Below are 84,758 nucleotides of genomic sequence, written 5' to 3'. Positions count from 1 at the left end.
ACGCGCTTGCCGAGCAGGTTCTGACGGAAACGACCCTGCTTGCCCTTGAGCATGTCGCTCAGGGACTTCAGCGGACGGTTGCCTGGACCGGTGACCGGACGGCCGCGGCGGCCGTTGTCGAACAGCGAGTCGACGGCTTCCTGCAGCATGCGCTTTTCGTTGTTAACGATGATCTCAGGCGCACCGAGATCAAGCAGGCGCTTGAGGCGGTTGTTGCGGTTGATCACGCGGCGGTACAGGTCGTTCAGGTCCGAGGTGGCGAAGCGGCCACCGTCGAGCTGAACCATTGGGCGCAGTTCCGGTGGGATCACTGGAACGGCGTCGAGCACCATGCCCTTAGGCGAGTTGCCGTTGGCAAGGAATGCGTTGACGACCTTCAGGCGCTTGAGGGCGCGAGCCTTCTTCTGGCCCTTGCCGTTGTCGATGATCTGCTTAAGCTCTTCAGCCTCGGCAGCCAGATCGAAGTTTTCAAGACGCTTCTGGATTGCCTCTGCACCCATGGAGCCCTCGAAGTACAGGCCGTACTTCTCACGCATGGTGCGGTACAGGCCTTCGTCGCCTTCAAGGTCTGCAACCTTCAGGCCCTTGAAGCGCTCCCAGACCGCACGCAGGCGCTCGGCCTCGGCCTTGGCGCGCTTGTCGATCTGCAGAACGGTCTTCTCGGCCAGGGTGCGGGCCTTGTTCAGCTCGGCGTTCTTGGCGCCGTCGGCTTCCATGCGCTCCAACTCGGCTTCCAGGTCGGCAGCAACTGCCTTCTTGTCGGCTTCGGCGTTGGTTGCCAGCTGGCGCAGCTCGAGATCGTGCTGTGCCTGCAGGTTTGGCATTTCTGCGTGGCGGCGGTCCTCGTTCACGGAGGTGATCATGTAGGCGGCGAAGTAGATGACCTTTTCAAGGTCCTTCGGAGCCAGATCCAGCAGGTAGCCCAAGCGCGAAGGAACGCCCTTGAAGTACCAGATGTGGGTCACTGGAGCTGCAAGCTCAATGTGGCCCATGCGCTCACGACGAACGTTCGCACGGGTCACCTCAACGCCACAACGCTCACAGATGATGCCCTTGAAGCGCACGCGCTTGTACTTGCCGCAGTAGCATTCCCAGTCGCGGGAAGGACCGAAGATCTTTTCGCAGAAAAGACCGTCCTTCTCCGGCTTCAGGGTGCGGTAGTTGATGGTTTCAGGCTTCTTAACCTCGCCGTAGCTCCACGCGCGGATTTCTTCCGCGGTGGCAAGGTTAATGCGCATGAGGCCAAATGAGGAATCGTTGGACATAGGGTCCTTTTCTCTCTTCTATGGTGTCTGAAGTCGATACGAATGAAGTGGGGGCTGCGGGCCAGGATATGGCCCGCGGCTTACACCTCTTCTACGGAGTTGGGCTCGGACCGGGAAAGGTCGATGCCCAGCTCTTCAGCGGCACGGAATGATTCCTCGTCCGATTCGCGCATTTCGATCGTGTTGCCGTCGGTGCCGAGCACCTCGACGTTCAAGCACAGCGACTGCATTTCCTTGATAAGCACCTTGAACGATTCTGGAACACCTGGTTCTGGAACGTTCTCGCCCTTGACGATGGCTTCGTAGACCTTGACACGGCCGTGGATATCATCCGACTTGATGGTCAGGATTTCCTGCAGCGTGTAAGCAGCACCGTAGGCCTCCAGGGCCCACACTTCCATTTCACCGAAGCGCTGGCCGCCGAACTGCGCCTTACCGCCCAGCGGCTGCTGGGTGATCATGGAGTACGGACCAGTGGAACGTGCGTGGATCTTGTCGTCCACCAGGTGGTGCAGCTTCAAGATGTACATGTAGCCGACCGACACCGGATCCGGGAATGGCTCGCCGGAGCGGCCGTCGAACAGACGGGCCTTACCGGTGTTGCCGATCAGACGCACGCCGTCGCGGGTCTTGTTCGTCGAATCCAGGATGCCGCGGATTTCAGCTTCCGAAGCGCCGTCGAAGACCGGGGTTGCCACGGTGGTGGAACCGGACTGGCGAGGCAGGTTAGGAAGATCCTTGACCCACTCCGGCTCATTCTCGATGTTCCAGCCCTGCTTGGCGGCCCAGCCCAGGTGGATTTCCATAACCTGGCCGACGTTCATACGACCCGGCACACCCAGTGGGTTCAGTACGACGTCCAGCGGGGTACCGTCCTCAAGGAACGGCATGTCCTCCAGCGGCAGGATCTTCGAGATGACACCCTTGTTGCCGTGGCGGCCTGCAAGCTTGTCACCGTTGGTGATCTTGCGCTTCTGGGCCACGTACACGCGCACCAGCTGGTTCACACCAGGTGAGAGCTCGTCGTCGTTGTCGCGGTCGAAGATGCGAACACCGATGACGGTGCCGGACTCGCCGTGCGGAACCTTCAGCGACGTATCGCGAACTTCGCGGGACTTCTCGCCGAAGATGGCGCGCAGCAGGCGCTCTTCTGGGGTCAGTTCGGTCTCGCCCTTAGGGGTGACACGGCCTACCAGTACGTCGCCGGCTTCAACCTCGGCGCCGATGTAGACGATGCCGCGGTCATCGAGCTGGGAGAGGATGTCTTCCGAGACATTCGGGATGTCGCGGGTGATTTCCTCGGCGCCCAGCTTGGTGTCGCGGGCGTCGACCTCGTGCTCTTCGATGTGGATCGAGGTGAGCACGTCGTCGAAGATCATGCGCTGGGAGAGGATGATCGCATCCTCGTAGTTGTAGCCTTCCCATGACATGAATGCCACGAGCAGGTTCTTACCCAGGGACAGCTCACCCTTGTCGGTGGATGGGCCGTCGGCGATGATCGACTGGTACTCCAGGCGGTCGCCCTCGGAGACGCGAACGCGCTGGTTGTAGGCGTTGCCCTGGTTGGAGCGTGCGAACTTCATGATCGGGTACATGGACTCGGTGCCGTCGTCGTTCATGACGACTACCAGGTCGGCGGAGACCTCGGTGACTACGCCTGGCTTGTGGGCCACAACGGAGTCGCCGGCGTCGATCGCCGCGTACTTCTCCATGCCGGTACCCACCAGCGGGCGCTCGGAAGCCAGCAGCGGCACAGCCTGGCGCTGCATGTTGGCGCCCATCAGTGCTCGGTTGGCATCGTCGTGCTCGAGGAATGGAATCAGGGCGGTTGCCACGGAAACCATCTGGCGAGGGGAAACGTCCATGTAGGTTACTTCGGAGGCGTCGACGATGACAGGCTCGCCGCCACCGCCCTTTTCACGCACCAGCACGCCGTCTTCGATGAAGCGGCCGTTCTCATCCAAAGGCGCGTTGGCCTGTGCGATGTAGTGCTGCAGTTCGTCGTCGGCGGTCAGGTACTCCACGGCGTTGGAGACCACGCCGTCGGTGACCTTGCGGTATGGGGTCTCGATGAAGCCGAAGGCGTTGATGCGGCCGTAGGTTGCCAGCGAGCCGATCAGACCAATGTTCGGACCTTCGGGAGTTTCAATCGGGCACATGCGTCCGTAGTGGGACGGGTGCACGTCTCGAACTTCCATGCCTGCGCGGTCGCGCGACAGACCGCCCGGGCCCAGAGCCGACAGGCGGCGCTTGTGGGTCAGGCCGGCCAGCGGGTTGTTCTGGTCCATGAACTGCGAGAGCTGGGAGGTTCCGAAGAACTCCTTGATCGCAGCAACGACTGGGCGGATGTTGATCAGGGTCTGCGGGGTGATGGCCTCGACGTCCTGGGTGGTCATGCGCTCGCGCACAACACGCTCCATGCGGGACAGACCGGTGCGGACCTGGTTCTCGATCAGTTCGCCTACGGCGCGGATGCGACGGTTGCCGAAGTGGTCGATGTCATCCACGTTCACAGGGATGTCGACGATCTCGCCCTTGCGGGTGCCGGAGACGGTCTTTTCGCCTGCGTGCAGGGCGACGAGGTAGCGGATCATTGCCACCAGGTCGTCCAGCGAGAGCACCGAAGCGTTCTCGGCATTGACAGGAGTCTCCACGCCCAGCTTGCGGTTGATCTTGTAGCGGCCGACCTTGGCCAGATCGTAGCGCTTTGGCTCGAAGTACATGTTCTTCAGCAGAGCCTGGGCGGCCTCGACCGTTGGCGGCTCTCCCGGACGCAGCTTTCGGTAGATGTCCAGCAGCGCTTCGGACTGGTCCTTGATGTTGTCCTTCTCAAGGGTGGCGCGCATTGAGTCGTACTGGCCGAATTCGGACAGGATCTGCTCTTCGCTCCAGCCCAGGGCCTTCAGCAGGACGGTGACCGACTGCTTGCGCTTGCGGTCAAGGCGTACGCCAATCTGGTCGCGCTTGTCGATTTCCAGCTCGAACCATGCACCACGCGATGGGATGATACGGGCGGAGTAGATGGTCTTGTCACTGGTCTTGTCCGGTGCGGACTCGAAGTACGCGCCCGGGGAACGGACCAGCTGGGAGACGACGACACGCTCGGTGCCGTTGATGATGAACGTGCCCTTTTCGGTCATCAGCGGGAAATCGCCCATGAACACGGTCTGCTGCTTGATTTCGCCGGTTTCATTGTTCATGAATTCGGCCTTGACGTACAGCGGTGCCGCGTAAGTGGCGTCGCGATCCTTGCACTCAGCAATGGTGTACTTTGGATCAGCGAACTCCGGATCCGAGAAGCTCAAGGACATGGTGTCCTGGAAGTCCTCGATTGGGGAGATTTCCTCGAAGATTTCAGCCAGGCCGGAGGTGTTTGGCACACTGGTGTCGCCAATAGCCTCGGCTGCTGCCAGGCGCTCTACCCAGCGCTCATTGCCGACGAGGCGGTCAAAGCTCTCGGTCTGCAATGCCAGCAGGTTAGGCACTTCAAGGGGTTCGTGAATCTTTGCAAAAGAAAGTCGGCCAGCGTATGCAGCATCGCGAGCCGAACTAGCGGTTTGGTTGTTAGGGTTGCTCGAGGCGACCAAGATGGATCCTTCCAAAGACCGTCAGGTTTCCTAACGCTTACCGTGATAAGGTGCCTGTCTTAGGACAGGTCCTCATTTTTCGACCACGCAGCCCACCGCTATATGAAGGTTGCGCGCGCAAACAGTAAGGCGCAAATTTCCACTCTACCGTAGGATTTTTGGGTTGTCGATACCCGTTGGCCGAATCCGTGCTATAGTTTTCCGCCTGCTTAATAGCGACGCGGTTTTCACGGAGCTTTTCGCCCAGATCCGACCGTGGATCCGACGCCGCATCCCGAGCATTTTCTTCAGCTTTTCCCACATGATCCGTGGATTTTCAATGCACTTGGCAAAATGCCAAGGCCACACAACGCCCCATCCGCAAAGCGCATCACGGCGGCGCCGATTATTCTTTGTGCGATTGGTCACGAGCGTCGATCAGAAGCAATATTTCTTGCGTAAATCCATAAATTCAGCTTCCAGCACAGCGCTGAAGCATCCCTCACACACCAAACCTGCATTAGGCTCATGCCTAAGTCGTGGTCCCGGTGAGGAAAGTAGAGGCAATAGTCAATGAGCGAACAGCAGGATTCGGAAGCGCTGACCCGCGTCATGCTCGACGCTTCCAAGCGCAGCGTTCCGATTGAGATTGTGCCGCGGGCCAAGGTCAACTCTCTAGAAGAGGCGGCGGCGGCGCTTGGTGTACATCCCTCGCAGCTGCTCAAAACGTTGGTCCTCAAGCGTTCGGACGATACCTACGTGTTCGCACTGATCCCAGGCGGTCGCAAAATGGATTGGGCGAAAATTCGATCGGTGCTGCAGGTCAACAAACTTTCCCTACCCGACGCGGAAACAGCGCTGGCAGTCACACACTTTGCCCGGGGCACCATTACCCCTTTCGGCTCGCACACGCCGCTGCCGGTGCTCATCGATTCCAGCGTCTTCGACGAACCGGTTCCGGAAAAGATTGCCCTCGGATCCGGGGATCCGGGCCACGGCCTGCTGGTCTCCCCCGAGGCATTCGTCGCCGGCTTTGAGGCGACTATTGCTGATATTTCGGTTCCACAATAGTTCCGCCGACTTCGCTTCGGCGCGTCTTGAACCAGCCCGAGGCGGCGTTCAGCGAGTTGATCGTCGAGTTCCGCAGTTTCAGTCCCACCGGTTTCTCAACGAAACGGGCAACGACATAGGCCCAGGCGAGCATCAGGACAATCGTGGCAAGCAGCAGGACGTACTTGTTGACCCATGGGTGCAGCTCATTGATGATCCACCAGCCCCAGATTTCGTGGAATAGATACAACGGGAAGGTAAGCGAGCCGGCCATCATCAGCCATTTGGTTTCCACCTTGTTCAACGAGGTTAGCGTCACCAGCGCCAGCAGCAGCACGCACAGCACGACCAGCACCTGATAGTGCCAGGCCGGGACTTCCATCTTTGACAGGCTCAGCGCGTCGCTGCTTCCCTTGATTCCCGTGAAGTAGGCGGCAATGGCGGTGTTGAATGCCACCAGCGTCCAGCGCAACAGGCTGTGACCTCGTTTGTAGATGAGATACAGCATCATGCCGGCTGCGAACAGGGCAGCGTATTGTCCGGCGATCCACTCTTGGAGCTTTTCCAGCTCGGTGAAATGCAGCATGAATCCGGCCGCTGGCCAGATCACCGAAAGCATCATGATGTAGCGGTCCTTGGCCAGTCCCAAGGCCAGCATGAGGCCGAGCAGGATATAGAAGCGAAGCTCAACCCACAGAGTCCAATAGACGCCATCCAGGTCTTCGATCTCGAATGCGCCCTGCATCATCGTCAGGTTGGGTATGATATCGCTCGGAGCCCTGCCTTCACCGATGCGCGGCCAGATGACAAAGCACAAGACCGCCGCCGCGAGTACCGCGAGCCAGTACGCCGGGTAGAGTCGGCCCACGCGGGATCCGATGAAGTGCGTCAGGTTTCTGCCTTGGAGAGACATTAGGATCACGAAGCCTGAAATCAGGAAGAACAGCTGGACTCCGATTTGCCCGTAGCGGGTCACCGTTGAGAGCAACGGCCAGACATCCGGAGCATAGGCTCCCCAGTAATCGTGCCCCCACGCCGTGTAGTGATACAGGACCACCAAGAGAGCTGCCATGATTCGCAGCCCGTCCAGCAAGCCCAACCTCGGCCTTGCTTTCTTTACATCTAAGTTCTCGCGTTTTGACACAAAAACAACAATAAACGGTAGACATCCATAAACGCTGTTAATAGAAACGTTATATAGCTTTTATTAAGGTCCGTACAAGAAATTCTCAGTTAACGGCCGAAGGCCCTTCTCAGTTAACGGCCGAAGGCCCACAGGTAAAACCTGTGAGCCTTCGGTGATAAGTTGCGAGTGACCGCGGAACTTACTTAACGGTGACGGTTGCGCCAGCAGCTTCGAGAGCTTCTGCAGCCTTGTCAGCAGCGTCCTTTGCAACACCCTCAAGCAGAGCCTTTGGAGCGCCGTCAACGAGCTCCTTAGCTTCCTTCAGGCCCAGGGAGGTGATTGCGCGAACTTCCTTGATCACTGCGATCTTCTTGTCGCCAGCCGACTCGAGGATAACGTCGAACTCGGTCTTCTCTTCAGCAGCAGCTTCGCCACCGGCAGCTGGGCCAGCAACGGCAACAGCAGCAGCGGTAACGTCGAAGGTCTCCTCGAATTCCTTAACGAATTCCGAGAGTTCGATGATGGTCATTTCCTTGAATGCGGAAAGCAGCTCTTCGTTGGTGAGCTTCGCCATGGTCGGCGTCCTTTCGGTTTTGGCCAGAAGGCCTATGAATTTGGGTTACGTTGCGAGAGAGTCGCGAAAGCTTAGGCTTCTGCCGGAGCTTCCTCGGCAGCAGCGCCACCGTTCTCTTCGAGCTTTGCGCGCAGTGCGTCGACGACACGAGCAGCGGCGGAAGCTGGAGCCTGCAGCACAGCGGCAACGCGTGCCAGCTGGGTCTCGCGGGATTCCAGTGCAGCCAGGGCTGCGATGCCGGCGTTGTCAAGTGCCTTGCCTTCGAACCAACCGGTCTTGATAACCAGCTTGTCGTTGGTCTTGGCGAACTCCGTGAGGCTCTTAGCGGCAGCAACTGCATCGCCCTTAATGAAGGCGATTGCGGTTGGACCAGCAAGCTGGTCATCGAATGCATCGATGCCGGCTTCCTTCGCTGCGATAGCGGTCAAGGTGTTCTTCACAACGGCGTACTTGGTCTCCTGACCAAGCGAGCGGCGCAGATCCTTGAGCTGTGCAACGGTAAGCCCACGGTATTCGGTCAAGACAGCCGCAGTCGAATCTTTGAAGTCAGCAGTGATCTCTTCAATCGCTGCAGTCTTGCTCGGGGTTGCCATAACACTCCTTCCGGGGATTTGTTCGGTACCGTTTCATAACCGGCGAGGCCATAAAAAAGGCCCCGCGCAGGAGCACAGGGCAGTCTAACTCATTCAAGTCAAAACAAATCTATGAAACCTGCGTTGGTCGTCCTTGCGGACCTTTAGGAGTTCTCATTGCTGAGATACTCAACCGACGGTCTTCGGTATTTCTATTTTATGCATGGCCTGACGCGGACACCAAATCCAAATACTCCACAGCCCCATGAGCTTGCTCACTCGGGATGCACAGCAAGCAAGAAAATGTTGGAGCTAAGCACAGGTGTACGACTTAAATGACAAGGCCCGCAGCTAGCACTTGGGGGACGCTAGCGGCAGGCTACTTGTCGATGAGCCGGTTTGGGGAAACCTGCTCACCCGGTATCTGCATAGTCTTGGGGGTCCCATGCAGACACCGCTGAATCACTCAGTACTTAAAGCGTAGCATTTTTAGCGCCAAAGATTGAATGATTAGTGACTAGTTTTCAAGTATTTTTCGTTTCTCGCGTCACGATTTGCCCATACGCCTATGCATTCACCGGGCTAAGCGTTTAATCATGAGTAGGCCCATGGGTGATCATAATTCTTAACCTGGCAGCGACTAGGGAAAACGGAGGTTATTACTCAGGTTTTATGGAGCACTCACGGTGCCTTGACCGCCACCAAATAATGAACCTCAGTAACCCCTCCGCTGCCGCCGACGTGCAGGAAATTGACTCACATAACCGCCCTGAGCGGATTGTGAGCTTCAGATCTTTGAACGTTCAAATACTGATCAAGCTAAGGCATTAGTTCCGTTAATATGCATTAAGTTTGAGGGTTAAACAAGTCTGGGACAGCACCACTTTCGTGGTGCTGTCCCAGATCTAAGAGCTATGAAGCTTAGGCCTCAACGCGGGTTACGTTCGGATCAACAGGGATACCTGGACCGAAGGTGGTAGCGATGGTTGCCTTCGAGATGTAGCGACCCTTCGAAGCCGAAGGCTTCAGACGCAGAACCTCATCCAGTGCAGCTGCGTAGTTCTCGGTCAGCTGCTTGGCATCGAAGGATGCCTTGCCAATGATGAAGTGCAGGTTCGAGTGCTTGTCGACGCGGAAGTCGATCTTGCCGCCCTTGATGTCGGCAACAGCCTTGGCCACATCCATGGTCACGGTGCCGGTCTTAGGGTTTGGCATCAGGTTACGTGGACCCAGGATCTTACCCAGGCGGCCAACCTTGCCCATCAGGTCTGGGGTAGCAACTGCTGCGTCGAAGTCGGTCCAGCCGCCCTGAATCTTTTCGATCAGGTCATCCGAGCCAACGAAGTCTGCGCCAGCTTCACGAGCTGCCTCAGCCTTGTCGCCGTTTGCGAAGACCACAACGCGAGCGGTCTTACCGGTGCCGTGTGGAAGGTTCACGGTACCGCGAACCATCTGATCGGCCTTACGTGGGTCAACACCCAAGCGGAAAGCAACCTCAACGGTGGAGTGTGCCTTCTCGCCCGAGATTTCCTTGGCCAGGGCAATTGCCTCGGCTGGGGCGTAAACCTTGTCAGCCTCGATCTTTGCCGCGGCGGCTACATATGCTTTGCTGCGCTTTGCCATCTGCGTTATCTCCTTATGCAGTCGTGGTCATATGGACCGCGCCCGGTCCTGCCACGGACGAAGAGTTCGCCAGGGAACTTTTCGCCTTAGATTGAATTCTTTGGTGCCGTTCACCCAAGGGTGAATGACCGAGGCTGTTTTAGCCCTCTACGGTCACGCCCATGGAGCGAGCGGTGCCGGCGATGATCTTTGCTGCAGCAGCCAGATCGTTAGCGTTCAGGTCAGCCATCTTCGAGGTAGCGATTTCCTCTACCTGAGCCTGGGTCAGGTTGGCAACCTTGTTGGTGTGTGGAACACCCGAACCCTTAGCAATGCCAGCAGCCTTCTTGATCAGCTCGGCTGCAGGTGGGGTCTTGGTGATGAAAGTGAACGAACGGTCTTCGTACACGGTGATTTCAACTGGAATCACGTTACCGCGCTGTGCCTCGGTGGCAGCGTTGTAAGCCTTGCAGAATTCCATGATGTTGACGCCGTGCTGACCAAGCGCTGGACCGATTGGAGGAGCTGGGTTAGCAGCACCTGCCTGGATCTGCAGCTTGATGAGTCCGGTGACCTTTTTCTTTGGGGCCATGTCGGGTCCTTCTACTCTTGCGGTTCCCACAGCACAGGAGCGTGGTGCGGGGGTTGGCTGTCGTGGCGCGACAGCCGAACGCGCCCGCACCTCAAAAGCAATTGAAGTGGGGCACGAAGACTTAATACTACTGGATCTTGGTGACCTGGTTGAAGTTCAGGGTCACCGGAGTCTCGCGTTCGAAGATCGAAACGAGCACTACCAGCTGAGATGCATCCAGCTTGATCTCGGAGATCGTTGCTGGCATGGTCTCGAACGGACCATCGTTGACGATGACCGATTCGCCGACCTCGAAGTCCACGGTGACCTCGGTAATTGGTGCGCGACCTGGCTTTGCAGCAGCTGGCTGCTCGACTGGATCGATCACGGTGTGCTCCAACATGGAGAACACTTCGTCGAGGTTCAACGGGTTTGGATCATGCGCGTTGCCAACGAATCCGGTGACGCCTGGAGTGTGTCGAACAACACCCCAAGATGCGTCGGTCAGCTCCATACGGACCAGCACGTAGCCTGGAATGCGTACACGGCGAACGATCTTGCGCTGAGTGTTCTTGACCTCAACAACCTCTTCCATCGGTACCTGGATTTCGAAGATGTAATCTTCCATATCCTGGGTCTGGATGCGGGTTTCGAGGTTTACCTTGACGCGGTTTTCGTAACCGGCGTAGGTGTGGATGACAAACCAGTCACCTGGAAGGCGGCGCAGCTTGGTGCGGAACTCTTCCTTCAGCTTCGCGACCTTGGCGGCGGGGTCTTCTTCGCCTGCCTCTTCAACATCGGCTTCTGCGTCATCTGCAGCATCCTCGATGGATTCTTCAACAGTTTCGGTTGCCTCTACGGTTTCGTCGAAGTCAACCAGTTCGGTTTCCTCCACCTGGTCGCCGGCGGCTTCAACGAACTCGTTTTCGACCTCGTCATTAATCTGCGGTTCGAGTTCCTTGTCGGACACTGCGGATCCTGCTTTCTTTGACTGGATGACACTAAAATTGCCTCGGAGCGATTATACCGCCGAGGCATTCAAATTACTGTTCTAAATGGCGTGTAAACAGGAAGATCGAGCCACGCCCGAAAACGTAGTCAAGCGCGGTGACAAGTGCGATAACCACCAAGACGAAAGCCAGAACAACCAAGAAGTAGTTGATCAGTTCGCTGCGGGTTGGGGTGACAACCTTTTTCATCTCAGAGATCACTTGACGCAAGAACAGCATGATGCGGGCAAAGAAGCCCTTCTTCTGCTTACCCTTGCCAGAGTTAACTGCAGCGTCTGTCACGTTGCTCCTCGTTTCAATTTTTTTGGCCAGTTGAAACAATCACGGTGTGCCGCAGCCTTTCCGACCACAACACACCGTGACGTGAGATTCTCGCTGAGCGATTTATCGCTACTGCGCAGGGCAGACAGGACTCGAACCTGCAACCTGCGGTTTTGGAGACCGCTGCGCTACCAATTGCGCCACTACCCTTTAGAGCATTGCTCCCGTTGAAAGATCTTACCGGACTTGGTGCTTTCGCATTTCCGCCGGCTGTCTTTGCAACGAGAAATAACTCTACGCAACGAAATCCAAAATGTCGAACTGGGAGCATCGAGTGTGGCGCAGAACGCATTTTTGACTTCCGGGAAACAAGTTGTCAGGTCATTTTTGTGCATGGACCTTCGAACGGGACCTGGGCGTTCTAGACTGGAACCAACAGCAACCCTCGTAGACTTCAGGATGAAATCTTCTATGTCCAGAATCTCTCGCCGCATTGGCGCTATTTCCGAATCCGCAACCCTCGCAGTTGATGCCAAAGCCAAGGCTTTGAAAGCAGCTGGCCGTCCAGTGATCGGATTCGGTGCTGGCGAGCCAGACTTCCCGACTCCGGAATACATTGTCGAGGCAGCAGTCCAGGCGGCACGCGACCCCAAGAACCACCGCTACTCCCCCGCGGCAGGCCTTCCTGAGCTTCGTGAGGCGATCGCAGCCAAGACCCTGCGTGATTCCGGGTACGAGGTTTCAGCCTCGCAGGTGCTGGTCACCAATGGCGGCAAGCAGGCTGTGTACAACACCTTCGCCACCCTGCTGGATCCCGGAGACGAGGTCATCGTCCCTGCCCCCTACTGGACCACCTACCCAGAGGCCATCCAGCTTGCAGGTGGCACCCCAGTGGAAATCTTCGCCGGCCCTGAGCAGGGTTACAAAGTCACCATCGAGCAACTGGAGTCCGTACTCACCGAGCGCACCAAGGTGCTGCTCTTCGTGTCTCCGTCGAACCCCACCGGCGCTGTTTACACCCCCGAGCAGGTCAAGGCCATCGGCCAGTGGGCTGCCGCCAAGGGCCTGTGGGTAGTCACCGATGAGATCTACGAGCACCTGACCTACGGCGACGCAACCTTCAGCTCCATCGCCACCCTGGCACCGGAGCTGGAAGACCGCGTTGTGATCCTCAATGGCGTTGCCAAGACTTATGCGATGACCGGATGGCGTGTGGGATGGATGATCGGTCCCGACGACGTCATCAAGGCGGCAACCAACCTGCAGTCGCACGCTACCTCCAACGTTTCGAATGTTTCGCAGCGCGCCGCGCTGGCTGCGGTCGCCGGTCCGTTGGATGCAGTCGACGAAATGAAGCTAGCCTTCAACCGCCGTCGTCTGGCGATCGTCGAGGGCCTGAACACCATCAATGGACTGCACTGCCCAACTCCCGATGGTGCGTTCTACGCCTACTCCGATGTCCGTGGACTGCTGGGCAAGGAAATCCGCGGCGTCGTGAACAACACCAGCGCCGAACTGGCGGCCTTCATCTTGGAGCAGGCCGAAGTTGCGGTGGTTCCCGGGGAGGCATTCGGGCCTTCCGGGTACATCCGCATGTCCTATGCACTGGGCGATGCCGACCTCGCCGAAGGCGTTGAGCGCATGATCAATCTGTTGAACGAAGCAAAGTAAAGCCAGCCTGACCCTCGGCTGCGGCAAAGGTCCGGGATCCGCACTGTGAGCAATTTTCACGTCTGCGGGCCCCGGACCTTTCTTATTCTCGATCCTTAGAGGATTTTTCGTTCTACCGCCCAGCGTGTGAGCTCATGGCGGTTTGACAGCTGCAGCTTGCGTAGCACGTTCGAAACATGGGATTCAACGGTTTTCACGGAGATGAACAGTTCCTTGGCCACTTCCTTGTAGCTGTAGCCGCGGGCGATCAGCCGCATCACCTGCAATTCGCGGTCGGTGAGCAGGTCGAGCTCTTCATCAATTTCAGCAATTGAGGCGGTGGATCCGAAGGCGTCTAGAACGAATCCTGCAAGCCGCGGTGAAAACACCGCATCGCCCCCGGCAACCCGCCGCACAGCGTCGGAGATCTCATCGCCCGAAATGCTCTTGGTGACATAGCCGCGGGCCCCGGAGCGGATCACCAGCACTACGTCCTGTGCTGCGTCGGATACACTCAACGCCAAGAACTTGGTCTGGGCAAAAAGGTGGGCGCAGCCCTTGAGCACCTCGGCCCCGCCGCCTCCGCGGCCCCCGGGCAGATGCACGTCAAGCAGCACCACATCCGGGCGTTCACGATCGATGACCTCGATTGCCTGCTCAACGCTCCCCGCTTCGCCGACAATCTGCAGATCATCGGCAAGATCCGCGCGAAGCCCTGAACGAAAAATCGCATGGTCGTCAACCAAAACGACCCGGTACTTAGGTTCTGTAGTTTCGCTCATCATGCCTTCTTATCTTCTTGTTCTTCGATCAGCGGCATCCGCAGCTGGACTTCGGTACCATCTTCTCCGCTGCGAATTTTTGCAGATCCTCCGGCACGTTCCATACGCCCCAGGATTGACTCGCGCACCCCATGCCGGTCCTCGGGAATCTGGCCCGCATCAAATCCGTGGCCGCGGTCCCTGATGAAGACCTCGACAGCACTGGGAGTGCAATCCACGAAAACCGAGATCTTCCCCTCGGCATGTTTCGCGGCATTCATCATTGCCTCACGCGAGGCCGCAACCAGCGACTGCTGTCCGGCGAAGACCTCAACGCTTCCCACCGCTACCACGTCAATGTCGCGCAACATCAGCTGTTCGATATTTTCGGCCTCATGCTGAATTTCCGTGACGACGTTCTCTTCATCCTGTTCTTGCTCACCGTACAGCCACTGGCGCAGCTCGCGTTCCTGAACCCTTGCCAAGGTGCGGACCGCCGCCGGCTCCTCGCTGCGCTTTTGAATCACCGCAAGGGTCTGCAGCACCGAGTCATGCAGGTGTGCGGCAAATTCGGCACGCTGCGCCGCGGCCTGTCTGCTGCTGCGCTCGGCAAGATAGTCTCGCCATAATTTAGCTCCCCAGGGCAAGAGCACCACCGCGGCACCGGCCAGAATTCCCACCGCCGTCAGCAGTCCACCGAAAAGATCCGAGGTACTGACAGTCCCGCTGAGAATCGCGAGCAAACCGCCGATTACCAGCAGCAGACCGACGCTCAGCCTGATAATCAGCGTCACCCGAGACTTGCGATCATTCTTGGCTTCGCTTCGATCCACCTGCATCCAGGCAAGGAGCACGCCGGCGGCAATCCCGATACACGGCCAAATCAAATCCCAGCGGATGTTCCAGCCGACCCACTGCCCCCAGCCAAGCACCGCAAGCAGCAGCAGGGATGCTCCAATCAGCACATCGCGCCAGCGGCCCAGCGCCGCAGCGTTCTCCCGTGCGTTGACCAGCCCCTGCTGGACCCGGTACATCTCTTCGGACAGGGTGCGGTTCTTGGTGCCCCATGCCCGTTCTTCATCTGCCTGAGCTTCCGAAACGCTCGGTGTGAAGACCCACAGCCAACCGTAAAGCAGGGCACCGACGCCGCCAAGCAGGCTCAGGGCGATGAATCCCAATCGAACATAGCTCACCGGAATATGCAGGTGCTCGGCCAGCCCTCCGCACACACCGGCAATCATCCGATTGTCGCTGCGCACGATGTCATGGCGTTCAGTTGGGCTCTGCATATAGATAAGTCAAACACGAAAACCGGGATTCTGTAGGGAATCTAGGGGTACCCGGACCGACCCCTAGGCAAAGATCAGGGTAGCCCCTCATAGCGCTGGCATGGAGCAAACGAGAAAATTGATACATGAGCACTCAGAGAGCAGGACGCGGCGACGGCTTCTTCGGCCAGATGCGCAAGCTGCAGATCATCCGCCAAGATTCGCAATGGCTGGGCGGGGTCTGCGCCGGTATTGCCCAGCGGTTCAACATCGATGTGGTGCTGGTGCGCGGCATCGCCGTCGCATTGAGCGTGCTCGGCGGGCTCGGCCTGGTCATCTACGGCCTGTGCTGGGCGCTGCTGCCCGATGGCAAGGACCAGATCCACTTCGAGCAGGCCCTGGCAAAGAACTGGACCAGCGGCATGACAGGTTCTGTCATCTTCCTGGCCGTCGGCATCTTCCCCGCCCCGTGGTTCCTCAACACCGTCGCCCCGGTGCTCTGGCCGCTGGTCATCGTCGCGGCCATATTCTTCCTGATCTTCAGCCGACGCAACACCAAGTTCGACACGCCACGCTCCGCCCGGCCAACCAATAATCCGCCGGCCCACGCCCCGGCGCAGGGTTTCGACGCAGCAGGCACCGCCGCCACCGACGCTGACCTGACTGTCCACGGAACCACGGTTGAAAAGAACTGGCGTGCAGATCAGCAGTCTTTTAGCGCCCGGGCATCTGCACCACAGGGTGCTTCACCGACAGCGCCGCCCGTCAACGACACCACCGAAGCCCCGGAATTTGAGGACCATGCCATGACCTCCGAGCATCCCCAACCCGAAAATTCGAGTTCCACGGGCAGCTTCCTTCCGCCCAAGGACCCGCACTTCACCGAACCAACTGACTCCTTCCACTACTCCGCCTATGCTCAGGCTGCTCAGGCTAAGGCCGATCGCAAGGCACGGGTGGCTCCGCCGCTGCCCGGCTGGGTGGCCACCACGGTGGTAGGCCTGACTATTTTGGTCATCGCGGTCGTCCTGAGCCTGGATTACCTGAACATTCTTGACCTGCCCGGGCACGGCTGGGGCGTTGCACTGGCTGCCGGGTTGCTGGTCGTCGGGCTCTGCCTGGTATTGGCCGCGGCGGCAAAACGCACGAGCGGCGGGCTGTTGGGCCTGGCCATCCCATTGTTGGTTTTCACCCTGATCTTCGGCAACAACCTTCTAGGTTCATCCAATGACGCCATCGACGCAGGCGTTGATTCAGGCCGCTCCTACAGTGCAGTGTTCAGCAACTCGACGGTCGACCTCAGCGACATGGGCAACATCACCGAAGACACCACGGTTGACCTCAGTTCGGTATTCTCGAAAGTCGATCTGAAGCTGCCGGAGAATGTGAACGTCCGGGTAGAAAGCAACGGTGTGTTCATCTCCGACCTCGACGGGGAACTTCCGCAGAACCAGCGGCAGCTGCCCAGCGGGACCCCAACCCTCACGGTTGATGTCACCGGCGTCTTTTCAAGCGTCGACACCTCAGTCGCCTCACCTTCCTTCTAAGGACGAAGAATCATGAGTCTCAAACCCACCAGGGAAACAAAGTTTCCCACCGGAACGCTGGTCTTCGGGCTGATCCTGATGGTCGTCGCCGTCGTCTCGCTGAGCAACAGCCTCTTTGAATGGACGCTCGACACACCGCTGCTGTTCATTTCGGTCGTTGCCTTGGCAGGCATCATCATGATCATCTCCGGAATCACTTCCGCGCTGCGCCGCAATGAACGCAGCGACGAAATTCCTCCACCACCGAACCCCAACGTCTAACAGCTAAGGAAAGCCACCATGGATAAGTTCTTCAACTCTCTCCGCTCGATCCCGCTGCGCCGCGGCCCCGGCCGCATGGTTGGAGGCGTCGCGGGAGGCATCGCGGACAAGTTCGGCTGGGATGTGACGATCGTGCGCATCATCATGCTGATTTCCTTCCTGCTGCCGGTGATCGGTATTGTCGCCTACATCGTTGCCTGGCTGCTGATACCGGCCCAGGACGACACCATCATCCTGCAGAAGTGGCTGCGCAAGTTCTAAGCGGCCCGGCCGGCTAAGCAACGGCGGGTTCATCCGATGCCCAGGGCATCAGATGAACTCGCCCTTGTGGTTTTAAGCACGTACACTTGTTGTCAAAGTCGATGCTCAATGGCGCGCGGAAATCTTGTCAGATCCATCCGGGATCTACTGGCACGCCGGCGCCGGCCTTCGAGCATCCCTCCCCGCCGCTGCTGTCCGCCGGTGCATCCCATCCTTAGCAAGTGAGGGTAAATGCGCATTGGAATCATGACCTCTGGAGGCGACTGCCCCGGTCTGAACGCCGTCATTCGCGGCGCGGTGCTCAACGGCATCAAAACCTACAACCACGAATTTCTCGGCTTCCGCGACGGTTGGCGCGGGGTGAAGGAAGGCGACTTCTTCGAGCTTCAGCGCTCGGCGGTCCGCGGCATTTCAAAACAGGGCGGCACCATCCTGGGCACCTCCCGCACCAATGCCTTCGAGGGTGAGGACGGCGGAGCCGAGAACATCCGTGAGGTGCTGGCCCGGAACAGCATCGACGCGCTGATCGCCATCGGCGGCGAGGGCACCCTGGCCGGGGCGCAGCGGCTGTGCGAGGCGGGACTGCCGATTGTCGGCGTGCCGAAGACCATTGACAACGACCTGGACGCCACCGATTACACTTTCGGCTTCGACACCGCCAACCAGATTGCGGTGGAGGCAATTGACCGCCTGCGCACCACCGGCGACTCGCACCACCGCTGCATGGTCGCCGAGGTCATGGGCCGCCACGTAGGCTGGATCGCCCTGCATTCGGGTATGGCCTCCGGGGCCCACGCCATCCTCATACCCGAAGTCTCCACCCCCATGGAGCAGATCTGCCAGTGGGTCAGCGAGGCCCACGAACGCGGACGCGCCCCGCTGGTGGTCGTCGCGGAGGGATTCGTCCCCGAAGGGATGGAAGAGGCATTCTCGGTGCGCGGGGTGGACACCTTCGGGCGTGCACGCCTGGGCGGCATCGGCGAAATGCTGGCCCCGCTGATCGAGGAGCGCACCGGCATCGAAACCCGGGCCACGGTGCTGGGGCATATTCAGCGCGGCGGCGTGCCCACCGCCTTTGACCGGGTGCTGGCCACCCGACTTGGCATGGCGTCGGTGGACTCGGTCACCGAGGAAGCCTGGGGCACCATGGTGGCGCTGCATGGAACCAAGGTCAACAGGATCCCATTGCGCGCCGCATTGAACAACCTCAAGCGCGTCCCGCTCGAACGCTACAACGAGGCAAGCATCCTCTTCGGCTAATCACCCCCCTGGACGAAAGAAGCTCTGGATCCGAAGGGATCCAGAGCTTCTTTTGCGGCAGTCAGTGAGGTTCTGGCCGCTAGGGCTTGGGCGGGGTGCGCAGGAACCCGGTGAACCTGCCGGCCACCTGGCCCGCGTCGGGAGCAACGATGACCTGCTGCGCCGCCGGATAAACGCTGTCACCGTCGATCACCGAGAGCACTTCGGCCGGGTCGACGTTGCGTTTGATCACGCCCAGGGCAATGGGTCCCTCTTCGAAGTGCAGGGTCGCCGAGGTGATGCTGCCTACCGTGCGCTCCCCCAGCTTGATTTCAGACCCCACGGCCGGAAGGGTGTGCATCGAACCATCGAGGTCCAGCAGCACGATGCGCCGCGGCGGGTGGCCGATGTTGTGCACCCTGGCGATGGTTTCCTGGCCTTTGTAGCAGCCCTTGTTCAGGTGCACCGAGGTACGCAGCCAATCCAGCTCGTGCGGGATCGTCTTGTCGTCGATCTCCGCACCGAAGCGCGGCTCCCAGGCAGCGATGCGCAGTGCCTCCACTGCCATCATGCCTGCCAGCTGCTCTTCGCCCACTGCCTCGGTCAGCTTTTCAAGCTCCACGACGTGTAGGTTCCAGGGACGCTCGGCTCCCGGATGCTCTTCGCGCGAGTAGGCCCAGCCGCCCTCGGTAATTCCAGGCCATGGGTCGTGCCAGATCAGCTGGCCCGCGGTGGGGATCTCCCGGGTCGCCGCGAGCACGCCGTGGCTTGCCGATAAATTCTTCACCTCAACGCGCAGCATGAAGCGCATGGAGTTCAAGAACTCTTCCAGCGCCGCTCCACGGCCCGGCTCAACGATCAGCAGCACCCGGTCCTGATCGATCAGGACCTTCATCTCATGTTCGATGCGGCCCTGGATAGAAAGCAGCAGCGCTTGGGTGCTCTGCCCAGGCGCCAGGTTGTTGATGCGCTGGCTGCTGAGCGTATCAAGCCAGCTTTGACGGTCGGCTCCCGAAACCTCAAGCACGTCGAAGTGAGACAGGTCTGCCACTGCCTGGCCGGCGAACAGCCTGCGCGCCTCGCGGGTTGGAGCGCCGTAGTGCGCCGCGACGCCGGAGTCGACGCCGCTGGCCTCAACCGCACCGTCGCGCCCCAACAGGATGGAGGTGTACTTCTCGGTCATTACTCGGACGCCGATTCGTTGCCGGCTACCCGCTTCAGCGCCGCCGACGCATGGGCCTGCAGATCCATATTTCCTTCGGAAACATCCCAGCGCCAAAACAGCTCGCCGTTGACCAGCCCGTAAATGCGGGTCGAGGAAGCATATTGCTTCGCGTGCTTGCTGCGCAGCAGGCCTTCGGTGGCCAGCTGCACGCGTGGACCGTCGATGAGCCCGTAGTACAGCTCGGAGATTCCGCCCGGGCGCACTATATGCGCCTGGATCTTGAACCCGTCCTCGGTGTGCAGCTCCTGCACATCCTGTGCCGAGCGCAGCACCGGGAAGATATCCCCGGGCAGCATGCCGGGGCCGGCATCTGCATCATGCTGTTCCCGGTCCAGCGACCAGAAACCGGTTTCGATGGTCAGCAGGCGCAGCTTGGTGCCCTCCGCATCGGTGAGCCATGACTCGCTGCGGTATTCCAGGTAGGGTGCACCGCTGTCGCGGAAGACGACCTGCTGCCAGAAGTATTCGTCGTCGGCCTCGCCTTCACCCAGACGGCCCATTCCTTCCCAGGTGCCGATCAACCAGGCAAAGGGGACGAGCTCGGGGGTGAGGTCGGTGGGAAGCTCAAACGCCATGTGCTATTCGCTCCTTAAGAATGTAGGCAAATAAAAACAGCGCACACTCTCTTGTGTGCGCTGTTTGTTATTTCTGGCCCTGGTACAGACGCTTGACGACCAAACCGGCGAAACCGGCCATTCCCAGTCCAGCGATAACTACGAGGGCCTGGAAGAAAATCTCGAGTGCAAGGTAATTTTCATTCATGGCTTCATCTTAGCCCGAGCAAAGTTCATACCGCGACCTGCGTGTCCAAATCATGGTGATCAAGCTGCGAACGGTTGAAATTCGAGCCGGAATGCTCAGCCGAAATGAAGCAATTCCAGGGCGTACCAGCTGGTGGCCCCGGAGATTAAGATCATGCCGCTGGCGATGCCCAACACACCGGTGAGGTTCTGCACACTACGGGTGGACAAGGCCATAGCACGAATGGAGCTGACCAAGAGGCCGGCGACCGCGCCGATCACGACGCCTTCGTACCACTGCAGACCCAGCGGCAGGGCTGTGGCCGCGGCGCCCAGGCAGGCTGCCACCAACGGCCCGAGCGTCATGGTGATCCGATTCGGAAGCCTCGTCATGGCGAACACGCCCGAACCGAGCAAGCCGAGCACCGTTACGAGCGTCAATGAGAATCGCAGGTCGATGGTCCCGGCAGCGCCCCAGGCGGAGCCGAGCACCGCCATGACCACGCCGGTGGTTCCCGCCACGGCCCCTGCCATGCGCCCATCTGCCTCCGCGCCGCGCAGCACCTGGCTGATGAACACCAACAACACGCCGGCGGCGATGACCTCGATGCCATGAGACATCGGTGAATCTCCGGGCATAAACAAGGTGGCTGCGGTAGCCGCCAGGGAGCACAGCGACAGAATAATCGTCAGCGGCCAGGGCGACTGCGCCGCAACCAGACGCGGCCAAGCGTAGGCGAATACAAGCTGCAGCATCAGGGCTGCAATGCCCATGGCCCAGTCGACAGCTTCAATGCTTGCCGCGCCGAGCAGAAGTGCCGAAGCGAGCAGGCCGCTGATAAGTACCTTGATTCTCAAACCGTAATTCCTGACCATTTTGTCGGCGCACTTGTGTCTTCACATGCGCGCACCAACTGTTACATTCCTTATACTGTCACACGTAAAAACGATTTTTTCGTAACTATCTGGCAGGAGGACTACCGCTGTGGCGCACCTACTGCTGCTGACTAATCAATCCGAGAGTGCCGCCGATGTGCTTCCGGCACTCGAATTGCTGTTGCATGAGGTCAGGTGCCTGCCTGCGCAAACGCAGTCGTTAAGCCTGAGCGCCGAGGCCGAGGGAGTGATTCTCGATGCGCGCAGCGATCTGGTCGCCGCCAGGTCACTGGCTCAGGTATTGCACTCGACGGTGAATCTGCCATTGCTGCTGGTGGTCAGCGAAGGCGCCCTGAGCATCATCAACGCGGACTGGCACGCCAGCGATTTCATCCTGCCCACCGCGGTCCCCGCCGAGTTGGAGGCCCGCATCCGGCTGATGCTCACCGCGGCAGCTCCCGAAGAGGAACCCGCGGCACCGATCGCCAGCAGATCGGGTCTGGTCATCGACGAGCTGAGCTACACAGCCAAAATCGACCAGCGGGTGTTGGATCTGACCTACAAAGAATTTGAACTGCTCAAGTACCTTGCCCAGTTTCCAGGACGGGCCTTCACTCGCGAGCAGCTGCTGCATGAAGTCTGGGGCTACGACTATTACGGCGGCACCCGAACCGTTGACGTTCACGTTCGCCGGCTTCGCGCCAAATTGGGCAACGACCACGAACAACTCATCGGAACTGTGCGTAACGTCGGGTATCGATTCCACCACGAGCAATAACATTTCGGGATCTCTGGCGAGTTTATTCACCAACCGGATATCGTGAGAGCATGAGTGAACTGCCGCAGAATACCGTGTCCCTTCTCAAGGTCCTTGGCGAGCTGGAGCAGCAGACGCTGGCCGAGGTACGAAAACTAGCAACCGCCGCGCAAGACGTCGACGGCAATCCACCACTGAGCGACCAGACGCTCGTCGCCCTGGGCACCGAATCAGCCGATGATTCGGTCATCTCCTTGCTGGCCAACAGCGGACAGGGCGCCGATTCACGCATCAGCGGCATCATCGTGGCAATCCGCGATGAAGGCACCGCGCAATGGGTTGTGGAACTGGTGGTCCATCCAGATCACCGAGGCAGCGGCATCGGCCGGATGCTGCTGAATCAGTTGGGCGAAGACCTCGACCTCACCCAGATCCTCACCTGGGCCCACGGCGATCATGAGGCCGCGCGCAAGTTGGCCGAATCCATCGGCCTGTCCCGGGTCCGCGAACTCTACCGCATGCGCCGCGAGGGCACTGACTCGCTGGAAGAGGTCCCGCTGCAGCGCGGTTTGACGCTGCGCACCTTCCGCGTGGGAGAAGACGAAACCGCATGGCTTGAGGCAAATGCCAAGGCCTTCGAGCACCACCCGGAACAGGGTTCGATGACCCTGAACGATCTTGATGCGCGGATGAACGAAAACTGGTTCGATCCTTCCGGCTTCTTCCTCGCATTCGACCAAGAGGATCAGCTGCTGGCCTTCCACTGGACCAAGATCCACCCGGCCTCTGCCGACTCAAGCCGGCCCATGGGCGAGGTCTACGTCGTCGGCGTGCGGCCTGAAGCCCAGGGCTTGGGCCTGGGGCGCGCGTTGACCATCACTGGCATCAACTACCTGCTCGAACAGGGGGTTGACTCGGTGCTGCTCTACGTCGATGCGGATAATGAGGCGGCGGTGAAACTGTACCGTTCGCTGGGCTTCACGCTCTGGGACGCGGACATCATGTATGGTCCCGAACGGATAGACTAATACCAGTGCGCGGTCCCGGATTTGCCGGGGCCGCCCAGTTCAGCCGTACTTGGCCTCCACGTGCAGGAAGATGTGAGTTCAGCAGATGACAACCACCCCAAAACAGCCACAGACACAGTTGCGGGACGTTCCTTCTTCAAAGGTCAACGAGGACCGCATTGAGCCGGCAGCCTCGCTGCCCGATCTGCACCCTGACGGCGGCTTTGAAAACGAGCGCTTCCTGGACCGCGAGCTGAGCTGGCTGCACTTCAACGCCCGGGTGCTGGAGCTGGCCGAAGACCCGGACCTGCCGTTGTTGGAACGGGTGAACTTCCTGTCGATCTTCGCCTCGAACCTCGACGAGTTCTTCATGGTGCGCGTGGCAGGCCTCAAGCGCCGCATCGCCACCGGTCTTGCGGTGCCCGCGGCCAACGGCATGAACCCCGTCGACCAGTTGGAGCTGCTGCTGACCAGCGCCCATGAACTGCAGACCCGCCATGCAAAGGTCTACTCGGATTCGGTTGCCCCCGATTTGGCCGAGCACGGCATCCGCATCACCCGGTGGAGCGATCTGTCCAGCGCCGAGCAGAAGACGCTCTCCGAGTGGTTCGTCGCCCAGGTCTTCCCGGTGTTGACCCCGCTGGCCGTGGACCCGGCGCACCCATTCCCCTACATTTCGGGCCTGTCGCTGAACCTTGCCGTGGTGGTGCGCAATCCGCTGACCGGCAAGGAGCTGTTCGCCCGCCTGAAGGTTCCGGATACCATTGCCCGGTTGATCAGCATCGACGGCCCACGCGCCGCACACTCTTCACACCGTTCGGCGCGCTTCATCGCGCTGGAGGACCTGATCGCTGTGCACCTGGAGCTGTTGTTCCCGGGCATGGAGATCATCGAGCACCACTTCTTCCGCGTCACCCGCAACGAGGATCTGGAGGTTGAAGAGGACGACGCAGAGAACCTGCTGCAGGCCCTGGAGAAGGAACTGCTGCGCCGCCGCTTCGGTCCTCCGGTCCGCCTTGAGGTGGTCAATGACATCAACCCACAGATCATGGACCTGCTCACCCGAGAGCTCGGCGTGGAAGAGGACGAGGTCTTCAAGCTTCCCGCGCCGCTGGACCTGCGCGGCATGGGCGTCATCGCAGGGCTCGACCGCACCGAGCTGCACTACCCGAAGCATATGGGCCATACCTCCCGATTCCTGAACGAGTCGGAGACCGCCAAGGCAGCGAATGTCTTCGCCGCGGTGCGCCGCCGCGACATCCTGCTGCACCACCCCTACGACTCCTTCTCCACCTCGGTGCAGGCATTCTTGGAGCAGGCCGCGGCAGACCCGAAGGTCATGGCCATCAAGCAGACCCTGTACCGCACCAGCGGCGACTCCCCCATCGTCGACGCGCTGATCGACGCCGCCGAGGCCGGCAAGCAGGTACTGGCGCTGGTGGAGATCAAGGCCCGCTTCGACGAGCAGGCGAACATCTCCTGGGCGCGCAAGCTGGAACAGGCAGGCGTGCACGTGGTGTACGGCATCGTCGGCCTGAAGACCCACTCCAAGCTGTCCCTAGTGGTGCGCCGCGAGGGCGACAAGCTGCGCCGCTACTGCCATATCGGCACCGGCAATTACCACCCGCGCACCGCGCGCTACTATGAGGATTTCGGCCTGCTCACCAGCGACGACGAGGTCGGCGAGGACGTCTCGAAGCTGTTCAACCAGCTCTCGGGCTACGCCCCACGCTCCACTTACAACCGCCTGCTGGTCGCGCCGCGCTCGGTGCGCACCGGCCTGCTGGCCCACATCGAGCAGGAAATCCGCAATGCCCAGACGGGCATGGACGCCAAGGTGGTCATCAAGGTCAATTCCATCGTGGACGAGGCGATCATCGACGCGCTCTACCGCGCCAGCCAGGCCGGGGTGAAGGTGGACGTCATCGTCCGCGGCATCTGCGCCCTGCGCCCGGGGGTCCCCGGGCTGAGCGAGAACATCCAGGTCCGCTCGATCCTGGGCCGCTTCCTGGAGCACAGCCGCGTCTTCGTCTTCGCCAACGCCGGAGATCCTCTGGTGTACATCGGCTCCGCGGATATGATGCACCGCAACCTGGACCGCCGCGTTGAGGCGCTGGTGTCCCTGCGCAACGAGGAAGACATCGCCGATGTCATCTCGCTGATGGACCGCTACATGGACGACGGCACTGCCTCCTGGCATCTTAACTCCGACGGCCAGTGGGACCGCCACTTCAAGGACGATGCGGGCAATCCACTCTCCGACGTGCAATTCTGGTTGATCCAGGATCACTTCCAGCGACGAAACAGCGGGCGCAACAGCTAGTGAATGAATCCAAAGCCCTCCAGGCGCTGGAGCGTGTGCGCGAACTGCACCGCTCCAGCGATGCGGAGGAAATACAACTTGGAAGCTTCGACGTCATCGCCGCCGGGGCAATCCCCTGGCGCGTGTTCGACGGCGAGCTTCAGGTGCTGATGATCCACCGTCCGAAGTACAACGATTGGTCGTGGCCCAAGGGCAAGCTCGACGACGGCGAGGCCATTGCCGAATGCGCCGTGCGCGAGGTCCGTGAAGAAATCGGCCTGGACATCAGCCTGGGAATTCCGCTGGCCGCCACCACCTATTCGGTGCGGCAACGCACCAAGGTGGTGTATTACTGGGCTGCCAAGGTCAGCACCAGCACCGTGGTGACCCCTGATGGGACTGAATGCGACCAGGTGCAGTGGATTGCCGCCGAACGGGTTGGCCAGTTCTTAAGCAACCCCGCCGATACGGGCCCGCTGGATGATTTGATCGCTGCTCAGCGTTCCGGACACCTTGCAGCCAAGCCCTTCATTCTGGTGCGCCATGCCAAGGCCAAACCGCGCGGCAAGTGGACCCGTGCCGAGGGCGAACGTCCCCTGGCGGCCACCGGGCGCCGTCAAGCGCAGGCGGTCTCCCGGTTGTTGGAGGCGTGGAAACCCGAACATGTTGCGTCTTCCCCGTGGATGCGCTGCGTGCAAACCGTCGCGCCCTATGTCACCAGCCATGCGCTGAAGTTGAAATCCGTCCGCGCCGTCACCGAACATGCTGCCCATCGGCATCCCAAGGCCGCGGCCAAGGCGATCGTCAAGCTGCTGGAAAAGAACCGCGCCCAGGTGCTGTGCACCCACAGACCGGTGCTGCCCATCGCCCTGAAGACGCTGGCAAGCCGCAGTCCCAAGCAGGTGGCCCGGGTGCTGCCCGCCCATGACCCGTATCTTGAGCCGGGCAGCATCATCGTTGCGCACCACCTTCCGGGGGACGAGGAACGGATCATCTCCCTGGAAGTCCACACCCCCTACCACGACTAACGTACTTTTCTTTGCGCAGGTGACTTGTGAATTCACGCCTTTTCGCGGTGTTCGTTCACAGCGTTGCCGCTAGTCATTGCATCTATTGCCCTAAGCGACTATGACTATTAAGTAAGGAAGTTCGTGACCTCAGTCACCTGCAGGGAAGGGCCGCATCATGACTGCTCATCAGCCACAACAACCAGTGGAAAAGATCGTGCATCAGGGCCTGCGCCTTGATCACGAAGAGGACCGCGGCCGCTATGCCCTGTGGCAGGGTCCAACCTATGTCGGATTCATCGGGTATCACCGCGAAGACGACGTGGTGACCATCCAGCACACCATCGTCAACGAAGAATTCGGACGCCGCGGCTATGCGCGCGCCCTGGTAACCCTGGTGCTTGACCAATTGCGTCGCGAAGAGGTGAAGATCGTCCCCGAATGCAGCTATGTTCAGGACTATCTGCGCCGCTATCCCGAGTACCAGGACATGGTCCTCCCCGGAGCCTAGACTCCCCCGAACTTCCGGCCCGAAGGTGCCACACCGTGTCTTGGATTACCTTCGGGTCGGAGCAAACTACCGGTGCACTAAACTAAACTGAACTGGTGAGCATCCTGACCCCGTATGAAGACCTCTTGCGCGACGTTCTTGAGAACGGTGCAGCCAAGGAAGACCGCACCGGAACCGGCACGCTATCGGTATTCGGCCGACAGATCCGCTTCGATCTGGTCGATTCGTTTCCGCTGATCACCACCAAGCGCGTGCATTTCAAATCCGTCGCCGCAGAACTCCTGTGGTTCCTGCGCGGTGAATCAAATGTCCAGTGGCTCCAGGATCAAGGCGTTCGCATCTGGAACGAATGGGCCGACGAAAACGGCGAGCTGGGCCCGGTCTACGGTGTGCAGTGGCGCTCATGGCCAACCCCCGACGGCGGCCACATCGATCAGATCTCGCAGTTGGTGCAGTCGCTGAAGGACAATCCCGACTCGCGCCGCCACATCGTCTCGGCATGGAATGTTGCAGAGATTCAGAACATGGCCCTGCCGCCATGTCATGTGTTCTTCCAGTTCTACGTGGCCGAGGGGAAGCTCTCCTGCCAGCTCTACCAGCGCAGCGCCGACATGTTCCTTGGCGTCCCCTTCAACATCGCTTCCTACGCGCTGTTGACCATGATGATCGCCCAGCAGCTTGGTCTGGAGCCGGGCGAATTCATCTGGACCGGCGGCGACGTACACATTTACACCAACCACCTTCAGCAGGTTCGCGAGCAGCTCTCCCGCGAGCCCTACCCATACCCGACGCTGACCTTCTCCGGCAAGCCTGCATCGATCTTCGACTACAGCCTGGATGACTTTGTCATCAACGACTACCAACACCACCCAACCATTAAGGGAACTGTCGCCGTATGACCCCGAATCCCCGCCACGCCGCCGAACCGGCATCGCTGCTGGGTGCCATCTGGGCCCAAACCGAGAACGGCATCATTGGCGCCAACGGAACCATGCCCTGGCATGTTCCAGAAGACCTCGCACATTTCAAACGCACCACCGCTGGACACCCTGTCATCATGGGCCGCACGACCTGGGATTCCTTCCCAGAGAAATTCCGCCCGCTGCCAGGGCGCGAGAACATCGTGCTCACCACCCGGCAGGACATGCATGATGAGCTTTCAGCCGCCGGAGCCATTCCGGTATCGAACCTCGATGAAGCGTTGGCCCTGGCCAAAACCTGCACCGGCAGCGAAGAGGTTTGGATCATCGGCGGCGGCAAGGTCTACGCCCAGGCAATGGACCTGCTCGACGTGGCGGTCATCACGAAGCTCGACCTGAACATCGATGGAGATACTTCTGCCCCGGCGCTCGATTCACGTTTCAGCATCGGCACCACCGATCCCGAGTCGAACGCTTCGGCTCCAGCTTGGATGCAGTCATCCACCGGCACCCGCTATCGTTTCGAAACATGGATCCGCACAAAGGACTAACACCACCAATGAAAAAATACATCGCTGATCTCAAACAGCACTCGGAAGCACTGTTTGTCCTTGGCTACATGCTTTTCCCATTGCTGGCGCTTGTCGTCGCTGTGCTCGGATTCTTCATGGTCCTCGGCGGACACAAGATCTTCGGCATCATCCTGCTGTTCGTCCCCACCCAGATTTTCATCTTCAGTGCGTACTGGGCCATCAAGAACCGCAAGCTGCTGCTTGAGGAAAAGTAGAACTTTCGCTTCACCAAATCACACTCGAACCCTGCTGGGGCTCGGGTGTGATTCTGCTTTAACTCCTGTAACGAACCGGGGCTCAGGCCCCGATTCCCCCTACCATTGAGACATGACTTCATCTGTTGGTTTTGTTGGTTACCGTGGCATGGTTGGTTCCGTGCTGATGCAGCGCATGCTCGACGAGGGCGATTTCGCGCAGATTGATCCAGTGTTCTTCTCCACTTCGAATGCCGGCGGCAAGGCCCCCGCGTTCGCAGAAGGTGCAGATGCATTGCAGGATGCCTATGACATCCAGACCCTGGCCAAGCTGCCGATTATTGTGACTGCCCAGGGCGGCGACTACACCACCAAGGTGCACAGCGAACTGCGCAAGGCAGGCTGGGACGGCCTGTGGATCGATGCCGCGTCCACCCTGCGCATGAACGACGACTCGGTGATTGTGCTCGACCCAATCAACCGCAATGTCATCGACCAGTCGCTTGCCGGCGGCGTCAAAGACTTCATCGGCGGCAACTGCACCGTATCCTGCATGCTCATGGGCCTGGGCGGTCTGTTCAAGAACAACCTGGTCGAGTGGGGCACCGCGATGACCTACCAGGCCGCCTCCGGCGGCGGAGCACGCCACATGCGTGAACTGCTCACCCAGTTCGGCGACATCAATTCCTCCGTGGAAGCAGAGCTTGCAGATCCGGCCAGCGCGATCCTGGAGATCGACCGCAAGGTGCTGGAAACTCAGCGCGGCAACCTCGACGCTTCCCAGTTCGGCGTACCGCTGGGCGGCTCGCTGATCCCATGGATCGATTCGGACCTGGGCAACGGCCAGTCCCGTGAGGAGTGGAAGGCGGGAGCCGAAACCAATAAGATCCTGCAGACCTCCGGTAGCCAGCACATCGTCATGGACGGGCTGTGCGTACGCATCGGCGCCATGCGTTCTCACTCGCAGGCCTTGACCCTGAAGCTGAAGGAGAACCTGTCGGTCGCTGACATCGAGTCGCTGCTGGCGCAGGACAACGAGTGGGCCAAGGTGGTACCGAATGAGAAGGAAGCTACCGTTGAGCAGCTGACCCCTGTCGCCGCCTCGGGCACCCTGGACATTCCGGTGGGACGCATCCGCAAGCTTGAAATGGGACCGGAGTACATCTCCGCGTTCACCGTGGGCGACCAGCTGTTGTGGGGCGCCGCCGAGCCGCTGCGCCGCATGCTCGCCATCGCCCAGGGCCGCCTCTAGGAGCCTGAGCCTTAACCTCAGCGTCGGGATCGGAACACGAAGTTCTGATCCCGACGCTGATGTCATTTAAGCTGTGATTTGGTGCTGGGCTGCCATTCATCACGCAGCAGCGAATAGAGCAGTTGGTCGTGCCAGGCACCTCCGCGCCACTGGGATTTGCGGACGGTTCCCTCCAAAATGAACCCGAGGGAGTCTAGGACCCGCTGCTCGGCGATGTTCTGCGCCGCGGTGGTCGCCTGGATGCGGTGTCTCGGGTAGTGGGTGAAGAGGTAGTCGATCAGCAGCCGCTGCGCCTGGGTGCCAATCCCCTGCCCGCGGTAGTCGGCAAAGATGCCGACGGCAATCTCCCAACAGGCCGAGGTATTGGCCCGGCCCCACGCGGTGCTGGTAAACCAGTCGACCTTCCCCACCGTGGTATCACCCAGCGCGATGCTCAGCGCGCCGTCCTGCGTGCCGATGAATTGGTCCTGGGCCAAACGGGCGCGCAGCGAATTGGTGTTCCAGAAGCCGAACCACTGGGATTCACTCGCTCCGTCTAAGGACTGGAAATGCGTCTCGATCAGCTTGATGTCCGCATCAACGAGCTTTCTCAGGCTCACCTGTGCCATGATCTGCAGTCCCTTCTTCAGCCAGGGCGGCCGGATGGATGGTGTTAGAGGCTCACTCCGATTAGCAGCGGCTCGTTCACCAGAGTAATACCGAATTGACGGTGTACGCCACGGCGCACGGCCCGGGCTATTGCAAGGATGTCCTCGGCGGTGGCATCGCCGCGATTGGTGATGGCCAGGGTGTGCTTGGTGGACAGCGACGCCCTTCCTTCGGCCAGCTCGAATCCTTCGCTGCCTTCGAGCCCGAAGCCTTTGCCGAATCCTGCCTGGTCGATCAGCCAGGCGGCCGACAGCTTGACCATTCCCGGTTCTTCCACCGGGTAGTTCGGTGCGTTCTGCGGCAGCCGATCCAAGACCGTGCGCTCAACGATCGGGTTGGTGAAGAATGATCCGGTGGAGTGCGAGTCCGCATCCTGAAGGTCGTAGACCATGCCCTTGGAGCGGCGCAGTTCCAGCACCGTTTGGCGCACCGTCAGCGCGTCGGCGCTGCGCCCTGCCTCCACGCCAAGCCGGCGTGCGAGCTCGGCGTAGCGGATCGGCGCAGAGGCCTCGGTACTTGCCAGCTGGAATCCGACTTCCAACACCACATAGCGCGGCGAGCCTTCGATACTGGTTTCCTTGATCAGCGAATGGCGGTAGGAAAATTCCAGCTGCTCATTGTCCAGGGTGGTGATCTTTCCTTCGCTGCGGTCCCACACGCGCGCCCAGGCCAGGGACTGGGAGACGTCGGCGCCATAGGCACCGACATTCTGCACCGGTGTGGCCCCGGCACAGCCGGGAATCCCGGAGAGCGCTTCGAGCCCGCTGAGTCCCTGGGTCAGCGAGTATTCAACCACCGCGTCCCAGTTTTCGCCGGCGGCGACCAACAGGAGGACCTGACCGTCGCCCAGCTGTTCGGTGCGAATGCCTCGAGTGGCGATGTGGATCGCGGTCCCCGGGTAGCCGGCGTCGCTGATCACCAGGTTGGACCCGCCGCCGACCAGCAGCACCTGCGCTCCGCGCTGATCGGCGGTGCGAACAGCCTCGATGAGCTCCGCCTCGGTGGCGGCGCTCACTAGGCGCTGCGCCGGGCCGCCGACTGCGGTAGTGGTCAGGTTCTTGAGCATTGCGTAGTACTTTCAGTCAGAAGTTGTATTCGACGATTCGCCGTGGGGGTAGCCGGCAGCATTCTTGGACAGGGCGAAGGCAACCACCACCAAGATGGCGATGCAGCCAAGCGCGGGAAGCAGCCCGATGGCCCCTGCCAACAGGCCCAGCAGCGGCGGACCGCCGAGGAACGCCGCATAGCCGATGGTTGACACCACCGAAACACGGGCCGCGGCATGCACCGGGTCGTCCGAGGCGGCGCTCATGGCCAGCGGGAAGGTCAGGGCCACGCCCATGCCCCAGATCGCCAGGGCGATGAATGCAAGGACCAGGTTCCCGCCAAAGGCGAAGAGCAGCAGGCCGACGAAGGCGAACACCGCACTCATGCGGATCATGAAGACGCGGCCCATGCGCAGGATCAAATCTCCGGAGAGCAGCCTGGTCAGCGTCATAGCGGTGACGAAGGTGGCATAGCCGAGCGCGCCGGTAGCCTCGCTAGTGTCGTAGCCGTCGGACAGCGCCAACGCCACCCAGTCCCCCGCAGCGCCTTCGGCGAGCGCCATGCCGAGCACGAGCACTCCCAGCAGCACTGTCTGCGGTTCCCTCCAGGTGGCCTTCAACGACCGGCCGCTTGACTCGGGCCCCTTGGCGGAACGGCTTGAATCCTCGCCGAAGTAGCGGGCCGAGTAGAGCACGATGCCCACGACCAACAGGCCCATGGCGGCGTAGTGCACTCCCAGAGGCAGCGCAATGGCCGCGGCCGCTGCGCCGATGCCCGCACCTACCACCGTGCCGATGGAGAAGAAGCCGTGCAGGGCCGGCATGACGCTGCGTTGCAGGGCCCGTTCCATGGCTGCGCCCTGGACATTTGATGCGACGTTCCAGGAGGCCGAACCCAGGCCCTGGACGAAGAGGATTATCGCGGTGAGCACCGGAGAATGCAGCACGCCGGCCGCGATGCCGACGCCGAGCAGTCCCAGACCTGCAATGGTTGCTCCGAAGCGCATCACATTGATGGCTCCAAACTTCATCACCAGGTGTCCAGCCAGGGATACGGAGACGAAGGAGCCGGCACTCATGCCGAGCAGCAGCAGGCCGACCTGCGCGTGGTCTAGGCCCAGGACGTCGCGGACCGTGGGAAGCCTGGAAACCAGGGTCGCCAAAACGAGGCCGCTGGCCAGATAGGCGGCCATCAGCCCGTTTCTCCAGTGCTTAACTGCTACCGGAGTGTCGTTTGGCGGGTCCTGGTTCAGAATTGCACCACAGCCTGGCACTTGAGCAGCACCTTGGCGCCGTTGGCTGAGACTGTCAGGTCAACGCGGGCGGTGCGGGCTTCGGTATCCAGTGCGCCGATCTTGCCTTCCACCTCAATGGTGGTGCCTTCAAAGTCGCTCGGGTTGGTGCCGTCGGGATCTTCGACGACCACCGGCTTGGTGAAGCGGGTCTGGTAGTCGATGACTGCCCCCGGGTTGCCGACCCAGGTGGAGACCAGGTCGATGACCGATCCCATGGTGAACATGCCGTGGGCGATGACCGATGGCAGTTCGACTTCCTGGGCGAAGCGCTGATTCCAGTGAATGGGGTTGAAGTCTCCGGAGGCTCCGGCGTAGCGGACCAGGTCTGCACGGTTGACCTTGACGGTATGCGTGCCGAGGATCTGTCCTTTTTCGAGGGTGTCGAAGTTGATCATGATTAGTCCTCAGCTCGTACCAGAAGGGAAGAAACGGTGGTGGCGATCTTTTCTCCGCCCACGGTGGTGATTTCCGCGCGGGTGGTGATCATGGCACCGGCGCCCATTTCGCGGATCTGATCCACATAGAGCTCCGCGAGCAGTTCGTCGCCCGCAACGATCGGGCGGTGGTGGGTGAAGCGCTGGTCTGCGTGGACAACTCGGGAGAAGTCGATGCCGGAGGCCGGATCGGCGATCAGCTGTGCATCGGCGCGCTGGGCGATGATGATGGCGAAGGTCGGCGGAGCAACGACGTCGCTGTAGCCCAGTTCACGGGCGGCTTCCACGTCGTAGTGCGCCCGAGAGGTGGCCTTGGTGGCAGCCGCAAATTCGCGGATCTTCTCGCGTCCTACCTGGTAGGATTCGCCGGCAGGATAGATTCGTCCCGCCAGATCAGGGTTGATGCCCATTGATTCTCCTGGATGTGGTGACTAATTGGTTGATGTGGCCGTTGGCCGGATCGTCGTGCACTTGACTGTGCCGCGACAAAAGTGTGTTCGTATGCTGCCGTGTGGTGGCTAATTGCCGGGTTCGTTGGCGTTGTTCTTCGCCTCGCGCGGGTTGCGCACCAACCCGTTGGCGATGCGCCAGTTGCGGGTGTCGCGGGCACGGACTACGAGCCCGATGAGGTGGCAGATCATTCCGATCACGAGAAAACCGATCGCCACGTAGACTACGGGGCGGACATGGCTCAGCGAACCGATAATTGTCAGGATGATTCCCAGACCGATTGATCCCATGGCGGAAAAGACAAGCTTCTTGTATCGCGGTGAGGCCGCTTCCCAGGGAGTATTGGTCATAACCTCCAGTCTAGTTCAGAGGTACAGGGCGTCGTGGTCAGGCATTTGGGTATTTCTGGTGACAACACCCACCCGATGATGGGAATGATCAGTGCGTCGACGTATGCAAGAGCCTGGTCAACATTCACCTGTTAGAACAGTGCAGACTGCTCTTCCTGGAATTCGGAATTGTCATCGCTGATGCGCACGTCTCGTGTCTTCAGCTCGGCAGCGTCAATCAAACGAAGTGTGCTTTCATCACCATGATCCACGAGCAGACTCTGCCCTAGGACACCGCGGAGCCGAAAGTTCAAGGTACTGTCGGGGATCGAGGCTCCCCAGGGGTGAAGCGTGTGCCGGTCCCAGGCCGAGACCACCGGGACGGCGAATCTTGGTTGTTCCCAGAACTCGTCGAGCAGTTCAATTCCATAGGCATCTAGCCCACGCTGGCCAGCTAAGAACTCGCGTGTCTGGCGTGCAGAGCCGCTGTTGATTTCATCGAGACCCGCATAGTTCAGTTCCCAGCTGGTTAGTCCCTTGATTTTGGACTTTTGACGCACTTGCTGGCTCAGTCCCACGTGCTGGGTCACCAAATCTTCAAGAACTCGAATAGCCGCACCGTCCGGGGCTTTGGCTACGTAGCGGGCAATAACTGCACCCTGCTGGGCAAGGCGGCTCCATTTACTCTGGGTCGATGTGGTTCCGACCTTGGTCACTCCGTGGGCAAAACTTGCGATATAGAGAAAATGCGGCTGTTCCAAGTACTTTTTCAGGCCCGCGGGTGCTTCTCCAGTTTTGTGGAAGTGGTGCATGAACTTGGTTTGATCCAGGCGTCGACATCCCTCACACTGTGTTCCCGTGCGAACGGCCTTATTCTTGGGACACGGAAGCATATTGCGGCTACCGTCGTCGTTCATCGTGACGTAGCCTAGACAGAATTTCAGCTCGCCGACCCGTAACTGTACATGACGGTTCGCCGCAAGGCTCTCGTTGATCCATGTCTCCCCACGGCGCAGTCGAAGGATGGGATCAGGTTCATGCTGCGAGAAGCTAATCCCGTGGCAGAGCTGTCGAGCAGCATTTTCGAATTCCATCCGGCGCCTTTCCACATTCTGTACCAATCAACCCTAAGCCAGACGGTGGGTCGTATTCGAATATAGGTCCCGCGCCGCAGGGTTTTCCTTCCGCACCGGGAGGATTCCCTGCCCGTGTTGCTTTGCCACTAGCAGATTTCTAAGCACGACGTTCTAATATGTTGTCAGAAGCCATTGAACGGCGTGCATGATGGTGAGAAACAATTAGAGGTGATCACGATTTCAACTCAAAACATTGGTCCTGACGCTACTGGACCGGTCACGGTTCCTGCCGCGGCATTGGCCAATCCTGAACTGCAGATGATGGCCAAGAAATTCCAGCACCAATTCCAACGCTTCATGATGGAACATCAGTTTGCAGTCGATGAAATCCTTACCAAGGTTTCAATCCTCCAAGAAGAGTTCCTGTACCTGCACAAATACAATCCTATTGAGCATGTAACCTCGCGAGTAAAAACTCCCGAGAGTATCGTGCGCAAAGTGGCAAAGCGGCAGATTCCACCGACCTTCGATGCGATTCGGGAGAACATCAGCGACATCGCTGGCGTGCGTATCACATGCAGCTTCGTCAAGGATATTTATAAGGTGCTCAATACCTTGACCTCGCAGAATGATCTGAAGGTCATCCAGATCAAGGACTACATCAAGAACCCGAAACCCAATGGCTACAAGAGCGTCCATGCGATTCTTCAGGTTCCGGTCTTCCTTTCTGAAGGACCGGTAGACATCACCGTCGAGGTTCAAATCAGAACCATCGCTCAAGATTTCTGGGCGAGCCTAGAACATAAGATCTTCTACAAATACGAGGGTGCAGTTCCGGAACACTTGGTCGAAGAACTAGCTGAAGCGGCCCGGGTTGCAGAAAAGCTCGACATGAAGATGCAGCGTTTGCACACGGAAGTTCACGGTCATGACGTCAACAGCCAGGAATCCGAGGAGGATCGTGGTTTCGATGACTCCGTATTGAAAGAACTACTGATGATTGCGCAGCACGGTGCAACACCGGATCATGAAAATAGGTAATTCAGTATAGGGCTACCGGGAGTCAAGCTTTTTGCTTCCGGTGCCCTGAGTCTGCCTTGACGTGTAGCGGTGTTGAAACCGGTACTCGGCTACATGCTATCCGCTGGGAGAATAAGGCTTTTCGAGCTTGCTTTTACGCAGAGCTCACCCTTACTGTTACGGAGCTCCCCGTAAAGGGTCACTACCTCACCCCCAAGTTTGGGCTCCGGCGCTACCTCAGAGATGGCCCACCGGGCTGTTACCGTGTCATTAGCGAGTACGGCCTTGCGAAACTCGAAGTTGAATTCTAGACCGAGGCCAGAACCTCGCTCGGTCAGATATGAGCCGACCATGCCCATCATCAGTGCCGAGTACTGTGTGCCGCTGACGATCAAGCCACCAAATCTGCTCTGCCGTGCAAACTGATCATCGTGATGAAGCGGGCTGGAATCGCCGGTGAGCGTTGCGAAATATTTGACGTTCTCGACATTGAAGTCAAAAGTCTTCGAGAAAGTCTCGCCGGCGCAGTACATGGAAGATGTCATGGGGTTCTTTCTTTACTTGTCTAACTCGAAGCCTACGACGCCGCATAGCTGAGATATCTAGTCAAGCGCAGGAAGTCATTGATTTATTTCATTCTCCTAGCCTCAGCAATATGGCGGCGCCAGTGCGTCAACGTTTTCAGCTGCGGATCCGCTTCAAGAAAATGTCGTAGTCTGACGTGGCCTTATCCGCATATTGCGCCGACCACCAAACGATGCTCTCGCCGATCCGTTTGCCTTTGCCGATGAACGCTGCAACTTCGTTGGCTGAAGGAGACTTCGCGTGGGCGCGTGCCAATGTTCTAGCGCAGGCTACGGCATAGTCACGGAAGGATTCGTCAGCCAGCATCTCCATGTCTATCCCGCCCTTCATGTCGTGGAATTGCCTGACATAGAAATCTGCGCCATCTGTCCGCAGGTGCCCCAAGAAGGGATCAGAGAATGATTGAAGAATTCGTTGCAAGCCAACTACGCGGCCTCCCTCTCCTAAGCGCTCGATTCCCTCACGCAGGTGAGGAGGCTGTTGGATTCCTCCGTATTCTTCCAAGACGCTTTGATTCGCCTCTTTGATCTGAAGAATTAAGTGACTTCCCGTCGCATCTGCCAACAGCGCAAGGTAGCAATGAGTGCCGACGCTGCCCGCACCGACAACCCGACGTACGGTATCAATCACGGTGAACTGCGAGAGCAAAAATCTGATGTCAACGGAGGCCGATCGCTGATAAAGCTCGAAGACATCTGTCAGTATGTTTTCAGTCGCGGTACCGACTCGGGTCATCAGCGGCTGGTTCTCGATGAATTGAAGACTGCCGTTCTTCCCGATCTTGGTTAGTTTCTTCGTCGCTCGGATGCCAGTTCTCTTTTTGGCATCCTTGATCGCTTTGGCTAGTGTGTGGCGGGAGTTGGCCGCGACGTTTTTACCGGCATTTTCTAGATCGGAGTGAGCGTAGTAGCGTTCCAACGGGCTTCTCGCGCTGGACCCCTTGATGGCGTGTACGTAGCTGGCTACTGCGGACAACGCGGCCTGTTCAATGATCGAATCGGACCTATTGGACTCACGCCCGCCAATGATGACGCTGGTGACCAGACGTTTCAGATCCCACTCCCACGGAGCCCATGCTGATTCGTCGAAGTCATTAAGATCGAACTGCAAGGTGCGCTGCGGTGAAGCATAGAATCCGAAATTGCTCACATGGGCATCACCGCAGGATGCCACCAATATCCCGCTATGAGGATCTTGGGCCTGGTCCGACGCCATGATGGCCGCAGTTCCACGAAAGAATGAGAACAGGCTTGCAGACATCCGTTCATTGCGCAGCGGCAAAAGGCTCTGTATGCGTCGCTGATTTTGCCGGTCGAGGATCGCTATCGGGTCTCGGCGCACATCGGAGGAAACTCCCAGTGCCGATTTTGGTATATGACCTGTAGTCAGGCCCGATCCGGTGGGGAGGGCGACAGGTGCTGAACCCGTGTTCATGACCACATGCTACTCGTTGAATGAGGGGTCTGGAATAGCTGTGCTGAGGTGGGCAGCAGCCTGAGGAATCAGCGCTCTAGATTCGACATCGCACGGATACTAGTTTTGGTTATCGGCAGTGCGCATCCAGCCGCCGATTGATTTCTACAGGCTCTTCGTCATCTTGTCGTTATTAATTCTCGCCACCTCGTGCTCCCCTCTTAAGAGCTCTATGAGAATTTCGCTGTGAGTCAATTGCGGGTGGTGCCCTGCTCCTTCGATGGAAATTAGCTCTCGATTCGCATGTACTTTGCACTGATCAATCGCTTCAGGGTTGAGCGGATCGCCACTGCCGGTAATAATCCGAATTGGTCCGCGGAATCTGTCCAACGCGGCGCTTAGTTCGTTGCGCCATTTTCTGGAGCCTGCTGTGGCAAGCTGCTTTGCCGTGTTTTTGGCGGTCCTTCGTCTAAGATCATGGACGCTCGAATCAAGTTGATCCGCATATTCGGCTGTCCCGGTCAGTACTTGTGACAGTCGCGCGGAACTAACGTGTCTCAGGTATGCGCCTACAATTGTGGTGTTTCGGGCGAGGCGGCCATTCGATTCCTGAAGGAAGAACGGGGCAATCAATGTCAGTGATTTGATCTGCTCCGGGTAACGGTCGGCGGCAAGCACTGCGGCAGCCGCGCCCAGGGAATGGCCGATGAGATCGATGGGTTCTCCCGAGAGCACGGCCGGGAGCCATCGGCCCCAATCTCTAATTCCTTCGCCTCCGCTGAGCCCCAGTCCCGGCAAATCCACTGCCCTGCCGTTAATGCCTTCGGCTACTGGCGCCCAGGTATCGGCATTCACCGGTAGTCCGGGAAATATCAGCTTGTCTGCACCGGCAGTGCCCAGCTCGAAGGTCTTCACCCCATCAAAACTGCGGAACCGGCGAGGTTCATCACCTGCGTCGCCGAAACGGTGTGCTGCCATATGGTTTACCCAATGACCCAGCCCCATTTTAACTTCAGGCATTGTGATCCCGTTTCGATCAGCCAAAGCTAGGGCGCTCTGAGTCGGGTAACGGTCTTCGGACAGGAAAACCAGTGTTTCAGGGTCTGCCTTGGTTATCCAAGAGGGCAGACGCTTGATGACACTGACCGGTATTCTCAACCGTGGCGCTTTGACGCCCAATTGATGACCTGCATCCGTCAGGAGCTCGGCAAGCGACGGAGTTTCATCGTCGAGGACCCAATAGGAGCGCTCGACTGCTTCGGGGTCGATTGCCGCCGCCGACATGAACGCTGCCAGGTAATCCACGGTCACCACCGGAAGGAACGTCGAACCATTTCCGGGTAATGCGGTGGCACTGCCGTCCCAGACTTGCTTGACGGTACTGCCCAAACCGATGAGCTGATCTGATTCTCCAGTCTTGCTGTCCCCGATGACGCTAGATGGATTAATGATTGTCCATGGAATTCCCCGCTCCTGCGCGCGGGCTTGGAAAATCGCATCTGACTCAACTTTCGATGCTTCATACGGCCCAAGTTCTCGGTAGACCCTTGCCCGATAGTCCTCTGACCACGGAATCAGGGATGGATCCTGCCCACCCACCCGATAGCCCGAAATATGCACGATGCGCTGCAGATGCGGAAGGTCCTTCGCGAAATCGATGATCTTCTCAACGATTCCGACATTGGCTCGTCGCGCTTCCTCTGTGTTCATGCCGAATTTAAAAGAAGCGGCGCAATTATGGATCTCCGTGATCTGAGAGAAGGAGGACCGGCCTTCGTCAAGGATTTCAGGAGCCTCAAAGTCGACAATCGCGGTATCGACGCTGCGCTTCACGCCATGTGCCTGGAGCCACGCTTGAAGCCGTTCTCTGGACCCGGCGCTGCGGACCGCTGCGGTGACAATCGCCCCCGATTGGACGAGGCTGAGCACGAGGTGTCGCCCAATGAGCCCCGAGGCGCCGAAAACCAATGCATGGCGAGCGAAGGCATGAGTTGTCATCGCTGGCTCCTGGCAGGTTCGCATCTCTGGTTGATAAGCTCGGCGACAACGTCAGCGGCTGCTCTTAGCGGTTGAGTGTTTTGCATGGCCCTCGAAACAATCACTGCTCCCTCAATCGTTGAAATGACTACAGTTGCCAGCGCACGGGCTTCGTCTATGTTTACTCCGTTGGCTTCCAACAGTGCAGCTGTGGGTGCGATCCAAGATTCAAAGGCCTGCGCACAAGCTTGCCGGAGCCTTTCACTTTCTGAGCCCATTTCCAGAGTCACCACGGATACCGGGCATCCCAACCGGAAATTGCTGGTCCCAACGATCTCCGCCAATACGTCAATGGCGTATCTGGCGGCTTCCGCAGGACCACCTGCTGCAACTGATGTCTCGGCAATTAGGTTCTCAAACTGCTTCGCGGCAAGCTCGACAGCTGCCACGCCTAGTCCTTCTTTACCGTCGGGGAAATGAAAATACACCGAGCCCTTGGGTGCGGAGGCATGTTCAATAACCGCATTAAGGCCGGTTCCGCTATATCCGTTGGCCTGAATAAGTTCAAGCATGGACTCTGCGAGCCGAGCCTTTGTTAGCTCACCTTTGGATGTCATGGGTTAAAAATAGACCAGTCTATATATTTTTGCAATCAACCATTTCACTGTTGATTTTCTGCATACAGAAATCAGGTCACACCGCATGCCTTCCGCATGATCTCGCACCCCAGGAAACCACAGCCAGCAAGACGGATTATCAGAGCCCCGAGCGCCACTCAACCCCGAGAGCAAAAGGGGTAATTTCAACGCGGGCGCCATCATCGCTCCAATCGAAGCGGGAGGGCGCATGATTCCCCTCTTCAAATAAAAACAAAACCCCCAACTTGAAAAATCCAAGTCAGGGGTTCTTTTCTGTAGCGGTGCCGGGACTCGATCCCGGGACCTCACGATTATGAGTCGTGCGCTCTAACCAGCTGAGCTACACCGCCACAAGTGAGAAACTATCCAGTAGAAGCCAAGATAACTTCTCACTCAGAGCCCCCTGCCGGAATCGATCCGGCGACCTCGTTCTTACCAAGAACGCGCTCTACCACTGAGCTAAGGGGGCAACGAGTAAATACTCTACACGGGTTTGAGGAGAAATAAAAATCGGGCCCTTGCCCCTCGAAGCTCGTCACTAAACCACAAAACAACTAGTCAATCCCACTTTAGCCATATACCCCGCCTACTTGAGACGAAGGGTGGGCCAAAAAAGTTGCCAGTGACGATCCTCACGGATCATTTTGCGCGCTCTATTCACCATTTCACCGCACGTGGCGATAAAATCCGCACCACATTACGGCACTACCGGCAACTCATTTCAAGTGAATCCCAAGACTGAATTCTGCATTGAAACCATTCACCTCAGACCCTCGCGGTCAACCCGAGAACACCTCCGCAACCATTTCCCGCTAGCGAGCCAAACATGCTTCAATGGGGCGATGCTCCCCTAGCACTCCTTTCACCCCGACCTCAGCAAGTTGCCACCCAATATGAGGTTGAGTAGTGACGATGTGACGTCAACGACAATTTGGCCTTCGATTTTGCATTCGCGCAAAACCTGTGTAGAGTTATTACTCGTTGCCCCCTTAGCTCAGTGGTAGAGCGCGTTCTTGGTAAGAACGAGGTCGCCGGATCGATTCCGGCAGGGGGCTCGAAATAAGAGAGATAATCTGATTCAGATTGTCTCTCTTTTCGCTTTCTTTTGTGGTGAAAATCGTCACCATTAGGCATTCAATTCGCCTGAATTCCTGAAGGCAATTCCTCTTACTGTTCTGCCGAGAATACCGTTACGGCATAGACGCAGTGACGGTGAACCTAATAAACCCTCCTGCGGAGCCTTGGCAGCCACGTGGGAGCATTCTCGCAGCCGCAAGGCATTCTTCCGATACGCATTGCTAGGAATCTACGAAATATTTTGCCCACCTCAAATATGGATTTGCCAATCGCCTTATTGAATGTGTTAGCGTAATCGCGACCACACGGGAGTCCACTGGCAAGGGCTGAGATCGAGCTAAAGCTGTTCGAGACCGTTGAACCTGTCCGGGTAATGCCGGCGAAGGAAGTGAGTTCTCACATGAATGAAAATCAGCAGCACCCTGCCCACGAAGCAACTTTTGCACGGCAGGGATCAGTAGAAATCCCCGTCACGAGGATCAGCCTGGCTGACTCTCCCGATGGAACAAAAAACGGGCCACTGGATGTCTACCGCACCAGCGGTCCAGGCAGCGACCCGGTCAAGGGCTTGTCGCCATTCCGCGAAGCATGGATCCGTGAACGCAACGATGTTCTCCAATACCAAGGACGCGAACGCAACCTGCTCGACGATGGTAAATCCGCGGCTAAACGAGGTAAAGCCAGCGCTGAGTGGGCCGGGCGCAAGCCGAATCCGCTCAAGGCAGTCCACGGAGCCCGTGTCACTCAGATGCACTATGCCCGTCAGGGGATCATCACCCAGGAAATGCGCTATGTCGCCGCCCGCGAAGGCTGCAACGTGCAGAAGGTCGTCGACGAGCTGGCCGCAGGTCGGGCCATCATCCCGGCGAATATCAACCACCCGGAAAGCGAACCGATGATCATCGGACGCGAGTTCCTGGTCAAGATCAACGCCAACATTGGAAATTCGGCAGTCACCAGTTCAATCTCCGAGGAAGTTGCCAAGATGCAGTGGGCAACCCTATGGGGAGCAGACACCGTCATGGACCTGTCCACGGGCGATGACATCCACACCACCCGCGAGTGGATCCTGCGCAACTCCCCCGTTCCCATCGGCACGGTGCCCATCTACCAGGCGCTGGAGAAGGTCAATGGCGAGGCGAACGAGCTGACTTGGGAGATTTTCCGGGACACCGTGATTGAACAGTGCGAGCAGGGCGTGGACTACATGACCATCCATGCAGGCGTGCTGCTGCGCTACGTGCCGCTAACTGCCAACCGCGTCACCGGCATCGTCTCCCGTGGCGGCGCAATCATGGCCGGCTGGTGCCTGGCCCACCATCAGGAAAACTTCCTTTACACGCATTTCGACGAGCTGTGCGAAATCTTCGCCCAGTACGACGTCGCCTTCTCTCTGGGCGACGGGCTGCGACCAGGTTCAATTGCCGATGCCAATGACGCTGCGCAGTTCGCTGAGCTGGACACCTTGGCGGAGCTGACCAAGCGGGCGTGGAAGTACGACGTGCAGGTCATGGTGGAAGGCCCCGGGCACATCCCGCTGCATCTGGTGCGTGAAAACGTCGAACGACAGCAGGAGCTGTGCGAAGGTGCGCCCTTCTACACACTCGGCCCGCTGGTCACCGATATCGCACCGGGCTATGACCACATCACCAGCGCCATCGGCGCCACGGAAATCGCCCGCTACGGCACCGCGATGCTCTGCTATGTGACGCCCAAGGAGCACCTTGGACTGCCGAATAAGGATGACGTGAAGACCGGCGTGATCACCTACAAGATTGCCGCCCACGCGGCCGATCTTGCCAAGGGCCACCCCCTGGCGCAGGAGCACGACGACGCACTGAGTAAGGCGCGCTTCGAGTTCCGCTGGCATGACCAGTTCGCGCTCTCGCTGGACCCTGTCACTGCCATGGAGTTCCACGACGAGACGCTGCCTGCGGAGCCCGCCAAGACCGCGCACTTCTGCTCAATGTGCGGGCCGAAGTTCTGCTCCATGCGCATCAGCCAAGACATCCGCAATGAGTTCGGCTCCGCCGAAGCTCAGGAAGCGATCGTGGGCATGGCGGAGAAATCAGCCCAGTTTCTCGCCTCGGGCGGCAAGGTCTATGTCGGGGCCCAAATCCCGGTAGGCGGAACCACCACCATCTAGCGGACCTTGGAAATGCACAACGCCCTTGGAACCTGTTCAATCAGGTTCCAAGGGCGTTGAGTGAGAATCCCCGTTGACTCATAAAATTCCTCCGTCACGGATACTACGTTGCGTCACAAGACAACCGTCGGCACATCAGCTATTGATTCTCGGGCTCGATGGATATCTGCTCAGCACCATGCGGCTAACAATGATCGCGCGTAAGGAAGTCAGCAAGAGTCCCTGAAACCTGTACCGACTCGGGAGCAAAACAACGGAATCTCCTATCCTTGACTCCCGAGCATCAGATCAAATTTGATTTCCGCACTTTTGAGTGAATAAGTTTTTCGCGGTTCTTGGAGGACCTCGTGATCATGTTCATCAATGCATTCACTGTTGATGCGCGAACTCCTCTACTTGATACCCGTGTCCGGAACCCAGTATCTACCGGGTGTGTGCACGATGCCTCCGGAGCGGCAGCAAGCTAGTACGTCTCTCCGAGCCGGCTTACTTGCTGGTGTACAGAAATTCACTCCTCATTGCCCGTCGATAATATAGACATTCACGAATTACAGCAGTGTTAAGTCGCTTCATCTCGTTAATTAATATTAACGAGAAAATTCGAGCCAAAGCGTAAAAAGCACTAGCCATCCTCTAAAAGTATGATTGATCCACACCCGCCCTATCTGTAGGTTGTTAACCGTTATTTAGTTCCAACGATAGGAGTAAAGATGAATTTGCGCACTTCCGGAGTGATCGCAATTACGATTTCAGCTGCACTTTTGACCGCTCCAATTTCTGCAACAGCAGCAACGCCAACTGCTGGTGTAGCCACGGGCAGCATTAGCATCGGCTCGACGATATCGCAGCTGACTGCTAATGATTGGAAGCAGATTGCGGCACGCGCTAAAACAACCGGTGATTTTTCGGCAGCTAAAGCAGCTACAGACATAGCTCAGCGCAAAATGCCCCTAGAAAATCGAAATGTCGCTCGGCCTGCCAATGTGGTCGTTACCATCGCAAAGAAAGCAGTCATCGCAGCGCTTCGTTATGGGGCAGATAGGCTTCCTAAAAAGTGGCGCCCATACGCGAGCAAGGCTGCAAATTTCCTTGACGACTTACAAAAGTGGCAAGAAGGCCCGATTATTTCTGGGCTGATGGCCATGGGGGTTCCAGCGGACGTCGCTCAAGGGATAGCCACGTGGGTAGTCGTCTTTGGGGGATTGTAAATTTCAGTTCAAGAGCTGAGGTAGAGAATTTGTCTAAACTTAATGCACCCGAAAAAATAGGCTTCGGAGTTTTTCTCCTACTGGCCATTCTAACGGCCGGTCTTCCAGTATTTCTAGGCTTCTTCACCCCTCTGTGGCTACCTCAGTTCGGTAGCCTCCTTGATGGTGTATTGCCCTGGACTCCACTGTTAGTCGTTCTGTACATGATCATTATCGTAGTCCTAGCCGAGATCAGCGATCGTATAGTTTTACGCGTTTTCAATAGCGCCAGTCGCGTCAGCGTAGAGGTATTGCAGTCTCTGTTGACCTTTATCGTTATGGTTGGCTGTTACAGGCTGACGATGACGGAATATCGAGCGGCTGTAGTTGCGGCGTTGATTGCCAGTATCGGTTACTTAGTACTTTCACCTGTCATCAATCACCTTTACAAGACTGCACCAAGGGACTAGCGGCCGGTTCTGGATAATGAATTCGGAATCATCTCAATGTTGGTTAAGGCGTGCTATTGACTCGCGAAGCTGCAAAGATGTCCAACCCCTCGTGTGCCTCAATACTCGGCATAAACAGAATTCATCAATTCGAGTGCCTCGGCTTTGAGCGACTTCAAGCGAACCATATAGTTGATTTCGCCGAGGTATGAGCGAACGTGGAGCAGACTCCACCCCGCCAGACATCTGTACCCAAACTTAAAACGTCGACCGAGAACGTACAACGCCCCTGGATCCTGTTCGAACAGGTTCCAGGGGCGTTATCTATCTACGCTAGGTCAGACGCTGCGGCTTAGTAGTCGCGGCGGCGTCCCGAATCGCTGTAGCGGTCGCGTCCACCACGGCTGCCGCCGCCGAAGCGCTTATCTCCGCCGCCGCGACGCTCATCACGGAAGCCGCCCGAGCGCTTGCGGTCGTTGAAGCTGCCGCCACGGCCACCACGGTAACCGCCGCGGTCGCCTTCGTCATCGCGACGTGGCTTGCGGCCGGAGTCCAGCTCCAGATTGATTGGCTCGCCACCGATGCGGGTCTTGGACAGCGCACGCCACTGGTCCTTGCTCAGCTCTGCTGGCAGCTCGACCAGAGTGTGGTCCGAGCGGATTTCAATGCCGCCGATTTCCGAGGAGTTGAAGCCGCCTTCGTTGGCCAGTGCGCCAACGATGGAGCCTGGCTGCACGCGATTGCGGCGGCCTACGGCGATGCGGTACATGGCGTTGCCCTCGGCAGCAGTCTTGCCGCGGCGTGGGCCGCGCTCGCCGCGGTCTGAACGCTCGCCGCGTTCGCCGCGCTCGCGTTCCATGCGTGCCTTCTTCGCTGGTGGGATAACCGGCTCGGTCATCAGCAGCGGGCGGCCGCCCTGAGCCATCATTGCCAGTGCTGCGGCAATTTCCAGCTGATCCAGATCTTCATGCTGGGCAGCGAACTGCTCAACGATTTCGCGGAAGGTGGTCAGGTCCTGACCGGTGATGGTGGCATCGATGCGGTCGGTGAACTTCTGGATGCGGCGGTTGTTGACCGAATCCAGCGAAGGCAGCTGCATCTGGGTCACCGACTGGCGGGTGGCCTTTTCGATGGCACGCAGCAGGTACTTCTCACGCGGGGTCATGAACAGGATCGCGTCGCCCTTGCGGCCCGCGCGGCCGGTGCGGCCGATGCGGTGCACGTAGGACTCGGTGTCATGTGGGATGTCGTAGTTGATGACGTGGGAGATGCGTTCCACGTCAAGACCGCGGGCTGCCACGTCGGTGGCGACCAGGATGTCGATCTTGCCCGCGCGCAGGTTCTCCACGGTGCGTTCGCGCTGCTGCTGCGGAATGTCGCCATTGATCGCAGCCGCGGTGAAGCCACGGGCCTTGAGCTTGTCGGTCAAATCCTCGGTAGCCATCTTGGTGCGAACGAACGCGATCACGCCGTCGAACTCTTCGGACTCAAGGATGCGGGTCATTGCGTCCAGCTTGTGGGCGCCCATGACCTGCAGGTAGCGCTGGGTGATGTTCGAGCCGGTGGTCTGCTTGGACTTGACTGCCACTTCCTGCGGGTTGCGCAGGTACTCGGAGGCGATGCGGCGGATGGTGCGCGGCATAGTAGCGGAGAACAGGGCAACCTGCTTCTCTTCCGGGGTAGCTTCCAAGATCTTGTCGACCTCTTCTGCGAAGCCCATGCGCAGCATTTCGTCGGCCTCGTCCAGCACCATGTACTGCAGGTTGGACAGGTCCAGCGAACCCTTGTTGATGTGGTCGATGACGCGGCCCGGGGTGCCGACGACGACCTGTGCACCGCGGCGCAAGCCAGCGAGCTGAGGACCGTAAGGCGAACCGCCGTAGACAGGCAGCACGGTGAAGTCAGGCAGGTACTTGGCGTAGGAGGTGAAGGCCTCGGCAACCTGCAGTGCAAGTTCACGAGTCGGAGCCAGAACCAGGATCTGCGGGGTGTTTGCCGGACCATTCAGGTCGGCCAGCTCTGCCATGCGGGACAGGGCAGGAAGAGCGAAGGCAGCGGTCTTGCCGGTGCCGGTCTGGGCCAGGCCGACGACGTCGCGGCCTTCAAGCAGCAGTGGGATGGTGGCAGCCTGGATTGGCGATGGCTTTTCATAGCCAAGGTCTGCCAGCGATGCCAGGACGCGTGCATCCAGGCCAAGTTCGCTGAAAGTAACCGTTGATTCTTCGGTGGTCTTTTCGTCGGTGGCGTTTACGGGCATGTCAGAAGACACGAAGATTTACCTCATTCGTTAGGGGAAGGCCTAGCCGTCCCCTAAAGAAACGACGCAAGGCTACACAGTCAGATACAAGTCACGCTCACCAAGCGCTCCCCTATGACATAAAAACCCGCACACACTTTGCGGAAATACAACACGAGAAGGCTCTAACCTCAAATATTGGGCCAGATGCAAGGGATACCCTGATGTTCGCGAACACTCAATACTACCGAAGGATCAGCGGGTTTGTCAGGGTGGAGGCCATGTGAGATCGGGCACCGCGCCGAGGCAAGTAGGCTTAATCCCGTGAATATTCGTGAATTATTGCGCCGTCCCGACGAACCGGCACCCGGTGCGCTGCAGATCGCTCAGATGTTATGGCTGCTGACAGGTGTCCTGTTCATCGGCTTTGGTGCGTTCCTGCTGAACGAACAATCAAAGCTGGGCGGACTGCAGCTTGGCGCCATCTCGCTGAGCCTGATGATGTTCGCCGCCGGGGCGATGTTTGCCGTGCTAGCCTACCGTCTATACCGCGGAGAACGCGCCGCACGCACCCAGTTGACCTGGGTCGGATTAATCGCAGCGCTGCCCATGGTGCTGCGCATGGGGCGATACTCGCTCTTGGCAGCTTTGGTGCTCTTCTGCGTGGTGCTGATGTGGCTTCCGACGAGCAACCAATACTTCAGGGTGGTCTCCCCCAAACCGCAGCGCCGCCGCTAGTCGGACCTGCCCCCTCGAGCAATGCCTGCCACACGATTGATCATCGTATGGCAGGCATTATTTGTTTATTTATCTGTTGTCGTTCGGAATTACAGGCCTGCGAAGGCGCGCTCCAGGTCTTCGATCAGATCTGCGGCATCCTCGATGCCCACCGAAAGGCGCAACAGGTTCACTGGAACGGCAAGTTCGGTGCCCTTGACCGATGCGTGGGTCATCTCCGATGGGTAATTCATCAGCGATTCGATGCCGCCCAGGGATTCAGCCAGAGTAAATAGTCTGGTGCTTTCGGCGATCTTGCGTGCTGCAGCCTCGCCTCCAGCCAGTTGCACTGAAACCATGCCGCCGAAGCCGCTCATCTGCTTCTTGGCGATCTCGTGCCCCGGGTGCTCTTCGAATCCAGGGTAGAGCACGCGTTCGACTTCCTTGCGATCACGCAGCCAGGAGGCGACCTTTGCAGCATTCTCCGAATGGGTACGCATGCGCACGCCGAGGGTCTTCAAGCCACGAGTCGTCAGGAAGGCGTCCATAGGGCCTGAGACCGCGCCGACGGCAAACTGGATGAAGCCGATCTTCTCTGCCAGCTCTTCGTCCTTCACGATCACCGCACCGCCCACAACATCCGAGTGGCCGCCGATGTACTTGGTAGTCGAATGCACGACGATGTCGGCGCCCAGGGTCAGCGGCTGCTGCAGGAACGGGCTGGCAAAGGTGTTGTCGACCACCAACAGCGCACCCGCAGCGTGGGCGATATCTGCCACACGGGCGATATCGGTGATCTTCATCATCGGGTTCGACGGGGTTTCAACCCACACCAGCTTTGCCTTGTTCTTGTCGATGGCGGCCGCCAGTGCCGCCTCGTCGCTCATGTTGACCGGGGTGTTGCCGATGCCCCAGCCGCCGAGGACGCGGTCGATCAGGCGGAAGGTGCCGCCGTAGGCGTCGTTGCCCAGCACGATGTGGTCGCCGGGGCGCAGAATCGCGCGGATCAGCGAGTCTTCCGCGGCGAGGCCCGAACCGAAGGAGAAGGCGTGGGTGCCGAATTCTGCGGCAGCCAGCTGCTCCTGCAGTGCGTCGCGGGTCGGGTTGCCGCCGCGGCCGTACTCGTAGCCGCTGCGCAGCTTGCCGATGGCCTCTGGCGCATAGGTGGTGGAGAAGTGCAGCGGTGGGACCACTGCGCCGGTGATCGGCTCGAATGCCTGGCCGGCGTGGACAAAGCGGGTGTTGGATCCCTGTACATTCTGCGTCATGGTTGGTCCTTAGAAGGTTAGTGGCGGCTTGCGTGAGCCAAAAGGTCTGCGGTGGTCAGTGCGGCGATGACTTCGCCGTCATGGGTCAGCAGCACGGCGGGATGTTCGCGCAGCAGCTCGCTTGCGTGCTCCACCGAATCGCCGACGCCCAAGAGCTGTACCGGCGGACAGTCAAGCTGATCCAGCGTGCTCTGCGCAGATGCGCCCGACAGCAGTGCTTCAGCCAACAGCTGCGAGCTGACCACACCGCGGACCTCGCCGATACGGGCGGGCAGTGGGCGCGTGGTGATGATCAGGGCATCACGCTGTGCCTCGCGCAGGGCGGCGGCGGCCTGAGCCAGGGTGCTGTGCTCCCCAATATGAACTGCGGCACCCTCCCCCAACTGCGCGGCGACGGCCAGCAGTGGTGAATCGGCCGCTGCGGTGAAGCCCTGATCCAGCATCCATGCATCGTTGTAGATCTTCGCCAGGTAGCCGCGGCCGCCGTCCGGGGCGATGACGACCACGACGTCGTCTTCGCTCAGGTCCTTGGCCACTCGCAGCGCTGCGGTGACAGCCATCCCCGAGGAACCGCCAAGAAGCAGCCCTTCCTCCTTGGCAAGTCGGCGGGTCATCGCGAAGGATTCGGCGTCGTTGACGGCCTCCACCTGGTCTGGGACCGTCGGGTCGTAATTCCCCGGCCACATGTCCTCGCCGACGCCTTCGACGAAGTAGGGACGTCCGGTGCCGCCGGAATAGACCGATCCGTCGGGGTCTGCGGCAATGATCTTGACCGGGCCCGAGGCGCGGTCAGCGGAAATGTCCTTGAGGTAACGTCCGGTACCGGTAATGGTCCCGCCGGTGCCGGCGCTGATCACCACGTGGGTCAGCTTGCCGTCGGTATCGTTCCAGATTTCGGGACCCGTTGATTCGTAATGGCTCTCGGGTGCTCCCGGGTTGGAGAACTGGTCTGGCTTGTAGGCGCCGTCGATCTCCGTCACCAACCGATCCGAGACTCCGTAATATGACTCTGGAGATTCCGGGGCCACCGCGGTGGGAGTGACAACCACCTGAGCGCCGTAGGCGCGCAGTACGTCGCGCTTTTCTTCCCCTACCTTGTCCGGAGTGACGAAGATGGTGTTGTAGCCCTTGATCTGTCCGACGAGGGCAAGCCCCACACCCGTGTTGCCGCTGGTCGGTTCCACGATGGTGCCGCCGGGCTGCAATTCTCCGCTTGCTTCTGCACGTTCTACCATTTTCAGTGCGATCCGGTCCTTGATGGATCCGCCTGGATTCAGGTACTCGAGTTTCACGAGTACCGTGGCCTTAATGCCGTCGGTCACGCGGTTCAGTTTGACCAGCGGAGTGTTGCCGATCAGATCCAAAACAGTAGACGCATACTTCATGTCAAGAACTTTACCGGGGCTTGTCATACTTGTCTTTGCCCTGCGTAGTTTAACGTCATGGACTAGACCGAGGACACACATCGGTGTAGGTCGGGCGATAGCCTAGGAGTGAATAGTCAGGAGATGAGTACCGGAACATGCAGCCTCCTACCCCGGATGCCACAGGCACTTTCGACCCCGGGCGCCCACTGTCTTTGACCAAGTCCTTGAGTATTTTGCGCCGCGGCTTGGGTGATCCTACGATCAGGCTAAACGAAGGGGAAGCCTGGCTGGCGTTCGATACGCCCGAGGGTGATGCCTCGTTGCTGATTCGCAAATCCTCGCTTAACTCTCCCGCAACATATAAAGCATGGGGTGATGGTGCAGGCTGGGCGGCCGCTCATGCCCCGGATTTACTCGGGGCTGGCGACGATTGGTCTGGCTTCGACGCGCCCGCGTTCGCTCAGAACCTTCCAGAACTGGTGCTCCGGGCCCGCAGAGAAAACATGGACCTCTTCCTGCCGCGCACGAACCGGATCTTTGAGCACCTGCTCGGTGCGGTCCTAGAACAGCGCGTCACGGGGATCGAGGCGAACCATGCCTGGCGTTGGCTGATCCGGCATAAGGGACGCAGCGCTCCGGGACCAGCTCCCACCGGACTGCGCATTGCTCCGGGCCCCGAGGGCATCGCCTCGGTGACGCGGTGGGAGTGGCAGGCGGCACGCGTAGATGCACAGCGCGCCCGCACCTTGCGTCAGGCGGCGTCTGTCGCGGGAAGCCTTCAATGGTGGGCACTACAGCCGATCGACGCACAGAAGCCTGGCGCGCGCGGCCCGGGAACCCTAGAAGCAGCCTTGCTGTCGGTGCCGGGCATCGGTCCTTGGACCGTGGCCGAAACGTTGCAGCGTTCACATGGCTCCGGCGATCTGATTTCCGTGGGTGACTTCCATCTGGCCGGCTTTGTCGGGCAGGTACTTGTCGGACGCAGGATAGATGATGAGCAGATGATGCAGCTCATGGCGCCCTTTGCACCGCACCGGCAGCGGGTGGTGCGGATGATGCAGTCCAGCGGTGTTAAAAAGCAGAGCTTCGGGCCCCGCTACGCGCCGCTAGACCACCGCGAGCGTTAGAACCCGAAGCTAAAAGTATTAGGAGTCAGCCTGCGCCGATTCTTGGGCGATCTGTGCGTGGACTTCGCTCATGTCGATCCCCTTGACGGCGGTCACCAGGTCTTCGAGCTGGGTAGCGTTCAATGCACCAGCCTGCGAAAACACCAAAACCTTTTCACGGAAGGCCATCAGCGTCGGGATGGAAGTAATGTTTGCTGCGCGGGCCAGACCCTGCTCAGCTTCGGTATCAACTTTGGCGAAGACGACATCGGGGAACTTCTCCGAAATCTGCTCATAGACCGGCGCAAACTGACGGCAGGGTCCGCACCAAGCAGCCCAGAAATCTACGAGGACAATATCGTTCTCTGCAATGAGCTGAGCGAAGTCATTTTCGCTGACATTTTTTGTAGCCATGGTTACACGGTAGCGGAGAGTTGCCCAGAAAACGTAGAAATGTGCGATTCAGCAACGTCATCGCATGACACCGATCACAATATGGGTTGGGCCGATTTTCTGAAACTTTGCCGAAAATCAAAAAACTCCCAGATCTTTCGATCTGGGAGTTATTTGTGGCAGATACTGGATTCGAACCAGTGAAGGCGTTGCCAGCTGATTTACAGTCAGCCCCCTTTGGCCACTCGGGTAATCTGCCGAGATGAACCTTTCAAGAACATTTGTTCTTGTCGGAACGAGAAATAACTCTACAGGAGAATTTCGGCGATGGGAAATCGAAAGGGCCTTTTTCGTTGTAACCCTGATCACAGCCCATTTTTGAGGCTCAAAACCGGTAGTCTTGGATGCGAATCAGAACCGTTCTAACAAGGAGTAGGCATATGGCTAGCGATTCCAGTTTTGACGTTGTAAGCAAGGTAGACAGCCAGGAAGTAGCCAACGCGCTGCACCAGGCGCAGAAGGAAATCCAGCAGCGCTATGACTTCAAGGGCGTTGGTGCAGACATCGATTACAGCGGCGAGAAAATCCTGCTGAAGGCTAACTCGGAAGAACGCGTCAAGGCAGTTCTTGATGTTTTCCAGTCCAAGCTGGTCAAGCGCAACATCTCTCTGAAGTCTTTGGACGCTGGCGAGCCCTTCGCTTCGGGCAAGGAATACCGCATTGAGGCGAGCATCAAGGAAGGCATCGCCCAAGACGTCGCCAAGAAGATCAACAAGTTGATTCGCGACGAGGGCCCAAAGGGCGTTAAGTCGATCATCCAGGGCGACGAGCTGCGCGTATCATCCAAGTCCCGCGATGACCTGCAGAGCATCATTGCACTGCTCAAGGACTTCGAAGAAGCCGACCTGCAGTTCATCAACTACCGCTAAGCACTCGCGCCTGCGGTAAAAAGTTAAGGAGAGGAGCTCGATTGAGCTCCTCTCCTTACTTATTAATTTGAGTATTAGTACTGGCGGCCGCCAGCCATCGATTCCAGCCGGGCGATGCGGTCTTCCATTGGCGGGTGGGTGGAGAACATCTGCTTGACGCGGGAGCCAAAGGGATTGGCGATCATCAGGTGCGAGCTGTTCACCAGACGCTGGTCGTTATTGGCCAGCGGGGCCTGGCTGATGCCAGAGTCCAGCCGACGCAATGCACTGGCAAGGGCCAACGGATCGCCGGTGAGCTTGGCACCGTCTTCATCGGCATCGTATTCACGGGTCCGGCTCACAGCCATCTGAATGACCGAGGCTGCAATGGGAGCCAGCAGCGACAGCGCCAGCACTGCAATCGGGTTGACGTTCCGGTTCTCACCGTTGTTGCCTGCACCAAAGAACATTAGGAACTGGGCAATCGAGGTAATAACGCCCGCAATTGCAGCCGCCACCGATGAGGTTAAGATGTCGCGGTTGTAGACGTGCATTAATTCATGACCCAGCACGCCTCGCAGCTCGCGTTCGTTGAGCAGCTGCAAAATCCCTTCGGTGCAGCACACCGCAGCGTTTTGAGGGTTGCGCCCGGTGGCAAACGCGTTGGGCGATGCGGTTGGTGAAACGTAGAGACGCGGCATCGGCTGTTGGGCGTTCATCGACAGTTCGCGCACGATGCGGTACATCGCCGGCTGCTCGGCTTCGGTCACCGGGTAGGCGTGCATTGATCGCAGTGCGAGCTTGTCGCTGTTCCAGTAGCCATAGGCGGTGGTACCAAGGCCAATCAGGGCGAAGACCCAAATGAACGTTGGGTTGTTGGTTCCCGAAGCGATCAATGAGCCTAGGGCAAGTAGCAGTGCAAACATGCCGCCCAGCAGGAATGCGGTTTTCAGTCCATTGTTATGTCCGTGCACGTTCTCGTACTCCCCTAAAGGTCAATGCCGAATTTTCGAACTTCGGTGTATCTCTAGTCTAATCAACGGCTGGTTGAGCGCAGCGGTTCCATCGGGCGCAGAAGATCACAATTAATTCTGAAATCCGCAGGTCTGGAATATTGTGAAGCTATAGGTGTTGTAAATTGTGGCCTGCAACTTCTATTCAGTAAAACTTGAATGGCCGCTAAAGTTCGACATCATTTGAAAGCGTATCCACCGCATGAGTGCAAGCACGACCGTGACACCTATCCGTTCCGAGCATAGCTACGGCCTCATTCAAGGCGCTTCAGCGTACTTGATTTGGGGGCTTCTCCCTGTTTACTTCCTCATGCTGCCGCAGATCTCGGCATTTGAATTCGTTGCGGTGCGCGTGGTCTTCTCGCTGTTCTTCTGCGCCATCTTGCTCTTTGCCACCAAACAGTTCAAACAGTTCCTGACAATGTTCAGGGACGGTAAAACCGTCGGCAAGTTGGCACTGGCCAGCGCGCTGATTGCGGGAAACTGGATCCTCTACGCCGTCGCAGTGCTCACCGGGCATGTGCTGGAAGCATCCCTGGGCTACTTCATCAACCCCATCGTGGCGATCCTACTGGGAGTTGTTGTGCTCAAGGAGCGTCTGCGCCCCCTGCAATGGGTTGCTGTCGGTTTCGCAGCGCTTGCAGTGGTCGTCTTGAACGTCGGCTTGGGAACGGTCCCCTGGATTTCGCTGGGGCTGGCCTTCTCCTTCGGATTCTACGGTTTGGTGAAGAACCAGGTGGGCCAGAGCGGCACCGCGCTGGGAACTCTGACCATGGAGACCCTGTGGCTGGCTCCCTTCTCCGCCATCTTTATCGGTTGGCTGGCAACACAGCACAATTCGGCACTTTTCAACGCGGAGAACGCCGGTGAAGTGCTGCTGCTGGCAGCCAGCGGCATCATCACCGCGGTGCCATTGCTGCTCTTCGGCGGGGCGGCACGGCGCCTGCCGCTGAGCACCCTGGGCTCGCTGCAGTTCTTGGCTCCGCTGCTTCAGTTCATCCTCGGGCTGCTGGTATTCGGCGAGCAGATGCCGCCCGAACGCTGGATGGGCTTTGGTCTGGTCTGGATCGCTGTGATCTTCATCCTTGTCGACATGCTGCGTGCGCCCAAGGCGGGAAACATGCCCGAGCCAAAGAAGATCGGCTAGCCCCTGCCGCGAGGCAACGATAAGTGCATAAAAAGAAACACCACGGATCTTTGAACTTTTGGTTCAAGGATCCGTGGTGTTTTAGGTGGCGTATCCGGTCAGGGCTCCGGTACGCTGCACCGGCTTATTAGGCGTGCTTGCGGATTGCCGCTTCCAGCACGTCGAATGCCTCTGCCAGCAGCTCGTCGCCGATGACCAGTGGAGGCAGCAAGCGGACTACGTTGCCGTAGGTACCGCAGGTAAGGATCAGAACACCGTTGGCCAGGCACTCGTCGGCGATGGCCTTGGTCAGCGCTGCGTCTGGCTCGATGCCGCCTGCCTTGACGAATTCAAGGGCGATCATTGCACCACGGCCGCGAACGTCGCCCAGTGCTGCGATGTCCTTCTGCAGGGCGGTGAAGCGGGTGAAGAACTGCTCTTCAATCTCGCGGGCACGGCCTGCAAGATCCTGCTCTTCCATGAACTTGATGGACTCGAGTGCTGCAGCCACTGCGACAGGGTTGCCGCCGTAGGTGCCGCCCAGGCCGCCGCCGTGGACCGAATCAAGCAGTTCGGCGCGTCCGACGATGCCGGACAGCGGCATGCCGCCTGCGATGCCCTTGGCAACGGTGACGATGTCTGGTTCGATTTCTTCGATATCCGAAGCGAACCATGCGCCGGAGCGGGCAAAGCCCGCCTGGACCTCGTCGGAAACGAAGACGATGCCGTTTTCCTTGGCCCATTCAGCGATGCGTGGCAGGAAGCCCGCAGCTGGAACGATGAAGCCGCCCTCGCCCTGGATTGGCTCGATGATGATCGCAGCGATCTGGTCGCCGCCGATCTGCTTCTCCATGGCCAGGATGGCGCGCTCTGCAGCTTCCTTGCCGGAGATGTTTGGGTTCTCTTCACGGAATGGGTAGCTCATTGGCATGCGGTAGATCTCCGGTGCCAGTGGGCCGAAGCCGCGCTTGTATGGGGCTGCCTTGGCGGTCAGGCCCATGGTCAGGTTGGTGCGACCGTGGTAGGCGTGGTCGAAGGCGACAACTGCCTGGCGGCCGGTGGCGATGCGGGCAACCTTGATGGCATTTTCTACCGCTTCAGCACCGGAGTTGAAGAAGACTGCGCGCTTCTCGAAGTCACCTGGGGTGATCGCCGCAAGCTTTTCAGCCAGCTCGATGTAATTCTCGTAGGGAGCAACCATGAAGCAGGTGTGGGTGAAGCGCTGCGCCTGCTCGGCAACTGCCTTGGCAACAGCCTGGTTGGAGGCGCCAACGGTGGTGACGGCGATGCCGGAACCGAGATCGATCAGCTGGTTGCCGTCGACGTCAACGATGATGCCTCCGTCGACATCAGCAGCGTAGACAGGCAGGGTGGAAGCTACGCCGGCAGCTACCGACTTTGCGCGGCGAGCCGACAGTTCCTGCGACTTTGGACCAGGGAATGGTCCATCGATCTTGCGCTTCTGTTCAATGCGGTAGGTAACGTCCACCAGCTTTTCCTCTCGGTACAGTGAGCCGCCACTGTGGTGGCGGCAAAGTTTCTAGTAAGCAGAATATGTCTCCGATGCTGGTTCCACTACGAGATTCAGCACAAGTACCCACGAGATTATTAGTGCAAATGCACAGAAATGGCCCGGCCCCTGTTCCGCACGGGGAACAGGGGCCGGGCCCAAGACGGTCGTCAGCCTCGTTTAAAGGGTGTGTGCCGGCTCGATCACGTCGTCATCGGTTTTCTCCGGGTGACGCGAAAGATTGATCAGGGCGAGGACTAGTCCGCCCCAAATGGTGAGCATTGCAATGATCATGAAGACAATGGCAATCGGATCCATTTCTAATACTCCTTTACCGCAGTTTCAGGGACTTCTTCGGCGATGACGTTCTCTTGGTGCTGAAGATATTCGGGGTCATTAAGTTTGGAGTTCTTGCTCCATGGAATCAGCGAGAGCAGCACCGCACCGACCAGCAGCGCGCCTGCCATGCCCCAGCCGAAGATTCCGTTGAACCAGGCCGGGTAGCCGGAATACTGCTCGGAGAGCTTGGTTTGCAGTTCGTTGATCAGCATGTAGCCGAGGGCTGCAGGGCCGACGCCGCCGACCAATACCATCCAGCCGGTGCCCAGTTTGATGGAGCTGTGGCGGTTCAGGTGCTTTGCCAGCTTTGGCAATGCGCCCAGGCCTGCACCGAGAATGATGACGATGGCCAATGCACAGGCAAGGATGCCGAACTGGTTCACGAAGGCGTCCATGGTGTCCAGCAGGTACAGGCCCGTGGTCGTGGGGAACAGCAGCAGCGAGATGACCGCGACAGGGATCGAAACGATCAGGGTCGCAGGGGTGCGGCGCCAACCGAGCTTGTCTTGGAAGGCCGCCACGATTACCTCGAGGATGGAGATCAGCGAGGTCAAACCCGCAAAGACCAGAGAGCCGAAGAACAGCACGCCGATCACCGAACCCAATGGCGCCTGGGAGACGATCGTCGGGAAGGCGATGAAGGCAAGGCCGATGCCGCTGGTGGCGACCTCTCCCACGCTGGTCCCTGCGTTGTGAGCCATGAAGCCCAAGGCGGCGAACACGCCGATGCCTGCCAGCAGCTCGAAGCCCGAGTTGGCGAAGGCGACGACGTAGCCCGAACCGGTCAGGTCGCTCTTGCGCTTCATGTAGGAGGAGTAGGTCACCATGATGCCGAAGGCAACAGACAGCGAGAAGAAGATGTGTCCGAAGGCCGCAGCCCACACGGTCGGGTTCTTCAGCGCCGCGAAGTCCGGGGTGAAGAAGGCGTTCAGGCCGTCGACGGCGCCGGGCAGGAAGACCGACTGAACTACGAGGATGGCGAACATGACGATCAGCAGCGGCATAAAGACAGCATTTGCACGGGAAATGCCCTTGTTCACGCCAGCGACCATGATCACGATGGTCACCAGCCAGACGAGGATCATCGGTACGAAGATCCTGCCGACAAAGTCAAAGCCCACGCCGGCTTCAGGGGCAGTCTGCAGGAAGTCCGTGCTGAAGAACGCGGCGGCGCCGTCTGGGTTCTTATCCCAAGCCTTGGTAATGGAGAACCAGCAGTACATGGCAGCCCAGGCGATGATCGCTGCGTAGTAGATGGCGATGATGAAGCAGATCAGCACCTGCCACCAACCAAGCACTTCTGCCTTGCGGTTCAAACGACGGTAGGACAACGGGGCCGAGCCGCGGTAGCGGTGGCCGACTGCGTAGTCCAGGAACAACAGTGGAATACCTGCGCAGAGGATGGCGACCAGGTATGGAATCAAGAACGCGCCGCCGCCATTTTCATAAGCGACGTACGGGAAACGCCAGATGTTTCCCAGGCCCACGGCCGAACCGACAGCGGAGAGAATGAACAGTTTTCGCGAGGAGAACGTCTCACGCTTTTCAGGTGCGAGCGGAGCGCCTTGTTGAGATGATGAAGAGCTCATGACACCAAACTAGCGCAAAACTTTCACAATGTGGTCATTTTCCTGAAGAAAGTGTCCATCATTTGAGCATTTTGCGCAAAACCATGCATGACGCCACTCAACATAGAATAAACGTATGGCAATAACCTTACGCGGTCTTCTGGAGCATGACGAGCTTGGCCTGAACGCATTGACCGATCCGGAGCACTCGCTGCAGACGGCGATCACCTGGGGCGCGGTCACCGAACTCCTCGACCCCTCCAAGTTCCTCACCGGCCGAGAAATTGTCATGACCACCGGGGTTCGGCAGAAAACGGCAAAGTCCCAGGCCGAATTCGTACGCACCCTCGCCCAGGCCGACGTAGTGGCACTCGGGTTCGGCATCGGGCTGGAACACGAAAGTGTGCCCAAGACCATTATCGAAACTGCCCGCGAGGTGGGCCTGCCGGTCATCGAGGTCCCCTATCGCACTCCCTTCGCCGCCATTTCCCGGCTCATTGCCGAGGCGTTGAACGCCGACCATGTTAAACGCATCGAGAACCTGCTCAAGGCCCACCAGAAGCTAGCCCAGTCGCTGCTCTCCTCGGACCTGGAACGAATGCTCGACGAACTGGCCAAGATGCTGCATACCGAGGTGTCTCTGAGCCTGCATGGAGAAGTGATCAGCGGAGAGTTCGACGAACAGCGCACCTGGCATGAGGTTCCCGTGGCCACGGGACTGCGGGATCGGTGCACCCTGCACATCGCCGAGCCCTACACCCATGACCCGATCGTTGAATATGCTCAGTCGCTGATCGGACTGGAGCTTGCTAACAAGTCGCGATTGCGCGCCTCCCAACGGCTGGCCAACGGCCAGGTGCTCTCAGACCTTGCTTCGGGCACCCTTTCGGGTTCCGACGCCGCGGTGCGTCTGGGCTCCCTGGGCCTCGACCCGCAGCGCGAACACTCGGTGCTGCTGGTCCAGGCAACCAGCCACAGCGAGCGACTCCAGACCCTGCCCCTGCCAGCGGACCTGGCCTCCCAGGTCACGGCCATCATCGAGGACCGGCTGGTGATCATCGTGGCTCACAAACAGGTACAGCAGTCAATCGAGCGCCTGGATGAGTATCTTGCCACGGCCGGTGTAGGCGCCAAGGTGGGATACGGCGGACGCTATTCAAACACCACCGGCATCCGCTGGAGCTACTTCGAAGCGCTCGAGTCGCTGCGCCACGGCGAACGGGTCAACGTCCCTACCAAGCTCTCGCTGACGTCGCTGCTGCTGGCGGCCCGGGACGTCCCGCTGCAAGATCTCGCCGCCGAGGCCCTGGGGCCGATTCAGGAATTTGACCAGTCTCACGATTCGGGGCTCTTACAGACCCTGCGTGAATACCTGAATCGAGACGGCTCGGTGGGAGCGGTGGCCGAATCGCTGGGCCTGCACCGCAACACGGTGCGCTACCGCATGCAGCAGATTGCAGAACTCTCCGGCTACGACCCCAACGTCACCAGCGACCGGGTGCAATTGTGGATTGCCCTCAGTGCACTTGAGCTGGGCTAGGAGTAGATAGGATTAACCCATGGCTGACATGTTTCTAGAGAAGTTCCGTTCCCTTGTCCCCAAGTACCTTGAAGACCAGTGGAATGAAGCCGATGGCCTGACCGCCGAGGAATTGCGCGAGGCACTGGCCCAGTCCAAGGTCGAGATCCCCTTTGTGCTTGAGGAGTTCTACCTCGCTCTGGGCAACAATGAAGACTTCATGGAGGCCTACCACTACTTCTTCGATCCCGAAGAGCTGGAAATCGAAGACGGCTACCTATTGTTCCTGGAAGACGAGGAAGAAAAGTTCGTCTGGGGCTTCAAGGCCTCGCAGCTGGAAGTTCCAGATCCGATCGTCTACCGCCGCAGCAACAAGAAGGGCACCTGGAGCAGCGAGGAAGGAACCTTCAGCGAATTCACCCTCGACATGTTCACCTGGGTCTTCGAAGAATTAACCGCTGAACTGGAGGACTAGTGCTCTACCGTTCCCACGAGCCCGAAGGCTACCAATGCCCGTTCTGTGAATTGGTCAACGACCTGCCGTTCACCGAGTACAACCTCTGTGCACCCAGCGATCTGATCTATCAAACTGAACTGGTGGCGGCAATCATGGCCTGCGACGGCTTTGGGAACCACGGCGGGCACGTCATGATCATCCCCACGGCCCATGTTGAATCGCTCTACGAACTGGATGAAGACACCGGTGCCGCGATCATGCGCGAAACGCAGCGCATTGCCCTGGCCATGAAGATCGCCTGGAACCCTGATGGCACCAGCACCCGGCAGCACAACGAACCCGCAGGAAATCAGCATGTATGGCACTACCACCAACATGTGTTCCCGCGTTATTGGGACGACCAGCTCTACCGCCAACTGCGCCACCGCGTTCCGGTGGAAGACCGGGCGATCAAAGCCCAGCAGCTGCGCGAGGCGCTGTTCAGCGACGATCATCCGCAGCGCCTGCGGGAGGCCGACGTGATCCGCTAGCCAGCAGCCCGCGTTTAAGAAATAAACCTGCCAAGTAGAACTTGGCAGGTTTACGTATTTAAGCCTGAATTAGGACTCGCGAGTCACTACCGCGTCGGCGAAGGAGATCAGCGCCTGCTTCACGGTACCCTCGGGCAGTGGAGCAAGGGCCGCAATGGCGTCATCGGCCCAGCGGCGTGCTACCTTCCATGCTTCGTGAATCGCGCCGTTGCCGGCGACTGCCGCCACAGCTTCGGCCAGGGCATCGTCGCTGCTCAAGTCGGAATCCACCAGTGCAACGATCCGCGCGGCTTCCGCATCGCCGTTGTAGGCGGCCTGGCGCAGCAGCAGCACCGGAAGGGTCGGAACGCCTTCGCGCAGATCGGTACCCGGGGTTTTGCCGGAGTCCGCCTCCTTGGAGGCAATGTCGATCACGTCGTCGGCCACCTGGAAGGCGACGCCTACCTTTTCACCATATTCGCGCAGGATCTCAACGTATTCGGGGATGCCGCCGAAACGGGCACCGAAGGCGCCGGAGGTAGCCAGCAGCGAAGCGGTCTTGTCGCTGACCACCTGAATGTGGTGGGCGATGGCATCTTCGTGCTCGCGCGGGCCGATTGACTCGTGCAGCTGCCCCAGGCAGAGGCGCTCGAAGGTTCGCGACTGCCATTCAACAGCCTCCGGGCCAAGCTCCGCCCCGAAGACCGAAGCGCGGGCGAAGATCAGGTCGCCGGCCAGGATCGCCACCGAATTGCCCCACACCTCATGGGCTGTGGGTGCGCCGCGGCGCATTGGGGCCGAATCCATGACGTCGTCGTGGTAGAGGGTTGCCAGGTGGGTCAGTTCCACCACGGCCGCCGCCTTGATCACCTCATCGGTGACGCCGTGGCCCAACAGCGAGGTTAGCAGCACCAGCAGCGGACGCACCCGCTTACCGCCTGCTTCAACCAAGTGGCGGCTGGAAGCGTCGATCAATGGGTCGGAATTGGCCAGCGCATCACGCAGTAGTTTTTCAACCTTGGCCATGCCGGTGGAGATTGCTGGGCCGAATTCTGGATCCTCGGCGATCAGCGCAAAGCCCGAGGGAAGATTGATGGCCGCAGCAAGTACCGCGGTTTCAGGATTCAGCTCAATCGAGTCGGACACCTCGTGCCCGGCTGCGGTCCAGTTGCTCTTGGAATCAGTCACTGTTCTACGGCTTACTTATCTTTCATCGGGGTGGTCATCGCTTTGAACGAAGACGTGTTTTATACGCAGGAGGCGCATAAACATCACTTCACTCTAACCGATGACTTCAACTGTTTGCTTGCAGCACCCGCCCGCGTGTGTTTTACGCACTCAGGGCAGCTGCGAAACTGGTCAAAACAGAGTTTACCGGCTCGCTTGGCGCGGCCGGACTCAATCGGCTGAATCTCACAACAGTGAACTCTGCCGTGACAGGCGCCACCACGAGGGCCCTGGCCGCACCATTGCGCGGTAGGCTTAGCCTTATCATGTCTGCAGATTCGTCAGTTCTCAGCGCCCGCGACCTGCGTGGGAGTGCTCCTGTATTAACAAGTGTCACGTTTGAATACGCTGGCGCATCCGCGCGCCTGATTGAGGACTCCATCCGCCATTCCTCGCTGGTCTGGACCCGCCGCGGCCGAGGCCTGGTGGGATTCGGCGCCGCCGCGACCCTGCATACCCGGGGCGAGCACCGCTTCATCCATGCCCGTTCGTGGTTCAAGCAGCTGCTGGAACAGGCGCACATCACCGATCCGATTTCCCGGCCGGGCAGCGGACTGATCGCCTTCGGCTCCTTCGCCTTCTCGATGACCAGCGCCTTCGACTCGCGACTGGTGATCCCGGAGGTCGTTGTGGGCCAGGACGATGAAAAATCATGGATTACCCTCACCGGCACCGCGCAGCAGCTGCGGGGTGCAACCCTGCAGTCGGCATTGCAGAAGGCGCAGCAGGCGATCGCGGATGCTGCCGGACCGGACAACGCCCCGGGAGACATCGAACTAACCAGCGGACAACTCACCGCGGGCTCTTACCTGCAGGCGGTGCGCAAGGCGCTGGATTCCTTTGAAGACAGCGGCATCTCCAAACTCGTTCTGGCCCGCGATATCCTGGCGCGCAGTTCCTCCCCCATAGATCTGGGGCGTGTGGTCCACGAACTGACTGCACGCTACTCGAACTGCTGGACCTATCTGGTCGACGGTTTGGTCGGCGCCACCCCTGAAATGCTGGTGCGCGTCACCAATGGACTAGCCGAGGCCCGAGTGCTGGCAGGCACGCTGGACCGCGCCATGGACGGGGCCCAGGAAGCTCAGTTCGCCAAGCGCAATCTCTTCGACGATCCCAAGCAGCGCCATGAGCATCAGCTGGCCATCGATTCCCTGACCGAGTCGCTGAACCCGATCTCCCACGGCATGCAGGCCCCCGATCAGCCGTTCATCCTGGAACTGCCAAATGTCTGGCATCTTGCCAGCGATGTGCGCGCAGAACTACGGGCCGATGAACACGGAGTCCTGCCCACCGCCTTGGACATCGCAGAAATCTTCCATCCCACCGCCGCCGTCTGCGGTACGCCGACCAAGCAGGCAGGCGTGGTGCTGCGCGAACTTGAAGGCATGGACCGCGGCCCCTATGCGGGTCCGGTTGGCTGGATGGATTCCCGCGGCGACGGCGAGTTCGGCATTGCCCTGCGCGGAGGCATCCTCGAGGATGAAAACCTGATGCGCCTCTACGCCGGGTGCGGCATCGTGCCGGGTTCGGTGCCCGAAGACGAACTGGCAGAATCATGGGCAAAGATGCGCCCGATGCGTCAGGCCCTCGGCGCAGAGTAGCCCAAGCTCAACCGAATTCCCAGCGTTGATGGGCCGAAGGGCGCCATTAGCACCAGTTCTACTTATGCTCAGCTTTGCGTGTGTGAGGTGAATCTCATCCTAGTGTGTCCGTGGTTATGATTATGGCTACGCACTATGATCCACTCGCATTACCGAAAGTAGGTTCTGATCTTATGCGTGGTACCAAAAAGCACCTGATGTCTGCCCTCGCAGTCAGCTCCATTGCACTGCTGTCATTGACCGCCTGCGGTTCAGATTCCGGCTCCAGCGCCAGCGAATCACCGGCGGCCGACGGCGCGTTCGCCCCGTTGAATGCCGGCAAGCTCACCGTCTGCTCCGATATCCCATACAAGCCGTTCGAATTCGTCGACGAAAGCGGCAAGAACGTCGGCTTCGATATGGACATCGCCGCAGAAATCGCAAAGGACGCCAACGTCGAGCTGAACGTCATCGACGCCAGCTTCGACTCCATCGAGTCCGGCCTGTTCAACGTCCAGTGCGACGTCGCCATCTCCTCGGTGTCCATCACCGACGCCCGTGCACAGAAGATGAACTTCTCGACCCCGTACATGGATGACGATCTGGTCCTGATCGCTTCGGATGCCTCGGGCATCACCGATCTGGAATCTGCCAAGGGCAAGAAGATCGGCGTCCAGCAGGCTACCACCGGCGAGAAGTACGCCAAGGAAAAGGGCCTGACCACCGTCGGCTTCGAAGATGCAGGCCTGCAGACCCAGGCTCTGTTCTCCGGCCAGGTTGACGCCTTGCTGGGCAACCAGTCGGTGCTCGGCTACGCGGTCAAGGACAAGGCCGGCTACTCCACCGTCGGCGAGTTCAAGACCGGCGAGCAGCTGGGCATTGCGGTGCCCAAGGACAAGCCGGCAACCCTCGAACTGGTCAACGGAACCCTCAAGCGTCTGACCGATGCAGGCACTTTGGATGAACTGACCACTAAGTGGTTCGGCACGAAGTAATTCGCACTCGTCCGCTTCAGTGAAAGCGGGGACTTTGGAACCAGCGGCAACCGCGATTTCCAAGGTCCCCGCGTCATTCCGAGAGGTACAAATTCATGGCAATGACAACTAGTCAGCGCGCCAAAATGAGCAAGACTATCCAGATCGTCCTATTCGTGGTCATCATCGTGGTGTTGGCCCTGGCAGTGGACTGGCCGCGAACGCAGCAGGCATTCTTCGCCTTCGACAAGCTCAGTCCAATGTTCCCCGACATCATCGTTGTGGGTCTGAAGAACACCCTGTTCTACACCATCATCTCCTTTGCCTTCGGCCTGGTCCTCGGCCTGGTCCTGGCTTTGATGAAACTTGCTTCCTTCGCGCCATATCGTTGGATCGCTACGGCGATCATTGAATTCTTCCGCGGCATCCCCGCAATTCTGGTGCTCCTGGCCTTCGGCTTCGGCCTGCCCACCGCCTTCGGCAGCTCTTGGCCGCAGCCGGTGAACGTCATGTGTGCGCTGGGCCTGGTCTCCGCGGCCTATATTGCCGAAACCCTGCGCGCAGGCCTGCAGGCGGTGCCCAAGGGGCAGGTCGAGGCGGCTCGCTCGCTGGGCATGCCTGCCTGGCGTGCAATGGTCACCATCGTGATCCCGCAGGCTTTCAAGATCGTCCTTCCCCCGATGACCAACGAGATCATCCTGTTGACCAAGGACAGCTCGCTGGCGTTCATCCTGGGCATGGCCATCACCCAGTACGAGCTGACCAAGTTCGGCCGCGACGGCATGTCAGCCATCGATGCCGGCATGACCCCGCTGGTCATGGCGGGCCTGTTCTACCTGTGCATTACGATCCCGCTGAGCTTGGTTGCACGCAAGTTCGAATCCCGCTCCGCACGGACCAAGCGCTAGAAAGGACACGATAATGACTTCTGCGAATGCGACAATCAAAGCCGAAGGCGTCTCAATCACCGCGCTGCGCAAGTCCTACGGCAGCAACGAAGTGCTCAAGGGCATCGATCTTCAGGTGAAGCCGGGCGAGGTGGTGTGCCTGATCGGCCCATCGGGCTCCGGCAAGTCGACCCTGCTGCGCTGCGTGAACCTCTTGGAGAAGCCCAACGACGGCAAGATCACCGTCGGCGGCTTCGAGGCCACGGACCCCGAGGTCAACCTGGATAAGATGCGTGAATCGGTGGGCATGGTGTTCCAGCAGTTCAACCTCTTCCCGCACCTGACGGTGATGCAGAACTGCACCGTGGCCCAGATCAAGGTGGCCAAGCGCGGCAAGGCCGAGGCCCAGAAGATCGCGCAGGAAAACCTGGAGCGCGTGGGTCTGGGAGACTTCGGCAGCCGCTACCCCGACCAGCTCTCCGGCGGTCAGCAGCAGCGCGTTGCCATCGCCCGCGCCCTGTCGATGAAGCCGACGCTGATGCTCTTCGATGAGCCGACCAGTGCGCTCGACCCCGAAACGGTGGGCGATGTGCTGGCGATCATGAAGAAGCTGGCAGCCGACGGCATGACCATGCTGGTGGTAACCCACGAGATGGCCTTCGCCAAGGAGGTCGCGGACCGCGTGATCTTCATGGACGGCGGCGTCGTGGTGGAGGAAGGCGTGGCGGCCGAGGTGATCGGCAACCCGCAGCAGCCGCGTACCCAGGACTTCCTGCGCCGCGTGCTGGACCCCACCCACGTGGACATCTAAGCTCCGCCCCGCGCAGCACCCCGAATGCCCCGCCCACCGCTCAGCGGTGGGCGGGGCGTTCGGCATTCTAGCCCCGGGGCCAGCTCAGGGCGGCGATGCGCCCGTTCAGTTCCAGGTGCGCCGCGCGCAGGCCGGCGCGCGAGGCGGGTACCTCGATCACCCGCAGCGCCCCGGGGCTGCTGCCCTCCATAAGTTGCGCCAACCCGTCGGCGGTGTCGGCGCGGTGGTATTCCCAGCCGTAGCCTTCGGCGAGCGCGGCGATATTCATGACCTGTTCGGTGCCGAAGAGCCGCTCCACGCTGCGTTCATAGCGCCCCGAGTCATGGACTGCTCCGTGTTCCAGGGTGGAGAAGATCGCCCCGCCCTGGTCGTTGTACACCACCACGTCCAGGGTGGGGGTGGCCTCCCCCTTGGTCCACACCATGGAACCTGCGTCGTGGGCGAAGGTGATGTCCCCCATGACCGCCACGGTGCGTTCGCCGCTGGCCAGCGCCAGGCCCAGTGCTGTGGAGATGGTCCCATCGATGCCCGCCAGCCCCCGGTTGGCGAAGACCCTGCCCGGCTGTCGTGGGCCGGGAGCCGCGGCGAGGTCGAAGTCGCGCACGATATTCGAGGAGCCGATCAGCAGCATCGGAAGTTCCGCCTCCCAGAGCACCTCGGCAACCCGCGCTCCCTGCAGCCCTGAGGCGGAGGTGGAAGAGGTAGTGCGGATCTGCTGCGCCTGAGCGTCAAGCTCCTGCCAGGCCTGAAGCCATCCCGCTGGAGCAGTGCCGGCGAACTGGGCCAGGATCTGCGGATCGCTGATCGGTGTTTCGCGGCGGCGCCCCGGTTCGTACCACGCGGCAGGGCTCGGCTCCCAGATCGCTGTCTCGATCCGTGGATCTGCCAGCAGCCTGCCCACCGGGCGGCTGAGCGTGGGGCGTCCGAAGAGCACCACCCGTTCAATGTGTTGGTGGCCCACCGCCAGCAGCGGACGGTAATGGCCAATGGCGTTGGCTGAGAAGCGGGCGTTGGAGGAGGGTTCTGCGAACAGCGGCAAGCCCTGGGCCCGGGCGAAGGCCTGGGCCTGGCTTCCGGCGCCGTGCCCCGCAACGACCACGGTGCGGTGTTCCGCGCCGCCACCGTTGTCTTCCCACGCCGCCGCCGGTGCCGCACTTCCCCAGGTGCCCGGCTGGATCCTGGTCCATTCCTGACCGGCCAGCTGGGCGTGGTCCTCCGGTGTCAACGGATCGCGGAACTGTAGGTTCAGCTGCACCGGGCCCGGCGGCACCGTGCCGCCGCGCAGCGCCGCCACTGCCTGTGCGACGGCCGCGGACGGGTCGGTTCCGGCCACCACGTTGAGCGCCGCGCGCACGTGGGGGCCGAATAGGTTCTTCTGCGTGGTGCTTTGGCTTGCCCCGGTGCCGAGCAGCTCGTCGGGGCGGTCGGCGGAGAGCACCAGCAGCGCGGCCGCCGTGTGGTTTGCTTCCATCACCGCCGGCAGCATCTGGCCGATGGCCGATCCGCTGGTGGCTGCCACTGCCACGGGAAGGCCGCTGGCCTGGCTCAGGCCCAGTGCCACGAAGGCGGCTGAGCGTTCGTCGATGCGCACATGCAGGCGCAGGATGCCGGCCGCTTCGGCTTCGGCCGCCGCGTAGGCCAGGGGCGCGCTGCGCGACCCGGGGGAAATGACTAGGTCCCGGATGCCTGCGGCGATCAACGCGCCCAGCACCTGCCGGGCGGTGCTGATGGCCCGCTGTCCTGTCTCTTGCGGCACTGCCACGTTCATTCTCACCTCGGGATATGCGCTGAACACTTCGGTTCCAGTCTATCGAGGTGCGCACGGCGAGGGGCGCCAAGCCGCTGCCTGACGCCCCTCGCTCCACGGTTCAAGCGCCGTTACTTATGTCCCTTGCCGTTGTTCGACTTGGGCGCAAATACCTGCACCACGGTGGGGCGTGGGCCGTAGAACTGGCCGCGCTGCGCCGCTCCTGGCGCCGCGACGAAATCGGGGAAGAGCGAGGTTGGCGAGGCAAAACTGCCGCCCTCCCCCGGGTGCTGGACCGAAACGAACACCGACCCGTCCCTATCGTGCACTACCGGGCCGCAGGTTTCAGCCCCGGTGGGCACCGCAAGGAACTGTTCAACGCGTCCGCGTTCCCTTCCGGTGAGGGTGACCTTGTGCAGCGCGTCGGAGTAGCCGATGGTGCTCGGTGCACCGTCGGTGGAGATCCACAGGTTGCCCTGAGAGTCGAAGGCCAGGTTGTCCGGGCAGGAGATCGGCGAGACCTTTTCGGCCGGGTAGCCGGAGAAGTAGGTCGAGGAATTGACCTTCGGGTCGCCCGCCACCAGCAGGATGTTCCAGGTGAACTTCGTGGCGGTGGCGTCGTTGCCGGCCTCGGTCAGTTCGATGACGTGGCCGTCGCGGTTTGCCACGCGCGGGTTCTGCTCGGTGGCGCCTTCCTTGCCCGCCTTGCCGCGGTCGGTGTTGTTGGTCAGCGCCATATACAGCTTGCCGCTCACCGGGCTTGGCTCGACGTCTTCCGGGCGGTCCATCTTGGTGGCGCCCACCTTGTCCGCGGCGATGCGGGTGTAGACCAGCACCTCGTCCACGCTCATGCCTTGAACCTTCGACTCCCCGCCCACGACCAGCGGCAGCCAGGTGCCGGTGCCGTCGAATGCGCCGTCGCCCGGTAGTCCGCCGCTGCCGTCGATCTGGCTTTCCGGCGAGTTCCCGGTGAAGCGTGCCACGTAGAGGTCGCCCGCGGAGAGCAGGGACATGTTGTGGCGGCGGTCGTTCTTGCGGTAGGTGTCCTTGGAGACGAACTTGTACACGTATTCAAAGCGCGAGTCATCGCCCGAGTAGGCTACCGCCTTGCCGTTTTTGGCGATGCGCACGTTCGCACCCTCGTGCTTGAAGCGGCCCAGGTTGGTGTGCTTGACCGGGGTGGAGTTGGGGTTCTGCGGATCGATTTCAACGATCCAGCCGAAGCGGTTGGCCTCGTTCTCATAGCCCTCATGGTTCAGCCCGAAGCGCGGGTCGGTGTCCTCCCAGCCGCGCCCGGTGGCGCCGGTGCCGATGCCGTAGCGGGCTTCTTCGGCGGTGCCGCGGCCGCGGAAGTACTGGTCGTAGTTCTCCTCACCGGAGAGCACGGTGCCCCAGGGTGTGGTGCCGCCGGAGCAGTTGTTCAAGGTGCCCAGTACCGTGGTGCCTGCGGGGTCGGCGACGGTCTTGAGCAGGTCGCTGCCTGCCGCGGGCCCGTCGACCCGGAATTCGGTGGACATCGTGATGCGCCGGTTGCGTTCGCCGCCGCGAACGTAGGTCCACTTCTTGTCGTTCTTCTTGCGGGTCACTTCGACCACCGAGAAGCCGTGGGCGTTCATGGCGATGCGGCGCGCCTCGTCCTTGTTGTTTTCAAACCAGGTCGCATCGAACATCATGTCTTCATTGGTGTATTCGTGGTTCGCCACCAGCACGCCCGAGCGTCCCGAGTACTTGTCGACAATGATGTCCAGGTAGTCGCAGTTGTAGCCGAACTGCTCGCCCTGGTTCTTGGCGCTCTGCTTGGCTGCATCGAAGTCGGCGGTGTTCTTGAACAGCGGATCGCCCCAGCGGATGATGCCGTGCCATTCATAGCCCTGCGGCACGCTGAGGTTGTCTACCGAGCGCGATACCGGTTCAATGGCGGTGAATCCCAGCTTCCCCTTGCCCGCCGGTTGCTTGCCGGCCAGCGTCACCGCGGCCGATGCCTGCGGTGCACCGAAGAGCTGCGGGCCTACTACCAGCGCCGAGGCGCCGATCGCTCCCAATCCGAGCATCTGCCGGCGTGAGAGCGCCTGCTCGGCAACGTCCTTGAAGTAGCTGTTCGACGACGTATTGCACTCTGGCTTGGTGCAGGCATCGGCGCATTTGAAGTGGCAGGTGGCGGCGGAGCGTCCGCCGCGGGTGTGTCCGAGCATGGGCAGCAGGGTGCGAGTGGGATTCATGTGGTGGTCTCTTCCTCGTTTAATGGCTTTCATTGTGGGGCATGAAGCGATTAGAGATTTTCACCTGCACATGGCCTGATTCCTGCCAAAAGGTTAACGGTGGGAAAACTTCAGTCGTTGACCTCGGCGTTTTCTTTCAAGGCCGCATAGCATTCGGCCAAGCGGCGGTGCCACCAGGCGGTGCGTTCCTTCCCCGGATTCAGGTCGCGCAGCAGCAGTTCCTCGGGCTCGACCCGGTGCACCGGAAGGTATCCGGCGGTGGCCAGCAGCGGCCGGCTGGTCACATCCTGGGCAAGCAAGGTGCCGGTCGACAGTCCGCAGGCATAGGGCAGTTCGGGCAGTGCGGCAGCCAACGCGGCCGCCTGGGCCAGCCCAATGGAGGTATCCAGGGCGCTGGAGACCACCACGTCGAGTTGCGCCTGGGCGGCGATGTCCAACACCGCCTGAATTCCGCCCAGCGGCTGCGCCTTGATCACCATGAGGTCGGCCGCACCCAGCCGAGATACCTCCAGCGGGTCGCTGTGCTTCCTGACCGCTTCGTCGGCCGCAATCTTCAGCTCCACATGCCGAGCGCGCAGCTGCCTCCGTACTTCCGCCAATCCGATGATTCCCGGCACCGGCTGTTCGGCGTACTGCAGGTCGAAGTCGCTCAATCGTTCCAGGGCGGCAACCGCGGTGGGAATGTCCCACCCCATGTTGGCGTCTACCCGCAGCGCCGCGTCGGGGTAGAGCCGGCGCGTCTCGGCCACCCGCGCCAGATCATCGTCAAAGCTCTGGCCTTTTTCGGCAACCTTGATCTTGATGGTATGCGGGGCGTCGTAATTTTCCAGCACCCTGCCGACCTCGCCGGCGCCGACCGCCGGCAGCGTTGCATTAACCGGTATGCTGCTGCGCAGCGGTGTGGGGAACGGCTGGTAGGCCGCCTCGATGCCTGCGGCCAACCATTTGCTGGCTTCTGCCGGCCCGTATTCGAGGAAGGCGGAGAACTCGCCCCACCCTGCAGGGCCTTGGATCAGCAGTGCTTCGCGCTGCGTCACGCCGCGGAACTTCACCCGCATATCGAGGCTGACAACGTGGCTGTGTTCGATGATCTCTTCGAGGCTCGGCAGCTGCATATTCATACCCCTAGCCTAGCGAGGGTGGCGATAGTTACATGCTTCAAGGCTGCGTTCGGGCACCGGGGGTATGACACCCTAGAGTTATGACCCGCAAACCAGCTCTGCTTTCCCCGCGCCACATTCAGTGGTGGTGGGCCGCGCTGCTGGCTGTAGGAATGTTTGTTGTCGAGTATCTGTTTTTCGTCAGATTCCGTGCCGGACAGTGGGCCGACGAGGTCGGGTTTGCGGTGTGGTCCCGATGGTGGCCTTCAACCACGCTGCAGCAGCCGGTGCGCCAGTTCCTCGACCTGTTGCCGTGGATCTGCGGCGTCATGGCCGCGGTGTTCTTGCTGTATCGGGTGATCAGAGACCGCAGTTTCCTGCGGGCGATCATCGCCATCGCCGCCGCGGGCGCCGCCATGGCAACCACCCAAGTGCTCAAGCATGCGATCTTGGTGCGCCCGGATTTCAACTTCGGAACCTCCGGAAATTCCTTCCCTTCGGGGCATACGACGGCGGCCGCCGCCGCCATGGGGCTGATGTACGTCATGTCTCCGCCCAGGCTGCGCCCGGTGGTTCAACCCGTGGCGTGGATCTTCGCCACGGCTACCGGGCTTGCCACGCTTGTGTGCGGCTGGCATCGGCCCAGCGATATCGCCGCAGGTTTCTTGGTGGCGGCGTTCTGGATGATCGTGGCCAGCGCGGTGCTGCAGCGGATCCAGCCACTGAGCCATGAGATCGGCGAAACGTCGTGGTCGCGCACCGCAGGGATCCTCAGCTTCATCACCTGGGTCGTGGTCATCGTGCTGTCCCTTGTACTCCCCCACCCGCATATCCAAAAGGTGCCCGAAGCCTTGCTGATCAGCTACGCGTTCATCGGGATCGCACATGTGCTCACCGTGGCCCTCTTCTCGGGGCTGCTGCTGCGCTCGGTGGTCATCGGTCCCGCACGCGGCTAGGCACCGCGTTTCATCAGGGCGTTGAGCTTGGTTGCCGCCCGCTGCGAGTCACCGATGGTGACGGCAAATCGGCGCTGATCCTTCAGTTCAACAGCCAGGCCTTCGAATTGGCGCATCACTACTGCCGAACCTCCGGGGAAGAAACGCCAACCCCAACCGCCCCATTCCATGGGGATGATCTCTTCGCTGGTCACCGTCGCAATCTCGGAAATGTCGATGGTCTTCAGCGGGAAACCAAAGATGGCGCTGGACACCCGCAACTTGTCATTTCTCACCGTCACCCGGATTTTTGCCAGTCCCAGCACCACGGGGGTCACCACTACGATCATGGCAAAGCCGATGATCAAGGTAATCCAGTCGGTTGCCCCGCTGCCGGTATCGCTGGAAGAGAGCGCAAAAACGCCTGCGCCGATGATGACCGCGGCGACAACCCAGATCAGCCAAGGGCCGGACATGGTTTCGTTGAAGTCCTGGTTCATCTCGGCGGTGGTGAGGGCCGGCTTCTGCACGGGCGTATGGCCCTGGGCCGCGGCGATGCGCGCCTTGCGCTTGTCACGGGAGTATTTGGAGTTCTGCTGGAAGACGCCGCAGATCCACAACGGCGCCAGGCCGATCAGCGGGGTGAGCATCGCGGCGAAGATCCATCCTCCGCTGACCGCCTGCGTGGGGTCCCCCGCCAAGGCAGTTGGCACCGCCGAGCTGAGAAATACACCGAACATGGTCCAGGCCGCAAGGCTCCCGACGAACAATAGGCCAAGCAGGGCCACCGGTTTGCGGCGCAGGCCCAAGGCCGCCTGGCCCAGCACCGCGCCGAGCAGTGTCACGGTAACGCTGGCGGTGAAGAACACCGAGGTCATGGTGAAGCCGTCTGGGTAGCGGCTCTCAGACCAGTGGGTTGCAGTGATTTCGGGCAGTGAATTTCCCAAGATCAGACGGGTGAGCACCACCAGCAGCAATGGCAGCCATAGGAGCGCTATGACAGTGGAACGGTTCTTGACCTCAATGCGTTCGGTGGAAATGGTGAACCCCTCTCACGTTGGGCCTGTCGGCCGCGTGCGGTACAGCGGTCACAGGTTGAACTACCAGCTTATTGGAAAATTTAGTTGACTTGGAAATATCGTCGCCTCGACCGCCGGCACCCATGGCTAGGGCCCCTGCACCAGGTGGTGCAGGGGCCCAAACCCTGTGATTAGAGCGAAGCCAGCGCCGACTTTGGATCGGTCATGGCATCGGCGACATAGCGCAGGAATCCTGCTGCGGTGCCGCCGTCGCAGACGCGATGGTCGAAGCTCAGGGTCAGTTCGCAGATGGAGCGGACCTTGATCTTCCCGTTGACAACCCATGGTTTCTCGACAATCCGGCCTAGGCCAAGGATGGCTGCTTCCGGATAGTTGATGATCGCCGCGGAGCCGTCCACGTTGAACACGCCGTAGTTGTTGATGGTGAAGGTGCTGCCGGAGAGGTCTGCGACCCCTGCCTTGCCTTCACGTGCCAGAGATGCCAGGCGGGCGAACTCGGCTGAGAGTTCCTTGGCGTTCAGCTTGTGGGCGTCGCGCACGTTGGGAACCACTAGGCCGCGGTCGGTCTGGGCGGCGAAGCCAAGATTCACGCCGTTGAAGATGGTGTGGCGCAGCGAGCCGTCTGCTTCCACATCGATGCGGCTGTTCAGCTCCGGGAAGCGCTGCAGGCCGGCCACGGTGAAGCGGGAGATCAGGGCCATGATGCTCGGCGCCTGGCCTTCTGCTTCCTTGATCTTGGTACGCAGCTTCAGCAGCTTGGTGACATCCACGTCGACCCACACGGTGGCTTCAGGGATTTCGCGGCGCGAGGTGCTCATGGCATTGGCAATGGTCTTGCGCACGCCGGATAGCACCTGACTCGATGCCAGCGGCAGTCCGGTGCGCTTATCTGCTCCGTCGGCCGGGGCGACAGGCTCCGCGACGGCCGCGGCTGGCACCGCTGCGGGCACCTCCGAGGCACCCGACGGGGCTGCCGAAGCGGCCGGAGGCGCAGCGTCGATCAACGCCTCGACGTCCGCGCGCAGCACGAGCCCCTCAGGCCCGGTGCCCTGGACCTGGCGGATATCGATGGAGTGCTCGCGAGCCAGTTTGCGCACCAGCGGATTGATCACGCGGACCGCCCGGGTGCTGGTCTCCGAAGAAGAAGCGGCGGTGGTGATCCCGGTGCGCGGGCGTCGGCGACGGCTGGTCTTCTTCGCCGCGCTGGTGCCATAGCCGATCAGCACATTGCCGCTGCCCTCGTCCTCTGCTTCTTCGGCTGGGACCTGGGTGCCCGCAAGCTCCTCTTCCAGATATGACTGCGCACCTTCGGCGGGCGCCTGGGCAGGTGCCTCTGCTTCGGCTTCTCCCCCGGTGTTGACGGAGAAGAACGGCTCGTCAACCAGCATCATCTGACCCGCTTCACCGTGCAGGGTGGAGACGGTGCCCTCAAAGGGGCTCGGAATCTCCACCAGCGACTTGGCGGTTTCAACCTCTGCGATGGGCTGGTCGATGGCCACAGCGTCACCTTCGGCGATCATCCAGCGCACCAGTTCGGCCTCGGTCAGACCTTCGCCGAGGTCCGGCAGCAAGAATGTTTTGATGGCCACTTTATGCCTCCCACTGCAGCTGGTCGAGGGTGTCCAAGATGCGCTCGGCGCTTGGCAGGTTGTACTTTTCCAGCGTCGGGGCTGGGAATGGGATGTCGAATCCTGTCACACGCAGCACGGGAGCTGCCAGCGAGTGGAAGCAGCGCTCCTGGACGCGGGCGACGATCTCGCTGGCCACCGAGGCGAAGCCCTGGGCCTCGGCCACGACGATGGCGCGGCCGGTCTTGCGCACCGAGGCGCTCACGGTTTCATCGTCGAATGGCACGATGGTGCGGATGTCAACGACCTCTAGGCTGATGCCCTCTTCGGCAGCCAGCTTGGCAGCCTCCATGGCCACCGAAACGCTTGGACCGTAGGTGATCAGGGTGGCGTCCTTGCCGGCGCGGGCGATACGTGCAACGCCCTCGGTCTTCGCGGCCTTGCGTGCCTCGTACTCGGCGGCAAGTTCTTCCAGATCAACCTGTTCCTTGGACCAGTACAGCTTCTTCGGTTCGAAGAAGATCACCGGATCCTCGGAGTCAATGGCTTCGCGCAGCATCAGGTAGGCGTCGGCCACCGTGGATGGGGTGAAGACCTTCAGGCCCGGGGTGTGCGAGTAGTAGGCCTCGGAGGAGTCGCAGTGGTGCTCCACGCCGCCCACGCCGCCGGCGTAGGGGATGCGGATGACCATTGGCAGCGGCAGGCGGCCCTGGGTGCGGTTGCGCATCTTGGCTACGTGCGAGTTGATCTGCTCGAAGGCCGGGTAGGCGAAGGCATCGAACTGCATTTCGATGACCGGGCGCATGCCGTTCATCGCCATACCCACCGCCATGCCGACGATGCCGGATTCTGCCAGCGGGGTATCGAAGCAGCGTTCGGAGCCGAAGCGCGCGGTCAAACCATCGGTGATGCGGAAGACGCCGCCCAGGGTTCCCACATCCTCACCGAAGATGACCACCGACTTTTCGGCGCTCAGCGCGTCAGCCAGCGCGGTGTTCAGCGCCTTGCCGAAGGTCACCGGCTGGTTCTGCGCCGCGGCTTTGGCCGCCGCGCGGGCGGTAGCGTCGGAGACGTTCGGGTTCACCTGCGAAGTGGTGGTAGTCATCTTAGGCCTCCTCGCGGGCTAGTTCGTCGGCCAGCAGCGCCTGCTGCTCGGCCAGCTGTGGGGTCTTGGTGGAGAATACGTGCTCGAAGAGCTCACGCGGATCGGTGTTGGCGTCCTGGTTCATGCCGTCGCGCAGATCCTTGGCCACCGCCTCGGCGGCCTCGGTGATCTTGGCTGCCGCGTCCTCGGTGAGCAGTCCCGCATCGTCGAGGTAGGCCTGCATGCGGGTCACCGGATCCTTGGCCTTCCACTCGGTGACCTCGGCGTCTTCGCGGTAGCGCTTGTCGTCATCGGCGTTGGTATGGGCCTGCATGCGGTAGGTGTGCGCCTCGATCAGCAGCGGGCCGTTGCCCTCGCGGGCCAGGCGGACCGCGCGGGTCATCACCGACATCAGGGCCATCAGGTCGTTCCCATCTACGCGTTCGCCCGCCATGCCGTAGCCCACTGCCTTGTGGGCCAGCGATGGGGCCGCGGACTGCTGGGAAAACGGTACGGAGATCGCGTACTTGTTGTTCTGTACGAAGAAGATCACCGGCAGGTTGAACACCGCAGCGAAGTTCAGCGCCTCATGGAAGTCGCCCTCGGAGGTGGCGCCGTCGCCGCACATTGCTACAACGACGGTGTTTTCGCCGCGCAGCTTGGCGGCGTGGGCCACTCCCACCGCATGCAGCAGCTGGGTGGTCAGCGGGGTGGACATCGGCGCGCAGTTGTAGGCCTTGGGGTCGTAGCCGCAGTGCCATTCACCGCGAAAGCTGGTCATAACCTCCATGGGCGCGACACCCTTGGTGAGCACGGCGACGGTGTCGCGGTAGGTGGGGAACAGCCAGTCGCCGTCTTCCAAACACAGTGCGGCCGCCACCTGGCAGGCTTCCTGTCCGTGGCTCGATGGGTATACCGCCATGCGGCCCTGACGGACCAAGGCCGAGTTCTGGTCGTTGACGCGGCGGCCGGTCACCAGGGCGGAATAGGCTTCCATGAGGCGGGCCGGGCTTGGCAATGGGTATTCGTGGCCTGGTTCGGTGCCCTGCTGGTCTTGTGGACGCAGGGTGCCATCTGGATCCAGGAGATTGATCATGTGGCGTGCTGGCAACATGTAATCTTCCGGGGTGATCCCGAATTTCCGGCTGACTTCTGAGATGCGATCTGCGGTAGCGTCAGTGCTCATGTTCTCCCACCTTTCGTGGCATTGGTGGAGACACGGGACACCATTGTCCGTGACTCGTTTCACCTAAACATCATTTGCCACTAATTATGGGTATCAGTTGCAATCTGTATCCAGTCAAAGCTTCAATCGTGGAAAGTTGAGTATGAGATCCTTATACTTGTAGACGATTTGTATCAGGAAATTGTGTTTGACGAAGTCTCGTCCGACCCATGTTTTAGGAGCTTCAATGGCCGCGGAAGCGGAACTCAAACTGGACGACGTCGACCGCGCCATCCTGGCCGAGCTGACCAGCGATGGCCGCCAGTCGGTGACCACTGTGGCGCAGAAGGTCCATGTCTCCCGAGCCCATGCGTATTCGCGGATCGCGAAGCTTCAGGACGCGGGGGTCATCACCCGCTACACGGCGGTCATTGATCCGGTAAAAACTGGCCTTAAAGCCAGCGCCTACGTGACCTTGAAGCTGCGCCAGCACTCGTGGAGGGAGCTGCGCGACCACCTCGCGTCCATTCCGGAGGTGCACCACATCGGGTTGGTGGGCGGTAATTTCGATGTGATCCTGCTGGTGCGCGCCAAGGACAACCTGGACCTTCGCCGCGTCGTTTTCGAAGAGCTGCAGTCGCTGCCCACGGTGCTCGATACGCAGACCCTGCTCATCTTCGAAGACACCGACACCCGGTAAGCAGCTCAGGCCGAAAAGACGAACTGCCCTCAAGCGCTGGACTCTTGGGCAGTTCGTCTACTGGTTTTCATGGGCGCCTCGGCCGCTTAGGGCACTTCGAACTCAGGGCCGTCATAGTCGGTCTTCACTTCGATGTCGTCCGCGACGATCTGCTGCGCAAGGTCGGCGACGTCGGACTTCACGTTATCAGGCACATCATCGGCAAGGGTCAACCGAACGGCCTCCGGTTTCTCCAATCCGATTTGTACCGTCCGATCGGGCCGATACTCGCCCTTGACAAAGTCCTCTACCGCGGAATAGGCAGCGGCTCCAGAGTCTGCAACGGCAGATCCGACGAACACCTTGGGGTCATCCTGGGTAAAGTCGCGCACATTGCCGAATTGGCGGGCCGCCCCTGATTCTTCGATGGCTTCCGCGACTCCCGGACGTCCAGCGTTGAGCATGGTGAAGATGTTGTCTGCACCAGCCTCGATTTCAGCCAGCGCGATCTTCTTTGCCAGTTGCACGTCATCCTGGTCGCCGGAGAAATTGGTCAGCACTTTGGCCTCGGGATTGGTGTGTTGGACTCCATCGACAAAGGCCGCCCGCCCCTTCAGGCCGGGAACCGGACGAATTCCCGACATGTGGCCCACCACATCGCTTTCGGTCAAGAGGCCCGCAGCGGCGCCGGCCAACCATGCCGACTCCTCCTGCAGGACCTCGTAGCTTGACAGGTTCGGGCCCTTGGCGTCCGATTGGGTCACCACGAATTGGATCTGGGGATACTCCGCGGCCACGATCTTGGCCGCTGCCGAGTTCTGTCCGCCGTGCGCGATGATCATGTCCACGCCGGATTCGCCCAGGTCGCGTAGGGCCTTTTCCAGCTGCTCCTGCTTTGGCTCCACCCCTTCGGTGTGGCTGATCTCGACACCGAGTTCGTTTTCTGCACGCTGCAGGCCCCGATACCCGGATTCCATGAATCCGCCGTCCTGCGAGTTCCCAGCCAGCAGCATAGCGACTCGTACAGGTTCGTCGGGAGTTGAACTTTTCACTTCTTCCACCTGCGGGGCTGCGCTGCAGCCGGTGAGCACCAGGGCGGCTGCCGCCGCCACGGCAAGAGATCGTGCCATTGATATTTCCTTCTGTGTAGGGCGCGTGAGACGACGCCAATCGGCGTCAGCTCATTACAACCCTGCCCGCTGCTCACAGGTTGCGTGATATGGATCACGCGATGAGGAGAAACTATCATGGCTTTCTCCGAATCATAAACCTCGTGTCACCTGCAGTCTTGTGAAGAAATACAAAAACGCGCCGCCAGCCCCTGACAGGTCTGACGGCGCGTTTTCGCCGAAATAAAACTACTTCTTGCCGGTGAACTCCGGCTTGCGCTTTTCCTGGAAGGACTTGAAGCCCTCCGCATAGTCCGCGGTATCGCACAGGGCGGCCTGCGCGCGGTTCTCGGTTTGCATCGAGGCCCACAAACCCACCCGCTGATCGCGGATCTCTGCAACCAGTTCCTTGGAGGCGACAAATGCCTGGGTGGCGCCCTGCGCCACCTTGGCGATGATTTCATTGCCGCGCTCTGCCAGTTCATCGGCGGGGAAAGAACGGGAGAACAGCCCGGAACGAACGGCTTCAGCCCCGGAAATCAGCTCCGCGGTGTAGATCATGTCGAGGGTGCGGTGGGCACCCAGGCGCTCGGTGAACAACCAGTGTCCGCCGGAGTCCAAGGTCGCGCCGAGGTTGGCAAATGGCGAGCCGATCTTTGCGTTGTCGGCCACGTAGACCACATCGGTGGCGATGGCCAGCCCCAGCCCGACGCCCAGGCAGGCACCCTGCACCAGCGCGAAGGTGGGTGCGGGGAAGCTCGACATCTTTTCCAGCAGCGGCTGGACCTTGCCTTCAAGGTATCCGATAACATCGTCGTCCGCGGGGTTGACCCCGGAGATGTCGCGGCCCGCGCAGAACCCGCGTCCTTCGCCGGTGAGCACCAGGGCACGCACCTGACCGCTGCGCACCCCGGCGGCCGCCGTGTCGAAGGCCTCGGACAGCTCGGCCAACGCCGCCTCGTCCAAGGAGTTCATCTTCTGCGGAGCGTTGAGCACGATCCGGGCCACCGAGTCGGCAATCGTTAATTCGATCATGAAGTCGGCCTTCCTAGGCGTCGAAGTCGACGCTGAGCTTTTCGGTGGTTGGGTGCGACTGGCAGGTCAGGACGTAGCCGGCCTCGACCTCGTCCGGTTCCAGTGCGTAATTCTCCGCCATGGTGACCGATCCGCAGGTCACCTTTGCTCGGCAGGTGCCGCACACTCCGCCAGCACAGGCGAAGGGTACATCCGGACGCACGCGAAGGGCCGCGTTGAGCACCGTTTCATTGGCGCGCACCGGAGACTTGACCTCGCCCTGCAGGCCGTCGAGGGTGAAGCTGATCTCGTAGCTTTCCTCATCTTCGTCAACCTGAACCGGGCGGCCGATCTGGCCCTGCGGCTTGGTCGGCTCACCGGTGGTGAACAACTCGAAGCGAACCTTCTCCGCGGGGATGTCCATGCCCGAAAGCTGGTCGCGGACCAGCTGTACCAGCTCGAAGGGACCGCACAAGAACCATTCGTCAACGCTCGGTGCCTGAACCACGGTGTTCAGCAGCGTGGTCAGCTTCTCTGCGTCGATGCGTCCTGAGAGCAGCGGCGAGATGCGCTGCTCACGGCTGAGCACGTGGTGCAGGGCCAGGCGTGAAGGATAGCGGTCCTTCAGGTCTGCCAGTTCTTCCAGGAACATGACATCCATGGCCGCCTTGTTCGCATACACCAGATCGAAGCGAGTATTCTCGTTGGCTTCGAGGATCGTGCGGGCGATGGCCATCACCGGGGTGATGCCACTGCCAGCAGCCACCGCAACGAAGTGATCCTGGCTGGTGGTGTCGATGGAGGAAGGGTTGTTGATCTCGGTCAGCCGGTGTTTGGAGATGAAGGCACCGGCCGGGCTCATCACGTCGATCTGCTCTCCGGCTTCCAAAGATTCATTAGCCCAGGTGGAAAACAGACCGCCGAGGTCGCGCTTGATGGCCACCTTGATCTCATCTCCGGTGGGCGCAGCGCAGATCGAGTAGGAGCGGCGCAGTTCAACTAGTTCGCCCTCGGCGTTGGGCAGTTCCTTGCGCAGCGCCACATATTGGCCGGCAACGTAGTCGTATTCTTCGCTGAGTTCTTCGGGAACGGCGAAGGTGACCTCGATAGAGTCTTTGGTCAATCGGCGGACGTTGGAGACGGTGAGTCGGTGAAATGCCGCACGTCGACGGATGGGTGTGGTTTGGTCGGTCATGAGAGCACCTTGAAGTAGTCGAAGGGTTCCAAGCAGTCTTTGCAGGTGTACAGCGCCTTGCAGGATGTGGATCCAAAACGGGCCAGTTCGCGCGTGTTCAGCGAATGGCAGCGCGGACATTTGACGCTCATGCCAAGTGTTACGCGCCCGGCATGGCCCCGCCCGGTCGGCGGGGCGATGCCGTAGTCTTCCAATTTGGCTTTGCCTTCTTCGGTCATCCAGTCGGTAGACCAGGCGGGGGTCAGCACAAGCTTCACTTCAACTTGCTCGTATCCAGCCTCGCCGAACACCTTGTACAGGTCTTCGGTGATCACGTCCATGGCCGGGCAGCCGGAATAGGTCGGCGTGATGACTACTTGCACCGCGTCATCCGCGACGACGTTCACCTCGCGCAGGATGCCGAGGTCTGCAATGGACAGCACTGGAATTTCCGGGTCGCTCACCTTCGAGGCGATGGCGAACAAATCCTCGGTGTTGGCGATCAGCTTGCTCAAGACTGCTCCCCCTTATCGGGCAAAGGGTTGGTTGATTGGTTACCAGGTGGCACCGGGGTGCTTGCGAGCAAGCACCTGCATCTCGGCCAGGATGTAGCCAAGATGCTCGGAGTGCTCTCCGCGGCGTCCGTGGGCCATTGACTGCCCGGTGGCTGGAATCTCTAGTCCGGCCTCGGCCAGCACTGCGGAAATTTCTTTCTCCCAGTCTTCGCGCAGGCTCGATGGCAGTACGGCTACCTCGGGCAGGGCGCGGTGGATCTCTTCGTCCAGGAACATTTCATCGACGTAGGGCCACAGGATGTCAAGTGCGTGGCGCATTTTTTCTGCCGACTCTTCGGTTCCCAATCCCAGACGGATGGTCCACATGATGGAGTGGTCGCGGTGGTAGTCGACTTCCTTGACTGCCTTGGCGGAGATCGCCACCAGGGTTTCGTCGGCAGACTGCGCCAGCTTGGAGTACAACAGGTGCTGGTAGATGGAGAGGATCAGCTGTCGGATGATGGTGACGCCGAAGTGCCCGTTGGGCTGTTCGACCATCCACAGCGAGGTGAATTCCTCTTCTTCGCGCCAGTAGGCCAGGTCGTCCTCGGTCTTGCCCATGGCAAGACCCGCGTAGGTCAGGAAGGAGCGGGCGTGGCCCAGCACATCCAGGGCGATGTTGCCCAGGGCTATGTCTTCTTCCAGCTCCGGTCCACGGGAGATCCAATGCGAGAGGCGCTGAGCTAGGATCAGCGAGTCGTCGCCAAGGGTCAGTGCATAGGCTGCGACTTCCTGGCTAGGGGCAACGCCGTCCACGGCGATGTCCTCCGGACGCAGGGCGTTGCCCGGGGTGACGCGGGTGGCCGAGGCCAGCGCGTCGCCGAAGCTGTCCAGGGTGGCATCGAGTTCGTCGTGATTCACAGGTGCTTCACTCCCTCGCTGGCCTTGTAATAGGTCGCATGGCGGTAGTCCTTGCCCTGAGGGGATTCGAAGAACGCGTCCTTCTCATCCGGGTCGGAGCTGATGATGTCGCTGGACTTCACAACCCACAGGGAGACGCCCTCATTGCGCCGCGTGTACAGGTCGCGGGCGTTGCGCACCGCCATCTCGGCGTCCGGTGCATGCAGCGATCCGGCGTGAACGTGCGAGAGACCGCGCGATGATCGGACAAAAACTTCCCACAGGGGCCAATTGCTCTGGCTCATGTTAGGCAACCTCACTTTGTGCTTGCTTTGCGGCGTAGGCGGCGGCGGCTTCGCGAACCCAGGCACCCTCACGGTGTGCTTCGCGGCGGCGCTCCAAACGCTGGGCGTTGACCGGGCCGTTGCCCTTGATCACTGCCATGAATTCGTCCCAGTTCAGATCCTTGTGGATCCACTGCTTCTTCTCTTCGTCATAGCGCAGTTCGGGATCCGGCAGGGTCAGACCCAGGACCTTGACCTGCTCGGCGATCATGCCGACGAAGCGCTGGCGCAGTTCATCGTTGGAGAAGCGCTTGATGTTCCAGGCCATGGACTGCTGGGAGTTCGGCGACTGGTCATCCGGTGGACCGAACATCATCAGCGAAGGCTCGTAGAAGCGGTTGATGGCGTCCTGGGCCATCTTCTTCTGCGCTTCGGTGCCGCGTGAGAGCGAGAGCAGGATCTCGAAGCCCTGGCGCTGGTGGAAGGATTCTTCCTTGCAGATGCGCACCATGGCGCGGCCGTAGGGTCCGTAGGAGGCGCGGCACAGCGGCACCTGGTTGGCGATGGCTGCGCCGTCGACCAGCCAGCCGATGGCTCCCATGTCCGCCCACGAACGTGCAGGGTAGTTGAAGATCGATGAGTACTTGGCCCGGCCGGTCAGCAGTTGGTCGTTGAGCTCGTCACGCGGTGTCCCCAGGGTCTCGGCGGCCGAGTACAGGTACAGGCCGTGGCCAGCCTCATCCTGCACCTTGGCCATCAGGATCGACTTGCGCTTCAGCGATGGGGCGCGGGTGATCCAGTTAGCCTCCGGCTGCATGCCGATGATTTCGGAGTGGGCGTGCTGGGAGACCTGACGGGTCAGGGTCTTGCGGTAGGGAGCCGGCATCCAGTCGCGTGGTTCCACGCGAGAATCCTTCTCGATCAACGCATCAAACCGAGCCTGCGTTTGCTCTTCCTCGTAGCTTGGGACGGCATTTAGTCCCGGCTCCTGCGGTGTGGTCGGGGCCATGG

Annotated in this window: 79 protein-coding genes, 5 tRNA genes, 1 pseudogene and 1 riboswitch; of the genes and pseudogenes, 33 read left to right on the top strand and 52 right to left on the bottom strand. The window is 60.1% G+C overall.

The window, feature by feature from the left end:
* Both RUH64_RS12310 and rpoB read right to left on the bottom strand, forming a co-directional pair.
* A pseudogene (locus tag RUH64_RS12310) lies at window positions 1-1,265 on the bottom strand (DNA-directed RNA polymerase subunit beta'); the annotation flags it as partial.
* 80 nt (window positions 1,266-1,345) lie between these two features.
* Window positions 1,346-4,852, bottom strand: coding sequence for a DNA-directed RNA polymerase subunit beta (gene rpoB / locus RUH64_RS12305; protein WP_313813721.1), 3,507 nt, complete (start codon window positions 4,850-4,852; stop codon window positions 1,346-1,348).
* 552 nt (window positions 4,853-5,404) lie between these two features.
* On the opposite strand from rpoB, the gene RUH64_RS12300 reads away from it, so the two are divergent.
* Entirely contained in the window at window positions 5,405-5,902 is a 498-nt protein-coding gene (locus RUH64_RS12300) for a YbaK/EbsC family protein (RefSeq protein WP_313813720.1), read from the top strand.
* Here RUH64_RS12300 and RUH64_RS12295 read toward each other — a convergent pair.
* From RUH64_RS12295 to RUH64_RS12260, 8 genes are all read right to left on the bottom strand, one after another.
* The gene (locus tag RUH64_RS12295; protein ID WP_313813719.1) at window positions 5,874-7,025 is read right to left on the bottom strand and encodes an acyltransferase; all 1,152 of its coding nucleotides are present in this window, start codon (window positions 7,023-7,025) and stop codon (window positions 5,874-5,876) included. The genes RUH64_RS12300 and RUH64_RS12295 overlap by 29 nt on opposite strands.
* A gap of 181 nt (window positions 7,026-7,206) precedes the next feature.
* The gene (gene rplL, locus RUH64_RS12290; protein ID WP_313813717.1) at window positions 7,207-7,581 is read right to left on the bottom strand and encodes a 50S ribosomal protein L7/L12; all 375 of its coding nucleotides are present in this window, start codon (window positions 7,579-7,581) and stop codon (window positions 7,207-7,209) included.
* Between the two features lie 71 nt (window positions 7,582-7,652).
* On the bottom strand, window positions 7,653-8,174 hold the full coding sequence (gene rplJ / locus RUH64_RS12285; protein WP_313813716.1) for a 50S ribosomal protein L10: 522 nt from the start codon (window positions 8,172-8,174) through the stop codon (window positions 7,653-7,655).
* Window positions 8,175-9,074: 900 nt separating this feature from the next.
* A complete protein-coding gene (gene rplA / locus RUH64_RS12280) occupies window positions 9,075-9,776 on the bottom strand; it encodes a 50S ribosomal protein L1 (protein WP_313813715.1) in 702 nt (233 codons plus the stop codon).
* Between the two features lie 139 nt (window positions 9,777-9,915).
* Window positions 9,916-10,347 carry a 50S ribosomal protein L11 gene (rplK, locus tag RUH64_RS12275; protein WP_141365928.1) on the bottom strand — a complete coding sequence of 144 codons (432 nt, stop codon included), beginning with the start codon at window positions 10,345-10,347 and terminating at the stop codon, window positions 9,916-9,918.
* A 127-nt stretch (window positions 10,348-10,474) separates the two neighbouring features.
* A complete protein-coding gene (nusG, locus tag RUH64_RS12270) occupies window positions 10,475-11,296 on the bottom strand; it encodes a transcription termination/antitermination protein NusG (RefSeq protein WP_313813714.1) in 822 nt (273 codons plus the stop codon).
* 73 nt (window positions 11,297-11,369) lie between these two features.
* Window positions 11,370-11,618: a preprotein translocase subunit SecE gene (gene secE / locus RUH64_RS12265; RefSeq protein WP_313813713.1), complete on the bottom strand. Its 249-nt coding sequence runs from the start codon at window positions 11,616-11,618 to the stop codon at window positions 11,370-11,372.
* 116 nt (window positions 11,619-11,734) lie between these two features.
* Window positions 11,735-11,807: transfer RNA gene (locus RUH64_RS12260), tRNA-Trp, on the bottom strand.
* 261 nt (window positions 11,808-12,068) lie between these two features.
* Between RUH64_RS12260 and RUH64_RS12255 the strand changes: the two genes are divergently transcribed.
* Complete coding sequence (locus tag RUH64_RS12255; RefSeq protein WP_313813712.1) at window positions 12,069-13,268, top strand: pyridoxal phosphate-dependent aminotransferase; 1,200 nt, start codon at window positions 12,069-12,071, stop codon at window positions 13,266-13,268.
* Window positions 13,269-13,363: 95 nt separating this feature from the next.
* On the opposite strand, the gene RUH64_RS12250 is transcribed toward RUH64_RS12255, so the two are convergent.
* Window positions 13,364-14,029, bottom strand: a complete 666-nt coding sequence (locus RUH64_RS12250; RefSeq protein ID WP_313813711.1) for a response regulator transcription factor — start codon at window positions 14,027-14,029, stop codon at window positions 13,364-13,366.
* Window positions 14,029-15,297 carry a PspC domain-containing protein gene (locus RUH64_RS12245; protein WP_313813710.1) on the bottom strand — a complete coding sequence of 423 codons (1,269 nt, stop codon included), beginning with the start codon at window positions 15,295-15,297 and terminating at the stop codon, window positions 14,029-14,031. The genes RUH64_RS12250 and RUH64_RS12245 overlap by 1 nt, the downstream gene beginning before the upstream one ends.
* A 125-nt stretch (window positions 15,298-15,422) precedes the next feature.
* On the opposite strand from RUH64_RS12245, the gene RUH64_RS12240 reads away from it, so the two are divergent.
* The 4 genes from RUH64_RS12240 to RUH64_RS12225 all read left to right on the top strand — a co-directional run bounded on the left by RUH64_RS12240 (window position 15,423) and on the right by RUH64_RS12225 (window position 18,605).
* Complete coding sequence (locus RUH64_RS12240) at window positions 15,423-16,823, top strand: PspC domain-containing protein (protein ID WP_313813708.1); 1,401 nt, start codon at window positions 15,423-15,425, stop codon at window positions 16,821-16,823.
* A gap of 12 nt (window positions 16,824-16,835) precedes the next feature.
* The gene (locus tag RUH64_RS12235; RefSeq protein WP_313813707.1) at window positions 16,836-17,084 is read left to right on the top strand and encodes a hypothetical protein; all 249 of its coding nucleotides are present in this window, start codon (window positions 16,836-16,838) and stop codon (window positions 17,082-17,084) included.
* A gap of 18 nt (window positions 17,085-17,102) precedes the next feature.
* Complete coding sequence (locus tag RUH64_RS12230) at window positions 17,103-17,345, top strand: PspC domain-containing protein (protein WP_313813706.1); 243 nt, start codon at window positions 17,103-17,105, stop codon at window positions 17,343-17,345.
* 231 nt (window positions 17,346-17,576) lie between these two features.
* Window positions 17,577-18,605 carry a 6-phosphofructokinase gene (locus tag RUH64_RS12225; protein ID WP_313813705.1) on the top strand — a complete coding sequence of 343 codons (1,029 nt, stop codon included), beginning with the start codon at window positions 17,577-17,579 and terminating at the stop codon, window positions 18,603-18,605.
* Between the two features lie 79 nt (window positions 18,606-18,684).
* Here the strand turns inward: RUH64_RS12225 and RUH64_RS12220 are convergent, their stop codons facing one another.
* The 3 genes from RUH64_RS12220 to RUH64_RS12210 all read right to left on the bottom strand — a co-directional run bounded on the left by RUH64_RS12220 (window position 18,685) and on the right by RUH64_RS12210 (window position 21,407).
* Entirely contained in the window at window positions 18,685-19,767 is a 1,083-nt protein-coding gene (locus tag RUH64_RS12220; protein ID WP_313813704.1) for a folate-binding protein, read from the bottom strand.
* Window positions 19,767-20,384 carry an FABP family protein gene (locus RUH64_RS12215; RefSeq protein WP_313813703.1) on the bottom strand — a complete coding sequence of 206 codons (618 nt, stop codon included), beginning with the start codon at window positions 20,382-20,384 and terminating at the stop codon, window positions 19,767-19,769. The genes RUH64_RS12220 and RUH64_RS12215 overlap by 1 nt, the downstream gene beginning before the upstream one ends.
* Window positions 20,385-20,666: 282 nt before the next feature.
* Window positions 20,667-21,407 (bottom strand): hypothetical protein, encoded by a 741-nt coding sequence (locus tag RUH64_RS12210; RefSeq protein ID WP_313813702.1) that lies wholly within the window; start codon window positions 21,405-21,407, stop codon window positions 20,667-20,669.
* Between the two features lie 127 nt (window positions 21,408-21,534).
* Here RUH64_RS12210 and RUH64_RS12205 point away from each other — a divergent pair, with 127 nt between their 5' ends.
* The 9 genes from RUH64_RS12205 to asd all read left to right on the top strand — a co-directional run bounded on the left by RUH64_RS12205 (window position 21,535) and on the right by asd (window position 29,947).
* On the top strand, window positions 21,535-22,203 hold the full coding sequence (locus tag RUH64_RS12205; RefSeq protein ID WP_313813700.1) for a response regulator transcription factor: 669 nt from the start codon (window positions 21,535-21,537) through the stop codon (window positions 22,201-22,203).
* Between the two features lie 50 nt (window positions 22,204-22,253).
* Entirely contained in the window at window positions 22,254-23,210 is a 957-nt protein-coding gene (gene mshD, locus RUH64_RS12200) for a mycothiol synthase (RefSeq protein WP_313813697.1), read from the top strand.
* Window positions 23,211-23,295: 85 nt separating this feature from the next.
* Entirely contained in the window at window positions 23,296-25,512 is a 2,217-nt protein-coding gene (locus tag RUH64_RS12195) for an RNA degradosome polyphosphate kinase (protein ID WP_313813696.1), read from the top strand.
* Entirely contained in the window at window positions 25,512-26,519 is a 1,008-nt protein-coding gene (locus RUH64_RS12190) for an NUDIX hydrolase (protein WP_313813694.1), read from the top strand. Before RUH64_RS12195 ends, RUH64_RS12190 begins: the two co-directional genes overlap by 1 nt.
* Window positions 26,520-26,676: 157 nt before the next feature.
* Window positions 26,677-27,009: a GNAT family N-acetyltransferase gene (locus RUH64_RS12185; RefSeq protein WP_313813692.1), complete on the top strand. Its 333-nt coding sequence runs from the start codon at window positions 26,677-26,679 to the stop codon at window positions 27,007-27,009.
* 95 nt (window positions 27,010-27,104) lie between these two features.
* The gene (locus RUH64_RS12180) at window positions 27,105-27,908 is read left to right on the top strand and encodes a thymidylate synthase (protein WP_313813691.1); all 804 of its coding nucleotides are present in this window, start codon (window positions 27,105-27,107) and stop codon (window positions 27,906-27,908) included.
* The gene (locus RUH64_RS12175) at window positions 27,905-28,480 is read left to right on the top strand and encodes a dihydrofolate reductase (RefSeq protein ID WP_313813690.1); all 576 of its coding nucleotides are present in this window, start codon (window positions 27,905-27,907) and stop codon (window positions 28,478-28,480) included. Before RUH64_RS12180 ends, RUH64_RS12175 begins: the two co-directional genes overlap by 4 nt.
* 8 nt (window positions 28,481-28,488) lie before the next feature.
* Entirely contained in the window at window positions 28,489-28,716 is a 228-nt protein-coding gene (locus RUH64_RS12170; protein WP_313813688.1) for an NF038396 family protein, read from the top strand.
* 112 nt (window positions 28,717-28,828) lie between these two features.
* Window positions 28,829-29,947 (top strand): aspartate-semialdehyde dehydrogenase, encoded by a 1,119-nt coding sequence (gene asd / locus RUH64_RS12165; protein WP_313813686.1) that lies wholly within the window; start codon window positions 28,829-28,831, stop codon window positions 29,945-29,947.
* A gap of 62 nt (window positions 29,948-30,009) precedes the next feature.
* On the opposite strand, the gene RUH64_RS12160 is transcribed toward asd, so the two are convergent.
* From RUH64_RS12160 to RUH64_RS12130, 7 genes are all read right to left on the bottom strand, one after another.
* Complete coding sequence (locus tag RUH64_RS12160; RefSeq protein ID WP_313813684.1) at window positions 30,010-30,555, bottom strand: GNAT family protein; 546 nt, start codon at window positions 30,553-30,555, stop codon at window positions 30,010-30,012.
* A 44-nt stretch (window positions 30,556-30,599) separates the two neighbouring features.
* Complete coding sequence (locus tag RUH64_RS12155; protein ID WP_313813682.1) at window positions 30,600-31,661, bottom strand: UDP-N-acetylmuramate dehydrogenase; 1,062 nt, start codon at window positions 31,659-31,661, stop codon at window positions 30,600-30,602.
* Between the two features lie 12 nt (window positions 31,662-31,673).
* Window positions 31,674-32,834 carry an MFS transporter gene (locus RUH64_RS12150; protein WP_313813681.1) on the bottom strand — a complete coding sequence of 387 codons (1,161 nt, stop codon included), beginning with the start codon at window positions 32,832-32,834 and terminating at the stop codon, window positions 31,674-31,676.
* Between the two features lie 56 nt (window positions 32,835-32,890).
* Window positions 32,891-33,331: a MaoC family dehydratase gene (locus tag RUH64_RS12145; RefSeq protein WP_313813679.1), complete on the bottom strand. Its 441-nt coding sequence runs from the start codon at window positions 33,329-33,331 to the stop codon at window positions 32,891-32,893.
* Between the two features lie 2 nt (window positions 33,332-33,333).
* The gene (locus tag RUH64_RS12140; protein WP_313813677.1) at window positions 33,334-33,780 is read right to left on the bottom strand and encodes a MaoC family dehydratase N-terminal domain-containing protein; all 447 of its coding nucleotides are present in this window, start codon (window positions 33,778-33,780) and stop codon (window positions 33,334-33,336) included.
* Window positions 33,781-33,888: 108 nt separating this feature from the next.
* Window positions 33,889-34,170, bottom strand: a complete 282-nt coding sequence (locus RUH64_RS12135; protein WP_313813675.1) for a hypothetical protein — start codon at window positions 34,168-34,170, stop codon at window positions 33,889-33,891.
* Window positions 34,171-34,301: 131 nt separating this feature from the next.
* Window positions 34,302-35,243 carry a DUF2797 domain-containing protein gene (locus tag RUH64_RS12130; RefSeq protein ID WP_313813673.1) on the bottom strand — a complete coding sequence of 314 codons (942 nt, stop codon included), beginning with the start codon at window positions 35,241-35,243 and terminating at the stop codon, window positions 34,302-34,304.
* A 300-nt stretch (window positions 35,244-35,543) separates the two neighbouring features.
* Between RUH64_RS12130 and RUH64_RS12125 the strand changes: the two genes are divergently transcribed.
* Window positions 35,544-36,266 carry a GTP pyrophosphokinase family protein gene (locus tag RUH64_RS12125; RefSeq protein WP_396276021.1) on the top strand — a complete coding sequence of 241 codons (723 nt, stop codon included), beginning with the start codon at window positions 35,544-35,546 and terminating at the stop codon, window positions 36,264-36,266.
* Between the two features lie 89 nt (window positions 36,267-36,355).
* On the opposite strand, the gene RUH64_RS12120 is transcribed toward RUH64_RS12125, so the two are convergent.
* From RUH64_RS12120 to RUH64_RS12095, 6 genes are all read right to left on the bottom strand, one after another.
* On the bottom strand, window positions 36,356-36,790 hold the full coding sequence (locus RUH64_RS12120; RefSeq protein ID WP_313813671.1) for a MaoC family dehydratase: 435 nt from the start codon (window positions 36,788-36,790) through the stop codon (window positions 36,356-36,358).
* A gap of 136 nt (window positions 36,791-36,926) precedes the next feature.
* A complete protein-coding gene (locus RUH64_RS12115) occupies window positions 36,927-38,264 on the bottom strand; it encodes a DUF2252 domain-containing protein (protein WP_313813669.1) in 1,338 nt (445 codons plus the stop codon).
* A gap of 144 nt (window positions 38,265-38,408) precedes the next feature.
* Window positions 38,409-40,241, bottom strand: a complete 1,833-nt coding sequence (locus RUH64_RS12110) for an alpha/beta fold hydrolase (RefSeq protein WP_313813667.1) — start codon at window positions 40,239-40,241, stop codon at window positions 38,409-38,411.
* Entirely contained in the window at window positions 40,238-40,837 is a 600-nt protein-coding gene (locus RUH64_RS12105) for a TetR/AcrR family transcriptional regulator (protein WP_313813665.1), read from the bottom strand. Before RUH64_RS12105 ends, RUH64_RS12110 begins: the two co-directional genes overlap by 4 nt.
* A 297-nt stretch (window positions 40,838-41,134) precedes the next feature.
* Window positions 41,135-41,208, bottom strand: a tRNA-Met gene (locus tag RUH64_RS12100).
* 47 nt (window positions 41,209-41,255) lie between these two features.
* Window positions 41,256-41,327: transfer RNA gene (locus tag RUH64_RS12095), tRNA-Thr, on the bottom strand.
* A gap of 514 nt (window positions 41,328-41,841) precedes the next feature.
* Here RUH64_RS12095 and RUH64_RS12090 point away from each other — a divergent pair.
* The 4 genes from RUH64_RS12090 (at window position 41,842) to RUH64_RS12075 (ending at window position 45,738) form a co-directional block, all read left to right on the top strand.
* Window positions 41,842-41,913: transfer RNA gene (locus RUH64_RS12090), tRNA-Thr, on the top strand.
* A gap of 317 nt (window positions 41,914-42,230) precedes the next feature.
* Window positions 42,231-42,340, top strand: a riboswitch (TPP riboswitch).
* Window positions 42,336-44,081, top strand: a complete 1,746-nt coding sequence (thiC, locus tag RUH64_RS12085; RefSeq protein ID WP_313813662.1) for a phosphomethylpyrimidine synthase ThiC — start codon at window positions 42,336-42,338, stop codon at window positions 44,079-44,081. (Overlaps the previous riboswitch by 5 nt.)
* Window positions 44,082-44,791: 710 nt before the next feature.
* Complete coding sequence (locus tag RUH64_RS12080) at window positions 44,792-45,289, top strand: hypothetical protein (RefSeq protein ID WP_313813661.1); 498 nt, start codon at window positions 44,792-44,794, stop codon at window positions 45,287-45,289.
* On the top strand, window positions 45,262-45,738 hold the full coding sequence (locus tag RUH64_RS12075; RefSeq protein WP_313813660.1) for a hypothetical protein: 477 nt from the start codon (window positions 45,262-45,264) through the stop codon (window positions 45,736-45,738). The genes RUH64_RS12080 and RUH64_RS12075 overlap by 28 nt, the downstream gene beginning before the upstream one ends.
* 331 nt (window positions 45,739-46,069) lie before the next feature.
* Here the strand turns inward: RUH64_RS12075 and RUH64_RS12070 are convergent, their stop codons facing one another.
* Entirely contained in the window at window positions 46,070-47,974 is a 1,905-nt protein-coding gene (locus RUH64_RS12070) for a DEAD/DEAH box helicase (RefSeq protein WP_313813723.1), read from the bottom strand.
* Between the two features lie 303 nt (window positions 47,975-48,277).
* Here RUH64_RS12070 and RUH64_RS12065 point away from each other — a divergent pair, with 303 nt between their 5' ends.
* The gene (locus RUH64_RS12065; RefSeq protein ID WP_313813658.1) at window positions 48,278-48,691 is read left to right on the top strand and encodes a hypothetical protein; all 414 of its coding nucleotides are present in this window, start codon (window positions 48,278-48,280) and stop codon (window positions 48,689-48,691) included.
* An 89-nt stretch (window positions 48,692-48,780) separates the two neighbouring features.
* On the opposite strand, the gene RUH64_RS12060 is transcribed toward RUH64_RS12065, so the two are convergent.
* Complete coding sequence (locus tag RUH64_RS12060; RefSeq protein WP_313813657.1) at window positions 48,781-49,938, bottom strand: cystathionine gamma-synthase; 1,158 nt, start codon at window positions 49,936-49,938, stop codon at window positions 48,781-48,783.
* Between the two features lie 17 nt (window positions 49,939-49,955).
* A complete protein-coding gene (locus RUH64_RS12055) occupies window positions 49,956-51,323 on the bottom strand; it encodes a cystathionine beta-synthase (RefSeq protein WP_313813656.1) in 1,368 nt (455 codons plus the stop codon).
* 137 nt (window positions 51,324-51,460) lie between these two features.
* Here RUH64_RS12055 and RUH64_RS12050 point away from each other — a divergent pair, with 137 nt between their 5' ends.
* A complete protein-coding gene (locus RUH64_RS12050; protein ID WP_313813652.1) occupies window positions 51,461-52,432 on the top strand; it encodes a hypothetical protein in 972 nt (323 codons plus the stop codon).
* An 18-nt stretch (window positions 52,433-52,450) separates the two neighbouring features.
* Here RUH64_RS12050 and trxA read toward each other — a convergent pair whose 3' ends face one another.
* A complete protein-coding gene (gene trxA, locus RUH64_RS12045; RefSeq protein WP_313813651.1) occupies window positions 52,451-52,825 on the bottom strand; it encodes a thioredoxin in 375 nt (124 codons plus the stop codon).
* Window positions 52,826-52,981: 156 nt separating this feature from the next.
* Window positions 52,982-53,063 (bottom strand) — tRNA-Tyr (locus RUH64_RS12040).
* Between the two features lie 181 nt (window positions 53,064-53,244).
* Here RUH64_RS12040 and RUH64_RS12035 point away from each other — a divergent pair.
* Entirely contained in the window at window positions 53,245-53,733 is a 489-nt protein-coding gene (locus RUH64_RS12035) for a YajQ family cyclic di-GMP-binding protein (RefSeq protein ID WP_313813649.1), read from the top strand.
* Window positions 53,734-53,807: 74 nt separating this feature from the next.
* Here RUH64_RS12035 and htpX read toward each other — a convergent pair whose 3' ends face one another.
* A complete protein-coding gene (htpX, locus tag RUH64_RS12030) occupies window positions 53,808-54,686 on the bottom strand; it encodes a zinc metalloprotease HtpX (RefSeq protein ID WP_313813647.1) in 879 nt (292 codons plus the stop codon).
* A gap of 349 nt (window positions 54,687-55,035) precedes the next feature.
* Here htpX and rarD point away from each other — a divergent pair, with 349 nt between their 5' ends.
* Window positions 55,036-55,872, top strand: a complete 837-nt coding sequence (rarD, locus tag RUH64_RS12025) for an EamA family transporter RarD (RefSeq protein ID WP_396276019.1) — start codon at window positions 55,036-55,038, stop codon at window positions 55,870-55,872.
* Between the two features lie 127 nt (window positions 55,873-55,999).
* Here the strand turns inward: rarD and gabT are convergent, their stop codons facing one another.
* The 3 genes from gabT to RUH64_RS12010 form a co-directional block, all read right to left on the bottom strand.
* Window positions 56,000-57,340 (bottom strand): 4-aminobutyrate--2-oxoglutarate transaminase, encoded by a 1,341-nt coding sequence (gene gabT, locus RUH64_RS12020; RefSeq protein ID WP_313813642.1) that lies wholly within the window; start codon window positions 57,338-57,340, stop codon window positions 56,000-56,002.
* Between the two features lie 201 nt (window positions 57,341-57,541).
* Window positions 57,542-57,679, bottom strand: a complete 138-nt coding sequence (locus RUH64_RS12015; protein ID WP_313813640.1) for a methionine/alanine import family NSS transporter small subunit — start codon at window positions 57,677-57,679, stop codon at window positions 57,542-57,544.
* Between the two features lie 2 nt (window positions 57,680-57,681).
* The gene (locus RUH64_RS12010) at window positions 57,682-59,289 is read right to left on the bottom strand and encodes a sodium-dependent transporter (RefSeq protein WP_313813638.1); all 1,608 of its coding nucleotides are present in this window, start codon (window positions 59,287-59,289) and stop codon (window positions 57,682-57,684) included.
* 115 nt (window positions 59,290-59,404) lie between these two features.
* On the opposite strand from RUH64_RS12010, the gene RUH64_RS12005 reads away from it, so the two are divergent.
* Genes RUH64_RS12005 through RUH64_RS11995 form a run of 3 tightly spaced genes read left to right on the top strand, consistent with a single transcriptional unit; the run spans window position 59,405 to window position 61,774 of the window.
* On the top strand, window positions 59,405-60,808 hold the full coding sequence (locus RUH64_RS12005) for a PucR family transcriptional regulator ligand-binding domain-containing protein (protein WP_313813636.1): 1,404 nt from the start codon (window positions 59,405-59,407) through the stop codon (window positions 60,806-60,808).
* A gap of 19 nt (window positions 60,809-60,827) precedes the next feature.
* Window positions 60,828-61,262 carry a hypothetical protein gene (locus tag RUH64_RS12000; RefSeq protein WP_313813634.1) on the top strand — a complete coding sequence of 145 codons (435 nt, stop codon included), beginning with the start codon at window positions 60,828-60,830 and terminating at the stop codon, window positions 61,260-61,262.
* Window positions 61,262-61,774: an HIT family protein gene (locus tag RUH64_RS11995; RefSeq protein WP_313813632.1), complete on the top strand. Its 513-nt coding sequence runs from the start codon at window positions 61,262-61,264 to the stop codon at window positions 61,772-61,774. Before RUH64_RS12000 ends, RUH64_RS11995 begins: the two co-directional genes overlap by 1 nt.
* Window positions 61,775-61,843: 69 nt before the next feature.
* On the opposite strand, the gene RUH64_RS11990 is transcribed toward RUH64_RS11995, so the two are convergent.
* On the bottom strand, window positions 61,844-62,941 hold the full coding sequence (locus tag RUH64_RS11990; protein WP_313813630.1) for a polyprenyl synthetase family protein: 1,098 nt from the start codon (window positions 62,939-62,941) through the stop codon (window positions 61,844-61,846).
* 305 nt (window positions 62,942-63,246) lie between these two features.
* Between RUH64_RS11990 and RUH64_RS11985 the strand changes: the two genes are divergently transcribed.
* From RUH64_RS11985 to RUH64_RS11970, 4 genes are all read left to right on the top strand, one after another.
* On the top strand, window positions 63,247-64,584 hold the full coding sequence (locus RUH64_RS11985; protein WP_313813628.1) for an isochorismate synthase: 1,338 nt from the start codon (window positions 63,247-63,249) through the stop codon (window positions 64,582-64,584).
* 197 nt (window positions 64,585-64,781) lie between these two features.
* Window positions 64,782-65,558 (top strand): ABC transporter substrate-binding protein, encoded by a 777-nt coding sequence (locus RUH64_RS11980; RefSeq protein WP_313813626.1) that lies wholly within the window; start codon window positions 64,782-64,784, stop codon window positions 65,556-65,558.
* 95 nt (window positions 65,559-65,653) lie between these two features.
* Window positions 65,654-66,445, top strand: coding sequence for an amino acid ABC transporter permease (locus RUH64_RS11975; protein WP_313813624.1), 792 nt, complete (start codon window positions 65,654-65,656; stop codon window positions 66,443-66,445).
* 13 nt (window positions 66,446-66,458) lie between these two features.
* Window positions 66,459-67,235 carry an amino acid ABC transporter ATP-binding protein gene (locus RUH64_RS11970; protein WP_313813622.1) on the top strand — a complete coding sequence of 259 codons (777 nt, stop codon included), beginning with the start codon at window positions 66,459-66,461 and terminating at the stop codon, window positions 67,233-67,235.
* A 67-nt stretch (window positions 67,236-67,302) separates the two neighbouring features.
* Here the strand turns inward: RUH64_RS11970 and menD are convergent, their stop codons facing one another.
* From menD to RUH64_RS11955, 3 genes are all read right to left on the bottom strand, one after another.
* Complete coding sequence (menD, locus tag RUH64_RS11965) at window positions 67,303-68,997, bottom strand: 2-succinyl-5-enolpyruvyl-6-hydroxy-3-cyclohexene-1-carboxylic-acid synthase (RefSeq protein WP_313813620.1); 1,695 nt, start codon at window positions 68,995-68,997, stop codon at window positions 67,303-67,305.
* 116 nt (window positions 68,998-69,113) lie between these two features.
* Window positions 69,114-71,201 (bottom strand): PhoX family phosphatase, encoded by a 2,088-nt coding sequence (locus RUH64_RS11960; RefSeq protein WP_313813618.1) that lies wholly within the window; start codon window positions 71,199-71,201, stop codon window positions 69,114-69,116.
* 110 nt (window positions 71,202-71,311) lie between these two features.
* The gene (locus RUH64_RS11955; protein ID WP_313813616.1) at window positions 71,312-72,322 is read right to left on the bottom strand and encodes an o-succinylbenzoate synthase; all 1,011 of its coding nucleotides are present in this window, start codon (window positions 72,320-72,322) and stop codon (window positions 71,312-71,314) included.
* A gap of 80 nt (window positions 72,323-72,402) precedes the next feature.
* Between RUH64_RS11955 and RUH64_RS11950 the strand changes: the two genes are divergently transcribed.
* On the top strand, window positions 72,403-73,257 hold the full coding sequence (locus tag RUH64_RS11950) for a phosphatase PAP2 family protein (RefSeq protein ID WP_313813614.1): 855 nt from the start codon (window positions 72,403-72,405) through the stop codon (window positions 73,255-73,257).
* Here the strand turns inward: RUH64_RS11950 and RUH64_RS11945 are convergent.
* The 4 genes from RUH64_RS11945 to pdhA all read right to left on the bottom strand — a co-directional run bounded on the left by RUH64_RS11945 (window position 73,254) and on the right by pdhA (window position 78,114).
* Entirely contained in the window at window positions 73,254-74,204 is a 951-nt protein-coding gene (locus RUH64_RS11945) for a DUF3093 family protein (RefSeq protein WP_313813612.1), read from the bottom strand. The two genes, RUH64_RS11950 and RUH64_RS11945, sit on opposite strands and share 4 nt — an antisense overlap.
* A 242-nt stretch (window positions 74,205-74,446) precedes the next feature.
* Window positions 74,447-75,865, bottom strand: a complete 1,419-nt coding sequence (locus RUH64_RS11940; RefSeq protein WP_313813610.1) for a dihydrolipoamide acetyltransferase family protein — start codon at window positions 75,863-75,865, stop codon at window positions 74,447-74,449.
* A 1-nt stretch (window position 75,866) separates the two neighbouring features.
* Complete coding sequence (locus RUH64_RS11935) at window positions 75,867-76,949, bottom strand: alpha-ketoacid dehydrogenase subunit beta (protein ID WP_313813607.1); 1,083 nt, start codon at window positions 76,947-76,949, stop codon at window positions 75,867-75,869.
* Between the two features lies 1 nt (window position 76,950).
* Window positions 76,951-78,114, bottom strand: a complete 1,164-nt coding sequence (gene pdhA / locus RUH64_RS11930) for a pyruvate dehydrogenase (acetyl-transferring) E1 component subunit alpha (RefSeq protein WP_313813605.1) — start codon at window positions 78,112-78,114, stop codon at window positions 76,951-76,953.
* A gap of 226 nt (window positions 78,115-78,340) precedes the next feature.
* Here pdhA and RUH64_RS11925 point away from each other — a divergent pair, with 226 nt between their 5' ends.
* Window positions 78,341-78,793 (top strand): Lrp/AsnC family transcriptional regulator, encoded by a 453-nt coding sequence (locus RUH64_RS11925; protein WP_141362371.1) that lies wholly within the window; start codon window positions 78,341-78,343, stop codon window positions 78,791-78,793.
* Window positions 78,794-78,879: 86 nt separating this feature from the next.
* Here RUH64_RS11925 and RUH64_RS11920 read toward each other — a convergent pair whose 3' ends face one another.
* From RUH64_RS11920 to paaA, 7 genes are all read right to left on the bottom strand, one after another.
* On the bottom strand, window positions 78,880-79,902 hold the full coding sequence (locus RUH64_RS11920; RefSeq protein WP_313813603.1) for a BMP family protein: 1,023 nt from the start codon (window positions 79,900-79,902) through the stop codon (window positions 78,880-78,882).
* Between the two features lie 228 nt (window positions 79,903-80,130).
* The gene (locus tag RUH64_RS11915) at window positions 80,131-80,916 is read right to left on the bottom strand and encodes an enoyl-CoA hydratase-related protein (protein ID WP_313813602.1); all 786 of its coding nucleotides are present in this window, start codon (window positions 80,914-80,916) and stop codon (window positions 80,131-80,133) included.
* Window positions 80,917-80,929: 13 nt separating this feature from the next.
* The gene (gene paaE / locus RUH64_RS11910) at window positions 80,930-82,090 is read right to left on the bottom strand and encodes a 1,2-phenylacetyl-CoA epoxidase subunit PaaE (RefSeq protein ID WP_313813601.1); all 1,161 of its coding nucleotides are present in this window, start codon (window positions 82,088-82,090) and stop codon (window positions 80,930-80,932) included.
* The gene (gene paaD, locus RUH64_RS11905; RefSeq protein WP_313813600.1) at window positions 82,087-82,584 is read right to left on the bottom strand and encodes a 1,2-phenylacetyl-CoA epoxidase subunit PaaD; all 498 of its coding nucleotides are present in this window, start codon (window positions 82,582-82,584) and stop codon (window positions 82,087-82,089) included. The genes paaE and paaD overlap by 4 nt, the downstream gene beginning before the upstream one ends.
* A gap of 39 nt (window positions 82,585-82,623) precedes the next feature.
* Window positions 82,624-83,484 (bottom strand): 1,2-phenylacetyl-CoA epoxidase subunit PaaC, encoded by an 861-nt coding sequence (gene paaC, locus RUH64_RS11900; protein WP_313813598.1) that lies wholly within the window; start codon window positions 83,482-83,484, stop codon window positions 82,624-82,626.
* The gene (gene paaB, locus RUH64_RS11895) at window positions 83,481-83,768 is read right to left on the bottom strand and encodes a 1,2-phenylacetyl-CoA epoxidase subunit PaaB (protein ID WP_141362359.1); all 288 of its coding nucleotides are present in this window, start codon (window positions 83,766-83,768) and stop codon (window positions 83,481-83,483) included. Before paaB ends, paaC begins: the two co-directional genes overlap by 4 nt.
* A gap of 1 nt (window position 83,769) precedes the next feature.
* On the bottom strand, window positions 83,770-84,756 hold the full coding sequence (paaA, locus tag RUH64_RS11890; protein WP_313813596.1) for a 1,2-phenylacetyl-CoA epoxidase subunit PaaA: 987 nt from the start codon (window positions 84,754-84,756) through the stop codon (window positions 83,770-83,772).
* Window positions 84,757-84,758: the final 2 nt, after the last annotated feature.

It is taken from the genome of Glutamicibacter sp., assembly GCF_032154645.1.
In the GTDB taxonomy this organism is placed as follows: Bacteria; Actinomycetota; Actinomycetes; order Actinomycetales; family Micrococcaceae; genus Glutamicibacter.
Note: the sequence above shows the minus strand (reverse complement) of the source record. Positions and strands in the feature narration are given on the sequence as shown.

Excerpts from the sequence above, each read along its gene's own strand:
- RUH64_RS12105 (WP_313813665.1), bottom strand. The coding sequence starts at position 40,837 with ATGACATCCAAAGGTGAGCTAACAAAGGCTCGGCTCGCAGAGTCCATG.
- paaA (WP_313813596.1), bottom strand. The coding sequence starts at position 84,756 with ATGGCCCCGACCACACCGCAGGAGCCGGGACTAAATGCCGTCCCAAGC.
- RUH64_RS12125 (WP_396276021.1), top strand. The coding sequence starts at position 35,544 with ATGATGGCCAAGAAATTCCAGCACCAATTCCAACGCTTCATGATGGAA.
- RUH64_RS11975 (WP_313813624.1), top strand. The coding sequence starts at position 65,654 with ATGGCAATGACAACTAGTCAGCGCGCCAAAATGAGCAAGACTATCCAG.
- pdhA (WP_313813605.1), bottom strand. The coding sequence starts at position 78,114 with ATGAGCACTGACGCTACCGCAGATCGCATCTCAGAAGTCAGCCGGAAA.
- RUH64_RS12135 (WP_313813675.1), bottom strand. The coding sequence starts at position 34,170 with ATGACCAATACTCCCTGGGAAGCGGCCTCACCGCGATACAAGAAGCTT.
- RUH64_RS12195 (WP_313813696.1), top strand. The coding sequence starts at position 23,296 with ATGACAACCACCCCAAAACAGCCACAGACACAGTTGCGGGACGTTCCT.
- RUH64_RS12080 (WP_313813661.1), top strand. The coding sequence starts at position 44,792 with ATGAATTTGCGCACTTCCGGAGTGATCGCAATTACGATTTCAGCTGCA.
- RUH64_RS11920 (WP_313813603.1), bottom strand. The coding sequence starts at position 79,902 with ATGGCACGATCTCTTGCCGTGGCGGCGGCAGCCGCCCTGGTGCTCACC.
- RUH64_RS11955 (WP_313813616.1), bottom strand. The coding sequence starts at position 72,322 with ATGAATATGCAGCTGCCGAGCCTCGAAGAGATCATCGAACACAGCCAC.
- RUH64_RS12175 (WP_313813690.1), top strand. The coding sequence starts at position 27,905 with ATGACCCCGAATCCCCGCCACGCCGCCGAACCGGCATCGCTGCTGGGT.
- RUH64_RS12235 (WP_313813707.1), top strand. The coding sequence starts at position 16,836 with ATGAGTCTCAAACCCACCAGGGAAACAAAGTTTCCCACCGGAACGCTG.
- RUH64_RS12005 (WP_313813636.1), top strand. The coding sequence starts at position 59,405 with ATGGCAATAACCTTACGCGGTCTTCTGGAGCATGACGAGCTTGGCCTG.
- RUH64_RS12225 (WP_313813705.1), top strand. The coding sequence starts at position 17,577 with ATGCGCATTGGAATCATGACCTCTGGAGGCGACTGCCCCGGTCTGAAC.
- RUH64_RS12145 (WP_313813679.1), bottom strand. The coding sequence starts at position 33,331 with ATGATCAACTTCGACACCCTCGAAAAAGGACAGATCCTCGGCACGCAT.
- RUH64_RS12240 (WP_313813708.1), top strand. The coding sequence starts at position 15,423 with ATGAGCACTCAGAGAGCAGGACGCGGCGACGGCTTCTTCGGCCAGATG.
- RUH64_RS12060 (WP_313813657.1), bottom strand. The coding sequence starts at position 49,938 with ATGACGCAGAATGTACAGGGATCCAACACCCGCTTTGTCCACGCCGGC.
- RUH64_RS12015 (WP_313813640.1), bottom strand. The coding sequence starts at position 57,679 with ATGGATCCGATTGCCATTGTCTTCATGATCATTGCAATGCTCACCATT.
- RUH64_RS12245 (WP_313813710.1), bottom strand. The coding sequence starts at position 15,297 with ATGCAGAGCCCAACTGAACGCCATGACATCGTGCGCAGCGACAATCGG.
- RUH64_RS12215 (WP_313813703.1), bottom strand. The coding sequence starts at position 20,384 with ATGGCGTTTGAGCTTCCCACCGACCTCACCCCCGAGCTCGTCCCCTTT.
- RUH64_RS12070 (WP_313813723.1), bottom strand. The coding sequence starts at position 47,974 with ATGCCCGTAAACGCCACCGACGAAAAGACCACCGAAGAATCAACGGTT.
- RUH64_RS12110 (WP_313813667.1), bottom strand. The coding sequence starts at position 40,241 with ATGACAACTCATGCCTTCGCTCGCCATGCATTGGTTTTCGGCGCCTCG.
- RUH64_RS11935 (WP_313813607.1), bottom strand. The coding sequence starts at position 76,949 with ATGACTACCACCACTTCGCAGGTGAACCCGAACGTCTCCGACGCTACC.
- RUH64_RS12170 (WP_313813688.1), top strand. The coding sequence starts at position 28,489 with ATGAAAAAATACATCGCTGATCTCAAACAGCACTCGGAAGCACTGTTT.
- paaE (WP_313813601.1), bottom strand. The coding sequence starts at position 82,090 with ATGACCGACCAAACCACACCCATCCGTCGACGTGCGGCATTTCACCGA.
- rarD (WP_396276019.1), top strand. The coding sequence starts at position 55,036 with ATGCTGCCGCAGATCTCGGCATTTGAATTCGTTGCGGTGCGCGTGGTC.
- RUH64_RS12220 (WP_313813704.1), bottom strand. The coding sequence starts at position 19,767 with ATGACCGAGAAGTACACCTCCATCCTGTTGGGGCGCGACGGTGCGGTT.
- RUH64_RS11970 (WP_313813622.1), top strand. The coding sequence starts at position 66,459 with ATGACTTCTGCGAATGCGACAATCAAAGCCGAAGGCGTCTCAATCACC.
- RUH64_RS12000 (WP_313813634.1), top strand. The coding sequence starts at position 60,828 with ATGGCTGACATGTTTCTAGAGAAGTTCCGTTCCCTTGTCCCCAAGTAC.
- asd (WP_313813686.1), top strand. The coding sequence starts at position 28,829 with ATGACTTCATCTGTTGGTTTTGTTGGTTACCGTGGCATGGTTGGTTCC.
- RUH64_RS12155 (WP_313813682.1), bottom strand. The coding sequence starts at position 31,661 with ATGCTCAAGAACCTGACCACTACCGCAGTCGGCGGCCCGGCGCAGCGC.
- RUH64_RS12050 (WP_313813652.1), top strand. The coding sequence starts at position 51,461 with ATGCAGCCTCCTACCCCGGATGCCACAGGCACTTTCGACCCCGGGCGC.
- RUH64_RS11985 (WP_313813628.1), top strand. The coding sequence starts at position 63,247 with ATGTCTGCAGATTCGTCAGTTCTCAGCGCCCGCGACCTGCGTGGGAGT.
- rplK (WP_141365928.1), bottom strand. The coding sequence starts at position 10,347 with ATGGCCCCAAAGAAAAAGGTCACCGGACTCATCAAGCTGCAGATCCAG.
- RUH64_RS12035 (WP_313813649.1), top strand. The coding sequence starts at position 53,245 with ATGGCTAGCGATTCCAGTTTTGACGTTGTAAGCAAGGTAGACAGCCAG.
- thiC (WP_313813662.1), top strand. The coding sequence starts at position 42,336 with ATGAATGAAAATCAGCAGCACCCTGCCCACGAAGCAACTTTTGCACGG.
- RUH64_RS11980 (WP_313813626.1), top strand. The coding sequence starts at position 64,782 with ATGTCTGCCCTCGCAGTCAGCTCCATTGCACTGCTGTCATTGACCGCC.
- RUH64_RS12185 (WP_313813692.1), top strand. The coding sequence starts at position 26,677 with ATGACTGCTCATCAGCCACAACAACCAGTGGAAAAGATCGTGCATCAG.
- RUH64_RS12140 (WP_313813677.1), bottom strand. The coding sequence starts at position 33,780 with ATGGGCATCAACCCTGATCTGGCGGGACGAATCTATCCTGCCGGCGAA.
- RUH64_RS12250 (WP_313813711.1), bottom strand. The coding sequence starts at position 14,029 with ATGAGCGAAACTACAGAACCTAAGTACCGGGTCGTTTTGGTTGACGAC.
- paaB (WP_141362359.1), bottom strand. The coding sequence starts at position 83,768 with ATGAGCCAGAGCAATTGGCCCCTGTGGGAAGTTTTTGTCCGATCATCG.
- RUH64_RS12055 (WP_313813656.1), bottom strand. The coding sequence starts at position 51,323 with ATGAAGTATGCGTCTACTGTTTTGGATCTGATCGGCAACACTCCGCTG.
- RUH64_RS12010 (WP_313813638.1), bottom strand. The coding sequence starts at position 59,289 with ATGAGCTCTTCATCATCTCAACAAGGCGCTCCGCTCGCACCTGAAAAG.
- RUH64_RS12115 (WP_313813669.1), bottom strand. The coding sequence starts at position 38,264 with ATGAACACGGGTTCAGCACCTGTCGCCCTCCCCACCGGATCGGGCCTG.
- RUH64_RS12255 (WP_313813712.1), top strand. The coding sequence starts at position 12,069 with ATGTCCAGAATCTCTCGCCGCATTGGCGCTATTTCCGAATCCGCAACC.
- RUH64_RS12160 (WP_313813684.1), bottom strand. The coding sequence starts at position 30,555 with ATGGCACAGGTGAGCCTGAGAAAGCTCGTTGATGCGGACATCAAGCTG.
- RUH64_RS11960 (WP_313813618.1), bottom strand. The coding sequence starts at position 71,201 with ATGAATCCCACTCGCACCCTGCTGCCCATGCTCGGACACACCCGCGGC.
- rplJ (WP_313813716.1), bottom strand. The coding sequence starts at position 8,174 with ATGGCAACCCCGAGCAAGACTGCAGCGATTGAAGAGATCACTGCTGAC.
- rplL (WP_313813717.1), bottom strand. The coding sequence starts at position 7,581 with ATGGCGAAGCTCACCAACGAAGAGCTGCTTTCCGCATTCAAGGAAATG.
- rplA (WP_313813715.1), bottom strand. The coding sequence starts at position 9,776 with ATGGCAAAGCGCAGCAAAGCATATGTAGCCGCCGCGGCAAAGATCGAG.
- RUH64_RS11925 (WP_141362371.1), top strand. The coding sequence starts at position 78,341 with ATGGCCGCGGAAGCGGAACTCAAACTGGACGACGTCGACCGCGCCATC.
- RUH64_RS12230 (WP_313813706.1), top strand. The coding sequence starts at position 17,103 with ATGGATAAGTTCTTCAACTCTCTCCGCTCGATCCCGCTGCGCCGCGGC.
- trxA (WP_313813651.1), bottom strand. The coding sequence starts at position 52,825 with ATGGCTACAAAAAATGTCAGCGAAAATGACTTCGCTCAGCTCATTGCA.
- RUH64_RS12300 (WP_313813720.1), top strand. The coding sequence starts at position 5,405 with ATGAGCGAACAGCAGGATTCGGAAGCGCTGACCCGCGTCATGCTCGAC.
- RUH64_RS11950 (WP_313813614.1), top strand. The coding sequence starts at position 72,403 with ATGACCCGCAAACCAGCTCTGCTTTCCCCGCGCCACATTCAGTGGTGG.
- RUH64_RS11915 (WP_313813602.1), bottom strand. The coding sequence starts at position 80,916 with ATGATCGAATTAACGATTGCCGACTCGGTGGCCCGGATCGTGCTCAAC.
- RUH64_RS12120 (WP_313813671.1), bottom strand. The coding sequence starts at position 36,790 with ATGACATCTTCCATGTACTGCGCCGGCGAGACTTTCTCGAAGACTTTT.
- mshD (WP_313813697.1), top strand. The coding sequence starts at position 22,254 with ATGAGTGAACTGCCGCAGAATACCGTGTCCCTTCTCAAGGTCCTTGGC.
- RUH64_RS12150 (WP_313813681.1), bottom strand. The coding sequence starts at position 32,834 with ATGGCCGCCTATCTGGCCAGCGGCCTCGTTTTGGCGACCCTGGTTTCC.
- RUH64_RS12130 (WP_313813673.1), bottom strand. The coding sequence starts at position 35,243 with ATGGAATTCGAAAATGCTGCTCGACAGCTCTGCCACGGGATTAGCTTC.